The sequence below is a fragment of the Cellulomonas xylanilytica genome, from assembly GCF_007989805.1.
GTDB classification, from domain to species: domain Bacteria; phylum Actinomycetota; class Actinomycetes; order Actinomycetales; family Cellulomonadaceae; genus Cellulomonas; species Cellulomonas xylanilytica.
Genome location: NZ_BJUB01000001.1, coordinates 286,208 through 401,550 on the forward strand (window position 1 = coordinate 286,208; position 115,343 = coordinate 401,550).

Genomic DNA, 115,343 nt, shown 5'->3' on the forward strand with positions numbered 1-115,343 from the left:
GCAGGCGATGGCCCCGCACGGTTCCGCGTGCGTCGTGCGGTCGGTCGAGGACCCGCTGTTCGGCCCGATCATCAGCTTCGGGCTCGCCGGCGACGCCTCCGACCTCCTGGGCGACATCGCGTACGGGGTGCCACCGCTCACGGACGTCGACGTCTCCGAGCTGGTCCGGACCGCCCGCGCGGCGCCCCGGCTGTTCGGCTACCGGGGGCTGCCGGCGCTCGACGTCGCGGCGCTGGAGGACCTCATCGCCCGGGTGTCGGTGCTCGCCGACGACCTGCCGGAGCTGCGCTCGCTGGAGCTCAACCCCGTGGTGGTCTCCGAGCACGGCCTGGCGGTGCTCGGCGCCCGCGCCTCGGTGTCCCGCGCGGACCGTGCCGACGCGACCCGACGCCTGCCGAGGGTGTGACCCCGTGCGCGCTCGCAGGGGACGTCCCGTGAGGTGGGAGGATGGTCGGGTGCCTGCTGCTGCTCCCGCCCTGCACCACGACCTCCACCGTGCCGGCTACTACCCCGAGCTCGTCGTCGACGTGCTCGACGTGGCTCTCGCCGACGAAGAGGTCGTGGCTCACCTGGTCCACCCCGAGACGACGTTCGACGCCGCGGAGGTGCGCCGCCACGTGACCGTGCTGGTGCTGACGCCCACGCGACTCGTCGTCGCGCACGTCGACGACCACCCCGCCGACTCCGAGCACCCCTCGGCGTCCGCGTCGGCCACGACCGAGGCCGTACCGCTCGCGGAGCTCACGTCGGTGGCGCTGACCCACGTCGTGCCGCTGCCGGAGAAGCACGAGCGCGGCCGGCCGGCGCAGGAGCTGACCCTCGTGGTCGGCTGGGGCGCGGTCTCCCGGGTGGACCTGGAGCCGGCCACGTGCGGCGACCCGAGCTGCGACGCGGACCACGGCCTGACCGGGACGCTGGCTCCCGACGACGTCGTCGTCCGCGTGAGCGCCGCCGCGGAGGGGCTCGACTCGGTGCGGGCCGCCACGGCGTTCGCCCGGGAGCTGTCCGCGGCGAGCGCCCGGGCACGATGACCGACGTCGAGTCGCCGGAGACGACTGCCCTGTCGACGGTGCCCTCGCGCGTGCGCGCCGACCTCGAGGCCGCCGGCCTCGTCGCGCCGGGGTCCGAGCACCCGTGCCTCGGCCGGGTGCTGCCGGCCGTCGCCGGTGCGATCGGGGTGCACGACGTGCCCGGGGCGGTCGACTCGCAGCGCGTGCTCGGGCTTCCCGAAACCACGCGCGTCTGCGTGGTGCTGGTCGACGGGCTCGGGCACACCAACCTCGCGGAGCGCGCCGGTCACGCGCCGTTCCTGCGCCGCCGGCTCGGCGACTCCACGCCGCTGACCAGCACGTTCCCTTCCACCACCGCGACCGCGATGGGCACCTTCGGCGTCGCGCTGCCGCCCGGCCGCACGGGCATGCTCGGGTACACCGTCCGTGACCCGGCGACCGGCGAGCTGGGCAACCTGGTCAGCTGGACCGGGCTGCCGGCGGCGCGGCAGTGGCAGCGGGAGACGACCGTCTTCGAGCAGCTCGTCGCCGCCGGCACCGGCGTGACGAGCATCGGGCCGGCACGGTTCGCCGGCTCCGGCCTGACGGAGGCCGCCCTGCGCGGTCCCACGTACAAGGCCGCCGAGTCGCTCGCGGCGCGGGTCGACGCCACCGTGGACGCCCTGCGGCGCCCGGGCGTGGCGTACCTGTACTGGGGCGACGTCGACAAGGCCGGTCACCACCACGGGTGGGGGTCGTGGCAGTGGGGGGACGCGCTCGCGGAGCTCGACGCGGAGCTGGGCCGGCTCGCGCGCCTGCTGCCGCGGGACACCGTCCTGGTGATGACGGCCGACCACGGGATGGTCGACGTGGACCGCGCGCAGCGGTGGGACGTGGGGACCGATCCGGTGCTCGGAGCGGGCGTGGCGCTCGTTGCGGGGGAGCCGCGCGCCCTGCACCTGCACCTCGAGCCCGGCGTGGACGCGACGGTCATGGCGGACCGGTGGCGGCAGACGCTCGGCACGTCCGCCGTCGTCGTGACGCGCGCGGAGGCGATGGCCGACAGGTGGTTCGGTGACGTCGCGGAGCACGTCGGGCCGGTGATCGGTGACGTGGTCGTGGCGATGACCGGCCGCGCGACCGTCGTCGACTCGCGCACCCAGACGCCCGCGTCGATGGACCTGGTCGGGGTGCACGGGTCGCTGACCCGCCACGAGATGCTCGTCCCCTGCCTGGTGGTGGCCTGATGGCCGAGCTGGTGTTCTTCTCCGGCACCATGGACAGCGGCAAGTCGACGCTCGCGCTGCAGATGCATCACAACCACGCGGCACGAGGGCGCGACGGGGTCCTGTTCACGCGGCACGACCGCGCCGGCGCCGCCACCATCTCCTCGCGGCTCGGGCTCACCCAGCAGGCGCACGAGGTGGACGACACGACGGACTTCTGGTCGGACGTCATCTCCCGGCGGACGCAGGGTCGGCCCGTCGACTACCTCATCGGTGACGAGGCCCAGTTCTACACGGCGGACCAGGTCGAGCAGCTGGCCCGGGTGGTCGACGAGCTCGGGGTGGACGTCTACGTGTTCGGCATCTCGACCGACTTCCGCGCCCGGCTCTTCCCCGGCGCCGCCCGGCTGGTCGAGCTGGCCGACCGCGTGGAGATCCTGCAGGTCCGCGCCCTGTGCTGGTGCGGCTCCCGCGCGACGCACAACGCCCGCACCATCGGCGGCACCATGGTCGTCGAGGGCGCGCAGGTGGTCGTCGGTGACGTCGAGGCGGGCGCCGACGAGGTCGGGTACGAGGTGCTGTGCCGTCGCCACCACATGCGCCGCATGACGGCCGCGACCGCCCGGGCGTCCTCGCCGAGCCCTCAGACGCTGAGCTCGGCGGAGCAGCTCACGCTCTGAGCCGCTGTCCGGGCTCCGCGGTCGCTACTCGGGCTTGGCGCCGAAGACGATCTCGTCCCAGCTGGGCACCTTGGCGCGGCCACGACGGGACCGCGGTCGCTCGGCGTCCTCGTGCTCGGCCGCCGGGGTGGTGACCGGCTCCGGCACCGCCACGGGCGCCGGGTAGACCTGCGCCTCGGCGGCGGGGTCGGCGTCGACGGGGTGGGCGCCGGGCACGGAGGCGTCGGGCCGTCCGAAGTCGAACGCGTGCTGCGGCCCGAAGCCCTCGAACTCCTCGGCGTCGTCGTCGTCGAGCTCCACCGTCTGCCGGACGCCGCGGCGGCTGCGCAGGTCGTCCAGCAGCGACGCCGTCTCCTCGTGCGGGTCGGGCACGGGCGCCGCCACGGGCTCGGGCTCCTCGGCGGTGACCTCGCCCGAGGGGTGCAGGGCGTCGCCCTGGAAGTCGAAGACCACGTCCCGCACGGCGGCGAGGTGGCGACGCGAGACGGGTTCGTCGGGCAGCTCGGTCTCCGAGAGCCAGCGCGCCTCGTCCTCGTCGGCGACGACCGTGCGCCTGGCCAGGTCGAACGTCCACCGGGCCTCGTGCTCGGTGTCACCCACCGCGAACCGCGCGAGGACCACCCAGGGTCCCGACGCCTCGCGCGCGGCGTCCCAGGCGAGGGATCCCGGGTCGACGCCGCGGGCGGCGAGCCGGTCCGTCACCAGGTCGCCGAGCGTCGGCGCACCGGCGTCCCGCCCGACCCGCGTGCCGCGCGCCTGCTCCGCCACGTGCTCACGCTCGGCGAGCACGGGACCCTCGTACCGCCGGACGCGCTCGACCGGCAGGCCCGCGGAGTCCGCGACCTCCTGCGTCGTCGCCCCGGCGCGGATGCGTGCCTGGATCTCCCGCGGGCTCAACGTGCCCGCGCTCTCCGCGCGCAGCTGCTCGAGCTGCGGGCGGTCACGGCGCACGGCAGCACGCAGCGGTTCGTCGATGCGCACACGAAAGCGCGCCCCGTCCGGGGCCACCAGGACGAGGTGCTCCCCGTCCTCGTGCAGACCCACCAGCTCCAGCTCACCCATGCGACCTCCCGGGAACTCGGCACGAGCCTGCCACCGATCCGCCCCGTCGGCGTGCACCCGGGGCGGTGCGGCGCAGGATCGGCCGGCCGCCAGCCTGTCGCCACGCGCCTTCGCCACCTGCCGACGTCCCGCTGCGATGATCGGCGCCGTGGACACAGACATCCCCCTCGAGCCCGTCCTCGAGCTGGTCGGGGTCTTCGTGGGCGCGATGTCCGGCGCCCTCGCGGCGGTGCGCAAGCAGTTCGACGTGTTCGGGATCATCGTGCTCGCGTGGGCGGCGGGGCTCGGCGGCGGCATCCTGCGCGACGTGCTGATCGGCGCGGTGCCCCCCGTCGGGATCTCGAACTGGCGGTTCATCGCGACCGCCGTCGCCGGCGCGACCCTCATCTACTTCTTCCACCCCCGGCTCGAGCGGGCACGCCGCGTCATCGTCGTGCTGGACGCCGGGGCGCTGGCCCTGTTCAGCGTCGTCGGCACCATCAAGGGCCTGGAGTACGGCACGACGCTGACCGCGGCGGTCGTCGTCGGCGTCATGACGGGCGTCGGCGGGGGAGTGCTGCGCGACCTGCTCTCGGGCGAGGTGCCGGTCGTGCTGCACCACCGGCAGCTGTACGCGATCCCGGCCCTGCTCGGGTCGACCGCGACCGCGGTCCTGTGGTGGCAGGACGCGATCACCACCGTGACGAGCGTGGTCGTCGTCGTCGCGGTGTTCGTCCTGCGGGTCATGGCGCTGCGCTTCCAGCTGAAGGCACCGGGGCCGTGGCGGGGCACCGTGCGCTGAGCGGGGTTGAGAGGATGGGCGCGTGAACCCCGACTCGCCCGACCAGGTCCGCACGCTCCTCGAGGTCGCCGAGGCTCTGGCGAGGGAGGCCGGCGCGCTCGTCCGGGACGGGCGACGCAGGCTCGTCACGGTGGCGGCCACCAAGTCGAGCGACCAGGACGTGGTGACGGCTATGGACCTCGCGTCCGAGTCGCTGCTGCGACGCCGGCTGGCCGAGCTGCGGCCCGACGACGCGATCCTGGGCGAGGAGGAGGCGTTCCGCCCCGGCACGTCGGGGATCACGTGGGTGGTGGACCCGATCGACGGGACCGTCAACTACCTCTACGGCTCGTCGGCCTACGCCGTCTCCGTGGCTGCCGTGGTCGGCCCCGACCCGGCCGCCGCCCCGGACCCGGCCACCTGGACCGCCCTCGCCGGCTGCGTGTTCGCCCCCGAGGACGGCCGCACGTTCGCGGCGGGGCGCGGGCTGGGCGCGACGCTCGACGGGACCGTCCTGACGGTGGGTGCCGCGCGCCCGTTGATCGACTCGCTCGTCGGGACCGGCTTCGGATACGTCGCGACGAGGCGGCAGGTGCAGGGACGAATCGTCGCGGAACTGTTGCCGCAGGTACGTGATATTCGCCGCGTGGGGTGCGCTTCGCTGGATCTGTGCGCGATCGCCGCCGGGACGCTCGACCTGTACTACGAGCGGGGGCTCCAGCCGTGGGACCTCGCGGCGGGTGCGTTGATCGCCCAGGAGGCAGGCGCGCAGGTCACGGGCCTCCGCGGGCAGGCGGCGCAGGAGTCGATGACGGTCGCCGGGCCGCTCGGACGGGTGGAGGAGCTGAGGGCCTTCCTCGAGGGCATGGACGCCGACTCGGACGGATGAAAACGCTCCCACGACGGGTGTGACGAAATCGGTCGCGCGTCCGGTTCGCACGGCGATCGATTGTGGTGCAGAATCCCACCGCGCGCGGGAACAAAAAGCGCGTCGCGTGCATTGATCCCGCGTATGACTTTCCATCAAGACCACGGAGTGTGACGCCACACATGGCTACCGACTACGACGCCCCGCGCAAGACCGAGGAGGACCTGAGCGAGGACTCGCTCCAGGAGCTTCAGGCTCGGCGCTCCGACAAGAACTCGGGCGTGGTGGACGAGGACGAGACCGAGGCGGCCGAAGGGTTCGAGCTCCCGGGCGCGGACCTGTCCGGCGAAGAGCTCTCCGTGCGCGTGCTGCCCCGGCAGGCGGACGAGTTCACCTGCTCGAGCTGTTTCCTGGTCCACCACCGCAGCCAGCTCGCCTACGAGCGCGACGGTCGTCCCGTCTGCTCGGAGTGCGCTGCCTGACCGTCCGCACCGAGAACGCGCACGACTCACCTGAGGGTCGGTCGCCCGGCACGTCCGGGTGACCGGCCTTCAGGCGTGCAGGGCGGCGGCGAGCGCGGCCGGCCGACGGGTGGAGACCACCCAGTACGGGGTGGGGTCCTGCGGGTCCCGGACCTCGACGCGGACGGCCGAGTGGATCCACCCGCGCAGGCAGACATGGGCGCGCGCATCCAGCCGCGGCCCCAGCTCGGCCCGGGTCTCGTCCGCGTCGAGCGGCACCGCTGCGCCGAGCAGGTCCACCGGGATGTGCGCGCCACCGGCACGGAAGACACCGTCACGCACCTCGACCCGAGGAGCCAGCGCCGCCAGGACGACCACGCCGACCACCACGACACCGACCCCGACCAGGACCGCGACGCGAGGGTCCAACGGCACGAACGCGACGGCCATCATCGCCGCGAACACGACGAGCAGCATCCAGCCGAGGGGGCCGAGCCACAGCCGCTCGGCATAGGTCGGTACGGCCGTCCGGGACGAGGGCAGCGGGGTCCCGCGAGGAGCTTCTGGCATGCACCCAGCATCCCATCCGGCGGGTAGGGTCTGGCTCCGTGACTGCCGACCCCGGTACCGAGGTGCTCCTCCTCCGCCTGGACCCCGACCTCCCTGCACCCTCGTACGCGCACCCGGGTGACGCCGGTGCGGACCTGGTGTCCCGGATCGACGTCGTGATCCCGCCGCAGGGCCGGGTGACTGTCCCGACGGGTATGGCCATCGCCCTGCCCGACGGGTTCGCCGCGTTCGTGCACCCGCGCTCCGGGCTGGCCATGCGGCACGGGCTGACCATCGTGAACGCCCCCGGGACGGTCGACGCCGGCTACCGCGGTGAGATCGCCGTGACGCTGCTGAACACGGACGTCGAGCACGCGCTCGAGCTGCACCGAGGAGACCGGATCGCCCAGCTGGTGATCCAGCGCGTGGAGCGCGTGCGCTTCGTCGAGGCCGAGCAGCTGCCCGGGTCGCACCGCGGCGCGGGCGGCTTCGGGTCGAGCGGTGGTTGGAAGGCCGCGCCGACGCACTAGGTCGGGACTACTGTCGATCTGTTGGCAACTGATGCGCGCGAGCGCGTCGAAGAGGAGTGAGCACGTGGCGCTGTTCCGGCGTGGTGGGAAGGATCCCGCCCCCCAAGACGCGATCGAGACCGAGAACGACGACCCGACGGTCGTCGACGACGCCTCCCCGCCACCCTCCGCCGTGACCGAGCGGACCGGCGGCCCGTGGGACGCGTCGCAGGTCGACGACGACGTGCCGCGCGTGGACCTGGGCGCCATCCTCCTGCCCGGTGTGCAGGGCATGGAGCTGCGGATGGAGATCGACAAGACGACGAACGCCGTGTCGGCCGCGTCGATCCTCCTGGACGGTTCCTCGCTGCAGGTGCAGGCGTTCGCCGCGCCCCGCACCGAGGGGATCTGGGACGAGATCCGCGCCGAGATCGCCGAGTCCGTCACCCAGCAGGGTGGCTCCGCTGACGACCTGCCCGGCCCGTTCGGCCGCGAGCTGCTCGCTCGGCTCCCGGTCCGGACGCCCGAGGGGCGCACCGGGCACCGCCCGGCCCGCTTCATCGGCGCCGACGGTCCGCGGTGGTTCGTGCGCGGTGTGATCACCGGGCGCGCGGCGGTCGACCCGTCGGCGGCGACGGCGATCGAGCAGCTGTTCGCCGGGATCGTGGTGGTCCGCGGCACGGACGCCCGTCCGCCCCGGGACCTGCTGACCCTCCGCCTGCCCGGACCGGGCACACCCAACCTGAAGTCCTCCGGCACGCCCGAGCAGCAGTCCGACGAGGGCGGCGCGACTCCCGCGGCGCCGGACTTCGACCCGCTGACCCGCGGCCCGGAGATCACGGAGATCCGATGAGCCTCAAGGAGCGCCTGAAGAAGGCGGTCGCGTCCCAGGCCGAGATCGAGGCCGACGAGGAACGCGCCGACGCGCACCGCTCGGTCGGCTGCACACCGGTCGACCAGCTGGCCGACCGTTCGCGCGCCAGCGTCTCCGGTGTCATCCGGTCGGTCACGCTGCGTCCGCGCGAGGGCGTGCCTGCCCTGGAGGCGGAGCTGTACGACGGCAGCGGCTCGCTTGACCTGGTCTGGCTGGGTCGACGCGAGATCGGTGGCGTCACGCCCGGGCGCCGCCTGAAGATCGAGGGTCTGGTGTGCCTGATCGACGGTCGGCGGACGGTGTTCAACCCGCGGTACGAGCTCAGGCCGCGTCCCGGTGAGTGAGGCCGAGCGCAGGGACCCGGTCGACGGCGAGCGCATCCTCGAAGCGGTCGACGACGTCGTCGACCCCCAGGACGGCCCGGCCCGGGGCATGCGTGCGCTGTCGTCGGACACGTTCTCCGCGTCCGACGCCGTGGGTGGCGTGCGCGGGATCATCGAGTCCGTCGCGCCCGGCATGCTGTTCGTCGTCGTCTACATCGCGGTCGGGCAGCAGCTGGCGCCCGCGCTGATCGTCGCCCTGTCCGCCGCGGTGATCACGGTCGTCGTGCGGCTCGTGCAGCGGCAGGCGCCGACGCAGGCGTTCGGCGGGTTCCTCGGCGTCGCGATCGGTGTGCTGTGGGCGTGGCGGACGGGCGACGCGAAGGACTTCTTCGCCTACGGGCTGTGGGTCAACGTCTCGTGGTTCCTCGGGACGCTGCTGACGATCGTGATCGGCTGGCCGCTGGTCGGGCTCGTCGTCGGCATGTTCTCGAAGGCGGGCCCGCTCAACGAGGGGGGCTCGTGGGCGGGAGCCGTCGCGTGGCGGAAGGACCGTCCGCTGCGACGCCGCTACGCCCTCGCGACCGTGCCGTTCGTCGCGCTCTTCGGGCTGCGCCTCGCCGTCCAGCTGCCGCTCTACTTCAGCTCCGAGGTCACCTGGCTCGGCACCGCGAAGCTCGTCATGGGCGTGCCCGGAACGGCCCTCGCGCTGTGGGTCAGCTGGTTGCTGGTCCGTGGGTCAAGAGCTGCTCCAGAGCAGCCTCGTCCGCTTCCCGAGCGGTGACGAAGAGCAGCTCGTCGCGGCCCTCCAGGGTGTCGTCCGGGCTCGGTGCGATGGGCCGGGCGTCGCGCACGATGCACGCCAGGACCGTGTCGGCGGGCCACTCGATCTGACCGACGCGCACCCCGGCGAGCGGCGAGTCGTCCGGGAGCGTGAGCTCGAGGATGTCGGCGCGGGACTGGTGGAACGTGAAGATGCGCACGAGGTCGCCGACCGTGACGGCCTCCTCCACCATCGCGGTCATGATCCGCGGCGTCGAGACGGCGACGTCCACGCCCCACGCCTCGTCGAACATCCACTCGTTCTTGGGGTTGTTCACGCGGGCGACCGTGCGGGGGACGCCGAACTCGGTCTTGGCCAGCAGCGAGATCACGAGGTTGGCCTTGTCGTCCCCGGTCGCGGCGACGACGACGTCGCACTCCTCGGTCTTGACCTGGCGCAGCGTCGGCAGCTCGCACGCGTCCGCCAGCAGCCACTCGGCCTCCGCCACCTGCGACACGCGCATGGCGGACGGCTGACGGTCGATCAAGGTGACCTCGTGGCCGTGGCCGAGCAGCTCGCGGGCGATCGAGCGGCCGACCGAGCCGGCGCCCGCGATGACGACCCTCACGCGGTCACCGCCGGTGCGCTGGTGAGGATGCGTTCGACCAGGGCGGAGGCGTCCGCCCGCATGAGCACGTGCACGGTGTCGTTCTCCTGCAGGACGGTGGTCGACGTCGGCAGGAGGCCGTCGCCGTAGCGGGTGAGGTAGGCGATCCGGGCACCCGTGGCCTCCTCGAGGACGCGCAGGGGCCGACCGACCCAGCCCTCGTGCACGTCGACCTGGGAGAGCTGGATCTGTCCGGAGGAGTCACGGAACTCGTCGGTGGCACCCATCGGGAGCAGGCGTCGCAGGACCTGGTGGGCGGTCCACCGGACCGTCGCGACCGTCGGGATGCCGAGACGCTGGTAGATCTCGGCCCGGTGCGGGTCGTAGATGCGGGCGACGACGTTCTCGATGCCGAACGTCTCGCGCACCACCCGGGCCGCGAGGATGTTCGAGTTGTCGCCGTCGGAGACCGCGGCGAACGCGAACGCGTCCTCGATCCCCGCCTGCCGCAGCGTGTCGCGGTCGAACCCGAGGCCGGTGACCTTGTTCCCGCCGAACTCGGGGTCCAGGCGCCGGAACGCCTCGGGGTTCTGGTCGATGACGGACACCGAGTGCCCGTTGTCCTCGAGGCTCTTCGCCAGCGTCGCACCGACCCGGCCGCATCCCATGATCACGAAGTGCACAGTGCGGCACGCTATACCGTGCGCCGCGCCTGAGGTGTGCCTGTGGTGTTGCGGGCGGGTGAGCAGGCCTAGCATTGCGCATCGTGTCGGACCTCTCGGATGCCGCCAAACGCCTGTTGCTCGGACGCCCCGTCCGCAGCGACCGGCTCGGTCACACGCTCCTGCCGAAGCGCATCGCGCTGCCGGTGTTCGCGTCGGACGCGCTCTCGTCGGTGGCCTACGCGCCCGACGAGATCCTGCTGACGCTCTCGCTCGCGGGGATGGCGGCGCTGGTCTTCTCGCCGTGGGTCGGGCTCGCCGTGGTCGCGGTGATGGTCGTCGTCGTCGCGTCGTACCGGCAAAACGTGCACGCCTACCCGTCGGGCGGCGGTGACTACGAGGTCGCGACGACCAACCTGGGCAAGAACGCCGGCGTCACGGTGGCGAGCGCGCTGCTGGTGGACTACGTGCTGACGGTCGCGGTCTCGATCTCGTCGGGTGCCCAGTACGCAGCGTCCGCGTTCCCGGCGCTGCGGGGGCACGAGGTCCCGTTCGCCATCGGGCTCGTGGTGCTCCTGACGATCGCCAACCTGCGGGGGGTCAAGGAGTCGGGCAGCCTGTTCGCCCTCCCGGTCTACCTGTTCATGCTCGCCATCGGTCTGATCGCCGTCGTGGGCTCGATCCAGCTGCTGACCGGCAACCTCACCATGGCAGAGAGCTCGGGCTTCGAGCTGGCGCCGGACGCCGCGTTCGACCAGGGCCTGACCGGCCTGGCGGGGTTCTTCCTGATCCTGCGCGCCTTCGCGTCGGGGTGTGCCGCACTGACGGGTGTCGAGGCGATCAGCAACGGCGTCCCCGCGTTCAAGAAGCCGAAGTCCAAGAACGCGGCGACGACCCTCGCTCTGCTCGGCAGCCTGTCGATCGTCATGATCATGTCGATCCTGCTGCTGTCCCGGGCGACGGGCGTGGTGTTCGCCGACGACCCGCAGACGCAGCTGCTGGACAACGGCGTGCCGGTGGGCGAGAGCTACGTGCAGCACCCGGTCATCAGCCAGCTGTCGTCCGCGGTCTTCTCGGGCGTGCCCGTCGTCGCGGTGCTGATCGCGGTGGTCACGGGGCTCATCCTCGTGCTCGCCGCCAACACCGCGTTCAACGGGTTCCCCGTGCTCGGCTCGATCCTGGCGCGCGACGGCTACCTGCCGCGCCAGCTCCACACCCGCGGCGACCGGCTGGCCTTCTCCAACGGCATCGTCACCCTGGCGCTCGTCGCGATCGCTCTCATCTGGGCGTTCGACGCGCAGGTCACGCGCCTCATCCAGCTGTACATCGTCGGCGTGTTCGTGTCCTTCACCGTGAGCCAGCTGGGCATGGTCCGGCACTGGACGCGGCACCTGCGGACCGAGCCGGACCCGACCCGTCGCACCCGCATGAAGCGGTCGCGGATCATCAACTCGGTCGGTCTGGCCATGACGTCGACGGTGCTCGTCGTCGTGCTCATCACCAAGTTCACGCACGGCGCGTGGATCGCGATCCTGGCGATGGCGATCATCTTCGTCCTCATGCAGTCGATCCACCGCCACTACGCGCTGGTGCGTGCCGAGCTGGCGCTGGGCACCGACGCCGAGGCCGCCCGGGCGCTGCCCAGCCGCGTGCACGCGATCGTGCTGGTGTCCCACCTGCACCGCCCGACGATGCGCGCGCTGGCGTACGCGCGCGCGTCGCGTCCGCAGCTGCTCGAGGCCCTGACGGTCGGGGTGGACCCCGAGGACGTCGAGGTCCTGCGCCAGCAGTGGGAGGACCTGAACATCCCCGTGCCGCTGCGCGTGCTGGACTCGCCCTTCCGGGAGATCACCCGACCGGTGCTGACGTACGTCCGCTCGATCCGCCGTGAGAGCCCGCGCGACCTCGTCGTGGTCTACATCCCCGAGTACGTGGTCGGGCACTGGTGGGAGCAGCTGCTGCACAACCAGTCCGCGCTGCGGCTCAAGGGCCGGCTGCTGTTCACGCCAGGCGTCGTCGTGGCGTCCGTGCCGTGGCAGCTGGCGTCGTCCGAGGGGCAGACGGGGCTGGAGGAGCCGGTCCGGGGTACCGTTCCGCGTGGCTACTGAGACGTCCCCCGACCCCTCGCACGACCTGATCGAGCTCGAGATCGGCCCCGTGGCCCACGGCGGTCACTGCGTGGCCCGCCACGAGGGACGCGTCGTCTTCGTCCGGCACACGCTGCCCGGCGAGCGCGTCCGGGCCCGGCTGACCGACGCGGGGGAGACGGCGAAGTTCTGGCGCGCGGACGCCGTCGAGGTGCTGGACGCGTCCCCGGACCGGGTGGAGTCGGCCTGGCCGGCAGCAGGACCCGGGGGTGTCGGTGGTGGAGAGCTCGCGCATGTGTCCCTGCCGGGCCAGCGAGCATGGAAGACCGCGGTGCTCGCCGAGCAGCTGCGCCGGCTGGCGAAGCTCGACCTCGAGGTGCCCGTGCAGGCCGCACCCGGCGACGACGAGCGCGGCGGCCTCGGCTGGCGCACGCGCATCGACCTGGTCACCGACGCCGAGGGACGCGCCGGGATGCACGGCTTCCGCTCGCACGACGTGCACGTGCTCGACTCGATGCCGCTGGCGAACGAGGCGATCGCGGCGCTCGACCTCTTCGGTCGGCGCTGGTCGGGCGGGGCGCGCGTCGAGGCCGTCGCCCCGTCCAGCGGCGACGCCCCTCTGGTCCTGGTCGACGGTGCCCCGTTCGACGTGGGCCGCGGCCGCATGGACGGGCGGCCCAACGCCCGCACCGCCGTCAAGGAGCACGTCCAGCACGGCGAGGTGGCGTACGAGTACCGCGTCGCGGGCACCGGGTTCTGGCAGGTCCACCGGGAGGCGCCCGACCTGCTGGTGGCCGCGGTCCTGGCCGGTCTCGGTGACGTCGACGGTGCTGCGGTCCTCGACCTCTACGCCGGTGCCGGCCTGTTCACCGCACCGCTGTCCGACGCGGTGGGGGAGACCGGCGAGGTCGTCTCGGTCGAGGGCGACGCGCGCGCCGTCAAGGACGCCCGGCGGAACCTGCACGACCGTCGCAACGTCGAGCTGCACGCGGGTGACGTGGCCCAGGTGCTGACGGGCCGCGTGGACGCCGACTCCGACGTGGTGCACGCGGACGCGGTCGTGCTCGACCCGCCGCGGACGGGCGCCGGGCGCAAGGTCGTCGCCGGGATCACCGAGCTGCGTCCCGAGCGGGTGGTCTACGTGGCGTGCGACCCGGCGGCGCTGGCCCGGGACATCGCGCTCTTCGCGGACGCGGGGTACGCGGTGGCGGACCTGCAGGCCTACGACCTCTTCCCGATGACGCACCACCTGGAGGCGGTCGCCGTCCTCACGCGCTGACTGGGTGCGGGAGCCGGGGTGCCGGACTAGCGTGGATCGCGTTCGCCGGTCCGGCCACGGCCCGGCAGGGAGGAGCGACACGGTGAGCGAGAAGGACGCGGTCAGCCGGCTGGCGGAGGCCAAGCGGCTGGTCACCCAGGAGCTGCACAAGCAGGGCACGCCGGACTACGACCCGCGGTCGCACCAGCGTGCGATCGAGGCCGAGCGCAAGGCGCAGGACGCCGTGGACGCGGAGCAGACCGCGAACCACTGATCGACCCTCTCGCGGGCCCTCGCGCACTCCGCCACGCCGTCGTGGACACGCGTGCGCGGGGGCCCGTGAGCATGTATCTTGATGTCGAGATAAATCGCGACCCCGGCCACCTAGGCTGAGAGGTCGCCCCGCCCAGCGTCCGGGTGACCACCCATCCCCGGGCAGCACCACCGGCAGACTCGCCAGCGAAGGAGCCCCCCGTGAGCAGCGTCGACAGCTTCGGTTCGAAGGGAACACTCGAGGTCGGTGACGCCTCGTACGAGGTGTACCGGCTCTCGGCCGTCCCGGGGGTGGAGCGCCTGCCGTTCAGCCTCAAGGTGCTCGCCGAGAACCTGCTGCGCACCGAGGACGGCGCCAACATCACGGCCGACCACGTGCGCGCGCTCGCCGGGTGGGACCCGGACGCCCAGCCCGACACCGAGATCCAGTTCACGCCCGCCCGCGTGATCATGCAGGACTTCACCGGCGTGCCCTGCGTCGTCGACCTCGCCACGATGCGTGAGGCCGTCGTCGACCTCGGCGGCGACGCCAGCCGCATCAACCCGCTCGCCCCGGCCGAGCTGGTCATCGACCACTCCGTGCAGATCGACGTCGCCGGCCGCGCCGACGCGTTCGAGCGCAACGTCGAGCTCGAGTACGAGCGGAACCGCGAGCGCTACCAGTTCCTGCGCTGGGGCCAGACGGCGTTCGACGACTTCAAGGTGGTCCCCCCGGGCACCGGCATCGTGCACCAGGTCAACATCGAGTACCTGGCCCGTGGCGTCATGGTCCGCGACGGCAAGGCCTACCCCGACACGTGCGTCGGCACCGACTCGCACACCACGATGGTCAACGGCCTCGGCGTGCTGGGCTGGGGCGTCGGCGGCATCGAGGCCGAGGCCGCCATGCTCGGGCAGCCGGTGTCGATGCTCATCCCGCGCGTCGTCGGCTTCAAGCTCACCGGCACGATCCCGCTGGGCGTCACGGCGACCGACATCGTCCTCACGATCACGCAGAAGCTGCGCCAGCACGGCGTCGTCGGCAAGTTCGTGGAGTTCTACGGCGAGGGCGTCGCGGCCGTGCCGCTGGCGAACCGCGCGACCATCGGCAACATGAGCCCGGAGTTCGGCTCGACCGCCGCGATCTTCCCGATCGACTCCGTGACGATCGACTACCTGCGCCTCACCGGGCGCTCCGAGGAGCAGCTCGCGCTCGTCGAGGCGTACGCCAAGGAGCAGGGCATGTGGCTGGACCCGACGCTGGAGGGCTACGTCCAGCCGGTGTTCTCCGAGTACCTCGAGCTCGACCTGTCCACCGTCGTGCCGTCGATCGCCGGCCCGAAGCGCCCGCAGGACCGCATCGAGCTGTCGCGGGCCAAGGAGCAGTTCCAGCGCGACCTGCCGACCTACGCGCCCGAGCTGGCCAACAGCGTCGACGAGGCGGAGCGCGAGTCGTTCCCCGCGTCGGACAGCCCGGCGATCACGTCGTCGGCCACCCGTACCTTCCCGACGGTCGACACCGAGGGCCGGTCGTTCGACCTGTTCCACGGCGCCGTCGCGATCGCGTCCATCACGAGCTGCACCAACACGTCGAACCCGTCGGTGATGATCGCCGCGGCCCTCGTCGCCAAGAAGGCCGTCGAGAAGGGCCTCACCGCCAAGCCGTGGGTCAAGACGTCGATGGCGCCGGGCTCGCAGGTGGTCACCAACTACTACGAGAAGGCCGGACTCTGGCCGTACCTCGAGAAGCTGGGCTTCCACCTCGTCGGCTACGGCTGCGCCACGTGCATCGGCAACTCGGGCCCGCTGGACGAGAAGATCTCGGAGACCGTGCAGGAGCACGACCTCGCCGTCGCCGCGGTGCTCTCCGGCAACCGCAACTTCGAGGGGCGCATCAACCCCGACATCAAGATGAACTACCTGGCCTCCCCGCCGCTGGTCATTGCGTACGCGCTGGCCGGGACCATGGACTTCGACTTCGAGTCGGACCCGCTGGGGCGCGACGAGGCCGGGCAGCCGATCTTCCTGCGGGACATCTGGCCCACGCCGGACGAGGTCCAGTCCACGATCGACGCCTCCATCGACCGGGCGATGTTCACCAAGGACTACGCCGACGTGTTCAGCGGGGACGAGCGGTGGCGTGCGCTGCCGACCCCCGAGGGCGACACGTTCGAGTGGGACCCCGAGTCGACGTACGTTCGCAAGCCCCCGTACTTCGAGGGCATGCAGGCCGAGCCGGCACCGGTCGTGGACTTCCACGGTGCGCGCGTGCTGGCCAAGCTGGGGGACTCGGTCACCACCGACCACATCAGCCCGGCCGGCTCGATCAAGGCCGACAGCCCCGCGGGCCTCTACCTGGCCGAGCACGGCGTGGGTCGTCGCGACTTCAACTCCTACGGCTCGCGCCGCGGGAACCACGAGGTCATGATCCGCGGCACGTTCGCCAACATCCGGCTGCGCAACCAGCTGGTCCCCGGCGTCGAGGGCGGGTTCACGAAGAACTTCCTCACCGGTGAGCAGTCCTCGATCTACGACGCGTCGCAGGCCTACCAGGAGGCGGGCATCCCGCTCGTCGTCCTCGGCGGCAAGGAGTACGGCTCCGGCTCGTCGCGCGACTGGGCCGCCAAGGGCACCAGCCTGCTGGGCGTCAAGGCGGTCATCACCGAGAGCTTCGAGCGGATCCACCGCTCCAACCTCATCGGGATGGGCGTCCTCCCGCTGCAGTTCCCGGAGGGCGAGTCGGCCGACTCGCTCGGCCTGGACGGCACGGAGACGTTCGACATCACCGGCGTCACCGCGCTGAACGAGGGCACGACGCCGCGCACGCTGGCGGTCACGGCCACGAAGCCCGACGGCACGGTCGTCGCGTTCGACGCGGTGCTGCGCATCGACACCCCGGGCGAGGCGGACTACTACCGCAACGGCGGCATCCTGCAGTACGTGCTGCGCTCGCTCGTCACGGCCTGACGCACCACGGCACACCGCGAGCCCGGTCCCCGTCCGACGGGGGCCGGGCTCGCGGCGTCAGCGGCGTGGGCGGTCGCGGTCAGGCATCCGTCCCGACCTTTACACTCGGGCGCGTGTCCGGACCCGCCGCCCCGCCCGACCTGCGCGCACGTGCGCGGGCCAGCGGCAGCCTCGTGGCTCGCCGCGCCCTCGACCAGCCGCTGCGGCGCATCGGGATCGGCGGCGCCGTCGTCCTCCTCGCCGTCACAGCAGCGTTCGGCGGCCTGCGGGAGCAGGAGAAGGACGGACCCGAGGTGCTCGCGGTCGACGTCCCGGTCGAGGTGGCGCCGTTCGAGCTGACCGTGCACCGGGTCGTGTGGACCACGGACCTGCCGGGGCAGTACCTGACCGACGACGGCAACCGCTGGATCGGCGTCGTCGCCACGGTGCGCAACACGAGCGACGCGGGAGTCCTGGGCGTGACGCTCACGGACACGCTCACGCTCGACGACGTCGACGGGCTCGTGCAGGAGCCGAGCGTGCTCGTCCCCGGCGTCGAGGCGTCGGCGATCGCCCTGCTGGAGGACGGCTCGTCGCTCAGCCCCGTCCAGCCGGGCCTCACGTACGAGGCGGCGTTCCTGTTCGAGCAGGACGGGTCCGCCGCACCGCCCACCAGCGCGACCGTGCTGCTGCAGCGGCAGACCTGGGGCGTCGGCATCCTCGACGAGACGGTCAGCTGGCGGGACCCCGTGACGACGCTGCGGGGCGAGCTCGACGTCCGCGAGGCCCGGTCGAGCGAGGAGTCGGAGTCGTGAGCACCCCTGAGCCCGTCGGGACCACGGCCCGCGTGCGTCGCCCCCGAGTGCAGACCCTCGGTGCCGGCGCAGCCGTGCTCGCCGCCCTCGCCGTCGGGCACGTCGTCGTCACCGCGTTCCCCGTCGACGACCGCGTGTCGGCGCCGTTCGTCCGGCCGACCGTCGTCGGTGAGACGGTCGAGCTCCGGTACGCGAGCCTGACGGCCGGCGAGCCGACGGGCTCCACCGTCCTCAGCCCCGACACCTCCACGCAGCTGTCCACCCCCGGCGTGTTCCTCACGGTCCCGCTGACCATCGTGGCGACCGGGCAACCGCGCATGATCTCGTTCGCCGAGCTCCGCGGTGGGGACGGTCGCACCTACACGGTCTTCACCAGCGGGCGCTCCTCGTTCCTGCCCGGTACGGCGCAGCCCGGGGTCCCCCGCTACGCGACCGTGAGCGTCGAGCTCCCGCCCGAGGCCGTGCCCGGCGCCCACCTGCGCATCGGGCTCAACCAGGAGGACCAGCGCGGCGACGACCTCGCCGACATCGACCTGGGACTCACGCAGGCCGACGCCGACGACTGGGCGGCGGTCGACACGCCGCTGGACATCTCGTCGCGCTCGGACGAGCCGCTGGAGCAGCCGTGAGCGCCCCGATCGTGACGCCGGTGCCGGACGCGCCGGCTGCCGGGTGGTGGCACCGCAACCGGTGGGCGCTGGTCGCGCTGCCCGTCGCGCTCGTGCTCACCCTCGTGGCGGCCGGCGACCGCGTCCGCACCCTCTGGTGGGAGCAGGACCTGCGCCGCCCGACCACGGTCGCCGCAGGCGAGACCGCCGACTTCCACCAGCGCGTCTACGACGGCCTCGGCGGCACCCTGCCCGTCGACGTGCAGGTGCGCCTCGACGGCGTGCGCGACGTGTCGACGCTGCCCCGGGACATGGAGGTGCCGGAGGGTTCCCGGGCGGTGCAGGTCGACCTCACCCTGAGCGCCGACCCCGACCGCGTGCTCACCGGGTGCCTGCTCGCCGTGCGCGACGCCGCCGGGAACCGGTACGACTACGTGTCGAACGCGTGGGGTGCGAACCAGGCCGTGGTGCCGTGCGTCCCCGAGGACGCGCCGGGGCCGCGGCCGTCGCTGGGCGACCTGGACGAGGTGCTGAGCGAGCAGGACACGCCACCCCGACCGGCCACGTGGTCCGTCTCGCGGGTGCTCGTCGTCCCGGAGGGGATCGACGTCACCGAGGTGGTCCTCTGGTGGCAGAAGCCGCAGCACCTGCTGCTCGAGGTGCCGAGCTAGTCCTCGGTCGGCACGGGCTCCCGCACGGCAGCCCGGGCTTGGCCGGCGAGGATGCGGTCCACGCCTGCCGCGAGCAGGGCCATCGTCACCGTCAGGCCGACGGCTGTCGCGACCGACGCCACCATCGGGACGAAGGCGAGCCACGTGTAGAGGTCCTGTGGTCCGACGAGTGCCCGGCCGAGCATCAGGATCCCTTCCTCGATACGCGTCGCGGCGAGGAACGCGAGCGCGAACACCAGCATCGGCCCGAGGCCGGCGACCGCGAGCCTGCGCAGCCCGTCGGTGAGGGCCGTGAAGCGGCCCCGCACGTCACCGACGACGGGTGCGGCGGCCTCGGTGGTCCAGCGTCGCACCGGGGCAGGCACCCGCTGCCACGCAGCCAGGCGCACGCGCGGCTCGAGCGGCGGTGGCGCCGCGAGCTTGTGCCCGTAGACGACCGCACCCACGGTGAGCCACGCGAGCGGGATGACGACGAGGTCGTCGAGGTTGCCGAGCACGCCCGCGACGGCGTCGACCACGGCGTCGACCGGTGCGGCGACCGGTCCCAGCGCGTCGAGCACCGTCAGCCACCAGTCGAGCACGACGGACACGGCCCGCCGGGTCTCCACCCACTCCCACGCGCGATCCAGCAGCTGGGTGGCGAACGCCGCCACGGCAAGCAGCCAGAACGCCTCGACGTAGGCACCGGCGAAGGCGAGCGCGCGACGGTTGCTCCGGCCCTCCCACCGGCCGAGCAGCCAGCGGAGCACGACCGCCACCACGACCAGGACGACCAGGCCCCAGCCGGTGGCCAGCTCCGTGAACCCGCCGTCAGGGCCGTCCCCGGTCAGGGAGAACCCGTTCTCGCGGAACTCCCGGAACGCCGCGGTGTTGAGGAACCTCGACCGGTCCTCGTCGAGCAGCCCGTACGACGCGTACAGCGCGAGGAACGGGACGAACACCGACGCGAGGACGTCGACCAGGCCGCGCTCGTGCCCCGACGTGGTGTCGTCGGGACCGCGGGTCCGGCCGATCGCGGCGAGGGCGGGAAGGTCGCGGCGCAGGACGTGCAGCATGGCGACGATGCCGGCGACCATGCTGAGCGGCGCCAGCACGAGGACCGCCCAGCCGAGCGTGTTGTTCACCGTCGACGCGTTGACGGCCGCCCACCCGGCGGCGTGGCGCCCGGCCACGGCGAGCAGCGCGATGACGAGGAGCAACGGCCACGAGCGGGCCCACAGGCGCGCGCCCTGCGCGACGACGGAGCCGAGGTCGCGCAGCCAGGGGCGCAAGCCGGAGGCCGGTGCGGGTGCGATGGTCGGTGCGTCGGTCACGGCGGACATCATCCCCTGCGTCGGGCCCTCGCGGGTGGCGGTCCATCGGCGGCGTCAGCCACCGGTCGTCAGAGCGGACCCCAGCAGGTCGACCAGGGTGCGCATCGACGACCCCTGCTGGTCGTCACGGTCGGGGTTGGCCTCGGTCACGACGAGGCCGGACCAGCCGGGGTCGGACACGAGCTGGGTCAGCAGGGCACCCAGCACCGGCGGCGTCAGACCGCGGCCGTACTGGGGGACGTCCGCCAGCGGCAGCGTGAACATGTCGAGGACGTCGACGTCGAGGTGCACCAGGAAGCCGTCGGCAGCCGTGGCGACGGCGGCGACGGCCTGCCGGGCGGCTCCGTGCGGGTCGGCGAGCACCGCCGTCGCGGGGACGCGCACGGACGGGACGAGCCCGTGCACGTCCTCCTCGTCGTCGGCGTAGCCCACGAAGCAGAGCCGGTCCGGTGCCAGGAGCGGGCGGCGCGGGCCCAGGCCGGCCAGCGTGTCGTGCGCACCCGGCAGGTCGAGCAGGTGCGCCACGCCCATCGAGTCGGCGATCGGCTCGTCGGGGTGGTCCCCGGGCAGCTGGAGGTCCTGCCCGCCGTCGACGTAGACGAGCCCGAGGTCGAGCCCGGCGTCCGCGGCAGCCGCGAGGACGGCGAGAGTCACCGTGCACTCGCCGCCGAGCACCACGGGCACGTGACCCGCCGCCAGGACCGCAGCCGTCGCGGCTCGTGCCTCCTGCAGGACCGCAGCCACCCGGGCGACGTCGTGCGGGTTGGTGCGCTCGGGAGGGTCGGCCCGCCACCGGGCGACCGACGTGTCGCCGTGGTCCACCACGCGACGGCCGGACCGCGCGAGGGCGGTCACCAGGCCGGCGGCCCGCAGTGCGGCGGGGGAGCGTTCGAGGCCCGGGGCGTGGGCGGCAGCGCTGGACGGCACCCCGAGGATGCCCAGAGGTCGTTCCGACATCCGGCCAGGGTAGAGGCGGGGTCCGACGCTCAGCCCGCGTCGGGGCCGGACAGCCGGGTGCCGAACGTCCCCGCGGTCACGGTCGCGTACGAGCGGCGGACCATCTCCTCCAGGACGCCGAGGTCGACGGCGTCGAGGTCCTTCAGGTAGAGGCAGCTCTTGCCGATCGTGTGCGGACCGAGGTCGGCGAGCAGGTCGGCGTGCGTCTCGGCGCCGTCCGGGAAGTAGACGGTCGTGGCCGCCTTGCGGGGCGAGAAGCCGGCCGCGCCCGCCGAGCCCTCGCGGCCCGACGGGTAGCGGTAGTGGTAGGTGCCGAAGCCGACGATGGTGGGGCCCCACATCCGCGGCTGCTCGCCGGTGACGCGGGCCATCAGGTCGATGAGGCGCTCGGCGTCCCGGCGGCGGACCGGGTGCTCCACGGCCGCGACGAACGCGGCGACGTCGGCGTCGGTGGGGACGGTCTTGTTCGGCTCGTGTGCCACCGGGCCAGTATCCCGCGCCGTCAGTCGGAGAGCGCCTGTGCGACGCCGTGGCGGCCGATCTCCGCGAGCGTCGGGTGGTCGACAGGATGCATCTGCAGGACGACGGCCATGTGCAGCGCCCACGCCTGCGCCCGCCGCCAGGTCGCCTCGTCATGGCGCAGGCGGTCGCGGAACGCCGCGCGTCCGTCGGCGTCGAACGTCAGCCAGGCGGTCGACAGGTCGGACGCCGGGTCGCCCGACGTCACGTCCCCGAAGTCGATCACCGCCCGCAGCCCGGCGTCGTGGACCAGGAGGTTGGCGGGGTGGGGGTCACCGTGCAGCCACAGGGCCGGACCGTCCCACCCGGGGGCGGCGGCGAGCTCCCGCCAACGCTCGAGGATGCGGTCGGCGTCGGGCAGCTCGCGCCGTTCCAGCCGCTCGCGCAGCGGCTGCTCGCGCGGCGCGATCGGCACGCCGCGGTACGGGTTCACGGGTGCGTCGTCCGGGGCCGGCCGGTGCAGCGCGACGAACACCTCGGCCAGCCGGGTGGCCCACGCCGTGCGGCTCGCCACCGGGGTGTGGTGCGCGGCGACCGCGTCGAACCACGGCACGACGCTCCAGGCCCACGGGTACGTGGACGAGGGCACGCCGACCCGCACGGGCGTCGGCACGTCGACCGGCAGCCGCGGCGCCAGGACGGGCAGCCAGCGCTGCTCGTGGACCACCAGCGCAGCCCCGACCTCGCGGACGGGGAACCGGGCGGCCAGCCCGTCACCGACGCGCCACAGCGCGTTGTCCCACCCCGTGCCGGCCCACGTCAGCGGCAGGTCAGCGAGGTCCGGGTGCTGCTCGCGCAGGAGGGTGCGGGCGAGGTCCTCGGTGACCTCGATCTCCGGGAGGGGATGCACCACGTCAGCGCGCCTGCACGGTGCGGTGCACGTCGTAGGGGACCGCCCAGCCGAGGGCGTCGAACATCCTGGCCAGCACGATCCCTGTGAACCCCCAGACCAGCACGCCGTCGACGGTGAACGCCGGGGTCCGCACGGTCCGGCCGAAGCGCGCGTGCTCGACGCTCGCCCGGTTGGCCGGCTCCAGCAGGTCCGCCACCGGGACGCGGAACACGTCGACCGTCTCGGCGTGGTCGACCGCCGCCACCTGCGACGGTCGCGTCCACCACGCCGGGACGGGTGTGACCAGGTGGTTGCTCACGGGCACGGGCATCGCCGGCAGCGTGCCGAGCACCTCGACGCCCGACGCGTCGAGCCCGACCTCCTCGACCGCCTCCCGGAGCGCCGCCTCGCGCGGTCCGGCGTCGGACGGCTCGAGCCGACCGCCGGGGAACGCGATCTGCCCGGCGTGGTGGCCGAGGGTCCGGGACCGCCGCTGGAGCAGCACGTCGAGGTCGCGAGCCACCAAGGGCTCCTCGGTGCGCGACGGCGTCGCGTCGAGCGCGCCGAACAGCACGAGGACCGCGGCAGGGCGGGCGGACGAGGGCTCCTCCAGCACGCGGGCCGGATCCACGCGCCAGTCGACGCCGCGCGCGCACAGGTCGAGCAGCTCGGCGCGCGCCCCGCGCACCGACGGCACGGGAGCCGTCATCCGCGCGCCCGCACGAGCTCGCCGAACGCCGCGAACATCTTCGTCGCGGCGGGGACCAGCCCGGGCAGGTGCTCGGCACCGGCCGCACGGATCTCGTCGATCTCCTCGGGGGAGAGGTCACCGACCATGTCCGGCGTCTCCAGCCACAGGTCGAGCATCCCCGCGTCGAGCTCGGGGTGGAACTGCACGCCGAGCGCGCTGCCCGCTCGGAACGCCTGCACCGGCGTGGCCGCCGTGGACGCCAGCAGCGTGGCCCCCGCCGGCAGGTCGACCGTGTCGGAGTGCCAGTGCAGCACCGTGGGGCGCTCGCCGAGCGTACCCAGCATGAGGTCCTCCGCGACGACGTCGACCGGGGCGAACCCGATCTCGGTGGCGGCACGCAGGTGCAGCCGGGAACCGAGCGCCAGCGCGAGGATCTGCATCCCGAGGCAGACGCCCAGCACCGGCACGTCGGCGTCGACCGCCGACGCCAGCAGAGCGCGCTCCGCCGCCAGACCGGGATGCCCCGGCACGTCGTCGGCGTCCATGGGGCCGCCCATGACGACCACGCCGGACACCTCGTCGAGACCAGGGAGCCGGGCGTCCTCCAGGTCGAGGACGGTCCGCACCCGGACGGGGGCGTCGAGACCGCGCGCGATCAGCCCGGGACCCTCGTGCGGGGCGTGCATCACCACCAGGACGGGACGCATCCCGGTCACCACCCGTCGGGCAGCGGGCGCCCTTCCTCGTAGCCCGCGGCCGACTGGATGCCCACGACGGCACGCTCGTGCAGCTCGTCGAGGGACGTCGCGCCGACGTAGGTCGCGGCGGAGCGCACCCCGGCGGTGATGTGGTCGACGAGGTCCTCGACGCCGGGACGGCGGGGGTCGAGGAACATCCGGGAGGACGAGATGCCCTCCTCGTACAGCGCCTTGCGTGCGCGGTCGAACGCGGAGCCGCCGCGCGTGCGGGCCGCGACCGCGCGCGCCGACGCCATGCCGAAGCTCTCCTTGTAGAGGCGACCGTTGCCGTCCTCGTGCAGGTCGCCCGGCGACTCGTGCGTGCCGGCGAACCAGGACCCGACCATGACCTGGGACGCACCGGCGGCGAGGGCCAGCGCGACGTCGCGCGGGTGGCGGACGCCCCCGTCGGCCCACACGTGCTTGCCCAGCCGGCGCGCCTCGGCGGCGCACTCCAGCACCGCGGAGAACTGCGGGCGACCGACCGCCGTCATCATGCGGGTGGTGCACATCGCACCGGGGCCGACGCCGACCTTGACGATGTCCGCGCCCGCCGCGACCAGGTCGCGGGTGCCCTCGGCGGTGACGACGTTGCCCGCCACGACCGGCACCTGCGGGTCGAGCGAGCGGACCGCGCCGAGCGCGTCCAGCATCTTGCGCTGGTGCCCGTGCGCGGTGTCGACGACGAGCACGTCGACGCCGGCCTCGAGCAGCTCGAGGGCCTTCTGCTTGACGTCGCCGTTGATCCCGACGGCCGCGGCGACGCGCAGGCGCCCCTGGGCGTCGAGGGCCGGCTGGTAGATCGACGAGCGCAGGGCACCGACCTGCGTGAGGACGCCGACGAGCTCGCCGTCGCGGACCACGGGGGAGAACTTGCGCCGCGACGCGTGCAGCTTCTCGAACGCCGCCTCGAGCCCGCGCCGGCCGCCCTGCTCGACGATCGCGAGGTCGACGGTGGTCGGGTGGGCGCTCATGACCTCCTCGACCTGCGTGAAGCGGTCGACGCCCTGGCAGTCCGCCTCGGTCACGACGCCGACGGGCTTGCCGCCGTCGACGACGACCGCGGCGCCGTGCGCGCGCTTGCCGATGAGGGTCAGGGCCGTGTGCACGGTGTCGTGCGGGCTGACCACCACCGCGGACTCGACGACGGTGTGCCGCGCCTTGACGGACGAGACGACCTCGGCCACGACGTCCGTCGGCACGTCCTGCGGGAGGACGGTGATGCCGCCGCGGCGAGCGACCGTCTCGGCCATCCGGCGGCCGGCGACGGCGGTCATGTTGGCGACGACGATGGGGACGGTGGTGCCGGTGCCGTCGACGGCCGAGAGGTCGACGTCGAAGCGGGAGGTGACCTCCGAACGCGACGGGACGAGGAAGACGTCTCCGTAGGTGAGGTCCGAGGTGGCCGTGTGGCCGGGCAGGAAGCGCATGGGTTTCCCCCTTTCCGGTCCATGGTAGTCGCTCGGGCCGGTCTCTTCACGGGCCCTCCACACCGGGCTGACCTGCACCAGCGCGTAGGTGGTGCCCGCTCGGCCTACAGTGTGGACAAGCTTTCGGCGTCCGCACGGTGCGGCATCGTCGCCGCACACCGGAGGAGGAGGCACCACCATGGGTCAGCTGGACCGCATCAGCACCCCCGACGACGTGCGCCGGCTCACCTCGCGCCAGGCTGACGACCTCGCCGCCGAGATCCGCACGTTCCTCGTGGACCAGGTTTCCCGCACCGGTGGGCACCTCGGGCCCAACCTCGGGGTCGTCGAGCTGACCATCGCGATGCACCGCGTCTTCGAGTCGCCGCTGGACACCCTGGTGTTCGACACGGGCCACCAGGCGTACGTGCACAAGCTGCTGACCGGCCGGCGGGACTTCTCGCAGCTACGCAGCAAGGGCGGGCTGTCCGGGTACCCCAGCCGAGCGGAGTCCGAGCACGACGTCGTCGAGAACTCGCACGCCTCCACCGCGCTGAGCTGGGCCGACGGCATCGCCAAGGCGAACGAGCTGCAGGGTCGCGGCGACCGGCACGTCGTCGCCGTGATCGGTGACGGCGCCCTGACGGGCGGGATGGCCTGGGAGGCGCTCAACAACATCGCCGCCGGGCAGGACCGCCGGCTCGTGATCGTGGTCAACGACAACGGCCGGTCGTACGCCCCGACCATCGGCGGCCTCGCGCACCACCTCGACACCCTGCGCACCACCCAGGGCTACGAGAACGTCCTGTCCTGGGGCAAGCGCACGCTGCGCCGGTCCGGTGCTCCCGGACGCGCCACCTACGAGGCGCTGCACGGCATGAAGAAGGGCATCAAGGACGTCCTCGCCCCGCAGGGCATGTTCGAGGACCTCGGCATCAAGTACGTCGGTCCCGTGGACGGGCACGACGTGCGGGCGGTCGAGAAGGCGCTGCGCAACGCCAAGGCGTTCGGCGGCCCCGTGATCGTGCACGTCATCACCGAGAAGGGCCGCGGCTACGTCCCGGCCGAGCAGGACGTCGCCGACCGGTTCCACGCCGTCGGCAAGATCCACCCGGAGACCGGGCTGCCCGTCGCGCCGTCGCGGTTCGAGTGGACGAGCGTCTTCGCCGACGAGCTCGTGCGCATCGGCCGCCGGCGCCCGGACGTCGTGGCCGTCACCGCGGCCATGCTCCAGCCGGTCGGTCTCGCGCCGTTCGCCGCCGAGTTCCCCGCCCGGGTGTTCGACGTCGGGATCGCCGAGCAGCACGCGGCGACGTCGGCTGCCGGCATGGCCTTCGGAGGGCTGCACCCCGTCGTCGCGGTGTACGCCACGTTCCTCAACCGCGCCTTCGACCAGGTGCTCATGGACGTCGCCCTGCACAAGGCCGGCGTCACGTTCGTGCTCGACCGGGCGGGCCTGACGGGGTCCGACGGCGCGAGCCACAACGGCATGTGGGACATGGCGATGCTCGCTGTCGTCCCCGGCCTGCGGCTGGCGGCCCCGCGCGACGAGGAGACGCTGCGCGACGCGCTCCGCACCGCGGTGGACGTCGACGACGCCCCGACGGTCGTCCGCTACCCTAAGGGCGCGCTCGTCGACCCGGTCCCCGCCATCGACCACCTCGACGGTGTCGACGTGCTCGCCCGGCACGACGGACCGGCCGACGCGCAGCACGTGCTCGTCGTCGGGTACGGCGCGATGGCGCCGACCGCGCTCGAGACGGCCGACATCCTCGCCGCCCACGGCCTGCGCGTGACCGTCGTCGATCCCCGGTGGGTCATGCCCGTCTCGGCGGCGCTCACCAAGCTGGTGGGTGACCACGACCACGTGGTCACCATCGAGGACGGCGTCGTCGACGGCGGTCTGGGATCGCTGGTCGCCCAGCGGGCGCGCGAGGCCGGCATCGGGACGCCGGTGCACGCCGTCGGCATCCCGCGCGCGTTCCTCGACCACGCCACCCGCGAGCAGCTGGTGACCGAGCTCCGCCTGTCGGCCGGCGACATCGCTCGGGACACGCTGGCCGCCCTGGGCCGCCCGTCCTGAGACATAGGGCCTTTCGGCCCGGGACAGGGCATCGGGCTCCTTCGTAGCGTCGAGTACATCGACCACCGTCGGAGGAGCACGCAGATGTCCACCAGCACCCTGTCCCGGAACGTCCCCACCGAGCCCGCCCTGCAGCCGGCATGGCGCGGCTTCGCCCGCGGGTCCTGGACGGACGAGATCGACGTGCGGGACTTCATCCAGCGCAACTACACGCCCTTCACCGGTGACGCCTCGTTCCTGGCCGGCCCGACGCCGCGGACGACGGCGATGTGGGCACGCATGACCGCCATGTTCCCGGCCGAGCGGGCGCGCGGCGTCCACGACGTCGACCCGCACACCCCGTCGACGATCACCTCGCACGCGCCCGGGTACATCGACCGGCACAACGAGCTCGTCGTCGGGCTGCAGACGGATGCGCCCCTCAAGCGCGCCATCATGCCCAACGGCGGCTACCGGATGGTCGAGAAGGCGCTGGAGACCTACGGGTTCGTGCCGGACCCGAGGGTGGGGGAGATCTTCACCAAGTACCGCAAGACCCACAACGACGGGGTCTTCGACGTCTACCCGCCGGCCGTCCGCGCCGCACGCTCCGCGCACCTCATCACGGGTCTGCCGGACGCGTACGGGCGCGGCCGGATCATCGGTGACTACCGCCGGGTGGCGCTGTACGGGGTCGACGCCCTGGTCGCGGCCAAGCGTCAGGACCGCGCGGTGCTCGACGAGGAGCGCTCGTCGGAGTCCGTGATCCGCGACCGCGAGGAGAACGCGGAGCAGATCCGCGCGCTCGGCGAGCTCAAGGTCATGGCCGCCTCCTACGGGTACGACATCTCCGGGCCCGCGACCACGGCGAAGGAGGCCGTGCAGTGGCTGTACTTCGCCTACCTCGGCGCCGTGAAGGAGCAGAACGGCGCGGCGATGTCCCTGGGCCGCACCTCGACGTTCCTCGACGTCTACCTGCAGCGCGACCTCGCCGCGGGTCGGATCACGGAGCAGGACGCCCAGGAGCTCGTCGACGACCTGGTGATCAAGCTGCGCATCGTGCGGTTCCTGCGCACGCCGGAGTACGACGAGCTGTTCTCCGGCGACCCCACGTGGGTCACGGAGTCGATCGGCGGGATGGGGGAGGACGGTCGCACGCTGGTGACGAAGACCTCGTTCCGGTACCTGCAGACCCTCTACAACCTGGGGCCGGCTCCCGAGCCGAACCTCACGGTGTTCTGGACCGACCGGCTCCCCGACGGGTTCAAGCGGTTCTGCACGCAGGTGTCCATCGACACGTCCGCGCTGCAGTACGAGTCGGACGACCTCATCCGTGAGTCGTGGGGAGACGACGCCGCCATCGCCTGCTGCGTGTCGCCCATGCGCGTCGGCAAGCAGATGCAGTTCTTCGGCGCACGGGTCAACCTGGCCAAGGCGCTGCTCTACGCGATCAACGGCGGTCGCGACGAGCTGACGGGCAAGCAGGTGGCTCCGGCCGCGGCGCCGGTCGTCGGTGACCTGCTCGACTACGACGACGTCGTCGCCAAGCTCGACGTGATGCTCGACTGGCTCGCGCAGACGTACGTGGACGCGCTCAACTGCGTGCACGTCATGCACGACAAGTACGCGTACGAGCGCCTCGAGATGGCGCTGCACGACCGCGAGGTGCTGCGGACCATGGCGTGCGGGATCGCGGGCCTGTCGGTGGTCGCCGACTCGCTCTCGGCGATCAAGCACGCCGGGGTGCGCCCGGTGCGGAACGCCGACGGGCTGGTCACCGAGTACCGGGTCGACGGCGACTTCCCCACCTACGGCAACGACGACGACCGGGCCGACGACATCGCGGTGTGGCTGGTCGAGACGTTCATGGCGAAGATCCGTCACACCCCCACGTACCGCGACTCGATCCACACGCAGTCGGTGCTCACCATCACGTCGAACGTGGTCTACGGGAAGTCGACGGGCTCCACGCCCGACGGTCGCCGCGCCGGCCAGCCGTTCGCACCCGGGGCCAACCCGATGAACGGCCGCGACGCGCACGGGATGCTCGCGTCCGCGCTGTCGGTGGCCAAGATCCCGTACGCCGAGGCGATGGACGGGATCTCGCTGACGTCCTCGGTGATCCCCACGGGACTGGGCCGCACCCGCGACGAGCAGGTGACCAACCTGGTCGGGCTGCTGGACGCGTACATGATGTCGTCGGGCTACCACCTGAACATCAACGTGCTGAACCGGGAGACCCTCGAGGACGCCATGGAGCACCCCGAGGAGTACCCGCAGCTGACCATCCGGGTGTCGGGCTACGCCGTGAACTTCGTGCGGCTCACGCGCGAGCAGCAGCTCGACGTGCTGTCCCGGACGTTCCACGGCTCTGTCTGACCCTCAAGTGAGCGGACCGACGATGACACAGTCCACCCAGGTGCACGAGCCGACTCCGTGGCCGGCCGTGCACCTGGGTCTGCCCCGGTCGAGGTCCGGCACCGCCGGGCTGTCCTCGGTCGAGCTCGACCACGCGGCGCGGATGACGGCGGTCCGGTCCGGCTCGCTGGGGTCGGTGCACTCCTGGGAGCTCGTGACGGCGGTCGACGGGCCGGGCACCCGGTTGACCGTCTTCCTGGCCGGCTGCCCGCTGCAGTGCCTCTACTGCCACAACCCGGACACCATGCAGATGCGGCGCGGCACGGACGTGACGGCCGACGAGATCCTCGCGCGGGTCGCCCGGTACCGGACCGTGTTCGCGGCGACCGGCGGTGGCCTGACGATCTCGGGCGGCGAGCCCCTGATGCAGCCGGCGTTCCTGGCACGGCTGCTGCGGGGCGCGAAGGCGATGGGCGTGCACACGACGGTGGACACGTCCGGGTTCCTCGGCAGCCAGTGCACGGACGCGATGCTCGCGGACGTCGACCTGGTGCTCCTCGACATCAAGTCCGGCCTGCCGGACACGTACCGCGCGGTCACCGGCCGGGCCCTGCAGCCCACGCTGGACTTCGGTGCGCGGCTGCGCGACGCCGGCAAGCGCACCTGGGTGCGGTTCGTCCTGGTCCCCGGCCTGACCGACGCGCCGGAGAACGTCGAGGCCGTGGCGGGCCACGTCGCTGCCCTCGGTGACGTGGTCGAGCGCGTCGAGGTCCTGCCGTTCCACCAGATGGGCCGCGACAAGTGGGACGAGCTGGGGATGCGGTACCAGCTGGACGCGACGCAGCCCCCGACCCCGGAGAGCGTCGCGCGCGTGCGCGCGACGTTCCGGGCCCGGGGGCTGAGCGTCTACTAGGCCGTCGGGACGTTCGCGACGCCGTCGGGAAGGATCCGCCGGCCGAGCACGCGCTCGGAGTAGCCGGTCCGGTCCAGGTAGGGGGTGAGCCCACCGAGGTGGAAGCCCCAGCCGGCGCCCAGGATCATGCAGAGGTCGATCTGCTGCGGGGTGGCGACGACGCCCTCCTCGAGCATGTGACCCACCTCGACGGTGAGGGCCGTGAGCACGCTGTCGAGCACACCGGCCTCGTCGAGCGGGGCGTCGCCGGTGCCGGTGGCGTCGAACACCGCCTGGATGGCCGGGTCCACCGGCTTGGGCAGGCCCTTGGCCTCGGCCGGCAGCACGACGGTGGTGCCCTCGGCGACGAGCTTCTCCAAGCCGGGGGAGCGCGGGAACCGGTCGCCGAGCTCCTCGCGCAGCGACGTCAGGACGTGCAGACCGACCGCGGGACCGACGAGGTCGAACAGCTCGAACGGGGGCATCGGCAGCCCGAGCGGTCGTAGCGCGCGGTCCGCGACCTCGACCGGCGTGCCCTTCTCGACCGCGTCGACGATCACGCCGAGCAGCAGGACCAGCAGGCGGTTGACCACGAAGCCCGGACGGTCCGCCACGAGGACGGCCGTCTTGCGCAGCTTGGCGGCGACGGCGAACCCGGTGGCGAGCGCCTCGAGCGACGTGCGCTCGGCCTGCACGACCTCGACCAGCGGCATCGCGGCCACGGGGTTGAAGAAGTGCAGCCCGACGACCCGCTCGGGGTGCTGCAGGTCGGCCGCCATGGCGGTCACCGACAGCGCGGAGGTGTTCGTCGCGAGGATCGTCGTCGGGGAGATGACGGTCTCCAGCTCCGCGAAGACCTTCTTCTTGAGGTCGAGGATCTCGGTGACCGCCTCGATGACGAGGTCGCAGGTCGCGAACTCGGCGAGGTCGGTGGTGCCGTGGATCGAGCCGAGCAGCCGTGAGGCGGCCGACTCGCTCATGCGGCCCGTCGACGTGAGGCGGTCCACGGAGGACCTCACGGCGGCCAGACCCTTGTCGACACGCTCCTGGTCGAGGTCACGCATCACGACCGGCACGCCGAGGCGCTGCGCGAACAGCATGGCGATCTGCGCCGCCATGAGACCGGCACCGACGATCCCGACCCGGGTGACGGGCTGCGCGAGCGACCGGTCGGGGGCGCCGACCGGCTTCTTGCCGCCGGACACGAGCCCGAACGCGTACACAGACGCGCGCATCTCGTCGCTCATGATCAGGTCGGCGAGCGCCTCGTCCTCGGCCGCGAAGGCCTCCTCGCGGGACGCGGTCCGGGCGGCGGCCACCAGGTCCAGCGCGCGGTAGGGCGCCGGCCGGGACCGGTTGATCACCGCGTCCAGGCGCTGGCGGGCCGCGGCGACGACACCGTCCCAGACCTCGGCGCTGTCGAGCTCGCGGCGGGGGACGACGACGTCGCCGGTCACCACGCGGGCGGCCCAGCGGAGGGACTCCTCGAGGAAGTCGGCCGGGTCGAGCACCACGTCCATGAGGCCGATCGTGGTGGCCTCGACCGCCGCGAACGGCTTGTTGGCGGCCGGCCGCGTGAGGATGACGTCGAGCGCCTTCTCGATGCCGACGAGCCGCGGCACGATGTACGCCCCGCCCCACCCGGGTACCAGGCCGAGCCCGGTCTCGGGCAGCGCGAGTGCGCGGACGTCGGAGGCGACCGTGCGGTAGTCGCAGTTCAGCGCCAGCTCGAGGCCGCCGCCGAGGGCGACGCCGTTGACGAACGCGAACGTCGGGACGCCCATCGAGTGGAGCAGCTCGTACGCGCGGTGGCCGTTGCGGCCGAGCTCGAGAGCGCCCTCGCGGCCCGGGACGGCACCGAGCTGCGTGAGGTCGGCGCCGGCAGCGAGGTAGTACGGCTTGCCGGTGACGGCGACGGCGACGATCTCGCCGGCCGCGGCGCGCGCCTGCTGGGCGGTGAGCGTGGCCGTCAGCTCCGCCATGCCGAGCGGCCCGAGGGTCGTCGGCTTGGTGTGGTCGAGCCCGTTGTCGATGGTGACGAGCGCCAGCGTGCCGGCGCCGCCGGGCAGGGTGACGTCACGGGCGATGGCGTGGCTCACGCGCTCCGCGCGAGTCGGGGTGCTCAGGTCGCTCACTTGGTCGTCCCCTCGAGAGGCTCGTAGTCGGCGTGGTGCGGGTTCTCCCAGATGACCGTGCCGCCCTGGCCCAGCCCCACGCACATCGTGGTCAGGCCGAACCGGACGTCCGGGTTCTCCTCGAACTGACGGGCCAGCTGCGTCATCAGGCGGACGCCCGACGACGCCAGCGGGTGACCGACGGCGATCGCGCCGCCGTACTGGTTCACGCGGGGGTCGTCGTCGGCGATGCCGAACGCGTCGAGGAACGACAGCACCTGGACCGCGAACGCCTCGTTGATCTCGAACAGGCCGATGTCCTCGATCGACAGGCCCGCGCGGTCGAGCGCCTTGACCGTGGCGGGGACCGGGCCGATGCCCATGATCTCGGGCTCGACACCGGCGTACGCGAAGGACACCATGCGCATGCGCGCGGGCAGACCCAGCTCGGCGGCGGTCTCCTCGGCGGCGAGCAGGCACGACGCGGCGCCGTCCGTCAGGGGAGCGGCGGTGCCGGCGGTCACCCGGCCGCCTGCCCGGAACGGCGTGGACAGCTTCTGGATGGCCTCGACGGTGGTGCCGGGGCGCGGCGGCTCGTCGGCCGTGGCCAGCCCCCAGCCGTTCTCCGGGTCGCGCAGCGCGACGGGGACCAGGTCGGGGTCGATCTTGCCGGCGGCCAGCGCGGCGGCGTACTTGTCCTGGCTGGCCACGCCGTACGCGTCGGCCCGCTCGCGCGTCAGGGCCGGGAACTTGTCGTGCAGGTTCTCGGCCGTGACGCCCATGTTGAGCGCGTCGTTGGCGACGAGCCGCTCGGACAGGAACCGGGGGTTCGGGTCCGCGTCGAAGCCCATCGGGTGGTGCCCCATGTGCTCGACACCGCCGGCGAGGGCCACGTCCTGCGCACCGACGCCGATCGCCGCCGCCGTGCTGGTCACGGCGGTCATCGCGCCCGCGCACATGCGGTCGATGGCGTAGCCGGGCACGGACCGGGGGAGCCCGGCCAGCACGCCGACCGTGCGGCCGAGGGTCAGGCCCTGGTCGCCCTGCTGCGTGGTCGCGGCGATGGCGACCTCGTCGATACGCTCCGGCGGCAGCTCGGGGTGGCGGCGGAGCAGCTCGCGGACCGTCTTGACCGCGAGGTCGTCGGCGCGCGTGTGGGCGTACAGCCCGTCCTTGCGCGCGCGGCCGAACGGGGTGCGGACCCCGTCGACGAACACGACGCGGCGGACTAGTGCTGCGGGGCGGGGAGATGCGGTGGGCATCGAGCCTCCAGGGCGGGACGGCGGTGTCCGACGAGCACGCGAGAGCGGGCCCGCGACGGCCGACGCTACCCGGTCACGGGTGAGGCCAGCCGTAAGTTACTCCAGAGTAACACCGGCGTCAGGCGCGCGGGAGGGCCCCGAACGCGTCCGCGAGCGGCTGTGCGACCAGCCCGATCTGCCACGGCCGGGCGCCACCCGCCCGGAGGAACTCCGAGATCCCCTCGACGTCGAGCGTCCGAGGGGGCGTCCAGCACAGCCGACGCAGCAGGTCCGGCTGCAGCAGGTTCTCCGCCGGCACCTCGTGGGCCGCCGACAGCCCGGTCACGACCTCGCGCGCGGCGACGAGCCGGGCGGCAGCGGCCGGGTCCTTCTCCGCCCACGCGCGCGGCGGGGGCGGTGCGTCGCTCTTGGGTCCGCGCACCGACGGCAGGTCGGCGTCCGGCGTGGCCAGACCGCGGTCGACCGCCTGCTGCCAGAGGGCCGCGCGGCGGCGGGTGCCCTTGCCGGCGAAGGCGGGGAGCGCGGTCAGCTCGGGGACCGAGCGCGGCAGGGCCTGCGCGGCGGCGACGATCGCGTGGTCCGGCAGCACGCGTCCCGGGGAGATGTCGCGGGTGCGGGCGTTCTGGTCGCGGGTCAGCCACAGCTCGCGGACCACCGCGAGCCGACGCGCGTCCCGGATGGCGTGCAGGCCGGAGACGCGCCGCCACGGCTCGACCCGTGGGGGCGGCAGCGGTGCGGTGCGGACGGCCTCGAACTCCTGCGCGGCCCACTCGGCCTTGCCGGCGACGGCCAGGCGCTCGGCCAGCACCTCGCGCAGCTCGATCAGCACCTCGACGTCGAGCGCCGCGTACCGCAGCCACTCGGACGGCAGCGGGCGGGTGGACCAGTCGACCGCGGAGTGCTCCTTGGCGAGCCCGAGCCCCAGGGCGTCGGCGACGACCGCGGCGAGCCCCACGCGGTCCAGGCCGAGCAGCCGGGCGCCGAGCTCGGTGTCGAACACCCGGCTCGGCCGCAGACCCTGCTCGGCGAGGCCGGGCAGGTCCTGGGAGGCGGCGTGCAGGACCCACTCGACACCGACCAGCGCGTCGGACAGCGCCGACAGGTCGGGCACCGCGATGGGGTCGATGAGCGCCGTCCCGGCGCCCTCGCGCCGCAGCTGCACCAGGTAGGTGCGCTGGCCGTACCGGTAGCCCGAGGCGCGCTCGGCATCCACGGCGACGGGTCCGGTGCCGGCGCCGAACGCGGCGACGACGGCGGCCAGCGCCTCCGGCGTCTCCACGACCGGCGGGATGCCCTCGGCCGGCTCGGTCAGCATGGTGATCTGGGGGAGGTCGGCGTCGACCTCGACCTCGACCTGGGCGTCGGGATCAGGGGTCGGAGGCGGCACGGGCCCCTCGGCAGGGGCGCCGGCGGTCACCTCGGGTCGCATGAGGTCCACGGTAAGCGACGACGCCGACCCATCGGTGCAGGCCGCGCGGGCGGCGGGGTACTTCCACCCCGGCGCCGTCTGTACGCCCCGGTCAGGCGAGCACGCCGCCACGGATCGAGATGGCGACGAGCTCCGCGCGGTCACCGGTTCCCAGCTTGCGGGAGATCCGGGCCAGGTGGCTCTTCACGGTGAGGGCCGACAGGCCGAGGTCCTCGCCGATGAGGCGGTTGGTCCGCCCGTCGGCGACGAGCTTGAGGACGCTGATCTCGCGTGCCGTCAGGTCGGGCAGCGGCGGCGGGGGAGCCGCCGCGACGGCGGCGCGCTGCAGGCTCGGCGCGGTGGAGCCGGCGACGACGCCGCGCAGCCCACCCTGGAGCAGGATGCCGAGCTCGGGACGGCTCGCGCGGCGGGTGAGGACCACGACGCGCGGGGCACCTCGGCGGCGCAGGTTGCGCACCAGGGGAGCGCCGTCCCCGTCGGCGACCTCGGTGACGACGACGCACATCTGCTGGGCGGAGGGCGGCGGCGTGCGCGAGCCGGCCAGGGCAGGCCTGAGCTCCGGCCGTCGGGCCGGGGCCAGGTCGCGTCGCAGAGGCTCGATGGTCACGTGCCAGTCATCGGCATCGTGACCCGTTGACTTGAGCCGGATCCTGTGAGCGGGCCCCCCCGAGCCTCCGATCAGCGCCGTGGCCCGAAGGCGATGACGCCGTCGGGCAGTGGTTCGAGCCCTGCTGCGGTGCACAGCAGGGTGCCCCAGGCCTGGAGGTGCCGGCCCAGGTCCTCGTCGGCGGCGGTCCACGACGCGCGGATCTCCAGCTCGGTCTGCTCGGAGCGGCGCTCCAGGGCGCCGAAGCTCTGCGACAGCACCCGGGTCACGGTCCCTCCGGCGGCGTGCGTGTCCACGCCGGAGCCCTCCAGGGCGTCCGTGAACCAGGTCCACGCCACCTCGGCGAGCATCGGGTCCGCGCCCACCTCGGCCTCGAGGGTCGCGCGCACGAGCGTGACCAGCCGGAACCGCCCGTCCCAGGCTTCCTGCCCCGCGGGGTCGTACAGGACGACGAACCGTCCGGACGCCAGCTCGGCCGCGGAGACCGACCGCCGCGCCGTGCGCACCTCCGCGGTGAGCGCCGCCGAGAACGGGGCGATGCGGGCCGGGCCGGGGACCTCGTCGAGAACCACCTCGGGGCGGACGGTCACCCGGCGCAACGAGCGCAGCGCGTTGACGAACTCGGCGGGGACGTCCTCCGGACCAGCGGGTGTCACGCTGTGGAGCGTACGGGTGGCGGGGTCTGTACGCGTGTCCGGCACGCCGCCCGCGCACCTCGTTCCCGCGCCGGCACGCGTCTCCCGCGACCGGGTCAGCAACAGCGCGCCCCGGGGTGGGCGTCCTGCTCGGCATGACGTGCGCGCCAGTACTCCTTCTCCGACCCGGGATCGGCGCCGGGGTGCATCCGCTCGACGTGCGCCACGTAGCGGGCGTAGTCGTGGTCGCCCAGGAGGGAGGTGGTGTACCAGCGCACGGCACGGCCGGCCCGTGCCAGGGCGTGCACGGAGCCGGCGAGCGCGGTGCGGCCGCTCATGACCGCGCCCCGGTGCCGGCCCGCGCACGCTCCAGCTCGTCCCACTGCGCCTGGATCTCGCGCTCCGCCGGGGTCGCGACCATCCCGCGGGGGGCGAAGATGCGCGAGGGCTGGTCCGGTTCCTCGGTCGTGGGCAGGCCGCCGGCGCGCACGGACCGCACCATCACCACGACGCCCACCGCGACGACGATCAGCACCAGGACGGCGAAGATGATCGACAACGTCCCCTGGATCGCGGTGTTGCGGATCACCGCGTCCATCGCCTCGGGTGTGGTCGCGACCCCGAAGGACTCCTCGCCGGCCGCCTTGGCGTCCTGGAACGCCCGGTGCTGCGCCCAGTACCCGATGCGCGGCTCGCTGGAGAAGATCTTCTGGTACGACGCGGTCATGGTCACCGCCAGGTCCCACACGAGGGGGACGGCGGGGATCCACACCCAGCGGTAGAGCTGCTTCTTGACCACGACGACGGTCACGACCGTCAGCGCGATGGCCGCGAGGAGCTGGTTCGCGATCCCGAAGAGCGGGAACAGGGTGTTGATCCCGCCGAGCGGGTCCGTGACACCCATCAGGAGGATCGCGCCCCAGAGGACGACGACCACGACCGAGCAGAACCACGCGCCGACGCGCCACGACGGGTCACGGAACCGGCGCAGCGGTCCGCCGATGTTGCCGAGGCTGTCGGAGAGCATGAAGCGCGCGACGCGGGTACCGGCGTCCACCGTCGTCAGGATGAACAGCGCCTCGAACATGATGGCGAAGTGGTACCAGAACGCGGCCAGCCCGGAACCGCCGATGACCGAGCTGAGCACCTGGGACATGCCGAACGCGAGCGTCGGTGCACCGCCGGTCCGGGACACGACCGACTCCTCGCCCACGTTCTGCGCGGCGTTCTCGATCTCCCCGGCGGTGATGGGTGGACCGCTCAGACCGAGACCGTTGACGTAGTCGGCCGCGGTCTCGGGCGTGCCGCCCGTCGCACCCGCGGGCGCGTTCATCGCGAAGTAGAGGTGCTGGTCGATGATCACGGCGGTGATGAGGGCCATCACGGCGACGAAGGACTCGGTGAGCATGGCGCCGTACCCGATCGGCCGCGCCTGGCTCTCCTTCTCCAGGAGCTTCGGCGTGGTGCCGGACGCGATGAGCGAGTGGAACCCGGACAGCGCCCCGCACGCGATCGTGATGAACAGGAACGGGAACAGCGCGCCGGCGAACACGGGGCCGTCCCCGCGCAGCGCGAACGACGAGACGGCGGGCGCCTCCACGGTCGGCCGCGCGAGCACGATGCCGACGGCGAGCAGGATGATCGTGCCGACCTTCATGAAGGTCGACAGGTAGTCGCGCGGCGCGAGGAGCAGCCACACGGGCAGGACGGACGCGGCGAAGCCGTACGCGGCCAGCCACCACGCCAGGGCGACCGGGCTCAGCGTGAACCACTCCTGCCCCCACGTGGTCTCGGCAACCCAGCCGCCGGCGACGATCGCGAGCAGCAGCAGCGCCACGCCGATGACCGTGACCTCCGAGACCCGGCCGGGACGCAGGAACCGCAGGTAGACGCCCATGAAGAGCGCGATCGGGATCGTCATCGCGATGGAGAACACGCCCCACGGGCTCTCCGCCAGCGCGTTCACGACCACGAGGGCCAGGACCGCGATCAGGATGATCATGATGACGAACACGGCGATCAGTGCCGCGACGCCGCCGAACCGCCCGAGCTCGTCACGCGCCATCTGCCCCAGGCTGCGTCCGCGGCGGCGGGCCGAGAGCGACAGCACCAGGTAGTCCTGGACCGCGCCGCCGAGGACGCAGCCGACGACGATCCAGATCGTGCCCGGCAGGTAGCCCATCTGCGCCGCGAGCACCGGACCGACGAGCGGCCCCGCACCGGCGATGGCTGCGAAGTGGTGCCCGAACAGGACCCGCCGGTCGGTCGGCATGAAGTCCTTGGCGTTGTCGTACGTCTCGGCCGGGGTCGCCCGGTCGTTGCGTGGCTGCACGAGCCTCGCCTCGATGAACCGCGAGTAGAACCGGTAGGCGATGACGTACGTGCACACGGCGGCGAAGACGAACCAGACGGCGTTGACCTGCTCGCCGCGGACCAGCGCGACGATCGACCAGGCGACGGCGCCGACGACCGCGATGACGGTGAAGAGCACCCGCCGCGAGGCGGGCATCGGCCCTCGTTCGACGACGGCGACCGGTGGGAGGTCCGGGTCGGTCCGGATGGGCTCGGTGTGCGTGCGCGCTGCCATGGCTGTCCCTTCGACGTCGTCGTCGAGCAGGACCGACGCTACGCGGGGCGCCCCGCCACGCAACCGCACCGTCGGATCCGCCGCCCGCGCGGCAGCCGTCTCGCCGTCCGGCACGTCCGCCCGGGCGTGGGCGCGCCGGACTAGGCTGACCGCGCACCCAGAACCCCCGGACGTCGCCTGCCCGACCTGCGCCTGTACGTGCCCCCACGTGCTCGACGCCGTCGCGGACGCGGACGAGCCGGGCCGTCGATCGAAGGAGCTCTCCCGCATGGTCGCCTCAGGAACCGCCACCGGAACCGCGCAGATCGGTGTCACCGGGTTGGCGGTGATGGGCCGCAACCTCGCCCGCAACTTTGCCCGCAACGGCTTCACGGTGGCGATCCACAACCGCTCCTACGCCAAGACGGAGTCGCTCGTGGCGGACCACGGCGACGAGGGCACCTTCGTCCCGTCCGAGTCGGTCGAGGACTTCGTCGCGTCGCTGGCGCGGCCCCGCAAGATCGTCGTCATGGTGAAGGCCGGCGGTCCGACGGACGCGGTCATCGACGAGCTGGTCCCCTTCCTCGAGGAGGGCGACATCGTCGTGGACGCGGGCAACGCGCACTTCCCCGACACGATCCGGCGCGAGGCCGCCCTGCGCGAGAAGGGCCTGCACTTCGTGGGCTCGGGTGTCTCCGGCGGCGAGGAGGGTGCGCTGCTCGGCCCGTCGATCATGCCCGGCGGCACCAAGGAGTCCTACGAGTCCCTGGGCCCGATCCTCGAGAAGATCTCCGCCAAGGTCGACGGCGTGCCGTGCTGCACCTACGTCGGCCCGGACGGGGCCGGTCACTTCGTGAAGATGGTGCACAACGGCATCGAGTACGCCGACATGCAGCTCATCGCGGAGGCGTACGACCTGCTGCGCCAGGGGCTGGGTGCCTCGGCGGCCGAGATCGGGCAGATCTTCGCCGACTGGAACACCGGCGACCTCGAGTCGTTCCTCATCGAGATCACCGCGGACGTCCTGCAGCACGTCGACGCCGAGACGGGGTCGGCCTTCGTCGACATCGTGCTCGACCAGGCGGAGCAGAAGGGCACCGGGCGCTGGACCGTGCAGAACGGTCTGGACCTGGGCGTGCCGATCACCGGGATCGCGGAGGCCACGTTCGCCCGCGCGCTGTCCGGCTCCGTGCCGCAGCGCTCGGCCGCCGTCGGCGTCCTCCCGGCGCACACCACCCCGTGGGACGTCACCGACCGCGACGCGTTCATCGAGGACGTCCGCCTCGCGCTGTACGCGTCCAAGGTCGTCGCGTACTCGCAGGGCTTCGACCAGATCGCGGCCGCGAGCGCCGAGTTCGGCTGGGACATCGACCGGGGGGCCATGGCGCGCATCTGGCGCGGCGGCTGCATCATCCGCGCGCGGTTCCTCAACCGGATCACCGAGGCGTACGAGCGCGACGCCAACCTGCCCCTGCTGCTCGCCGACGAGTACTTCACCGGCGCGGTGGGCAACGGCGTCGAGGCGTGGCGCCGGATCGTCGCGGGTGCGGCGCTGCACGGCGTCCCGACCCCGGCCTTCTCGTCGTCGCTGGCGTACTACGACGGCGTCCGTGCCGAGCACCTGCCCGCCGCGCTGATCCAGGCGCAGCGCGACTTCTTCGGAGCGCACACCTACCGGCGCACCGACAAGGACGGCACGTTCCACACCACCTGGTCGGGCGACCGCTCCGAGCAGACCGCGTGAGCGACGGGTCCTCGGCTGCGGCGGTCTCGGGGCCGCTGCAGCCGGTCATCCTGGGCGCCGACATCGGTGTGTACGCCCTGGCCCGGTCGTTCCACGAGGCCTACGGCGTCACGTCCGTGGTCGTCGCCGGTGCCGCTCTGGGCCCCGTCGCCCACTCGCGCATCGTCCGGCACGAGATCGTGGACGACGGTCACGACCCCCGCCAGCTGGTGGACCGGCTGGTGGCGGTCGCGCAGTCGATGCCGGACCGCCGGCTGCTGCTCATGGCCAACTCGGACTGGCTGGTCCGGGTCGTCGTCCAGCACCGCGCGCTGCTGGAGCAGTACTACGTCGTCCCGTTCCTGTCCGAGCACCTGCTCGACCAGATCTCGGACAAGGCCACCTTCGCGCAGATCTGCGACGACCTCGGCATCTCGGTGCCCCGGACGCTCGTGCAGGAGTTCGGCGCGGCCGGTCCGTGGGAGGCGGTCGAGGTCGACCTGGAGTACCCGCTGATCGCGAAGGCGGCGAGCAGCGCCGACTACCAGGACGTCGAGTTCGAGGGCAAGAAGAAGGTCTTCGAGATCGCGACGCCCGAGGAGCTGGCGTGGCTCTGGGACGCCCTGCGCACGGCGGGGTACCGCGGCCGGTTCGTCGTGCAGGAGCTGGTCCCCGGCGACGACACGCAGATGCGGTCGATCACCGCCTACGTCGACTCCCACGGCGAGATCACGCTGCTCTGCTCGGCGCACGTGCTGCTCGAGGAGCACACGCCGTCCGGGCTGGGCAACCCCGCGGCGATGTTCACGTACCGCGACGACCCGATGCTCGCGCAGGCGCGGACCTTCCTCGCGTCGACGGGGTACCGGGGCTTCGCCAACTTCGACGTGAAGGTGGACCCGCGCACCGGGGCGTTCCGGTTCTTCGAGGTCAACCCGCGGATCGGCCGGAACAACTACTACGTGACCGCCGCGGGGGCCAACCCGATGCGGTTCGTCGTGGAGGACGCCGTCGAGGGCCGGTCGGTCCCGCCGGTGGTCGTCGACGAGGAGATCCTCTACTCGGTCGTCCCGCACCGGTTGCTGCTCCGCTACGTGCGCGACCCGCAGCTCGCCGCGCGGGTGCGCCGGCTGATGAAGGCCAAGGCGGTGGCGCACCCCCTGGCGTACCGGGGCGACCTGTCGCCGCGTCGTCGCCTGTACGTCGCGATGGCGCTGGTCAACCAGGTGCGCAAGTTCCGCCGGTACTACCCCGAGGTGACCTCGACGGGGTTCTGACGTCGTGACCGGCGAGCGCAGACGCGGGCGTCGGTCACGGTCCCGGCAGGGTGAGCTCCGCGACGAGCCCGCCGTCCGGGCGGGGCGTCAGGACGAGCCGGCCGCCGTGGTGCTCGGCCACGGCCTGCACCACGGTCAGCCCGAGCCCGACGCCGCCGACCGCCGCGGTGCGGTCGGCGGCGGCCCTCCGGAACGGCAGGACGAGGTCCGCGGCAGCGTCGGGCGCAACGATCGGTCCGGTGTTCTCGACCGCCACGCGGGCGGTGCCCGGCTCGACCGCGACCGTGACCAGGACGCGGCCGTCGGGCACGTTGTGGTGCGCCGCGTTGTCCACCAGGTTCGCGACGGCGCGCGCGAGCAGGTCCGGCTCGCCGGGAACCGTCGCGGGCACGAGGTGGACGTCCCACGTGAGCACGTCGTCGTCGGCCGACCGGGCCTGGTCGACGGCGTCCGCGACCGCCGCCCGCAGGTCCACCGGGACGGGCGGGCCGGTCGCCTCGCCCGACTGCGCCCGGGCGAGCACGAGCAGGGCGTCGATGGTGCGGGCCGCCCGGCGGCTCTGGTCGAGCGCGGTGGTCGCCGCGGCGCGCAGCTCGTCCGCGTCGGCAGCGGGGTCGGCGAGCGCGACGTCGAGCGCCGCCTGCTGGTTGGCCAGGGGGGTGCGCAGCTCGTGGGACATCGTCGCGACCAGGCGCCGCTCCGACGTGACGGTGCTCTGCACGCGGCCGAGCAGCGCGTCGAACGTGTCGGCGAGGGCCCGGAGCTCGTCGCGCGGACCGCCCAGGGCGATCCGCTCGTCCAGGGAGTCTGCGGAGATGCGCCGCGCGCGGGCCGTGATGGTGTGCACGGGTGCCAGCAGGCGCCCCGCGACGACCCAGCCGATGCCGACGGACGCCGCCGTCACGAGAGCCAGGGCGAGCCACGAGCTCTGCGCGAGCTGCGCCCCGTCCGACCGGTCGTCGTCGCGGGCGCCCGGACCGACGGGTTCGGGCGGTGGGACGTCGGTGTCCGTTCCCGGCGTGCGCTGGGTCGTCTGGCTGCCGGACTGCACCTCACCGCCGGTGACCAGGCCGTAGACGAGCGTGAGCAGCACGGCGCCGGAGACCGCGATGATGACGGTGTAGGCGATGGTGAGCCGCCAGCGGACGCTCAGCGACCGTCTCATGCGATCACACCATCACGCGATATCCCGCGCCGCGCAGCGTCTCCACGAGCGGCGGGTCGCCGAGCTTGCGCCGCAGCCCGACCATCGTGACCCGGACGGCGTTGGTGAACGGGTCGGCGTTCTCGTCCCAGACGCGGGCCAGGAGGTCCTCGGCGGACACCACGGCCCCGGCGGCACGCACCAGCTCGACGAGGACCCCGTACTCCTTGAGCGTCAGGTCGACGGGTCGGCGGTCACGCGTCACGGTCCGCCGCGCGACGTCGATCCGGAGGCCGCCCGCGTCGAGGACCGGCGGCTGCGCCGGGGCGGTCCTGCGGGCCAGGGCCTGCACGCGGGCGAGGAGCTCCGCGAACGCGAACGGCTTGGCCAGGTAGTCGTCGGCGCCGAGACCGAACCCGTCGACCTTCTCCTGCAGCCCGCCGGCCGCCGTCAGCATGAGGATCCGGGCGGTCGAGCCGGACGCGAGCAGCGCCCGGCACACGTCGTCGCCGTGCACCACCGGCAGGTCGCGGTCGAGCAGCACCACGTCGTACGGGTTGAGCGCCGCGAGCTCGAGCGCCATGCCGCCGTCGACGGCGACGTCGGCGGCGTAGCCCGCCCGGCGCAGGCCACGGCCCAGGGCGTCGGCCATCACCTCTTCGTCCTCGACCACGAGCACCCGCACCGCACACCTCCGTCCGCGCAGCATCGGTCCCGTCGTGTTCAGCCAGCGTAAGGGCGTGGGCCTGCGTGGCGTCGGGACCCAACGCTGCCCGAACCGGCGGGGCGGTGGGCTGGTCCCGTCATCCCGACGACGTCCAGGAGGAACCACCATGAGCCCTCGTCCATCCCCGCGCCGACGCGTCCTGGCGGCTCTCGCCGCCGTGTCGCTGGCGGCAGCGGTCGCGGCCTGCACGCCGGCTCGGGGGCCTGTGCTGCCCGGGGCCGGTGGAGCGACCTCCGGAGCGCCGTCGGCCTCCTCGTCCGTCCTCGCCCCCGAGGACGCGATGCTCGCGTGGGCGCAGTGCATGCGCGACCACGGCGTCGACGTCCCCGACCCGCAGGACGGTCACTACCGCCTCGGCGACGCCGAGGGTGTCACGCCCGGGCAGGCGGAGGCCGCGGACGACGCCTGCGAGCCGTGGCAGCGGATGGCCGAGTCCGGGGCGGGCTCGACGCCCCTCACCGCGGAGCAGAAGCAGTCGTTCCTCGACCACGCCCAGTGCATGCGCGACCGCGGCTGGGACATGCCCGACCCGACGTTCGACGGGGGACGGGTGGAGTCCGAGTTCCGGCGGGGCGACCAGGGCGCCCCCGCCCCCGACGACCCGCAGTTCGAGCAGGACATGCAGGAGTGCCTCGTCGAGGCGGGCGTCGAGACGCCGGACGGCTCGACCGAGGGGGAGGGGAAGTGACGACGCCGCGCCGCGCTGCCGGCCTCGTCCTCGCGCTCGTCGTCCCGCTCGCCGCGTGCGGCTCCCCGGGGGGCGCCGCCGATCCCACGGCCTCGCCTGGCCCGTGGACCACCCGGGCCGTCGCGCGGGGCGACCTGGTGTCGACCACGACGGCGAGCGGGGAGGTCGGGCACGGCACGGCGACGACCGTCGCGGCCCGCGTGCCCGGCACCGTGACCTGGCTCGCCCCCGTCGGGTCGACGGTGGCCACCGGTCAGCCCGTGTACGCGATCGACGCCCGACCGGTCGTCCGCCTGCCGGGGGCCGTCCCGGCGTGGCGCGACCTCGGGCCCTCCTCCGCCGACGGGCTCGACGTCCACCAGCTCGAGCAGGCGCTGACGGACCTCGGGCACACCGCCGGCCTGGACCTGACGGTCGACGTGGACTGGACGGGGGTCACGACCGCCGCCGTCCGGCGGTGGCAGAGGTCGCTCGGGGTCACGCCGACGGGCACGGTCCGCCTCGGCGACGTGCTGTTCACTCCGCGGGACGTGCGCGTCGACGAGCACCTGGAGGACCTCGGTGCGCTGGTCGAGCCGGGCGCGCCCGTGCTCTCGCTCGGGGAGACGCAGCGGGTGGTCACCGTCGTGCTGCGGACCAGCCAGGCCGCCCTGGCGCCGGTCGGCGCCGTCGCGTCCCTGACGCTGTCCGACGGCTCGGTGACGGCGGGCACGGTCACGGCGACGACGGTCGTCACCGTCGACGAGCAGCCGCAGCTCCTGGTCACGATCGCGCCGGGGGAGGCGGGTCTCGACGCCCTGGCGGAGGGCACGCCCGTCGAGGTCGGCCTGGACCAGACCGTCGTCACCGACGTGCTCGTCGTGCCGGTGACCGCGCTGGTGGCGCTCGCCGATGGCGGCTACGGCGTGCAGAGGGTGGAGCCGGACGGCACGTCGCAGTACGTGCCGGTGACGACGGGCGCGTTCGCCGGGACGTCCGTCGAGGTCTCCGGCGGAGAGGTCGACGAGGGCGACGACGTGGTGGTGACCCCGTGAGCGTCCTCGACCTGGCCGGCGTGACCAAGACCTACGGCAGCGGCTCGGCCGCGCTGACCGTGCTGCACGGCGTCGACCTGGCCGTCGAGGAGGGCGACTACCTGGCGGTGGTCGGGCCGTCGGGCTCGGGCAAGTCGACGCTCCTGCACGTCATGGGTGCGCTCGACCGACCGACCACCGGCCGGGTCCGGCTGGGCGGCGACGAGGTCACGGCGCTGTCCGACGCGGCGCTGTCCCGCGTCCGGGCCGTGCGGCTCGGCTTCGTGTTCCAGCAGTTCTTCCTGCTCGACGGCCGGTCCGCGCTCGAGAACGTGGCCGACGGGCTGCTCTACCAGGGCGTCCGGCGGCCCGAGCGGTTGCGGCGCGCGCACGCCGCCCTGGCGCGGGTCGGGCTCGCCGACCGGGTGCGGCACACACCGACGGAGCTGTCGGGCGGGGAGTGCCAGCGCGTCGCCGTCGCCCGGGCGCTGGTGCACGAGCCGCAGATCCTGCTGGCCGACGAGCCGACGGGCAACCTCGACCAGGCGTCGGGTGCCGCGGTGCTCGAGCTGTTCGACTCCCTTCACGCCGGCGGCGCGACGATCGTCGTCATCACGCACGACGAGCGGATCGCGGGCCGTCTGCCGCGGGTGGTCTCCTTGCGCGACGGCCGGGTCGAGCACGACACCTGCCCGGGGGTGGCGGCATGACGAGGACAGTCGAGGTGCGTCGCATGTCCGCCGCCGACCTGCTCCGGCTGAGCGCTCGCGGGCTCACGGTCCGCCCCGGTCGTACCGCGCTGTCCGCCCTGGGCATCGCGATCGGGATCACGGCCCTCGTCGGGGTGCTCGGGCTCGCGGAGTCGTCGCGTGCCGACCTGCGCGCGCAGCTCGACGCGCTCGGCACCAACCTGCTGACGGTCGCCCCCGGGCAGGGGCTGCTGGGCGACGAGGGCACGCTGCCGGACGAGTCGGTCGCGATGATCGCCCGGGTCCCCACCGTGGTCGACGCCTCGGCCGTGCGGGCGGTCGACGCGACCGTGCGCCGGTCCGACAAGGTCCCGGAGAGCCGGACGAGCGGCATCTCCGTGCTCGCGACGGACCTCGACCTGCTCGACGCGGTGGCCGCGACGGTGCGCGAGGGGCGCTGGCTCGACGCCGCGACGCAGCGGTACCCCGCCGTCGTGCTGGGGCAGACCGCCGCACGACGGCTCGGCGTCGGACCGCTGGACGACGGGGTCGACGTGTCGCTCGGCGGCCGGCCGTTCTCCGTCATCGGCGTCCTGGACCCGGTGCTCCTCGCGTCCGAGCTGGACGAGGCGGCGCTGGTGGGGACGGCCGTCGCGCACACCCTCGTCGACGACGACCTGCCGCCGTCCGCCGTGTACGTGCGGGTCGACCCGGACGAGGTCGTCGCCACGAGGACCGTGCTGGGGCGGACGGCCGATCCGGCGTCGCCGGACGAGGTACGGGTCTCCCGTCCCTCCGACGCGCTGGCCGCGGGGGCCGCGGCCGACCGGTCGTTCACGCTGCTCGCGGTCGGGCTCGGCGCCGTCGCGCTGCTCGTCGGCGGCGTCGGCATCGCCAACGTCATGGTCGTCTCGGTGCTGGAGCGGCGCCGCGAGATCGGCGTGCGGCGGGCGCTCGGTGCGCCCCGCAGCTCGATCGGCGGTCAGTTCCTCATCGAGTCGGTGCTCGTGTCGCTCCTGGGCGGCATCGCCGGCGTCCTCCTCGGCGTTGCGGTGACCTGGGTGTTCGCCGCCCGCCAGGGCTGGGCGGTGGCGGTGCCGTGGCTGCCCGTGCTCGCGGGCCTCGCGTGCTCGCTCGCCGTCGGGTCGCTGGTCGGCCTCTACCCGGCGCTGCGCGCAGCACGCGTGCCGCCGACGGAGGCCCTCCGGTCGGTCTGAGGGGACCGGCGCGACGACGGGCGGCACACCCGGTGGGGTGCCGCCCGTCGTGGGTCAGCCGAGCTCGCTGGTGCCCGCGTACAGGTGGAGCACGGGGACCTGGAGCTCGTCGCGCGCACGCGACGCCCAGTCGCGGTGGAACGTGTCCTCGACGGCGTGCGGGTACGTGACCACCTCGACCTCGACCACGTCACCGTCCGCGACGGCCGCGCGCAGCGCGGGCAGCGGGTCGTCGTCGACGACCGATCCGGTGGCCACCCGGCCGGCGGCGGCGAACGCGGCGATGCTGCCGGCCAGCTGCTCGTCGGCGGTCGCCTTCGCCTCGTGCGAGGACGGCTCCTTGCCGATCGCGCGGTGCCAGGCCTCCTTGAGCTCGCCGAGGCTGAGGTTGTCGATGATCGTGGAGACGAGGGGCCGGTCCGTGTCCGCCGGGACGAGGACGCGGTACGCGTACGTCTCGCCCTCGTGCAGGGCGAGCAGCTTCTCGACGTCGGCGCTGGCGAGGGTGTCCTCCGTGAGGACGATGATCGTGTCGGTCACGCGCCGAGCCTAGCCACCTGCCAGCGACCCAGCAGCACGCCGTCCGCGTGGAGCAGGTGTGCCAGCGTCACGGGCCGGGCGGGCGCGAACCAGGTGGGTAGACGGGTCACCCGACCTGCGGGTCCGCCGACCAGCTGCGGGCTCCACGTCAGGCAGAGCTCGTCGACGAGGTCGGCGTCCACCAGCTGCGCCAGCAGCGTCGGGCCGCCCTCGGCCAGGACGTGCTGCAGCCCGCGTTCGCCGAGCGCCGTGATGACCGCGCGGGGGTCGACGGCCCCGGGGTCGTCCCCGTCGGCGACGACGACGCGGTCGGTCCCGAGGCGCGCGCGCAACGTGTCCAGCGCCGGGGCGGAGCCGGTGGTGAGCACCAGCGGTGGGCGGTCGGTCTCCAGCAAGGAGGTCGGCAGCTCACCGCTGGCCGTGACGACCGCGAGCTCGAGCTCGGCGGGGAGTCCCAGCGCGGCACGCGCGGCGCGCAGCTCGGCAGGGACCTCCAGCGGCGTGTAGCGCTCCGCGCGGACGGTCCCCGCGCCGACCAGCACCACGTCCGCGAGGGCGCGCAGCACGCGGAACACGCGGAAGTCGGCGGGGCCGTTGATCGAGCCGCTGAGCCGGTTGGCGCCGGTGGCGGCGCCGTCGACCGTGCTCACCATGTTGGCGCGCACGTGGAGGCCGGACCGCTCCCGGCCGGTGAAGAGGGCGATCAGCTCGGACTCGTCGGCACGGGGCGCGAGCAGGCGGACCGGCGACTCGACCGGGAGCAGGACGTCGAGCGCGGGGAGGTCGGGCACGTCGCCAACCTAGGCCAGGACGTCCGCCAGGGCGGCGACGTCGCCGATCACCACGACGGCCGGGTTGCCGACGCCGCGCTCCCGGGCGAGGTCCGCGATGGTCGCGAGGGTCCCGACGGTCGTCCGCTGCCCGGGCAGGGTGCCGTTCTCGACGATCGCGACCGGTGTGCCCGGGTCCTTCCCGTGCGTCAGGAGCGCCCGGGCGTGCGACGGCAGCTGCGCGACGCCCATGAGCAGCACCAGGGTGCCGTCGAGGCGCGCGAGCAGCTCCCAGTCGGGTGCCGCGTCGTGCGCGGAGAGGATCGTGAGCTGGCGGGCGAGGCCGCGGTGCGTGACGGGGATCCCGGCGGCCGCGGGCACGGCCAGCGCGCTCGTCACCCCGGGGACCACCTCGACGGGGACACCCGCGGACACGCACGCGAGCACCTCCTCACCGCCGCGGCCCAGCACGAACGGGTCGCCGCCCTTGAGCCGCACCACGCGGTGACCGGCCTGGGCGCGCTCGACCAGCACCGCGTTGATCTCGGTCTGCGTCAGGGTGTGGGCGTGCGGGGACTTGCCGGCCTCGATGACCTCGACCGCCGGGTCCAGCTCCGCCAGCAGCGCGCGCGGCGCCAGCCGGTCGACCACGACCACGTCGGCCTCGGCCAGCGCCCGGCGGCCCCGGGTTGTGATGAGACCGGGGTCGCCGGGTCCACCACCGACGAGGGTCACGCGACCGGTGCCCGGTCGGTGGTGGCGCAGGGGGAGGGCGCCGGTGTCCAGCAGCAGGGCGACGGCGTTGCGCAGCGCGACGGCGCGACGCGGGTCACCGCCGGTGCCGACCGCCACCGTGACGTCGCCGGACCTCGTGACGGCCGGCGTCCAGGCGCTCGACGCGCTCGCGTCGTCGGCCCGCACGCACCACAGCCGCAACGCCTCCGCGTCGGCCGCGACCGCGTCGTCGACGGACCGCTCACCGGTCGCGGTGTGGACGAGCCAGGCGCCGTCGAGGTCGGTGGTCAGGTAGTCGCGCGCCCGCCAGGTCACGCGGCCGGCCGCGGCGTGGTCGGCCAGGTCCTCGCACAGCGCGGGCGCCACGACGAGGACGTCGGCGCCGTCCTCGACCAGCCGGGTGGCGCGGCGGGCCGCGACCGGGCCGCCGCCCACGACGACGACCCGGCGGCCGGAGACGTCGAGGAAGAGCGCGTGCTGCGGCGTGGTCATATGCCGGCCCCGGCGAACCAGTCGTCGTCGTCGGTCGATGTCGGCGCGAGCCGGTCGAGCAGGGTGGCGCCGATCATCCCGGCGGCCAGCGTGGTGCCGTCGGTGGGATCGACCAGCAGGAAGCCGCCGGTGCGCCGGTGCGTCGCGTACTCGTCGAGGACGATCGGCTCGGCCAGCCGGATCTTGACCCGGCCGATCGCGTTGAGCGTCAGGGCACGCGGCGGGATGTCCGAGGAGGTGTCGGTGGCGTCGACCGCGTGCAGGGTGTCGACCCCGTCCCAGGCCTCGACCGTGAGCGTGTCGACGTCGAGCCGGGCGTTGACCTCGCGCAGCAGCGCCCGGACCGTACGGGTGCCGACCCGGACCAGGAGCCGCGCGCCGAGCACGCTCCGCTTCTCGGCAAGCCAGCAGACGGTGCCCTCCAGGTCGGAGCCCACCTCGACGGTCGCCGCCGCCGGGACCAGGACGTCGCCACGGGCCACGTCGACGTCGTCGGCGAGCCGCAGGGTGACCGACTGCGGCGCGTGCGCCTCGGTCAGGGGGCCGTCGAACGTGTCGATGCCGACGACGGTGCTCCGCTTGCCCGACGGCAGGACGGTGACCTCGTCGCCGACGGACACCACGCCCGACGCCACGCGTCCCGCGTAGCCGCGGTAGTCGGGGTGCTCGGCGGTACGGGGACGGATCACGACCTGCACGGGGAACCGGAACGGCTCCGAGAGCGCGTCGCGGCCCACCGGCACCGACTCGAGGTGCTCCAGCAGCGTCGGGCCGTCGTACCAGGGCGTCCTCATGGACCGGTCGACGACGTTGTCCCCGGCGAGCGCCGAGAGCGGGACGGCCGTGACGTCCGTGATGCCGAGGCTGAGCGCGTACGCGGTGAACTCGTCGGCGATCGCGGTGAACGTGACCTCGTCGAAGTCGACCAGGTCCATCTTGTTCACGGCGAGCACCACGTGCGGGACGCGCAGCAGCGCGGTGATCGTGGCGTGGCGGCGCGTCTGCTCGAGGACCCCCTTGCGGGCGTCGACGAGCACGATGGCCAGCTCGGCCGTGGACGCCCCGGTCACCATGTTGCGCGTGTACTGCACGTGCCCCGGCGTGTCGGCGAGCACGAACGCGCGCGTGGCGGTCGAGAAGTAGCGGTACGCCACGTCGATCGTGATGCCCTGCTCGCGCTCGGCCCGCAGACCGTCGGTGAGCAGCGCGAGGTCCACGTCGCCGCCGCCGCGCGCCAGCGTCGCCGCCTCGACGGCGCTGAGCTGGTCGGCCAGCACCGACTTGGTGTCGTAGAGCAGCCGGCCGATCAGCGTGCTCTTGCCGTCGTCGACGGACCCGGCGGTGGCCAGGCGCAGGAGGTCCCGCGTCGCGTGCTCGGTCACCGTGATGGTCTCCTCGATCGTCCCTGCGGCTGTCGTCAGAACCGTGCTCATCAGAAGTAGCCCTCGCGCTTGCGGTCCTCCATGGCGGCCTCCGACGCGCGGTCGTCGGCGCGGGTGGCGCCCCGCTCGGTGAGCCGGCTGGCGCCGACCTCGGCGATGACCTCGGGGACCGTGGCCGCCGTCGACTCGACCGCACCCGTGCAGCTCATGTCGCCGACCGTGCGGTAGCGGACCGTGCGCACCTCGAGCGCCTCGCCGGCCCTCGGGCCGCCCCAGCCGCCGGGCGCCAGCCACATGCCGTCGCGCAGGAAGACCTCGCGCTGGTGCGAGTAGTAGATCGCCGGGAGCTCGATCTCCTCCCGCTCGATGTAGCGCCACACGTCTAGCTCGGTCCAGTTGGACAGCGGGAAGACGCGCACGTGCTCGCCGGGCTTGTGGCGGCCGTTGTAGAGGTCCCACAGCTCGGGCCGCTGCCGGCGCGGGTCCCACTGGCCGAACTCGTCGCGCAGCGAGAACACCCGCTCCTTGGCGCGGGCCTTCTCCTCGTCGCGACGGCCGCCGCCGAACACCGCGTCGAACCTGTTCGCCGTGATGCCGTCGAGCAGCGGGACGGTCTGCAGGGGGTTGCGGGAGCCGTCCGGACGCTCGGTCACGCGGCCGTCGTCGATGGCGTCCTGCACGCTGGCCACCACGAGCCGCAGCCCGTGCTCGGCCACGACGCGGTCGCGGTACTCGATGACCTCGGGGAAGTTGTGCCCGGTGTCGACGTGCATGAGCGCGAACGGCACGGGGGCAGGCCAGAACGCCTTGCGCGCGAGGTGCAGCATGACGATCGAGTCCTTGCCGCCGCTGAACAGCAGCACCGGGCGCTCGAACTCGCCGGCCACCTCGCGCATGACGTGGATGCCCTCGGACTCCAGGGCGTCCAGCTGAGTGAGCGGCGGCGCCGCGGGCAGAGTGGTCATGTGTGCAACCCGCATTCGATCTTGGAGGTACCCGACCAGCGACCCGCGCGCGGGTCCTCGCCGGGGGCGACGGCCCGCGTGCAGGGCGCGCAGCCGATGGACGCGTAGCCCGCCTGGCGCAGCGGGTTCAGCACCACGTGGTGCTCGGCGACGTAGGCGTCCACGTCGTCCTGCGTCCACGCCGCCAGCGGGTTGAGCTTGACCTTGTCGCGCTTGGCGTCCCAGCCGACGACGGTGATGTCGGTGCGCGTCGGGGCGTCCTCGCGGCGCATCCCCGTGACCCACGCGGCGTACGGCGCGAGGCCGCGCTCGAGCGGCTCGACCTTGCGCAGCGCGCAGCACAGGTTGGGGTCGCGGTCGTGCAGCCTCGCGCCGTGCTCGGCGTCCTGCTCCGCGACGGTGCGCAGCGGCAGGATCGTGCGCAGCGAGATGTTCGTGAAGTCGGCGTAGTAGTCGCGGGTGCCCAGCGTCTCGGCGAAGTGGTAGCCGGTGTCGAGGAAGATGACGTCGATGCCTGGCGCGGCCTCGGCGGCGATGTGCACCAGCACCTCGTCGCCCATGGAGGACGCCAGCACCAGGTCGGAGCCGAACGTCCCGACGGCCCACCGCAGGATCTCGGCCGGGTGAGCACCCTCGAGGTCGCGGCCCGCCTGCTCCGCGAGCTCGCGCAGGTCGGCTGTGGTGAGGGCGCCGGTCATGAGCGCGCCGCCAGACCGATGAACCGCAGGCCGAACGCCCGCGTGCACGAGCGGCACTCCCACTCGCCGTGCTTCTCCCCGGCGGGCCAGAGGTCCTCGCTGGCGCAGAACGGGCAGTAGTAGGGGACTGCCCGCTCGCCCGACGTCCCGCTCATCGCAGGTCCTCCTCGTCCGCCCGCTGGGTCCACTGCGCGAACAGCTCGCCCTCGAGGCGCTGCTCGTCGAACTTGCGCGTCACGCGCTCGATGTAGTCGGGGAGCTCCTCGGCCGGGACGCGCAGGCCGCGCAGCGTCTTGCCGAGCCCGCTGGTCAGGCCGAGGCCGCCGCCGAGGTGCACCTGGTAGCCGTCCTCGCCGCCCGCCAGCGCTCCCTTGAGGCCGATGTCGGCTGTCTGGATGCGCGCGCACGAGTTGGGGCAGCCGTTGAGGTTGATGGTGATCGGCTGGTCGAACGTGGGCAGCCGGTCCTCCAGCTCGCCGATCAGGTGCGTGGCCCGGGCCTTGGTCTCGACGATCGCGAGCTTGCAGAACTCGATCCCGGTGCACGCCATGGTGCCGCGGCGGAACGTGCTCGCGGCCCGGACCGGCAGGCCCAGCGCCTCGAGGCCCTCGACCAGCGGGTCCACCTTGTCCGGAGCGACGTCGAGCACGACGATCTTCTGCTCGACCGTCAGCCGGACCTTGTCGGAACCCGCGGCCTCCACGAGGTCGGCCAGCTGCTGGAGGAGCTCACCCGAGATGCGGCCGACCGTGGGCGCCATGCCGACGTAGAAGCTCCCGTCGTTCTGCGGGTGCACCCCAACGTGGTCGCGACGGCCGCCGGGCGGCGGGGGAGGCTCGGGGCCGTCCACCAGCGCGTAGCCGAGGTACTCGCCCTCCAGCACCTGCCGGAACACCTCGGGTCCCCAGTCGGCGACCAAGAACTTCAGGCGCGCGCGGGTGCGCAGCCGGCGGTAGCCGTAGTCGCGGAAGATGCTCACGACGCCGACCCACACGTCCGGGACCTGCTCGAGGGTGACGAACGCGCCCAGGCGGACGCCGAGCTTCGGGTTGGTGGACAGGCCGCCACCCACCCACACGTCGAAGCCCGGGCCGAGCTCGGGGTGCACCACGCCGACGAACGCGACGTCGTTGATCTCGTGCGCGACGTCGTGGTGCGGGGAGCCGCTGATGGCGGTCTTGAACTTGCGGGGGAGGTTCGAGAAGCGGGGGTCGCCGATGTAGTTGTCGACGATCGCGCGCACGGCGGGGGTGCCGTCGATGATCTCGTCGGCCGCGACGCCCGCGACGGGGGAACCGAGGACGACGCGCGGGCAGTCGCCGCACGCCTCCTGGGTGCTCAGCCCGACGGCCTCGAGCCGGCGCCAGATCTCCGGGACGTCCTCGACGCGGATCCAGTGCAGCTGGATGTTCTGCCGGTCGGTGACGTCCGCGGTGCCGCGGCCGAACTCGACGGAGATGTCCGCGACGGTGCGCAGCTGCTGCAGGCTCAGCGCCCCGCCGTCGCACCGGACCCGCAGCATGAAGAACTCGTCGTCCAGCTCGTGCGGCTCGAGGGTCGCGGTCTTGCCGCCGTCGATGCCGGGCTTGCGCTGCGTGTAGAGCCCCCACCAGCGCATCCGCCCGCGCAGGTCCTCCGGCGCGATGCTGGCGAAGCCCTCACGGGAGTAGACGTCCTCGATCCGCTGCCGGACGTTGAGGGCGTCGTCCTGCTGCTTGAACAGCTCGTTGCCGTTCAGCGGCTCCAGCTGGCCGAAGGCCCACTGGCCTTCGGCGCGAGCTGCGGGCGGGGCGATCCTGGTCTGCGCCATAGGGGCGATATCTCCGGGAGAACATGGACGTGCGCCTGCACCCACCGCTGGGGGAGCGGTTCATCGGACGCAGACCGCGCGCCCGGGGGGGACGAGGGGCGGGGTCAGTTGCTCCGCGGACAGCAGCACACGCACAGGTCCGCAGCGACGGTGCTCGTGCAGACGCACGTACACGGCCACGAGAGGCGGAACCCGGGGGCGATCACTCGACGAGGTTGTCACGGTGGGCCGTGACATGGGAGAGGGCGTCCGGATCATGAGATGTCCCGGCCGACATGTGGGACAAGCGTCCATGAGGCGGCGAACAGCCGGGTTCGAGGCCTCCGTGATCGCGACGTAGGCTGCTCGATCGTGACCTCTCCGGACCCCTCGGGCGGCGCCCCCAGCCTCACGCGACGCCGGCCCGTCGTGCCGCCCGAGCGGCTCCTCGCCGAGCTGGTCCCGCCCCGGCACTTCGCCGACGAGTCCTTCGCCACCTACCGGCCCGACCCCGCGCACCCGTCGCAGGCCGCGGTCGTGACCCGGCTGTCGGCCGCCGCCGAGCAGATCCGGCGCGGGGGACAGCGCTCCTTCTGGAGGCGCGGCAAGGCCGACCCGGTCGCGGTGTACCTCGACGGCGGCTTCGGCGTCGGCAAGACCCACCTGCTGACCTCGCTCGCCCGCGCGGTCGGTGTCGAGGACGCCGCCTACGGCACCTTCGTCGAGTACACCAACCTGGTCGGCGCCCTCGGCTTCCTGCCGACCGTCGAGGCCCTGGCCACCCGCCGGCTGGTCTGCATCGACGAGTTCGAGCTGGACGACCCCGGTGACACCGTCCTCATGTCCCGCCTGCTGCGCGAGCTCGCCGACCGCGGCGTCGCGCTCGCCGCGACGTCGAACACGCTGCCCGGGTCGCTGGGCGAGGGTCGCTTCGCCGCCGAGGACTTCCTGCGCGAGATCCAGGCGCTCGCCGCGCGGTTCGAGGTCCTGCGCGTGGACGGCGACGACTACCGGCACCGGTCGGTGGTCACCGACGGCGACGGGCTCGACGACGCCGAGGTCCGCGCCGCCGCCGGCCGACGGGCCGACGCCACCCTCGACGACTTCGGCGACCTGCTCGCGCACCTCGCGACCGTCCACCCGAGCCGCTACGGCGCCCTCCTCGACGGCGTCGGGCTCGTCGCGCTGACCGGTGTGCACGCCGTCCCGACGCAGGACGTCGCGCTGCGGCTGGTCGTCCTCGTCGACCGCCTCTACGACCGGGACGTGCCGGTGCTGCTGGGCGGTGCGGGGGAGAAGGGCCTGTTCCCGCCGGACATGCTGGCCGGCGGCTACCGCAAGAAGTACTACCGGGCGCTGTCCCGGCTGGGCTCGCTCGCCGCGGACGGGGCCGCGCTCGTCGGCTGACCCGTCAGGCCAGGACGACCACGGAGCGCGGCGGCGTCACGACGACCGCGCCGTCGGCGGTCGGCTCGATCGTCGCGGGGTCCCACGCGGCCACCACGTCGACCGGGCCGTCGGTGCGCACCGGCACGGAGGCCTGTTCGCCGGAGAGGTTGACGACGACCCGGGCGGACCCGCGGTGCAGCACCAGCCAGCCGTCCCACGGGGCGTCGTCCTCGGACGCACCGCCCCACACGACGTCGGTGGCCGCCAGGTCACCCGCCGCGAGGTCGGGCACGGAGCGCCGGACGGCGATCAGGGACCGGTACCAGTCCCGCAGCCGGGCGTGCGCCGGGTCGTCCATCTCGTGACGGGTGAGGACGCTCCGGCGGAACGTCTCCGGGTCCTGCGGGTCCGGCACCTCGACGTGGCCGCCGTACAGGACGTCCCAGGCGTGGCCCCCGAACTCGCGGCGCCGGCCGTCGCGCACCGCGGCGGCGAGGTCGGGGTCCGGGTGGTCGGTGAAGTACATCCAGGGCGTCCGTGTGCCCCACTCCTCGCCCATGAAGAGCATCGGCGAGAACGGGGACAGGAGCACCAGCGCAGCGGTCGCGGCGAGGCCCCCGGCGTCGAGCCGGGCCGACGGGCGGTCGCCCAGCGCGCGGTTGCCCACCTGGTCGTGGGTGGAGCCGGCTGCGACGAACCGGTGGCCGTCGGTCCCGGGGGGCACCGGCCGCCCCCAGTCCTTGCCGCGGAACGTCGAGTGCTCGCCGTCGTGGACGAACGCGCCGGTCAGCGCCTTGCGCAGCACCTGCGGTGAGCCGAAGTCCACGTAGTAGCCGTGGCGTTCCCCCGTGACGAGCGCGTGGACGGCGTGGTGCACGTCGTCGTCCCACTGGGCGGTCATGCCCCAGCCGCCCTCGGCCGTCGGGGTGACCGAGACGACGTCGTTGAGGTCGGACTCGGCCACGAGCGACAGCGGGCGTCCCAGCTCCGCGGACAGGGCGGCCACCTCGTCGGACAGCTGCGACAGCAGGTGCCCCTCCGAGAAGTCGATCAGCGCGTGCACGGCGTCCAGGCGCAGGGCGTCGACGTGGAAGTCGCGGAACCAGCGCAGCGCGCTGTCGCACACCCAGCGGCGGACCTCCTCGGACCCGGGCCCGTCCAGGTTGATCGCGGAGCCCCACGGCGTCTGGTGCGCGTCGGTGAAGTACGGGCCGAACTCGCCCAGGTAGTTGCCGGACGGCCCCATGTGGTTGTGCACCACGTCGAGACACACGCCCAGCCCGCGGGCGTGGGCGGCGTCGACGAAGGCCTGCAGCGCGGCCGGACCGCCGTACGGCTCGTGCACCGCGAACGTCCCGACGCCGTCGTAGCCCCAGCCGTGCACGCCGCTGAAGGGCGCCACCGGCATGAGCTCGACGAGGTCGATCCCGAGGGAGACGAGCTCGTCGAGGTGCTCGATCGCGGAGGTCAGCGTGCCCTCGTCGCTGAACGTGCCGACGTGCAGCTCGTACGTCACGTGCCCGCGCACGTCGACACCCGACCAGCCGTCGTCGGACCACGCGAACGTGCCCGGGTCGTAGACGCGGCTGGGTCCGTGCACGTCCTGCGGCTGCCACGCGCTGCGCGGGTCCGGCCGCGGCGGGCCGCCGTCGACCGCGAAGGCGTAGTCGGTCCCGTGCGGGAGGTCGGCGTCGCCGACCCACCACTCGCCGTCGGCCGTCAGGGGCACGTGCTCGTCCCCGAGGACCAGGTCGACGCGGGCGGCGGTCGGCGCCCAGACGCGAGGGAGCATGTCAGCCCTCCGATCGGACGAGCAGGGCGACGGGGAGCCGGTCGAGCAACGGGCCGACGTCGACGACCCCTCCCGTCACCGGACGGTCGGTGAGGACGTCGTGCCAGTCGCCCTCGGGCAGAGCGACGGTGTGGTCGGCCCAGCCGCCGAGCCGGTCGACGGCCGCCGCCAGCCGCGTGGCGACGACCGCCACGCGCGGCTCGCCGGCCACCGTGCGGGCGTAGGTCAGCGAGTGCCCCGAGGAGTGGGCCAGCGGCAAGAACCCGGTGTCGGGACCGACGAACGCCTCCGGAAGGGACCGGCGCAGGCGCAGCGTGCGCGACGTGACCAGGAGCTTCTCGTCGGCCAGGTCGCGCGGGCCGGCACCGTCGTCCAGGCGCGCCAGGCGGGCGACCAACGGTTCCAGCGGGACCGGCCGGCGGTTGTCCGGGTCGACGAGGACCGGGTTCGGCACCTCGGTGCCCTGGTACACGTCCGGGATGCCGGGCAGCGTCAGCTGCACCAGCTTGGTGCCGAGCGTCGCCGCACGGACGGCTGCCCGTGTCCGCGTCTCCCAGCCGCCGAGCAGCGCGGCGACCGTCGGGTCGACCAGGGCCTGACGGGCGGCGTCGAGCACCGCGCGCTCGTACGGCTCGTCGGGGGCCGTCCACGTGGTCCTGCTCTTGGCCTCGCGGATCGCCTTCGTCAGGTACTCGACGAGCCGGTCCTCGGCGATCGGCCCCTCGTCGGTCCAGGTGCCCGCCAGCGTCTGCCAGAGCAGGTACTCCGTGCGACCGTCGAGGAGCGCGCTGCGGTACGGCGCGGAGGCCGCACGCAGGTCGTCGACGAGGTCCGACCACTCGCGCGGGAGCTCGCTGAGCACCCCGAGCCGCGCCCGGGTGTCCTCGCCGCGCTTGGTGTCGTGCGTCGACAGGGTCGTCATGCCCAGGGGGGCCGAGACCTGCATCTGTGCCGCCCACGCCGACAGGTCGGTCGGGGTGAGCGCGAACTGCTCGGGGGAGCCGCCCACCTCGCAGAGGCTCGTCAGGTGGGTCCAGCGGTAGAACGTCGTGTCCTCGACGCCCTTGGCCATCACCGCGCCGCACGTCTGCTGGAACCGCACGACGAGCTCGTCGCGGCGCGCGCCCCGGGTGCGCCCGGCGCTGCCCACCTCGCGGCCGAGCAGCAGGTCCACGACGACGTCCATGGTCTCGCTGCGCTCGGGGGACAGCCGGGTACGCGCGTGGGACGCGGCGGTGGTCATGACCTCGAGCGACTCCGGGTGCACGGGCTCGCCGGGCACGACGTACGCGCGGTAGCGGTCGAACGCGACGAGCAGCTCGATCAGGCAGTCCTCGAGCGCGCGCCAGGTGTGGTCGCGCAGCCGCAGGTCCTCACGGCAGATGTCGGCCGCCAGGGCGGTCAGCCGGTGCACCTCCGCGTACAACGGACCGTCGACGATCTCCCTCTTGGCCCGCTCCGCCATCGCCGGGAACGCGTCGGACGTGTCGCCCGTGAGCCGGTGCATGACCGCGCCGAGGACCGCGGCGCCGCCGGGGTCGACGAACGTCTCCTGGATGCGCCACAGCGCCTCGTAGCCCGTGCTGCCCGCGGTCTCCCAGTCGGGCGGGAGCGTCTCGTCGCCCTCGAGGATCTTCTCGACGACCACCCACGCGCCGCCGCTCGCCTCGCGCAGCCGCGCCAGGTAGCCCGCCGGGTCGGCCAGGCCGTCGGGGTGGTCGATGCGCAGTCCGTCGATCGTGCCGTCCGCCAGCAGCGACAGCACGAGCGCGTGCGTGGCGTCGAACACGGCCGGGTCCTCGACGCGGATGGCGAGCAGCGTCCCCACGTCGAAGAACCGCCGGTAGTTGAGCTCCTCGTCGGCCACCCGCCAGTACGCGAGCCGGTAGTGCTGCCGCTCGACGAGCTCCGCGAGGGGCAGCGCCTCTGTCCCCGGCCGGACGGGGAACACGTGGTCGTAGTAGCGCAGGACCGTGCGCACGCCCTCGCCGGGGATCTCGACCTCGTCCAGCGCCAGCTCGTCCCGGCCCAGCACCGCGCCGATCCGGTCGCCGAGCACGGGCATGAGCACCGCGCCGTCGCCGGCGGACCAGTCGACGTCGAACCAGTCGGCGTACGGCGAGTCGGGACCCTCGGCGAGCACCGACCACAGCGCCCGGTTGTGCCACACCGGCGTCGGCACGGCCATGTGGTTGGGCACGATGTCGAGCACCAGACCGAGGCCCGCGTCGTGCGCCGTCGTCGCCAGGCGCCGCAGCGCCGGCAGCCCGCCGAGCTCGGGGGAGACCTCGTCGTGGTCGACGACGTCGTACCCGTGCGTCGAGCCGGGTGCGGCACGCAGGATCGGCGACAGGTACAGGTGCGTGACGCCCAGCGACGCCAGGTACGGCACGCGCTCCGCCGCGTCGTCGAGCGTCAGGTCCGCACCCAGCTGCAGCCGGTAGGTCGAGCCCGGCACCGGCTTGCCCGGGGTGGGCAGCCGGCGGGTGGGCGTGGGACGGAGCTCGCTCATGCGCTCGGGCGGGGCCGGGTCGTGCGTCGCTTCGGCTTCAGGTCGGCTGCCCCCGGCGACTCCGCGAGCCGCTTGGCCTGCTTGGCCGCCTCGCGGGACGCCTCGGCGACCGCTCCGATCCCGGACGACGTGGCCGACGGGCTCAGCGGCGGCCGCGTGAAGACGATGATCGACTTCTCGCGAAGCTCCAGCTGCGTCCCGGCGTCGACGGCGGTCCCCGACTCGATCTGCGAGTCCGTATCCACGACCGCGGTCCAGACGGTGCCGTACTCGGCGGCCGGGAGCGTGAACGTGGCGGGGTCGGGCTGCCCGTTGAACAGCACCAGGAAGCTGTCGTCGACGATCTCCTGGCCGCGCAGGTCCGGCTCCGCGATGGCGTCGCCGTTCAGGAACACCTGCACCGCACGCGCCTGGTCGGCGCCCCAGGCGTCGTCGCGCATGTGGTGGCCGTCGGGCGAGAGCCACGCGATGTCGAGCAGGTCGGACTCGCCGCCGTGCTCGGGGGAGCCGGCGAAGAACCGACGGCGACGGAACACCGGGTGGTCCTGCCGCAGCCGGACGATGCGACGCGTGAACTCGAGCAGGTCGGTCTTGTCCTGGTCGAGGTCCCAGTCGATCCAGGAGATCGGGCCGTCCTGGCAGTAGACGTTGTTGTTGCCCTGCTGCGTGCGTCCCAGCTCGTCGCCGTGGGCGATCATCGGAACGCCCTGGGACAGCAGCAGGGTGGCCAGGAAGTTGCGCCGCTGCCGCGCACGGAGCGCGTTGATGCCCGGGTCGTCCGTCGGGCCCTCCGCGCCGCAGTTCCACGACCGGTTGTGGCTCTCGCCGTCGTTGTTGTCCTCGCCGTTGGCCTCGTTGTGCTTCTCGTTGTACGACACGAGGTCGTTGAGCGTGAAGCCGTCGTGCGCGGTGAAGAAGTTCACGCTCGCGATCGGCCGCCGGCCGGTGTGCTCGTAGAGGTCGGAGGAACCCGACAGGCGGCTCGCGAACTCCCCGAGGGTCGACGGCTCGCCGCGCCAGAAGTCGCGGACCGTGTCGCGGTACTTGCCGTTCCACTCCGACCACAGGGGCGGGAACCCGCCGACCTGGTAGCCGCCGTCGCCGACGTCCCACGGCTCGGCGATGAGCTTGACCTGCGAGACGACCGGGTCCTGGTGCACCAGGTCGAAGAACGCGGACAGCCGGTCGACCTCGTGGAACTGGCGGGCCAGCGTCGCCGCCAGGTCGAACCGGAAGCCGTCCACGTGCATCTCGGTGACCCAGTACCGCAGCGAGTCCATGATCAGCTGCAGCACGTGCGGCGAGCGCATGAGCAGCGAGTTGCCCGTGCCCGTCGTGTCGAAGTAGTGCGCCTGGTCCTCGTCGACGAGCCGGTAGTAGTTGGCGTTGTCGATGCCGCGGAAGCTCAGCGTCGGGCCCAGGTGGTTGCCCTCGGCGGTGTGGTTGTAGACCACGTCGAGGATGACCTCGATGTCCGCCTGGTGCAGCGCCTTGACCATGGCCTTGAACTCCTGCACCTGCTGACCCGACGACGCGAACGCCGAGAAGCCGTTGTGCGGCGCGAAGAACCCGATCGTGTTGTAGCCCCAGTAGTTGGACAGGCCCTTCTCGACGAGCGACGGGTCGTTGACGAACTGGTGCACGGGCATGAGCTCGACCGCCGTCACGCCCAGCGACGTCAGGTGCTCGATGACCGCCGGGTGCGCCAGGCCGGAGTACGTCCCGCGCAGCTCGTCGGGGACGGCGGGGTGCTGCATCGTCAGGCCGCGCACGTGCGCCTCGTAGATGACCGACTCGTGGTATTCGTGCTGCGGCGGGCGGTCGTGGCCCCAGTCGAAGTACGGGTTGATGACGACGGCCGTCATGGTGTGCGCCGCCGAGTCGTCGTCGTTGCGCTCGTCGGGGGCGTCGAACTTGTACGAGTACAGCGACGGGTCGCCGTCGATCTGCCCGTCGATGGCCTTCGCGTACGGGTCGAGGAGCAGCTTGTTCGGGTTGCAGCGCAGCCCCTGCGCCGGGTCGTACGGACCGTGCACGCGGTAGCCGTAGCGCTGTCCCGGGGAGATCGCCGGCAGGTAGCCGTGCCAGACGAAGGCGTCCACCTCGGGGAGGTCGACCCTCGTCTCGGTGCCGTCGTCGGCGATCAGGCAGAGCTCGACTCGTTCGGCCACCTCGGAGAACAGGGCGAAGTTCGTCCCGGTCCCGTCGTAGGTGGCGCCCAGGGGGTAGGGGCGTCCCGGCCACATCAGCATGCGCCCAGGGTGCCAGGCGAGCGTCCATCCGGCGCGGGGGAGGGAGGAGTCCGGACGTGTACTTCGCCACACTCCGCCCCCGCACGGCCATTGCGCCCGGGCCCGCGACCTGCTGCGCTGGCCTCTCGGCGGGTCGGCGGACGACGGCAGGGGAGTGACGTGAGCGGTCAGGTCGTGGTCGTGGGTGCCGGGCTGGCGGGAGCGAAGACGGTCGAGGGGCTGCGGGAGCGGGGGTACGACGGTCGGGTCGTGCTGCTCGGGACCGAGACGGAACGCCCCTACGAACGTCCTCCGCTGTCCAAGGGCTACCTGCAGGGCAGCGACGAGCGCGACGCGGCGTTCGTGCACCCGGCGTCCTGGTACGCCGAGCACGACGTGGACCTGCGGCTCGGGACGACGGTGCGGTCGATCGACCTCGCTGCGCGCGACGTCGTCGACGCCTCCGGGACCCGCACGCGCTGGGACCACCTCGTGCTCGCGACCGGCTCGGAGCCGCGCCGGCTCGACGTGCCCGGCGCGGGTCTCGACGGCGTCGTGCACCTGCGCACCCTGGACGACAGCGACCGCCTGCGCGCCGCGCTGACGACGGGCCGGCGCGTGGTCGTGGTGGGAGGCGGCTGGATCGGGCTGGAGGTCGCCGCGGCGGCTCGCGCGGCCGGGTGCGAGGTCAGCGTGCTGGTCCGCGACCCGCTGCCGCTGCTCGCCGTGCTCGGCCCGGAGCTCGCGGCCATGTTCGCCGACCTGCACCGGGAGAACGGGGTCGACCTGCGGACGCGGACGGAGATCTCGGAGATCGTCGCCGCGGGCGACGGGACGCACGTCGGGGCGGTCGAGCTGGCCGACGGCACGCTGGTCGACGCCGACCTGGTCGTCGTGGGCATCGGGGCCGCGCCCCGGGTGGACCTGGCGAAGGCGGCCGGGCTGCACGTGGAGAACGGCGTCGTCGTCGACGCGCACCTGCGGTCGTCGAACCCGCACGTGCTGGCCGTCGGCGACATCGCCCGGGCGGCGCACCCGCTGCTGGGCACCCACCTGCGCGTCGAGCACTGGGCCAACGCGCTGAACCAGCCCACGACGGCCGCGGCGACCGTCGTGGGCGCGGACGAGCCGTACGACCGGCTGCCGTACTTCTTCACCGACCAGTTCGACCTCGGCATGGAGTACGTCGGGCACGTCGGGACGCACGGGTACGACGAGGTGGTCGTGCGCGGCGACCTGCAGGCGCGCGAGCTCGTCGCGTTCTGGCGTCGCGAGGGCCGGGTGCTGGCCGCGATGAACGTCAACGTCTGGGACGTGGTCGACGACGTCCAGGCGCTGATCCGGTCCGGCGCGGCGGTCGACCACGACCGGCTGGCCGACCCGGACGTGCCCCTGGGTGACCTGCTCTAGGGCGCCACCGTCCGGTCCACCGCGCGGCGGACCACCTCGTCGTCGTCGGCGCCCTCGGCCCGCCAGCCCAGCTGCTGGATCGCGCCGTTGCCGCGCCGCAGCACGGTGGCGACCTGGCGCTCGACCCACTCGAGGTCACCGGCCTCGGCCAGCGCGGGCCGCACGTGGTCGACCAGCTGCGCGACGACCTCGGCCGCGGGCAAGGGCTTGCCCGTCAGCGGGCTGACCAGGTCGCCGGAGATCCCGGACCGGGCGGCGCGCCACGTCGCCGCCCGCAGCAGCTCGGTGCGCGGCTGGGCCATCGGCTCGCCCATGGCCGCCTCGGCGAGCCCGCGCACGAGTGCCGCCTGCAGGGCCGCGTCGTCGGGGTCGAGGCACACGTCCGCCACGCGCACCTCGACCGTCGGGTAGCGCGACGAGAGGCGGGCGTCGAAGTACACCATCCCCTCGTCGAGGATCGCCCCGGTGCTCAGCAGCCCGTCGATGACCGCCCGGTACCCGGCCGCGTCGCCGAACGGCGCGGTCGGTCCGGCCGTCGGCCAGCGCCCCCAGACCTGGGACCGGTACGACGCGTAGCCGGTCGAGGTGCCCTGCCAGGACGGGCTGTTGCCGGACAGGGCCAGCAGGACCGCGTTCCACGGCCGGAGGTGGTCCAGGATGCGTACGCCCTCCTCCTCGTCGGCGATGGAGACGTGGACGTGGCACCCGCAGGTGAGCTGGTCGCGGGCCGTCGCCCCGAACTCCGCCCGGATGGCGTAGGCACGGCGGTCCGGCAGGACGGTCGACTCGACGACCTGCGGTGCGGCGGCGAGCGCCGCGATCCGCGCACCCGCCTTGCGCGCGACCGTGTCGGTCCGGGCCCGGCCGGCGCGGATCTCGGCCGCCAGCTCCGCGAGGTCGGTGCGCGGGGGCGTGGACGTCTCGATCTGCTCCTGCTTGAACTCTTTCTCCAGGTCGCCCCCCGGCTCGTCGGTCGGGGGGTGGAGCACCGCCGACGCGTGCCGGAGCACGGTCGCCGCGACAGGCTCCGGCCGCCCTTCCGGCGTGACCAGCAGGAACTCCTCCTCGACACCCAGGGTTCGCATCGGAACAGTGTGGAGGCGCGGACGGCAGCGCGCTCGGCGGCGGGCGACCGTCACGTGCCCCGCCCGGGACCCGCTACTGTCCAGCCCGTGACCGTGCTCGTGACCGGGGGAGCCGGCTACATCGGTGCCCACGTGGTCCGTCTGCTGCAGTCCGCGGGTCGCGAGGTGCTCGTCGCCGACGACCTCAGCACCGGCTCCGCCGACCGGGTCCCCGGTGCCACGCTGGTCCGGCTGGACCTGGCGGACCCGTCCAGCGTCGTCCCGCTCACCGACGCGTGCCGCGCGCACGGCGTCACCGCGGTGATCCACCTGGCGGCGCGCAAGCGGGTCGACGAGTCGGTGGCCCGACCGCTGTGGTACCTGACGCAGAACGTGGGCGGGCTGGCCAACGTCCTGCGCGGGGTCCGCGCCGCCGACGTGAGCACGATGATCTTCTCGTCGTCGGCCGCCGTGTACGGGTCCTGCGGCGGAGCGCCGGTGAGCGAGGACGACGCCACGCGGCCCGTGAACCCGTACGGGCGCAGCAAGCTGGCCGGGGAGATGCTGGTCCGGGACGTCGTCCGGTCGAGCGACCTGCGCGCGGTGTCGTTGCGCTACTTCAACGTCGCCGGCGCCGGCTGGCCGGAGCTCGGGGACACCGGCGTGACGAACCTCGTCACCCAGACGCTCGACCGCCTGACCCGTGGCGAACGACCCGAGGTGTACGGCACCGACTACGCGACGCCGGACGGCAGCGGGGTGCGCGACTACCTGCACGTCGTGGACCTGGCCCAGGCGCATCTCGCCGTGCTGGACCGGCTCGAGGCCGGCCACCTGCCGCGGGACGTCTACAACGTCGGGACGGGGCACGGCGCGTCCGTGCTCGAGGTGCTGGCGCTGCTGGGCCGGGTCAGCGGCCTGGACGCCGCACCCGAGATCGGACCGCGCCGCGCGGGTGACCCGGCGTCGGTCGTCGCGGCCGTGGACCGTATCCGCGCCGAGGTCGGCTGGCGGGCCCGGCACGGCGTGCCCGAGGTGCTGTCCAGCGCCTGGGCGGCCTGGAGCGCTGCACACCCCTAGGCGTGCGCGGCCCTCGGGTCCGACGAGCCGAGCTCGGCCTGGGCCGACGGCGGTGACCCGAACCGTGCCACGACGAGCGCGCCCGCCAGGACGAGCGCGAAGGCGGCGACGGACGCTGCTCCCGCTCCGGCGGCCGGGCGGTCGCCGGCCAGCAGGATGCCCAGGCCGGCGCCGACGACGGTCTCCGTGCCGACCATGAGGGCGGTCACCGCCACCACCCCGGCGCGGCGCAGCGCCAGCGCGGAGACGGCCAGCCCGAGCCCGCCGCACAGGCCGGCGCACCAGGCCACGGGATCGGTGAGCACGCGCACGGGGTCGGAGACGTCGACCGTGTGCGCGCCGAGCGCGAGCACCCCGAACGCGGCGCCCGCCAGGGTGGCCAGGAGGAGGCCGCGCCAGGGCGTGGGCGGGCCGAGCGCGAGGGTGGCGGCCAGCGCCGCGATCGTCACCGTCGCGCCCACCACGACCCACGGCGTGCCCGCCGCCGGCGTGATCGTGGTCTGCGGTGCCACGGCGAGCGCGAGCACGACGAGCCCGACGGCGATGCTGCCGAGCCCCAGCCAGTCCGTCCAGCGCAGCCGGGCGCCGAGCACGACCACGGACAGGACCGCGGCGACGGCGAGGCTGGACGCGCGACCCGCCTGCACGGCGAACACGGGCAGCGTCCGGAGCGCGACGAACGACAGCGCGAAGCCGAGCGCGACCAGGCCGAGCGCGAGCAGGTAGAGAGGGCTGCGGGCGAGGCCGCCGACCAGGGCGGCGTCGAGCCGCACGTCCGCGGGGAGCCGTCGTGCGGCGACGGCCTGGAGCACGATCGCGGTGCCCGAGCAGAGCGCTGCCACCCCGACGCACACGAGCGCGAGCCCCACCGCCGACCCCCTGTCGTCCCGTCACGCGTGCCGGTCGCACGCGACGTGCCCGAGGCACCCTATGCTCCACGCTGACGTCGTGGGGCAGGATCCATCGCAAGGAGCACAGGTGCGCGGCGCGCAGGGCGAGGTCACGGACGGCGCGGTCCGCTCGGTGCCGACCAACGGGCCCCTGCGGTGGCCGGTCGTCGCCGTGGCGTTCGTCGCCGTGTCGGCTGCACTCTCGACGTTGCTGGCACTGACGAACGTCTACCGGGACGGGCCCCTGCCCGCGCCCTTCCTGCAGGGTCCGGGCTGGCTGGACGGGTGGTTCCAGGGCGACTCCGCCTGGTACTGGTCCATCGCCAGCACCGGGTACTCCTACGTGCCCGGGTCGCAGTCGTCGATCGCCTTCTTCCCGGTGTACCCGCTGGGCGTGCGCGGTCTGGGCGGCGTCCTGGACGACGTCCAGCTGGCGGGCTCGCTGCTCGGCGTGCTGGCGGGGCTCGCGGCGGTGCTCCTCTTCGCCCGCTGGGTGTGGACGCGGCTGCCGCGTCGGTCGGCCGTGCTCGCCATCGCGGTCCTGCTGGTCTACCCGTACTCGTTCTTCCTCTACGGCGCCATGTATGCCGACTCGCTGTTCCTGCTCTGCGCGATCAGCGCGTTCGTCCTGCTCGAGCGGCGCTGGTACCTCGCCGCGGGCCTGGTCGGGGCCCTGGCGACCGCCGGGCGGCCGGTCGGGATCGCCGTCGCCGTCGGGCTCGTCGTGCGCACGCTCGAGATGCTCGCGGAGTCCCGCCGCGCGTCGGCCGCCGCCCGCACCGAGGCCACCGAGGCCAGCGAGGGCACCGAGGGTGCTGGACCAGCCGACGCCGCGGTCGCGACCGTCGGGTGGCGTGACCTGGTCTCCGCGGTCCGGGACGTGCGTCTGCGTCACCTCGGTGTGCTCACCGCGGTGCTCGGCATCGTCGCGTGGTGCGTCTACCTCGGGCTGGCGTTCGGGCACCCGCTCGCGTGGATCGAGGTCGAGGCGGCGCCCGGCTGGAACCAGGGTGTGGGCCCGAAGACGTGGTTCAAGCTCGTGTACGCCGGCACCCTCATCAAGGGCCCGTACGACGTCGCCGCCATCCTCACGCTGCAGGCGCTGGCGTGCCTGTGCGCGGTGCTCCTGCTGCGCCGCGTCTGGCGGCTCTTCGGGTGGGGCTACCTCGCGTTCGCGGCGGTCGTGCTCCTCATCCCGCTGGTCGGCACCAAGGACTTCATGGGCACCGGGCGCTACGTGCTCGTCGCCTTCCCGGTGGTCGCCGCGGCCGGTGACTTCCTCGCCGGGGTCCGGCACCGCTGGGTCCGCGTCGCCGTGCTGTGCGTGTGCGCGGCGCTGCTGTTCTTCCTCACCTACCTCTACGGCAGATCGGTACCGGTCTCGTGACGGTCGTCCCCCACGCACCCGAGCCCTTCGAGAAGCTCTCGATCTTCTTCCCGATGTGGAACGAGGAGCAGTACATCCACCGCGCCGTCGGCGCCGCCCGCACCGTGTGCGACGACCTCGTGGCGGAGGGTCGGATCCTCGACTACGAGCTCATCGTGGTCGACGACGCCTCGACCGACGCGACCCCTGAGCTCGCCGACGCGATGGCGGCCGCGGACCCGCACGTCCGCGTCGTGCACCACGACGTCAACCGCAAGCTCGGCGGCTCCCTGAAGACGGGGTTCGCGGCGGCGACCGGTGACGTGGTCCTCTACACCGACGCCGACCTGCCGTTCGAGATGACGGAGGTGGCCCGCGCGCTGCGCGTGCTGCAGATGTACGAGGTCGACCTGGTCAGCGCCTACCGCCTCGACCGCACGGGCGAGGGGCCGCGGCGCGCGATCTACTCGTTCTTCTACAACGGGATGGTCCAGCTCGCGTTCGGCACCCGGATCCGGGACATCAACTTCGCCTTCAAGCTGTGCCGGCGCCGCGTCCTGGACCACGTCACGCTCAAGAGCGAGGGCTCGTTCATCGACGCCGAGCTCGTGATCCGGGCGCAGCGGTCGGGGTTCCAGATCCTGCAGATCGGCGTCGACTACTTCCCCCGCACCCGAGGCGTCTCGACGCTGTCCTCGTTCGGTGTCATCCGGACGATGGTGGGGGAGATGCTCCGGCTGCGCAGCGAGCTCAAGCACGTCGTCCCGGTGGCCGGGTCGTCGGTCCCGTCGTGACGCGGCTGCTCATCGTCACGGCCGACGACCTCGGGCTGACCCGTGGCGTCAACGCGGCGGTGCGGCGGGCCCACGAGGCCGGCATCGTGACGGCGACGTCGCTGCTCGCCGTCGGCCGCGAGTTCGACGACGCGGCGGCGATGCTGCGCGACCTGCCGACCCTCGAGCTGGGCGCGCACCTCGCCCTCGTCGGGGAGGACCCGCCGCTGCTGTCGGCGCGGGAGATCCCGACGCTCGTCGACGCCCGGGGTGCGCTCCCGCTGAGCTACCGCACGGTCGTCCGGCGCGGCCTCGCAGGTCGCCTCGACCCCGACGACGTGCGCCGCGAGCTCCATGCCCAGCTGGAGCGCGTCCTCGGCGTCGGGGTGCCGGTCACGCACGTCGACACCCACCAGCACACCCACCTGTGGCCGACGGTCGCGAGGGTCGTCGCCGAGCTGGCGCGGGAGGCCGGGGTGCCCGCCGTCCGGCTGCCCGGCAGCCACTCCCACGCGCCCGTCGGGCTGGGCGTCCGGCTCCTGTCCCGCCGCACGCGGTCGGCGCTGCGGACGGCCGGGCGCGCCACGACGCAGGACTACGCGGGTCTCGACGAGGCCGGCCACCTGGACGCCGAGCGGTTCCGCACGACGCTGCAGGCCGCGGCACGCCGTGGGGCGCGGACCCTCGAGATCAACACCCACCCGGCGCAGGCCGGGGACGCCGACCTGCGCCGGTTCACGTGGGACTACCAGTGGGCCGACGAGCTGGCCATGCTGCTCGACCCGACGGTGCGCGACGAGATCGCCGCCGCCGGCTACACCCTGAGCGGGTTCGCCGCTCTGACCACCACGGACGGTGCCGCATGACGACGACCACGCGCCGCCGCCCCGACGCCGCGGGCCGCGCAGCCCTCGACCTGTACCGGTCTGCGCCCTGGGGCGTGCGGGCGCACGTGGCGGTCCGCTGGTTCAGCGCCCCGTTCCCCGCGATCGCCGCCGCCCTGCCCGCGGGTGGCCGGGTGCTGGAGATCGGCTGCGGCCACGGGCTGTTCAGCGCCTACGCCGCGCTGCTCGACCCGACGCGCCAGGTCCTCGGCGTGGACATCGACGCCGACAAGATCGCCGCCGCGCAGGTCGCCGCTCGCGCGGTCGAGCACCTTGAGCTCCGCGAGGCACCGGACGGCGCCGTGCCCGACGGGCCCTGGGACGTCGTCGTGTTCGTCGACATCCTCTACCTGCTGCCCGCCGACGAGCAGCGTCGCCTGCTCACCGAGGCCGTCCGGGCGCTGGCTCCGGGCGGACGCGTGGTGGTCAAGGAGATGGGCACCCGGCCGCGGTGGAAGGTGCGCTGGAACACGCTGCAGGAGACGTTGTCGGTCAAGATCCTGCGCATCACCGAGGGCTCCTCGTTCGACTTCGTCGACCCGGGCACCATGGGCGGCTGGCTGACGGAGCTCGGGCTCGAGGTCGAGCTGCGCCGGCTGGACGCCCGCCGGGTGCACCCGCACCACCTGCTCGTCGCCCGGCGCGCGGACGCGACCGCCTGACGACTACGGCGCGGGGACGTCGAGCCCCGGTGCACCGCGCTGCTGGAGCAGGACCTCGTTGAACGCGACGTGCCGCACCTCGGGCGGGTCCGGGGTCTCGTGGACGCTCACGACGACGACGCGGACCTGCGCGACGTCGGTGGCGTCGAGGTCGAACGCCTGCAGGTCCGGCGAGTCTGTCAGGTCGAACGTCTGGCACTGGTCCGCGCCGTCGCCCCAGCTGACGTCCACCCGGTGCGGCAGCTCCTGCGTCGCGCGGTCCGGGCTCGACTCGGGCATGCCGGCGCTGAACGCGATCCGGTCCACGGTCGTCGGCCCCGGCAGGGTCAGGACCAGCGCGTCCGTGCCGCCCGGTCGCCGGCACGTCGGTCCGGCGTCCGTCGGTGGGGTCCAGACGCCGGCCCAGGCACGGCCCGTCGTCCCGTCGACCGCGAACGACGGGTCGAACCCGGGTTCGGGTGGGGTCGCCGGGTCGGTCGTGGCCGTCACGCCGTCGATCGTGCTGTACCCGCGCGGATCGAGGGCGGTCACCTGCTCGACCACCTGCTTCTCGATCTGCGCGGTGCTGGGCAGGACGAACACCGCGGTGATGCCGAGGGCGGCCAGCAGGGCGGTGACCTCGGCGAGGTGCACCTGTGCGGACCGGGCCTGGTCGTAGCGGACGCGGACCCCGTTGTTCGCGGCCCGCATCCGGCGCCAGAACCCCCGACCACGGCGGAAGCCGCCGAGCCACCGCCGGTACCAGGGCTCGCGCGGCGGCTCCGGGTCGACGTCGGGGGTCGCCGTGCGCACCAGGGTGGCGCCGCACCGGCAGAAGCGGCGCGACACCGCGATCGCGCGTCCGCACGCCGGGCACCGGGTCGCGTCCTCGAAGCTCTGCCAGGCATCGGCCGGTGCGGGCTGGTCGGGTGGCGCCGTCCGGTCGTCCGCCGTGCCCGCGTACGCGCCGACGTCCGACGGGAGCACCGCGTCGAACGCGTTCGGCGGGGCGGGGGTGCCGGTGGGGTGGTCCGGGTCGGTCGGAGCCCGCGGTGCGATCCGCGCCTCGCCTGCGGCGACGCGCACCCCGATCGTGCGCTCCGGTGCCTCCCGGGCGGGCGTCCGCTCGGGAGGTCGCGTCGACGTCTCGGAGGGGGTCAGGACGACGGGGACCGGTCGCACGGTGGTCGGCGGGCGGCGGACCGGCGGCGCCGGGTCGGGCGCCGCGGCGGCGTCCGGTGCGGTCGTGGCGGCATGGGTGGTCGCCGCCGCCGGTGCGGAGGGCGGCACGCCGGGCGCCGGGCGACCGGGCGTCGACGCCGCCGGCCCCGGCGGTGGGACGACGGGGGCGGCACGACCGGGCGGCGGCGCGGTGCTCGTCGGCGGCGGGGCGACGGGGACGGCTCGACCGGCCGGCGGGGCAGCGGGCACCGGCGGTGGGACGGCGGGTGCGGGACGACCCGACGGCGCGGCCGGGACGGCGACCGGCGTGATCGGCGCGCGCGATCCCGGTCCGCCCGCCGCGCGCACCGTGATCGGCGCGGGCGCCCGAGGAGCGCCAGGAGCCACAGCGGGTGCACCCGGCACCGACGGCGGGGTGGGCAGCAGTGGCTGCCGTGCGCTCGGGGGCGGGGGAGGGGACGGGGCCGCGGACGCGGGTGGTGCCGGTGGTTCCGGGGACTCGTCGGTCGGCGGGTCGGCGTCGGGGGCGAGCGCCGGTGCGGGCGCCGCGGCGGGAGCGGTCGCCGACCAGCCGAGGTAGGTCCGGCACGTCTCGCACAGCAGAGTGCCGTCGGGGTTCTCGTGGTGGCACCGGGCGCAGACGATCATGACGCCTCCTCGACGGTCCGCAGCGACGCAGCGAGCTCCAGGTCGAGGTGGTACGGGTCGACCCCCGCAGCGGGGTCGCTGCCCAGCAGGTCCAGCTCCCCGGGGTCGGGCAGGCCGATCAGCAGCTCGACCGCGTCCACCTGGGTGCCCGCCGGGTCGATCGCCAGGACGAGCAGGGGGTCGCCGGGCGGGTCACCGGGTGACCCCGCGACGATCCCCAGCACGGCCCCCGCCACGACGGGCTCCTCGTCGTCGACCACCCACGCGACCGTGGACCCGCCCAGGAGCACGAGCGCACTGCCGTCGGGCGCACGCAGCTCGATCGCCCCCGCCGCGACCTGCGCCGGGGCCCGCCGGACCGTGCCTGCGGTCACCGCGAACACCGGGGCTGCGGGCGTCGCGAGGAGCGCAGCCATGAGCGGGTCGCTCGGGTGCGGTCGGGGAAGTGCGCCGCCCGGGACCGGCTGGAAGCGTCGGCCGACCACGACCGGGTCGACGGCCGCCGCGGTCGACCCGGTCCGGTGCGAGCCGGCGAGCAGGTCGGCCTCCGACGACCGGTCCGGCCCCGGACGGGCGCGTGAGACCGGGCGCACCTGAGCGGGCGGAGGTCCGAGGTCGCTCCGAGGCGTGGGCGACGGCCCGTCAGGGGCCGGACGGGGTGGCGGGGACGGGCGCGGCTCCGGAGCGGGGCGGGGCGGCGGGCTCGGCGCCGGACGGTCGGATCGGTGCTCCGGGTCAGCCAGGGGCGGCCGGCTCGTCGTCGCCCTCTCGCGCGGGGGGACCGGCTCGCGGATCGGCGTCGTCGGACCGGCCTGGAACTGCACGTCTGCAGGCGCCAGGAGGTCCGCGAGCTCGTCGTCGAGCGCAGGGTCGGGCGCGTCGGCGGACCCGCCCCCAGGTTCCGTGACCGTACGACCCCACCCCCCGTGACATCGGACGTCGGATTTACACCCTTTCGGATGAATCGCCCGACGGCTAGGGTCAGCGTACGCGACGGTCTTGCGGGGGCAGAGTGACGACGTCGAGCCAGGTGTGCTGTGTCGGGGGCTGAGAGGCACCCGACCGTCCTGCGCTCGCGCACCCGGCGCCCGGCGCCCCGCGGGCTGCCTCGGGACCGGCTGCTGGACCCCGTGGTGGGTCCGTCCGCGAAGCCGCTGGTCAGCGTCGTGGCCGCCGCCGGGTGCGGCAAGACGACGTTCCTCTCGCACGTCGCGGCGCGGGCGACGGCCCCGGTCGGGTGGCTCACGCTCGACGGCGCGCTGGGGAGCACCACGGCCGTGCTCGCGCACCTGCAGCTGGCGTGCGCGGACCTCGTCCCGTCGCTGGCCGAGCGCGCGCCGTGGGAGTCGACCGAGGACGCGCTCGCCACCCTGGAGCAGGTGCTCGACGGCCCCGCGCTGCTGGTCCTCGACGAGCTGCAGTCGATCGACGGGACGCCGGCCGCCCGCGTCGTCGAGGGGCTGCTCCAGCACCAGCCGGTGCACCTGCGCGTCGCCCTGGGATCGCGCACCGTGACGTCGACCGCCCTGACGCGTCACCTCGCGGGGACGGCGACCGTGCTGGGCGCCGAGGACCTGCGGTTCCGGACGTGGGAGGTGGAGGAGCTGTTCCGCACGTGTCACGGGACCCGGCTGCGCGCGGACGAGGTCGCGGACCTGGCACACCGCACCGGCGGCTGGGCGGCCGGGCTCGAGCTCTTCCACCTGGCGACGCACGGACGACCACCGTCGAGCCGCGCCCGCCTGCTGGGTGCCGGCGGCGGTCAGCTGTCGAGCGACTACCTCGCGCGGCACGTCCTCGACCAGGTGCCGGCACCGCTGCGGGATTTCCTCGTGCGGACCGCCGTGCTGGCGACGCTCACCGCGGCACGGTGCGACGACCTGCTGGGCAGCACGGACGCCGCCGCCCTGCTCGAGCAGGCGCACCGCCTCGGCCTGCTGAACGCCGTGGCCGACGCGGAGTCCACCGTCTACTGCTGCCACGAGGTGATGCGGGCCCACCTGCTCGACGTGCTCGTCGGCCGGGACGGCGGCGCCCGCGCCCGCGAGCTGCACCAGCGGGGTGCGCAGCTCGCGCTGCGGGAGGGTGACTTCGACGCGGCGCTGCGCTCGTCGTGCCGCGCGCACGACTGGGACGCCGCGCAACGGGTGCTCGCCATCGGCGGGGGCGAGCTGGCGGAGCGGCCGGGCTCGTGGATCGACGAGCTGCCCGCCTCGATCCGGGACACCGACCCGTGGGTCGCGCTCGCGCTCGCACGCCGGCTCGTCGTGGACGGCGCGCTCGAGGAGGCGCTCGAGGCGTACCGGCTGGCGGGCGCCCGCGTGGAGACGGCGACGGGGAGGGCGCTGGCCGCGCACGAGCTGCGCATGGTGCAGAGCTGGCTGAACCCGCCGCTGGGCGTCGTCTCCGACTGGGTGGCGCTGACCCGGGACGCGTTCGTCGCCCCGCGTCGCCAGCTCGCCGAGCCGCGCCCCGCGGACGCCCCTCGGCGTCTCGCCCGCGCGGTGGCACAGCTGACCGCGGGGGACCTGGCGGTCGCGGCGCGGGAGTTCTCCGCCGTCTCCGAGCAGCCGACCCTGCCCTCGGCCCTCGAGGCGGTCGCGCTGCTGGGCGAGGCCGTGAGCCTGTCGTTGTCGTTCCGCCCGGAGGCCGCCGAGAGCCGGGAGCGCGCTGCCGTCGCGGCGAAGATGCTCGGCGCCCCCGCCCTGGAACGGATCGCCGACGGGCTCGACCTCGCGTGCCGGCCCGAGACCGCACGGGAGGCCCTGAGCCACCTGCGGGACCGGTGCGCCGCGATCGGCGACCGGTGGGGTGCGGCGCTGCTCGGCCTGTTCGGGGCCGTGGCCGGGCTGCCCACCGGGATGCTCACCGCCGACGAGCACCGCGCCCTCGCGTCCGAGCTGACCGCGCTCGGGGCGCCCGCGCTGGCCACGTGGTGCTCCACGATGGCCGCGGTCGAGGACGCGCGCACGGGGATCAGGGACCGAGGGACGGCAGCCGCCGTGGAGAAGGCCGCCGCCGGCGTCGGCCCGCTCCCGCACGCGCTGGCGCTGCTGGCCGCGGGGACTGCCCAGGGGCGGGTACGCGCAGCGCGGCTGGCCCGCAGCAGCGGGGCGACCACCTGGACGGCCCTCGTCCTGCGCGGGCTGCGCGCGACGCCCGGGACCGCGACGGCCGAGGCGCCGCCCGCGCTCGAGGTCCGCTGCATCGGCGGCTTCAGCGTGCTGCGGGACGGCATGCCGGTCACGCTCGACGCGCTGCGCCCCCAGCACCAGGCGCTGCTGCGGGCGCTCGCCCTGCACGCGCCGCTGCCCGTGCACCGCGAGCGGCTCCTGGAGTGGTTCTGGGAGGGACGTGACCCGGAACGGGCGCAGCACAGCCTCCAGGTCGCGATCAGCGCGCTGCGCGGTCTGCTCGACCGACCGACCGCGACCCCGGCGACGTCGGTGGTGCGCCGCACCGGTGGCGGCTACGCCCTGCACCTGGGTGCGGCGGACCGGCACGACGTGCGCCGCGTCGAACGGCTCCTCGCCGCGGGACGGTCCGCGCTCGAGCGCGGGGACGTCGACGGCGGTCGGCGCAGCCTCGCCGCGGGGGTGCGGGAGCTCACGGCGGACGTCCTGCCCGACGACGGTCCCGCCGAGTGGGTCACCGGCGAGCGGGACGAGGTGCGCGGGTCCGTCGTGCGGGCGTGCCAGTCGCTCGCCGACCTGTGCTCCGCGGCGGGCGACGCCCCGGCGGCCATCCAGGTCACCCGCCACGCGCTCGCGCTCGACCGCTACCAGGACGGCCTCTGGGTGCGGCTGGTCGACGCGCTCACGGCGGACGGGCAGCCGGCCGCGGCTGCCGCGGCGCGCCGGGAGTACGCGCAGGTCCTCGCGGAGCTGGACGTCCCGGTGCCGGTCCTGACGCACGTCCAGCTGCCCGTCAGGGTGCTCGCCGGACCGCTGCCGGCACGTGCGCGGGTCTGACGTCGTCCACGACGAACCGCACGAGGTCGAGCACGGCGTCGGGGTCCGGCTCGTCGTCGGCGATCCGCACGTCGACCTCGAGCAGCGGGGACGACCGGCCCGGGAACGCCCCCTGCGGTCGCTTGCTCCAGGCCACCCCGCCCGAGTCGCGCACGTCCGGGTCCAGGCCGGTGCACGCGCGGACCGCAGCGGTCACCCCGTCGAGCGTGCCCCGGCCCAGCACGGCCCGGCGCAGGTCACCGAGGTGGGAGCGCAGGTGCTCCGCGTCCCGGCGCGCCGCGATCGCCGGCGAGAGCCACGACGCGACCCACCGGACGAAGTCGTCGGGGGCGTACCGCGGGTCGAGGTAGGCGTCGAGGTCGTCCAGGGTGGCCCCCACGGACCCGATGACGTCGTCGAACGCGGCGATCAGCCCCGACGTGAAGTCGCTGCCGAGGAACGCCTCCGGCAGCCCCTCCACCAGCGACGTCGCCGGCGGCACCAGGCCCCCCGACGCGCCCCTCACCCGGCACCGCCCTGGACCACGATGCTGTGCTCGACGCTCAGCACCACGTGCGTGTCGCCCAGGTCGACCCGGTCCTGCGGGGCCGAGATCGACCGGTCGAGCGGGTTCGCCCGGAACAGGACGACGTCCTCGACGTAGTCCAGCCCGGCGACCCGGCCCAGCACACCGTGCACCTCACCCGGCTGCACGGGCCGGCCCAGGGGCCACCCGGTCCCGTCGGGGCCCCCGGCGAGCGGGTGGAAGTACCGGTAGAGCGCCGCGAGCGCGTCCCGCTCCACCTGCGAGGGGTCCGCCTCCGGACGGGCGCGGACCCGGGCGTCGACCCGGATCCCCACGTAGCTGGGGGGCTCGACGCTCAGCCGGACGCCGACGACGCGCGTCACGTCCAGCGCGCCGAGGACCCGCTCGCGGGCGCCGTCCGGCAGCTGCAGGTCCCGCAGGGAGATGCGGCCGTCCTGGCCGGGGGCACCCGGGATCGCCAGGATGCGCACCGACCCGGCGTCGGGGCCGTCCGTGACCGGCACGCAGTGCACGCGCGCCAGCTCGGGGGCGGCCTCGTGCACGACGGCGACGTAGTCCTCGACGGTCACCGCCCGCCCGCGGCCGCGCAGCTCCAGCGGTCCGCGCGTCCGCGCGTTGTCGACGTCCTCCCCGTCCACCCCACCGGCTGCGGCGCGGCGGTTGTAGACGGCGGCGACGTAGGGGATCGACGAGCGCAGCACCGAGACGGTGCGGGCGGCGACGTTCCCGCGGGCACCCCCACCCGTGCGGTAGCCACGCACCCGCAGCGCGGCCCCGCGTGCGGGGATCGCCCCGAACCGCCGCTCCGAGCCGTCCTCGAGCCGCACGGACGGCCCGAACCGGATCTCGCCGGTGGTCGGGTCGACCACGACGTGCCGGTCCGTCGGTGCGCTCGCCCCGAAGTCCTCGACCGCGGTCCACTCCTCCCAGGTCGGGGGTCCGATGCCGTCCTCCGGCGGGACGCCGACCTCGAGCACCAGAGGGTCCTCGCGGTCCACGACGACCGGCGCGTAGGCGAGGTGCAGGACCTGTCCCGCGGTGCCGTCGGAGATGCCCAGGGCCTCGTCGTGGACCTGCTCGGCGTTGGTCGCCTCGACGTCGCCACCGATCGTGGCGGCCGTCACGGAGACCAGCAGCGGCGACGAGCGGTACTGCCGGGGGGCCTTCACCACGCGGCACCGGATCCACGCGGCCTCGACACCGGCGACCACCGACTCGTCGTGCCCGTCGGGGACGTGCAGCTCGATCGCCCCCGAGACGTTCAGGCCGAGCGTGTCGTCGCGCTCGACCTCGCACGGCTCCCACCCCGACGGCGTCCACGCCTCCCAGACGAGCGGCGGCCGGCGCGGGTCGATGCCGTAGCCGCCGAGCGAGCAGACCGCCTGGACCAGCAGCAGCGACGACCGCGCCGGCTGGTCCAGCCCCAGGTACAGCGCGTCGTCGACCACGGGCGTCGGGCTGAACGCGGGGAACCCGTCGCCGAGCCCGAGCACACCGGTGCGGTCCGCGCTGTCCCCGTCGGCACTGATCGTCAGGACGGTCCGCGACGCCGCCGGGGGGATGTCCAGCCCGTGCAGCGTGCTGAACCCGAGCGACTCCTGCGAGACGGACCGGCGCGTGGACACCACCGTCCCCGCGGGGATGTGCACGACGTCGTCGTGGTGCGAGGACAGCCGGAACGAGATCTCCGTGCGGGCCGCGTGCGGCGGGAACAGGCGCACGCCGACGAGCTCGAGGAACTTCACGTACAGGCGGTCGGGGACCCGGTTCACCCGGTACAGCAGGATGTCCGTCATCCACGCGAAGGTCTCGATGAGCGTGATGCCCGGGTCGGAGACGTTGTGGTTGGTCCACTCCGGGCACCGCAGCTGCAGGTTCCTCTTCGCCTCGTCGACGAGCTCCTGGAACGTGCGGTCGTCCAGGCGGGGCGTGGGCAGCGTCATGCGCGCACCTCGGACCGGTCGGCGGGGATCACGTAGAACGGGAAGACGAGGTTGCGGCGGTCGTTGGTGGACCGCACGGTGTAGCCGATGTCGATCCAGAGCGTCGACGGGTCCTCGGCGTCCGTCGTGATGTCGACCTGCTCGACGGTCACGCGCGGCTCCCACCGGGCCAGCGCGCTCTGCACCTCGGCGGCGATCAGGCCCGCGGTCGTGGCGTCGCCCGACGCGAACACGAACTGACGCAGCCGCGCGCCGAACTCCGGCCGCATGGGGCGTTCGCCGGGGTTCGTGGCGAGCACCAGGTACATCGCCTGCTCGAGCTCGGTGGTGCCGCGCACGAGAGCCACCGCACCGGTCTGGTCGGTGGTCAGCGGCCAGTGCCAGCCGGCACCGACGAAGCTGTTCGCGTCGCTCATCGCTCGTCCTCCCTCATGACCCGACCAGGACGGTCGCCCCGGTGCCGACGACCGCCGCCGTGGGAGCGATGCAGGCCGTGACGGTGCACCCCGTGTACGCGGCGGCCTTCCCGTCGAACTGCACGGTGCTGCTGCCGACCACGACCTTGGCCTCCTGCGTGGTGGGCACGAGCTTCGGGTCGCTCGGGTGCAGGCCGACGTGCGGCGGCACGTTGTAGCCGCTGCTGTCCTTGACCGCGGCCGGCTTGCCCCCGATGAGGACGGTCGTGGACAGGCCCATGGTCAGCGGCGCGGAGACCGGCAACGGTGCGGGCGCGGGCATCGGGGCGCCCACGGGGGACGGGACCAGGTGCCCGACGCACATCCCCATCACCTTGTCGCCCATGACGACTGCTGGTGCACCCACGACTGCCCCTCCTTCGGCCTAGTTGAGCTTGATCGTCGAACCCTTGATGGTGACCGTGCTGCTGCTCTCGAGCGTCAGGCCCGACGAGCCCTTGATCGTCGCGGAGCCCTGCGCCTCGACCTTGAGGTCGCCCTGCGTGGTGACCTCGGCGTTGCCCTTCGCGTCGACCTTCACGTCGCCCTCGGTGGTGATGACGATCGAGCCGTCCGAGGTGGCCAGGACGACGCTCGCCTTGTCGTCCCCCGTGCGCAGCTCCAGGGTCTCGGCACCCGCCTTGTCGGACATGAGCAGCTCGTGGCCGCTGCGGCTGCGCCACACCCGGGTGGCGACCGACCCGTCGGACCCCACGGCGTCGTCCTTGGGCGGGGCGTCGACCCCGTTGTAGAGACCACCGAGCACATAGGGACGCCGGCTGTCGCCGTGCTCGAAGCCGACGAGCACCTCGTCGTCGACCTCGGGCAGCAGCTGCAGCCCGCGGTCCGCGCCCGCGCCGAGCTGCAACACCCGGACCCAGTCCGTCTCGTAGTCCTCGTCCAGCCACGGGAACCGCACCTTGACGCGGCACCGGCTCTCCGGGTCGGCCGCGTTGGTCACCAGGGCGACGACCAGCCCGCCCGGGCCGGCGCGGTGCCGGCCCGCACCGCGCACGAGCCCGAGCACCGAGCGGTCGTGCGAGCCGCTCGCCGTGAAGTGGGTGCGGTAGCTGCGGTCGTCCCAGACGTGCTTGGCCCGGGTCAGCGTGACCTTGCCGTCGAACCTGCCCCCCGTCTGGCCGAGGCTCACCGCGGCGCCCGCGACCAGGTGCGGGTCACCGTCGGCGACCCCCTCGGCGAAGACCTGCGTGCTGCCCAGGTGCTCGGCACGCGCGGCGGCCACCGCGTCGCACTCCGCCTGCTGGCCGAGGGGCAGGTCCACGGTGACCCCCCGCGGGCTGCCGAACAGCCCCGCGACCGACGCGGGGGTGTCCCGCAGGCTCGCGGTCCCGGTGCGCGCGTCCGTGGTGGCGACGAGCGCCTGCTTGGTCGACGTGTCCCAGCCGCGGACCTCCACCTGGGAGACCTGCTGGGCGGCCGTGACGCGGACGGTCAGGCGCTGCAGGTTCTTGCCGGGCACCAGCTGCAGCCGGTCGGCGGAGTCGTAGGCGCCGGGAGCGGGGGCCTCCGAGGCCGGCGTAGGCGGCCGGAAGTGCAGCGTCGAGCCGGACACCACGACGACGCAGCCGACCTCCCGGCCGCGGCGCTCGAGGAACTCGATGTGGGTCTCGTTCACCTGCGAGACGTGCTCGTGCAGCACGGAGGTCGTCGCGACCTCGCCCGCGGTCAGCCCGACGTCGCGGGCGATCTGCTGGGCGATGTCGCCGTCGGTCATGTTCTGGAAGCTGGTGGTGTGCAGCCCGTTGTACAGGCCGTAGGACCGGTCGTAGGCCGTCACCGTCGTGTAGCCGCCGCGGTCGTCGTAGTCGAACCCGATGGCGTAGACGACGCCGTCGAAGAGCGTGTCGCCCGAGTTCTCGCCCACGCGGCCGGCCGTGATCGTCAGCGTGGCGGCCAGGTCCAGGGCGCTGTCCGCCAGCAGCTGCCGCGCGGGGTCGTCGATCACGAGCCGGCACGAGTCGGGGCCGTCCGCGTCGGTGTCGACCACCGTCGAGCGCAGCGCGGCCGCGATCCGCTCGGACAGCTCGGCGCCGCCCACCTTGACCACCGGCCGCGCGCCGACGCTCGTGGCGGCCGGGCTCATCGTGCACCCGCCGCGAGCTCGGAGACGTCCGGCAGCAGCAGCTCGCGGCCGGGCCGCAACCGGGTCGGGTCGTCGATGCCGTTGAGCTCCGCGATCGCCCGCCACGCCCCCGCGTCGCCGAACGTGCTGTGCGCGACCGAGTGCAGGCTCTCCTCGCGGCGCAGGACGTGCCGGCGGCGCGACGACTCGGACCCCGACGTCGGGTTGGTGCCCTTGGGCTCCTCGGCCGCCGACTTCAGCGTCAGGTCGATGGTGGCGCGCAGCGGCAGGCCGTTGCGGTCGAACATCTCGCAGGTGACCTTGAGGTTCTCCAGGTAGCCGACGAGGGTCGTCTCCTTGTTGATCGACAGGACCCCCCACGTGAAGATCAGCTTGGGCGGCCCGCTGCCCGGCTGGGACACGTCGGCGACCGTCGTCCACGAGACCAGCTGGTCGATCTCCGGCTGGATCCCGGTGGTGCCGCCCTTGCCCACCTTGTCGAGGAACACCTGCAGCGTCATCGACGTCGGACCTGCGCCGGTGAACTGCACGGGAGGGTCGTTCGCCTGCGTCGGGCTGCGGTTGTACTGGACGGCCCGCGTGAAGCTGATCGTCGTCGGGTTGAAGTGGAAGACGAGCTTCTTGCTGGTGTCGTCCTTCTCGGCGAGCACCGCCAGGGCCCGCTCGGCGCCGGTCACGACTCCTTCCATCCGTCGTGGGCGAACTCGAACACCTCGGTCGCCACCTTGCCGCCCTCGGCCGCGAAGCTCGGACCCTTGTAGCTGACCGGCCAGACGCCCTCGAACTCCCACGTGATGACCGTCGCGCGGTTGTCGTTCATCGCCATGATCGCCGCGGTGTGCGCCTTGGTCGCCTGGCCCTTGGCGACCTCCCGGAACCACTCGCCGAGCGCGCGCGTCCGCATCTCCACGGGGCGGGTCAGCTTGATCGTGCCGTACGACAGGCGGCCGGGCAGACGGTGCACGAACCCGTTCTCGCCGCCCTCGGCGTACGTCTTGACCTCGTACTGGGCGCTCAGACCGTCGATCGCCGTGAACGAGCCGATGTCGTGCCCGTCGATCGTCACGTCGAACCGCATGGTGTTGACGGGGTTGGTGTCGTTGGCCATCGCAGTCACCTCCTCAGGCGTCCGGCCACGTGCCGCGACGCTCACGCTCGAGCATCAGGTCGGTCCGCAGGCGCAGCTCCAGGCGTTCCCAGAGCTCGTCCGCGAGAGCGCCCAGGTCCTGCGCCGGTGCCGCGGCCGGCCCCGCCGCCACGACCTCGGCGGGTTGCTGCTCGCGCTGCTGCTCGGGTGCCCGCTCGGCCAGGGCGGTCGCGGCCCGGGCGACCGCCGACGCCGGTCCCGGTCCCGGCGCCTGCCCCGGCGCCGCGAACCGGACCTCCGTCGGGTCGACCCGGCGCGCGATCCCCTCCGCGACGGCGACGGCGCCGGCGTCGAACGGGTCGGGCGCGGTGTCGTGCGGGGCCTCGCCCGGGATCTCGTCCGCGACGAGCCGTCCCACGATGCCGGCCGCGGTCGAGCGTGCGGGAGCGCCCGGCTCCGACGACGCGGGAGGCCAGCCGAGACCACGGGGCACCGCAGACCGGCCCGGGGTGTCCGGCGTGGTGCGTCGTGCCGTGACCGGTGCACCGTGCGCCACCGCGAGCGTCCGTGCGGTGGGTGCGCCGGGCTCGGACCGCGCCTCGGTCGTCGGGAGCCGTCGGACGTCCGGCGTCGCCGGCGTGCTCGCGGTCGCGGGGCGAGGCGCCTCCGGCACTCCCGGGCCGGTTCCGTCGGCAGCGGGTCGCGACGAGGGCGCGACGATCGCGGCGGTCGACGCGTGGGTCGCGCGGTGGTTGTCGGGCGCCGCAGCGCGCGACAGCACGGCGCCAGGTGTCACTGGTCCAGTGGACGCGGTGGGCACGGACCGGGGGAGGATGCCGTCGGGACCGGGACGAGGCCTCGCGGGGACGACGGAACGCGTCACCGGCGTCGTCGGGTGCGGCGCCCCGGGGGTGGGGGCTGTCGACCGGGCGACCGACGTCGGTGGGAGTGCCGCCGCGGACCCGGGCCGCACGGCCTCGACGGTGCGTCGGACGGGGACGGACGAGGGCGTGATCGGGCCTGCGACGAGGCGGCGGACCGGGGTGACCGGGCGGGATCGGGGCAGGTCTGCGTCACCCGGGGACACCGCCCGGGCCACCAGCGGGTCGTCCGGGGACGCCGGTGCGGCGCCGGAGGTGGGGGTCGCGGAGCGTGCGACCGCGGACGGTGACGCGGCGGGTGGCACGACAGACGCCGGGTCGTCCGCCGGTGCCTCGACTGCGGGGGTGGCCGACCGAGCCGCCGGTGAGCCGAGCGGGACCCGGTTCGGCACGGCACGTGCGGCCGGTCGAAGGCGCTCGGTCGGCGCGATGTGTGGCGTCGCCGGGTCAGGTGCGGGGCCGGGTGCGGCGTCCAGGACGCGGTGGACCGGTGGCTGCAAACCGGCTCGGACCGGGCGGCCGGGAGAGGTGTGCGCGGTGGGAGTGCGCGGAACTGTCCGGGCAGGCACCGCGGCTCCCGGCGCGGACGTCGGCTCGCTCGCGCGGGCGAGCAGCTCGCCGGACGTGGTCGACGGCGCGCCCGGTCCGGGTGACGCCCCCCGGCTCTGCGAGCGGGCCGCGGGGGGAGTACCGCGCTCCGGGTCGAGAGTGCGCGCCGCGCGGGTCGGCGGACCCGGCACGGAGCGCGGGAGCGGTGCGGTGGAGCCGGCACGGTCGGGCGTCACGGTCGGCGGATCCAGCGCCCGCGCGACGGACGCCGGCTCCGCGGGGTGCGCCGGCACGGTCGCCGACCCCGGCGACGGCGTGTGCCCGCTCGGCGACGACAGGTCTGACGACCGCGCGACCGTCGACGGCGGACCGATGCGCCCGACGGTCGGCGGCGCTGCTGCCGACCGCGGGACGGCCGACGCGGGGCGCGACGCCGGCGGGACCGTGGGCGACGCCGTCGATCGCGCAGCCGTCGTCGGCGACGGTGCCGACTCCGGGGCCGTCGTCGGAGACGCTGCCGACCGCGCAGCCGTCGTCGGCGACGGTGCGCCCCCCGCAACGGTGGACGGCGACGCCGTCGACCGCGAGGTCGTCGACCGAGCGACCGTCGGGGGTGGCGTCGACTGCCGCGCACCCGGTCGCGGCGGGGGAGCGTCCACCGACGGCGGTACCGAGGACCGTGCGACGGTCGATGGTCGTGCGGGGCGTGCCTGCGCCGCCGTGGTCGGTGACCGCGTCACGACGGCACGCGCCGCCGATGCCTGCGGTGCGGGTGGCCGTGGGGCGGGTGAGCTCGGTGCCGTGCCGCCGGACGGGCCGGACGGCCTCGCGGGCCTGTCGGCAGCTGCCGTCCGCGCCACCACCGGCAGGACCGGAGGCGCTGCGACGGCGGCCGGCGCCGAGGTGTCGGCGTCGTCCACGGAGCGCCCGACCACTCCGTCGTCGGGAGCGGCGGACCGCCGCCGTCGTCCGACCAGCCCTCGACGAGGGACGGCGACAGGCTGCGGAGCCGGCACGGCGGGTACGGCGGCGTGCGAGACGAGGCCGTCCACGTGCCCACCGGGGTGCCGGGCCAGGGCGTGCTCCGGCGCCCGCAGCACCACCGGGGAGGCCTGGCGGGTGCCCAGGCCACGGCTGAAGTCGGCGCTGCGCGCGACCGGCTGCAGCGACAGGGAGCGCGGGACCATCGCCGGCACGGTGTCCCAGGACCGGCCCCGGGGAGCGGCCGGCGAGGGCGCAGCGGGGGGATCTGCGGTGGCCCGCGCGGCGAACGGCCATCGCCTCACGGCTCCTCCTCCTCGGCCTCGTCGACGATCCGGTGCGCGTACGCCAGGAAGTGGGCCCGGTCGGGGTGCTCCAGGTCGAGGAGCGTGTCGAGGGGCCAGTGCAGGACGGCTGCCAGGTACGCGACCTCGTCCAGCAGGTCAGCGGTCGCGTACGTCAGGATTCCCCCGGCGGACCACCCGCCAGGTCGACGGCGAACTCCTCGTGGCAGGAGGGGCACGTCACCGACGCGGTGGTGTGGCCCTCGGAGTTGATCCGTCGGTAGAGGTCCTGCAGGAACGCGAGGTCGGGCGTGAAGAGGTTCTCGACGACCGCGGGCGTGATGGACGTGACGTCGCCGAGGTGCGTGATCGTGCGCGCGAGGAGCAGCACCGTCAGGTACGCCTCGTTGTCCCGCACGCGGGGGTCGCGCAGCGGGACGATCTCGTCGCGGGCGCGGGCCAGGCGCATCGCCCCCGAGCGGTGCACCCGGCCCTCGTCGTCCTCGTACCCGATGGGCAGCTCGAAGCTGAACTCCGTCTGGAGGGCTATGGGCGTGCCGACCGACATGGTCGCGCTCACGCCACCGCGAGGCCTTCGTGGACGAGCGTGACCTCTTCCACGGTGACCTCGGACCCACCGGCCTGCAGCGAGCCGATGCTGATCTTCGACGGCCAGGCGTTGGTGATGTTGAACCGCATCTTCTCGCCGCGCTCGTAGTCGTAGAGCACGATCGCGGCACCGCGGCGGGCCTTGTCGATCTTGCCCTCCTGGACCTCCTTGACCCAGGCCCACCACCCCTTGTCGGTGGTCATGCCGCGCTTGAGCGTGATGTCGCTGAACTTCTGGGCCGCGGGCAGCTTCTTCATCACCGGGATGCCCTTGGGCTTGTTCTCCTGGTGCTCGATCACGGAGACCTCGATGCTCAGGCCCGAGACCTCCTTGAACTGGGCGAGCGTGATCCCGTCGACCTCGATCTGCCAGGCGTAGTTCGCGAGTGCGTCCTCACCGATGGGCATGGTGTCGTCCTTTCGCTGTCAGGTGGACCTGCACGACTCACTCTTGGACCGCGCCGCCGGTCGGCAGCTGGCTCACCCGGAACACGACGAACTCGGCCGGCTTCACGGGTGCGATGCCGATCTCGATGACCACGTACCCGGCGTCGACGACGTCGGGTGGGTTCGTCTCCTCGTCGCACTTGACGTAGAACGCCTGGTCGGGGGTCGCGCCGAAGAGGGCGCCGTCCCGCCAGAGCCCGAGCAGGAACCCGTTGACGGTGCGCTTGATCCGCTGCCACAGGTCGAGGTCGTTCGGCTCGAACACCGCCCACTGCGTCCCGCGCAGCACGGACGACTCGATGTAGTTGAAGAGCCGCCGGACGTTGATGTACCGCCAGGTCGTGTCGTCGGACAGCGTCCGTGCTCCCCACACCGTGATGCCGCGGCCCGGGAACGCCCGGATCACGTTGATGCCCGCGGGGTTGAGGTCGTCGTGCTCGACGCGCGTGATGTTGAGCTCGACGTCCAGGGCCCCGGCGACGACCTCGTTGGCGGGCGCCTTGTGGACGCCGCGCGTGTCGTCGTTGCGGCCCCAGATGCCCGCGAGCGCGCCGCTCGGCGGGAACAGCCGTGCGCGGCCGGCCAGCGGGTCCCAGAAGGACAGCCACGGCCAGTACGTCGTGGCGTAGGCCGACGAGAACCGGGTCTTCTCCTTGACCCACTCGAGCACCTGCTGGGCGTTGAGCCCGCGCGGGGTGTCGAGGATGGCCACGCGGTCCTTCTGCGTCTCGCAGTGCGTGATGAGCGCGCTCTGCACCGCCTTGAAGCCGTCGGCGTCGATCTGCCCCGCCTCGTACGCGGCCACCAGGTCCGGCACCGCGACGATCGTGACGTCGTCGAGAGCCTCGAGCCCGGCGATGCCGGACCGGGCGGTGACGTCGCCGAGGTAGTCGTCCGGGGTGAGCCGGGCCGGCAGGGACGCCCCTCCGGAGAGCACGAGCGCACCCGTCGTGGGCACGCGCTCGACGATCGAGGAGCCACCCAGCTCGCTGATCTGCACGAGCGCGGACTCCGCGAGCGCGGTCACCACGTTGTTGCCGCCCTTGCGCGGGGTCACCCCCTCGTACCGCTCGACGGTGTCGCCCCGCTGCACGACGAGCGTGAACACCTCGTCGGCCGGCGGTGCCTGCTCGCCCTCGGGCGGCGGCTCCTGCTCGTGCTTGGGCTCGACGGTCACGGTGATCGTGTCACCGGCGCCGCCGGGCTCCTTCGCCTCGATGCGGTAGACGCCCTGCCCGGCCTTGAGCGCGCTGGTCAGCTCGGCGCTCGCCCGGGCCCCCTCGTCGGAGCTGACGGAGCCGATCCGCGTGATGTACGCCGAGCCGCCGCCGTTGTTGAAGTACTGGTAGACGGCGTTCGGCAGGTAGGCGCCCTCCACCCAGGTGCCGAAGGTCGCGGTGTACTGACCCCAGTTGGCGACCTTGATCGCCTGGTCGTACGGCCCGTCGGCGGTGATGCCGACGAAGGCCGCGATGGCCGTCCCGACACCCTCGATCGGGCGCGAGCCGGCCGGCAGCTCCTGGATGTAGACACCGGGCGACCGGATGCTGCTCAGCGTGGCCATGGCGTTCCCCTCCGTCGACGTGTGGGACCCAGCCTCATCCCGCGCGGTCGCCGCGGACAGGGGCCGGGCGTCGCGCCATCGCGCCGCCCTCGCTGCCCCATCGCGCACTCGTGGGGGAGGCGCGCGCCGTTGGCGGGCCCGCTGCGCTACGACAGGGAGGTGACGCCCTGGGAGCGCTTCGCGGACCTGGTGCTGCAGCGGGAGGCAGCGCTGTGCCGCGTCGTGTCCGGCGTGCCCCCGCGGGACTTCGCGGGGATGTACGTGGACGACGACGACCTCGACACGATCCTGCGGTCGTTGCCCGGCCTCGACGGGCCCGGCCCGGAGGCCGCTGCTCCCGTGCGGGACCTGTTCGCTCCCCTCGTCGACCAGGCCCGCGCCGCCCTCGCGCTCTGGTGCGCCCAGAGCGCCGACGCCCTGGCCCGCGCCTGCCGCAACGCCGGCCTGGCTCCGCCCGACGTCGAGACGATCGCCCTGCTCACCGCGGTGGAGCTGGACCCGCAGCGTCAGCGGGTCGTCGCCTACGTGCAGGACTCGGTCCAGCTGCCGCGCCCCTGTCTCGCGCTGCTCGCGCGCGCGCTCGGGCCGGCGGGGCCGCCGACCGTGGCGCCCGGTTCACCCCTGCGCGTGGCCGAGCTGGTCACCGTGGAGGACTCCGGCCCGTGGGCGGTGCGGATGTGCGGCGTCGCGCCGCGGCTCGTCTGGGCGGTCCTCGGGGTGGGCGCACCGGACCCGGACCTGCCCCCGCGGACGCGGCGCGTGCCGGCGCAGAGCTCCGCCCGAGGGCGACGGCCGCCTCCACCGGCCCTCCTGCTGGTGCACGGGGCCGATGCCGAGAGCCGCCGTCGGGCGGTGGGTGCCGAGCTCGCCGGCCGACCCCTGCTCGCCACGTCCGTCCCGGAGTCGGCCGCGGAGTGGGCGGCCGTCGTGCGGGAGGCGACGGTGGACGGGTGCGCGGTGCTGCTCGAGGTCACCGGGCCGCCGGAACCGACGGCGGCGGCACGGATCGAGACCGCGCCGCACCTCACGTTTGCGCTGTCGTCGCCCCGCGAGCTCCCGCTCGAGGCGCTGCCCGAGCGGCGGTGGCGGGAGGTGCACGTCCTCGACGGCGAGGCCGGCCCGGAGGACTGGCTGGCCCGCACGGGGTCCACCGAGTCCGGCGGTGCCCGCCTCACCCGCGAGCAGCTCCGGCTCGTCGCCGGTGGCGACGGCGGGGACCCGGCCGCGGTGCAGGCGAACCTGCGCCGGCTGGCCGGCGGACACCTCGACGGGCTCGCCGTGCGCGTGCGCGCACGGCGCGGGTGGGACGACCTCGTGCTCCCCGACGCGCAGAAGTCCCAGCTGCGCGAGCTCGTCGCGCGGTACCGGCGGCGGCGGACCGTCTTCGGCGAGTGGGGCTTCCCCGCCATCCCGTCCACCGGCGTCGTCGCGCTGTTCGCCGGACCGTCCGGGACCGGCAAGACGCTCGCCGCCGAGGTGGTCGCACGCGAGCTGGCCCTCGACCTGTACAAGGTCGACCTGTCGTCGGTGGTCAGCAAGTACATCGGGGAGACGGAGAAGAACCTCGAACGCATCTTCGCCGCGGCCGGCGCGGGCGACGTCGTGCTCTTCTTCGACGAGGCCGACGCGCTGTTCGGCAAGCGCTCCGAGGTGTCGTCGGCGCACGACCGCTACGCCAACATCGAGGTCGCCTACCTGCTGCAACGGCTGGAGACCTTCGACGGGCTGGTGGTGCTGGCCACCAACCTGCAGCGCAACATCGACGACGCGTTCCTGCGCCGCATCGGCGTCGCCGTCAACGTGCTCGCGCCGGACGAGGAGCAGCGCCGCCGGATCTGGCAGCTCGTCTTCCCGGCCGGGGCACCCGTGGAGGACCTCGACCTCGACTTCCTCGCGCGCCAGTTCAAGGTCACCGGGGGAGTGATCCGCAACGCGGCGCTCGGGGCCGCGTTCTCCGCCGCCGACGACGGTGGCCCCATCACCATGGAACGCCTCGTGCTCGCGATGCAGCGCGAGTTCGTCAAGCTCGGACACCTGTCCACCGAGACGGAGTTCGCGCGGTACTTCGACGTCGTGCGGTCAGGACGCTGACACGGTGCCCGCGACCCAGACCCGGGACGCGCTGGACCGGGAGCCCGGTGCACAGGCCCGGGGACGGACCGGGCCCCCGACCGCCGCCCGCGCAGGGGCGCCGACGTCGAACGCCGGGATGGCCCGGCTCGCCCGGGACGGAGGAGCCGCCCGGGCGACCCTGCTCAGCGGCGGGGGCAACCGGCTCGCCCGCTCGACGCTCGCCGTCACGCACCCCGGCGATCCCGTCGAGCGGGAGGCCGAGGCGGTCGCGTCGCGCGTCGCGCACGGTGCCGCACCCCCGGCGGCGATCGCGCGGGCCGCCGAGCCGGCCCTGGCGCGGTCCGCCGTCGCGCGCGAGGACACGTCCGCCGACGTCGCCGCGGGTGGGGACGTCGAGGTGTCCACCACCGTCACGTCGCTCGTCGCCAGCCCGGGGGCCGGCGTCCCGATGGACCCCGCGGTCCAGGCGAAGGTCGAGCCGCACCTCGGCGCCGACCTGGGTGCCGTGCGCGTCCACCAGGGACCCGAGGTGGGCGCCGCCGCGGCCGAGCTGCACGCCCGCGCCTTCACCGTCGGGGCGGACATCTTCCTGGGCGACGGGGAGTCGTCCGCGGACCTGGAGCTCATGGCGCACGAGGCGACCCACGTCGTCCAGCAGCAGGCCGTCGCCGTCTACCGGGACCTCGAGGTCACCGACCTCATCCCCGACTGGATCATCGACGGTGTCACGTCCGCCGCCCAGGAGATCCCCGGCTACACCCTGCTGACCGTCATCACCGGCAAGGACCCCCTCACCGACGAGCCCGCGACGGTCAGCCGCACGGAGTTCGTCGAGAAGCTCCTCACCTTCGGCCCGTTCGGTGCCGCCGTCGGGCCGCTGCTGCAGACCATCGACGTCCTCGGCGACATCATGTCGCTGCTCATGGACGCGCTCGCGGCCCACGACCTCACGCTGTCCCGGATCGGCCACGACATCTCCGCCGCGTGGGACGAGATGGGGGTCACCGAGGGGATCGACGGGAACGTCGCGATCGTCGAGCGCTACGTCGACGCGATCGTCGCCGACATCCGGGCGTTCGTCTCGGACGTCATCGACGCGGTCATCGAGAAGGTCCGCGAGGTGGTCGCGGACGTCGCCGAGCCGCTCCTGCAGCGCCCCGAGATCGCGCCGTACTGGGACCTCGCCAAGAAGGTGTTCCACCACGACCCGCTGCGCGACGAGGACGTCAGTGCGCCGACCGTGGAGATCCTCGGGGACTTCCTCAGGCTCGTGCACCGCGACGAGGTGCTCGCGCAGATGACAGAGCGCGACACGCTGCAGAAGACGGCCGACTGGCTCGACAAGCAGTGGTCCGTGTTCACCGACCTGCTCAGCCGCACCGGTGCGCTGTTCGCCGACGCGTGGGCCGCGATCAGCCCGGAGAACCTGCCGAACCTGATCGAGAACATCACGTCGCTGGCCGACCGCGCCTTCATGCTGCTGCGCGACGTCGGTGCCTTCGCCGAGACGATCCTGGTCGAGGTCCTGGACCTGGTGAAGAAGTCGCTCCTGGGCTGGGCGAGCGAGCACGCGCACAAGGTCCCCGGGTTCCACCTGCTCACCGTGATCCTGGAACGCAACCCGTTCACCGACGAGGCCGTCCCCCGCACCGCCGAGAACCTGATCAAGGGGTTCATCACGCTGCTGCCCGGCGGCGAGGCCATGTACGACGAGCTCGCGGAGTCGGGCGTCATCGGCGACGCGGCCACCACGATCGAGTCGGCGATGACGCGGCTGAACATCTCCTGGGACCTGATCACCGGCACGTTCCTGGGCATCTGGAACTCGGTGACCCTGCAGAGTCTGCTGTCGCCGGTCGAGACGTTCGACCGGATCGTCGCCGCGTTCGGCGACCCGCTGAACCGGATCGCCGAGTTCGTCAGCGTCGTCATCCAGGTGGTCGTCCGGCTGATCCTCGAGCTGATGAACTTCCCGTCCGAGCTGCTCGGCAACATCATCGCCAACGCGACCGCCGCCATCGAGGACATCAAGAACGACCCCGTCGGCTTCCTGAAGAACGTCGTCGCCGCCATGAAGGCCGGGTTCGAGGGCTTCTTCGGCAACATCGCGACCTACCTGCTCGAGGGTCTGAGCGGCTGGCTGTTCCGCGGGCTGCGCGGCCTGGGCATCGAGCCGCCGACGTCGTTGTCGGTCGAGAACATCATCACGCTCGTCATCCAGGTGCTGGGCGTCACCACGGAGACCCTCTGGACCAAGCTGGGGGAGCGCATCGGCCTCGAGCGCGTCGCGCAGATCCGGGGCGCGCTCGACCAGCTCAGCGGGGCGTGGACCTTCATCAAGGACGTCCAGGAGCGGGGCATCACCGCCGTCTGGGAGTTCATCCAGGGCCAGCTCAGCACCCTGTGGGACACGATCCTGACCACCGCCAAGGACTGGATCATGCGGGAGATCGTCGACCGCGTGGTCACGCGGCTGCTCTCGATGCTCGACCCCACCGGGATCATGGCCGTCATCAACGGCACCATCGCGTTCTTCAACGCCGTCCAGTCCGCGATCGACTACCTGCGCGAGCTGCTCGAGATCGTCGACCAGTACGTCTCCACGATCGCGTCCGTGGCCCGCGGCGACGTGGCCCCCGGCGCCGCGATGCTCGAGCGAGGGCTGGCCAGCGCGGTGCCCGTCGCGATCGGGTTCCTCGCCAACCAGGTCGGCCTGGGCAACGTGCCCGAGAAGGTGCAGGAGATCATCGTCGGCCTGCGCGAGCTGGTGGACCAGGCCCTCGACTGGCTCTTCGACCAGGCGATGGCCCTGGGCCGCGCGGCGCTGGACGCGCTGACCGGCGGAGCCCCCGCCGACCCTGCGGCACCGGAGCCCGAGCCCCAGCCCGTGGCCGCGGACGGCGCCATCCCCACCGGGCTGCCACCGGAGGAGATCAAGCGCCGCGTCCTTGACCTGGTCGAGGCCCGCATGACGGCAGGAGACATCAACGACGTCACCAGCCTGCACGCCTACCTCGCGGCGACCTTGAACACCAACCGGCCGAGCGGTCTGAAGGGTCTCCAGGTGCACGTGGCCGACGCGACCACGATGGACGTCGCGATCGAGGCCTCCGCGAGCCCGCCCGAGCTGCGCCGGATCAGGTGGGACCAGATCTTCTCGGCGGAGTCGCTCGACACCGACGCGGAGCTCGACGAGCTCAAGGCGGCGCTGTCCCGCGCCAGCATGGCGTCCTACGCCGCCGTCGCCGTCAACGGGGCGCGGATCGGCGAGCTCAGCTCGAGCGGTGGAGGGGTGCACGCCGAGGAGGGCCTGGTCCGCGGCTCGACGTGGACCGACGCGATCGCCGCCGCGAGGAACCGCGGACCGGACGGTACGTCGACGGTGACCCTGATGATCAACCGCACGCCGTGCATCTCCTGCGTCACCTGGCTCGTGGAGGCGATCAACGACGCCAGGCGCCAGCTCGGACCGGACGCCGCCGGCACGACGTTCGTGCTCGCGGCCACCGGGACGTACCGGCGGCAGGCACGGATCCCGGACGAGGACCTGGAGTACCTGAAGAACGCGTGCACCGCGATGGCGCAAAGGGCAGGCCAGACCAAGGCGTTCAAGCAGATCTTCGAGGAGCAGCTCGAGATCTGGAAGCAGGACCTGCGCTCGTTCAGCACCGAGTGGACCGACGAGGAGATCACCGAGAGCGGACTCGGCCAGCTCGCTGCGGCGCGCTGGCAGATCGCCGGCCTCGACGCGGGCGGTTCCCTCACACCGCGCCGGCTGGAGATCGCCGCCATCGCCGCCCGGCTGGGTGAGAAGCTCGGCTGGTCCTCGTAACGGCACGAGCACCCGTCTCCCGCTGGGTCGAAGGGGGTTCGTCCGGCTGGGCTGTGGTCAGCGCTCCACGACCCGCAGGTCCCGCTCCCGCACGGGCGGCCCGGCGACGAACTCCTTCGCCGGCTGCAGCGGCGCGATGAGCACGACGTCCAGCGACGGCTTCATCTCCCCACCCAGTGCGCTCCACAGGTCGGTCAGCGACCGGTCCTCACCGGGCGGGAGGGCCACCTGCAGGACGACCTGCTCGTCGGCGAGCCGCCCGGTCAGGTGCGCTGCGGGGATGCGGTCGAACCGCACGAGGTTCTCCAGCATCTGCCCGAGCAGGTGGTGCTCGTCCTCGGGCCGGCTGGTCCAGGCGGTCAGGAGGTACGAGAGCCGGAAGTACCGCGGGCCCGGGCGGTGGCCGGTGATCCGGCCGCGCTGGTCGCGCACCGGCTGGGCGGCGGCGTCGCGCCGCTCGACGTCCTCGCGGATGTCGTACATGAACACGTCGACCACGGGCCCGTTTCGACGGGAGGCCCACTCGGTCGTGGGGGCGTCGAACGCGATGTCGGCGCTCTGCCCACGCAGCACCTCCTCACGCAGCAGCGCGCTGAGGGCAGCGTCGACGTCGGAGATCATCGCCCCATCGTCCGCCGGGCGCCGCCCGGGGCGACACGCTGTGCGGGCGGCGGTGCCCGAAGGGGCAGCCAAGACCACCCGCGACGCCCGTTCACTCCTCCGGGGCACCGGCCTAGCCTGGACGGGTGAGCGTTCTGGAGGCGCGGGAGATCTACAGGTTCGCCCGCCTCGCCGGGTTCGAGCCGGACGAGGCCGCGACCATGACCGCGATCGCCCTGGCGGAGTCCGGCGGCGAGACCGGCGCGCACAACGCGGTCGGGGAGGACTCGCGCGGCCTGTGGCAGATCAACGTCGCGGCCCACCCGGACCTCCAGGGCGTCGACCTGTCGGACCCGCTGGCCAACGCCAAGGCCGCGTTCGACGTGTCGGGCGGAGGTGCGGACATCTCGCCCTGGACGGTCACGCACGGCGGCGCGGGTGCGCGGTACCTGAGCTACCGCACGGAGGCCGAGGTGGCCGCCCAGCTGAACGGCGACCCCGTCGGCGGCTCCTGGGCGGGCACCGACGGCTACGGGGACGCGACCCCTGCGGGCGGGTCCGGCGGCGGCGCGGCCGACGCAGCCGCGGGGGACTGGCAGCCCAGCGGTTCGCTGCAGGCGTTCCTGGACGCCGCGACCGCCCAGGCGGGGGACACCTACGTCTTCGGGGCGAACGTCGACGTCGACGACGCCGATCCCGAGACCTTCGACTGCTCCGGCCTCGTCAGCTGGGCCGCGGGACGGGTCGGCGTCGACCTGCCGCACGCCTCGTGGCGCCAGTACCTCGAGCTCAAGGAGCTCGGCCTCGTCGTCCCCGTCGAGGAGGCCATCGACACCCCCGGCGCGCTGCTGTTCAACTTCCCGTGGGAGCCGCAGCCCGGCGAGAGCAGCCGGCCCGGGAACGCGCACGTCGCGATCAGCATGGGCGACGGTCGCACGATCGAGGCGATGAACCCGAGCAAGGGCGTGCTGTTCGGTGAGGCCAGCGAGCGGCGGTTCCAGTTCGCGGCGGTCATCCCCGGCATCTCCGACGGCACCGGGACCGCGGCCCCGGTCGATCCCGGGCTCGACACCGACGGCGACGGCATCACCGACGTCCTGGAGGCCAAGCTCGGCCTCGACCTCTTCCTGGTCGACAGCGACGGGGACGGCATCTCCGACGGCTACGAGATGCTCGTGACCGGCACGGGCGCCGCGACGGGCGACTCGGACGGCGACTCCATCGGCGACTCCGTCGAGCTCGGTCTGGGCACCAACCCGCTCGCCGCGGACTCGGACGGCGACGGGACCCTCGACGGCGGCGCGGCCGGCGGGCTCGACAGCGACGGCGACACCCTCGACGACGGGCTCGAGACGGTCCTGGGATCCGACCCGTTCGGCACCGACTCCGACACCGACGGGTTCACCGACAAGGCGGAGTACGGCGCCGGCTACGACCTGGCCGACCCGCTGAGCAACCCGCTCAGCCCCGCCGCGGACGACATCGTCAGCAGCTGATCAGATCAGCCCCTGGCGCACCGCGTACGCGACCGCGTGCGACCGGTTGCGCAGGCCGAACCGCCGGGTGATGTCCTGGATGATCGTCTTGACGGTGCGCTCCGAGTAGCTCATCGCGCGGGCGATCTCCCGGGTGTCCGACCCGTCGCCCAGCATCCGCAGGACGTCGCGCTCGCGGTCCGTGAGCGTCGCCATCGCCAGCAGCCGCGGGGCGGTCGCGGTGGGGCCGGCGGCACCCTGCCGGGGCATGAGCGCCGCCAGGAGGTCCGGGGGGATGACCGCCTCGCCGGCCGCGACCGACCGCAGCAGGTGCCCGAGGCTGTCCGCGGTGACCTCGCGCCGGCGCAGCAGCCCGACGGCGCCGGCCTGGACGGCGAGCGCGACCGCCTCGGTGCTCACCTCGCCGAGCAGGACGACGACCCGCACCCCGGGGACGGCGCTCAGCTGGTGCAGCGCGGCGATGCCCTGGGGGGTGACGGCGTCGAGGACCACGAGGCCGATGTCCACGTGCCCGTCGGCGCCGGCGGCCTCCAGGTCGTGCAGCTCCCCGAGCATGGACCGCAGGCCGGCGCGCGTCAGGCAGTCGCCGCCCTGCACGCCGATGCGCAGCCGCACCCGGGGCTCGGGCTCGGTGAAAGCGGGGATCTCGGTCGTCGCCGGCCGTCGCAGTGTCGTCGTCGTCACCCGGACAGCGTGCCCAGCCGGACTCAACAGCCGCTCCACAAGAACTCAACGCGAGCGGTCGCCTTCCCGGGGGGTGGTGCGGCAGGGACAATGCGGACATGGGGGCGGACGTGGACCACGTGCTTGCGGCGATCGCCCGCGCCGCTGCGCGGCACGACCGCCCGGACCTGCTCGAGAGGGTCGAGCTCGCACGGGCCCGTCTGGCGGACCCCGCCTGCCGGGTCGTCGTCTGCGGGGAGTTCAAGAAGGGCAAGAGCTCGCTCGTCAACGCGCTGCTCGGCGCCCGGGTGTGCGCGACCGACGCGGACGTCGCCACCGCGATCCCCACGTACGTCCGGCACGGCGAGCGGCTCGAGGCGCACGTGCTGCAGGAGGAGAGCCCGGGATCTGCCCGCGGCTCGGCCGTGCCCGCCCCGGAGGTGGACACCGTCGCCACCGGGCACGGCGGACCGGCGGCGCGCGCGCTCGAGATCCGGCTGCCCCGCGAGCTCCTCGCGGGCGGGCTCGTGCTCGTCGACACCCCGGGGATCAGCGGGGGACTGGCCTCGTCGCACGCCGGCGTCGCGCTGCGCGCCCTCGCGGTCGCGGACGTGCTCGTGTTCGTGACCGACGCGAGCGCCGAGCTGGGAGCTGCGGAGATCGAGTTCCTCGCCCAGGCGGCCGCCCTCTGCCCGGTCGTGGTCGGCGCCGTCACCCGCATCGACCTGTACCCGCAGTGGCGCCGCATCCTCGCGGCCGACACGGAGCACCTGACCGCCGCCGGTCTGGACGTCGACCTGCTGCCGCTGTCCGCGCCGCTGCGCCACCACGGCCTGCGCGACCGCGACCGGGAGCTGCTGCTCGAGTCGGGGTACCCGCAGCTGACCGCCCGGCTCGTCGCCGAGCACGAGCGCGTCTCGGGGTCCGGAGGTGCAGCGGCCGCGGCCGTCGGGGCCGGTGTCGTCGGCCAGCTGGTCGCCGAGGTGACGGCACAGCGCCGCGCCCTGGATGCCGACGCGGCGTCGCAGGAGCAGCGGCAGGCGTGGGCGCGAGCGCGGGAGCAGGCCGCAGACCTGCGCAGCGCCGGCTCGCGCTGGCAGCAGGTGCTGTTCGACCGGATGGCCGACGTGGGTGCGGAGGTCGAGCTGGACCTGACGGTGCGCATCCGGTCGCTGCGACGCGAGGCCGCCGAGCGGGTGGCCCAGATGCCCCCGGCGCGACTGGCCGCGGACCTCGGCCCCTGGCTGCAGCAGCGGACCACGGAGCTGCTGCTCGACCACCAGAGCGTCGTCCGCGCCCAGGCCGACCAGGTGGCGGACGCCGTGGCGGAGCAGTTCGGGTCCGCGGCCCGTGACCTGCGTCGAGGGCTGGACCTCGGGACGGACGAGTCCGGTCCGGTCCGGGACGTCGCGTTCGCCCCCGCGGGCGCCCAGTCCGTCTCGCGCCTGGACATGGGTCTCGTCGCACTGCGCGGCGGCTCGGCCGGCGCGATGATCACGCACGCGGCGGGCCTCGTGCTGGGCCTCGCCTTCCCGGTGGTCCTGCCCGCCGCCCTCGTCCTGTCCACCGTCCTGGCCGGCAAGTCCTGGCAGAGCGCCCAGAAGGCGCAGCTGCGCGCGCTGCGGGCGGACACCGACCGGGCCGTCGCGGCCTACCTCGAGGAGGTCGACATCGCGGCCCGCAAGGACACCCGCGACGCGGTCCGGCGTCTTCAGCGCCGCCTGCGCGAGACCTTCAGCGCCCGCGCGGCCGAGTTGTTCACCACCGCCAACCGGTCCGTCGAGTCCCTGTCGACGTCCCTGACCGGGGACGACGAGGCGCGTGCCGTCCGCCGCGCCGAGCTGGACGCCGAGCTGGACGCGCTGCGCAGCCTGCAGCGGGAGGTGGGTGCCGTGCTCGCAGCCCGGCTCCCGGTCGCGGCATGAGCAGCGCCACGTCGCGGGCCGTCCGCGCGCTGCTCACGGACGCGGTCGAGGCCTACCGCGGCCTGCCGGAGGAAGCGGGTCTCCAGGACGTGCTCGACCGCTGGGACGACCCGCTGCGCGTCGCGTTCGCCGGGCGGGTCAAGGCCGGGAAGTCGACCCTGCTCAACGCGCTCGTCGGCGAGCGGTTGGCCGCCACCGACGCGACCGAGTGCACCCGGATCGTCACCAGCTACGTCAACGGGCCGGCCACGCGCGCATGGGCCTACCCGTTCGGCGGCGAGCCCGTGCAGGTGCCGTTCCTCCGGGCCGGAGGGCAGACGCGGATCGAGCTGGGCGCGATGGAGGCGGACGGGATCGCGCAGCTCGTCGTCGAGACGCCGAACCGGCGGCTGGAGCGGCTGACGCTGATCGACACGCCGGGCATCGGGTCGGCCCGGCGAGAGGTCTCGGCGCGGACCGACGCGTTCCTGCTGGACGACGGCTCGGGCGCGGACGCGGTGCTGTACCTCATGCGCCACCTGCACACCGCCGACGTGGGCTTCCTGCAGTCGATGAGCGACGAGCACGACGCAGGGGTGTCGCCGGTCAACGCCGTCGGTGTCCTGTCGCGTGCGGACGAGATCGCCGGCGGGCGCGAGGACTCCCTCGAGGTGGCCGCCCGGATCGCGCAGACCTACTCGGCCGACCCGCGGGTGCGCTCGCTGGTGCAAACCGTCGTGTCCGTCTCGGGGCTCCTCGCGCTGGCGTCGACGGGGCTGCAGGAGCGCCAGCACGCCGCCGTCGTCGCCCTGGCGGACGCCCCGACGTCGCTGCTCCTGTCCGCCGACAGGCTCCTCGACGCCCTGCCGGACCGAGGGCCGTCCCGCGAGGTGCGCGCCGAGCTGCTCGAGGTGCTCGGCCTGTTCGGCGTGCGCCTGTGCGTCAGCCTGGTCCGGCTCGGGTCCGCCGGCGACGCGGCCACGCTCGCGGCGGCCCTGCGCCGGCTCAGCGGGCTGGACGACGTCCGCGCGCTCCTGCTCGAACGGTTCGTCGCGCGGGCCGGCGTGCTGAAGATGCGCCGCGCGGTCCGGACGGTCGAGGCTGCCCTGGCGGCGCGGCCCGTCCCGACGGCGGGTGCGCTGCGCCGACGCGTCGAGGAGGTGCTCGCCGCCGCCCACGAGCTGGTCGAGCTGCGCCTCCTGGACGACCTGCGTACCGGCGAGCTCGAGCTCGGTGACGACGCGGCCGCGCTCGACGCGGAGCGGCTGCTGGGGGTGGACGGCGACGCGCCGCACGAACGGCTGGGCCTGGACGAGGCCGTGCCCGACGAGGACGTCCGGGCGGCCGCCATCGAGGCGTTGCGGCGCTGGCACCGCCGGGCGGCGAGCCCGCTGGCGACGCCCGACCTGCGCCGCACGGCCGAGCTGGTCGCGCGCAGCTGCGAGGGGATCGTCGCGGGGCTGCCCGCGACCACCCTTCCCTGAACGCCTGGCGGGGTGTGCACTGGGGGAGGGGTCGCGCGGGCGGGGGTCCGGCGTGCCTCCGGGGGGAGGCGATCGGGGTGCGCGGACTGTCCCGCGGTCGCCGGCCCAGCGCGGCCGCGGTCGTCAGCGCGGTGGCCGTGGCGGTACCCGTGGTGCTCGTCGGGACGGCCGGTCAGGGCAACCCCGTCGCGGAGCTGCTCCAGGAGACGGGCACCGTGTGGATCGCCTCGCCGGACCAGGGTCTGCTCAGCCTCATCGACGGCTCCTCGCAGGAGCTCGCCGCATCGGTGCGGGTGACGATCCCCGCCGGTCCGCTCGACGTCACGCAGGCGGGGCCGTCCGCGTACGTCACCGACGTCGCCGCCGGGACCGTCACGCGCCTCGACGGTGCGACGTACGCGCCGTCCTCCCCGTTCCTGCTGGGCACCCCCGGCGGCGGCACATCGGTCCTGACCGGGGGTGACGCCCTCTTCGTCGTCGACGCGGCGGAGCGCACGGCGACGCAGCTGGACCCGACGACGCTGCGGACCGGCGAGACGGTGTCGCTCGCGGCGGAGCCAGGAGCGGGACAGACGGTGGTCGACGACGACGGGCGGCTGTGGGCGGTCGACGCGGGCGGGGGCGGGCTCACCTGGGTCGACGGCACCCGCCAGGGGGTGATCCGGGACGTCGACCCACAGAGCGTCGTCGTCCTCGTGCAGGGCCGGCCGGCCGTGGTCGACGTTGCGAACCGCCGGGTCGCCCGGGTCGACCGCGGTGGTGTCCAGGCATGGGGCTGCCTCGACGTGCGGCCGGAGGACCAGGTCCGCGTGCTCGGCTCGCACACCCGCCCTGAGGTCTACGCGGCCGTCCCGAGCACCGGGACCGTGGTCGTGGCGGCCGTGGACCGTGACGACTGCTCCGGGGTGGTCCCCGTCGCAGAGCCGGGCACGAACGACTTCGGCGCGCTCGCGCAGAGCGGTGCCTACCTGTTCGTGCCGAACCGCACGGACGGCACGACCACCGTCGTCGACACCCGGACGGGCACGAGGGTGGTCGCCTTCCCGCTGACGCCGCCGGGCAACGACGTCCAGCTGGTGGCCAAGGACGGGCTGGTGTTCTACAACGACCTGGACTCGCACGTCAGCGGCGTGCTGACGTTCGCCGACGGGTCCTGGGTCCAGGGCCCGTCGATCGACAAGTACGACCCCACCACCGGGCAGCCGGTGACGGTGGAGACGCCGACCGGCCCGAGCGATGGTTCAGTCGCGGGCACGCCCCCGGCGTCCGGCCTACCTGCGGCGCCGGACGCCGTGACCCAGACGCCCGACGGGTCGGCCCCGCCGACGCCCGCCCCGGAGCCGACGGACCCCACCCCCGACACCACGCAGCCCCCGATCGGTCCGCCACCCACACCGAGCGGAGCACCTTCCGCGCCGACGGCGGCCGTGCCCTCCAGGCCGGGCTCCGGTGCCGCCACGGGACCGCCACCGGCCCCGGACGTGCTGGCCGTGGGCACCCTCACGGCGACGCCGGCGACCATCGGTGCCGACGGGACGACGACGCTGACCGCACCCGTCGCGAACACCGAGGGTGCGCACTGGGCGGTGACCGTGCGCGCGCAGGACTGCGACTTCGCGCAGACGACGCCCATGGCGGCGGTGCCACAGGGGGAGGTCTTCACCACCTCCCTGGGGCCGCTGTCCAGCGAGTGTCTCGGCGTCCACGCCGTGGAGATGGTGCTGGTAGGGCCGACCGGGACAGCGGCGGCCAGCACGACCCTGGAGCTCGTCGCCGACCCGGCCAGCACGCCGGCCGTCTCTGGACTTGCCTGCGCGCCTGTCACCCCGGCACCCGAGGAGGCGATCACCTGCACGGCCGACGAGACGGTGGTCGGCCGTCGCGCCACCTGGACCTGGTCGGTCGCGGACTCGGTCAGTGGCGAGACCGTGCTGAGCCCGAGCGTCCGCTCCGCCGGCGAACCGTTCGTCGTCACCGTCCCGCACCCCTCGCGCTACACGGTGACGCTGAGTGTCCGGTACAAGGGGTCGGTCGACGAGGCCACCGCCGAGATCAGCACGACGACGACGGTGCCCGACGTGACGGGCATGTCGGTCGACCAGGCGACGGAAACCCTGGCGAGCGCCGGTCTCGGGGCGAGCGCGTCGACCGAGGCGAGCAACGCCGTCGCCGCTGGGACCGTCCTGCGCAGCGAGCCCGGTGGCGGGTCGGTCGTCGTCTTCGGCGACGCCGTGGGGGTCGTCGTCTCGGGCGGGTCGAACCCGCCCGTGAACCTGTACGACCGCGCGTGGGGTGCCACCTGGGCGAGCGGTGCCGGTGCGCTGGCGTTCCCCGGGACCGACGGTGACCCGCGTGGCGGCGCGATCCTGTACGGATGGGCTGTCCTCGAGGACGGGAGCGCGCCCCCCGTGCTGTCGATGCACCCCGAGTGGGTGACCGGCGGGTGGATCGAGGGCACGTACACGCTCGACGCACCGGTCCTCGCCGGCGACCGGTTCCGGGCGACGGTGGGCTTCGTCGCTGTGACCGGAGCCACCTCGGCGGGCGTCGTGACCTTCCGCGTGATCGCCGTCATGCCGAATGACGACAGGGTCGAGGTCCACGCGGTCGCAGACACGGGCGCCGACGGCGTGCTCCGGGCGATCGACGTGGACCTCTCGCGCGTCGCGGGGGCGCGCAGGATCGTGCTCCGGGTCGAGGCAGGAGAGACCGCCGCGCAGGACTGGGCCGCGTGGATCTCGCCGACGATCTCCCCGTGACCCGTCCGGGGTCACGGACCACGGGTCACGACGAGCACGCCGCCAGGGAGACAGCCCGGGACTCGGCGACGGCGCCGAACCGGTCGGTCGGCTGGATCGAGGCAGCCGACACGTCGGCGAGGTCCACGCCGGCCGGCACCACGAGCGAGTAGACGCCGCGGCTCGACCCGCTCGGGAGCATCCGGTAGCCGCCGGCCGGGCCGTCGGGCACGCCGTCGAACGTGAGGCGGACGTCGAGCGAGCCCGCGTCGGCGTCGGCGAGGGTCGCCGTCACCACCGCACGGTCCGTGCTCCCGTCACGCGCACAGGTGGGGTCGGCGGTCCACACGGGCGGGATGTTCACCCGGACGTCGACCGGCACCCGCTGGTCGCCGAGCACGAGCGTGACCGCCCCGGTGACGACCCCGTCCGACGGGGGAGCGCCCGTGACGCGCACCCCGACGGGGACGGGTGCCGCCTCGGTCGTGTGCTCGATGCCGTCGACCGTCTCGATCGGGCCTGCGACGACATCGATGCTCGCCGTGTCCGTGGCGAGCCACGGGGGGACCTCGACGGTGACCGTCGAGTCGACGAAGCAGTCGTCCGCCGTGACGGCGAAGGTCCCGGTGCCGTCGCGTCGCAGGTCGATGAACCTGCGGCCGGTCAGCGCCGGGACGCAGCGGTCCGCCACCGTGACCGGCACGGTGGCCACGTCCTCGAGCGTCCCGCTCGTCACGGCGAGGGCGATCTCATACTCGCCGGGTTCCGGGAACCGCACCGGCAGCGGTGCGCCCGCGGGGAGCTCCTGGGCGAACAGCAGACCCTTCTCCGGCAGGGTGACGCTCCACTGCCACGTGGCGCCGCCCTCCGGCAGCCCGGACTCGACCGCGGCGATGTGGACGATCTCGCTCGTGCCCGGGGTCGTGTCGTCCACGAGGAACTTCTCGATGTGCGGGGTCGGGACCAGCACGGTGTCCAGCGCCCGCTTGCTTGTCGCGCGGTGACCGGCGGAGTCGACGATCTCGAGCGACAGCGTGTACGACGCCGGTGCCGTTGCCTCGAGCGTCACGTCGACGGGGCCGGGCTGGTCGGAGGTCCACACCACGGTGCCGTCGGCTGCCGTGATCGTCCACGTCCAGGTGGTCCCCACGGCGCCGCGGACGTCCGGGAGGAGGCGCACCGGCTGACCGAGCACGGCCGGGTCCGGCCGCACGCTGACCCCGTCGATCAGCGGCCCGCCCTCGACGGCGCTCGACGGTGCCGACGGCGCGGTGCGCCCGTCGCGTTCCGGGGCGACGGCGGCCCAGTCGGTCGCCCCGGTCCCGTCGGTCTGCGTCGCGTCGTCGCCCGCGGGTGAGTCGCCGAGCACGGCGACCCCCTCGTCCGTGCTCGGGTCGAACTTCTGCACCTCGGTCGGCGTCCAGGTGTCGCCCTCGAGCGAGATCACGCCGGACACCTCGGAGTCGAGGTCGTTGTAGAAGACGATCCCGTCCTTCGACGTCAGCTCGACGCGGTTGCCGGGCCCGGCCAGCTCGAGGTCGGCCACCCGCCGGCCCAGGGACGTGTCGACGACCGCCGTCCGCCCGGTGGTGCGGTCGGGCACGAAGACGTACCGACCGTCCTGCGCCAGGGGCCCGAACTCGGCGGTGCCCGGCTCCGCCAGCTCGATGGCGGTCGCGCAGTCGTCCCGGCCGACCGACGCGACCACGAACGTGCCGTCGGCCGGCACGGCCGAGTAGACCTGGTCCGACGTCGTCGACCCGAGGATCCTGGCCGGTGAACCGTCCCACTCGCCGGCGCAGGACCACCGGCCCGTCGGCCCGTCCGGCCCCAGCCGCACGACCCGACCCCCCGCGACGTCGACGAGGACGGCACGCCCCTGGACGAGGACGAGCTGCGCGTCGGGCAGCCCCAGCGGCTCGACCTGCTTGGTGCCGTCGAACCACGTGAGGTCACCGGTGACCGCGTCGACGACCCAGAGCCGCCCGGCGTCGTCCACGACCGCCTGCCCGTCGCCGGGCTCCGCGGCGAGCGAGAGCTCGACAAGCACCTCGAGCGTCTCCGGGGCGGCGCGGGCCGCGGTCCGGCGTTCGGGGTCGAGCACGTAGACGGCACCGCCGCCCTCGAGCACGAGGGGCCGGCCGCCGGGGGCCGCGAGGCCGGCGGCGGCGCCGGCCGCGAAGGTCGCCCCGTCAATGCGCGCGGCCGTGCCCAGGGTGCGGTCCACGACGTACGCCGACGAGCCGCTCTGGGTCACCACCAGGTCGTCCCCGGCGAGGCTGCCGGGGGCGGGCAGCGAGACGACGATCTCCCGCGACGCGCCGTCGAGCAGCGAGACCGTGCCCTGCTCGGGCGACGCGACCCAGGCACGCCCGGCCACCTGGCGAGGCGCCTCGAGCGGGGCGTCCTCGCCGTACCGCAGCGCGAGCGCGAGCGGAGCGGCCACCACGGCGCACGCGACGAGAGCCGTGAGCGCGACCCGGGTCCGGGGGCGTCGTCGCGGTCGTGTGTCGCGCAGCACGGGTCAGCCCTCGTGCGATCGGCCGGCGGTCACGGGCTCGCCGACAGGTGCCTCGGTCTGCGCGGGGCGTGCGGGCGGTGCGGGGGACCGGCGTGCCCAGCGACCCTGGGGGTCGACCAGCGACCGCGGGTCCAGCGCCGCGCGCCAGCGCACCGGCAGCGGCAGGCTGTGGGCGATCGCCGTGCGCACGCTCTGCTCGAGCTCCCAGGCCTGTGCGGCGACGACCGCGCTCGGCTCCGTGGGGGCGTAGACCACGGCGGTGTGCAGCTGGGCGAGGGTCAGCAGCTCCGGACCCACCGTCGGCTCGTCCCGCCGGCTGGCCCAGGTGGCCTGCTCGATCGCCGTCCACGTCGGTGGGGTGGGCGCACCCGTCTCGCGCAGCCGGTCACTGGTCTCGCGCCACGCCGCGGCGACCTGCTGGGCCGCGGTGCCGCGGTGCCTCCGCCGGTTCCGTCGCACCGCCTTGGCGACGAGGATCCCCGCCAGCGCGAGGAGCACCACGACGACGATCCCTGCGACCAGGTAGGCCGACCCGCGCACGACCGCGGCGAGGGTGCCGCCCGGGACCTCGGTCGCCTCGTCGAGCTGCGAGGTGTCCGGCTGCGCGGGCTGCGCGGCGCCGGCGTCCTGCGGGAGGACCGGCTCGTCGGGGTCCTGCGGTGCCTGGGCGTCGGCGAGGTTCGTGGTGTCCGTCGGGTCGAACGCGACCCAGCCGTACCCGTCGAGGAGGACCTCGGGCCAGGCGTGGACGTCCGTCGAGTGCACGGTGTACGTGTCACCGACGCGTTCGTCCTCCCGGAGCAGGTAGCCCACGGCGACGCGGCTGGGGTACTGCATCGCCCGCGCGAGGATCGCGAACGCGGAGGCGTACTGCTCCGCGTTGCCGGGCAGGGCGTCCGGGCCGACGAGCACGCGCTCGACGGCACCGTAGGAGTGCCCGGGCAGGGCGTCCGGGTTGGTGCTCCGCTTGCGCAGGGTCTCCTCGAGGCTCGTGAGCTGAGTCCACGGTGTCACCCAGTCGGCCTGCGCGGTCCGTGCCTCGCTCGACACCCAGGTGGGCTCGTCGGGCAGGGCGAGCAGCGCGGGTGCGGCTTTCGGCGGCGCGGCCGTGTCGATGCCCGCCCGACCGGCCACCTCGGCCGTCAGGGTGTACGAGACGGCGCCGGAGAGGTTGTCGTCGGCGTCCGCGCGGACCAGGGACCCGCTGGACTCGTCGATGGCGGCGGACGTCCCGGTGAGCGTCAGGGGCCGGCCGACGACGGGCAGGTACGGGCTGCGAGCCGTGAGCACGGAGATCTCCAGCGTGACCTCCTCCGAGGCGGTCGAGGGCACCTCGGGCTGCGGGAGCTGGGTGCCCGCCAGCACGAACGTGCCCGACTGGCTCCACAGGGCACCGTCGAACGCGTCGAGGGCCGCGAGACGGATGCGGTCCACGGGGGTGCGCGGTGTCCCGTGGACGGTCACCTGGTAGAGCGGCGTGGGGTCCCCGACCAGCTGGGGCTTGAGCTCGACGAGCGGGGAGAGGCCGACGGTGACGCTGACGTCCGGCTCGTGCGCGTCGCGCGGGTCGGCACGGTCGGAGCCGTCGGCCAGCGGCAGGACGAGCGCGCCGACCGCGGCGACGACGATGACGAGGGCCACCCCGGGCACCCCGAGCAGCACGCGACCGACGGCCGACGTGCGTCGCGCGGAGACGGCGTCCCCGCCGACCGCACGGTCGAGCTCGAGCTCGCGCTGGTGCTCCGCGGCGACGTCGCGGCTCACCACCGCGGCGGGGTCCGGCCGGTTGGCGCGCACGAGCACGAGGAGCGCCAGGCAGGCCAGCAGCGCGACGGTGAGCACGAGCTGGGTCTCCTGCCGTGAGGCCGTGACCGCGAGGGCCAGGACGAAGACGGCGAGCGGCGGCAGGCACAGGGTGACGACCACGGACGTCCGCAGGACCAGCACGCCCACCAGGTAGGACGCGACGAGACCGGCGGTCACCGGCAGGGCGAGCACCGGTGGTGCCGGGTCGGCGGGCAGGGCCACGGTGAGCATGCGGTCCCACCCGGACAGCAGGTCCTGCCCGGCCGCCGCCGGGTCGGGTGGCCATGGCTGGAGCGCGAGCAGCGCGTAGACGTACAGGCCCACGAGGCCGACGGGCGCGATCGTCCAGGCGGGCCAGCGCCACAGCACGCCGGCACCCGCCAGCGCCGTGCCGACGAGCACGGCGCCCAGCGTCACGGGCAGCCAGCCGGTCCCGGCGAAGTACGGGCCGAACGCCAGGCACGCGACCGCCACCGCGAGCGTGCCGAGCACCAGCTCGGCCACGATCCCGGCGGTCGCGCCCCACCGCCCCCCGTCCGTCACATCAGCCCCTGATCTGCGAGTTCCACGCCTCGGCGAAGTCCTCGCTCGTGGCGACGTTCACGACGAGCGCCCCCTCGAGGGGTGCCGCCCGCCGACCGAACCGCTCGCCCAGCTGCGCGACCGACACCATCTGGAACCGTCCGCGTGCCCGGGACACGGCGGCGCGCTGCTCGGGCGACGGCTGCCCGGTGACGACGCCGAGCGAGACGCCCTCCTCCCGCGGCGTGAGCCGCAGCAGGGCGGCGAGGCCCGGGTCGTCGGTGGAGGGCTCGACGCGGGCGAGCAGGTCGAGCACCTCGCTGCGGTCGCGGGTGCGGTCGACCACGACCCCGGCACCGCCCGTGGTGTGCAGCGCGAGCGGGAAGCGCCCGTCGACCGCGGCGACCGCGAGCGACGCGGCGACGCGCACCGCCTCCTCGAAGCTCTGGGCGTCGTACGGCTCCGCCGACGTGTCGAGCACGATCATCAGGCGCGGCTCCTGGGGCACGACGTTGTGGCGGACCATGAGCACGCCGGTCCGCGCGCTGGCCTTGGCGTGGATGAGCCGGTGGTCGTCGCCCGGCTCGTACTCGCGCAGGCTGTGGAACGCGATCCCTCCGCGCGGCGCGCTCGACGACGTGGGCCCCTCGGAGTCCTGCGACCGGCCGCTGGGCAACACCGCGACCGCGTGCAGCAACGGGTAGACCGTCAGCGCCCCGGTCGAGGCGTAGTCGCGGGAGATGCGCATGAGGCGCAGCGGGTCGGTGTGCCCGATCGACAGGGGGCCCACCGGGAACACCCCGCGCCGGTCGGTGGGCAGCGGGTAGGTCGAGGCGTGCGACGCGCCGGGCGCGAGGCTCGGCAGGGGCAGCGTGATCGTCCGCGACCCGAACCGCTCGAGCGCGAGGACGGGCGGGCTGCGCCGCCCGGCGGTGTTGGTCAGCGTGACGACGCCGCGGGCGAGCTCACCCTCCTGGACACGCAGCGGCTGGATCTCGCGGACGGCGTCCAGCGACGGCCGGTAGACCATCCACAGCGCGGAGATCGCGAGAGCCAGCACGCACGCGAGGCCGATCGCGACCAGCTCCGGGTAGTCCAGCCACCAGCCCGCAACCAGGAGCAGCACGCCCGCGACCGCGACCGCCTTGCCCGAGGTGGTGATCACGGCTCACACCCCGGCTCGCACCTGGGGCACGGGGACGGAGGCCACGAGCGTCTCCAGCAGCTCGCGCGCCGTGCGGCCCTGGAGCTCGGCCTCGGGCCGCAGGATCATCCGGTGCGGCAGCACGTACGGCAGGACGGCCTTGGCGTCGTCGGCGGTGACGAACGAGCGGCCCTGTGCGGCGGCGAACGCCTGGGCCGCCTTGGCCACGGCGATCGTCCCGCGCGGGCTGATCCCGAGCCGCAGCTCGGGCAGCGTCCGGGTGGAGGCCGTGATCGTCACGATGTAGGCCAGCACCGCGGGCGCGAGGTGCACCGAGGCGGCGATCTGGTTCATCTGCTGCAGGTCCGCGGTGCTCATGACCGCCTGGAGCTCGTCGGTGGACCGTCCCGCGGTGATGTTGGTGACCACCTGGACCTCCGAGTCGTGGTCCGGGTAGCCCAGCGTTGCGCGCATCATGAACCGGTCCAGCTCGGCCTCGGGCAGGTCGTACGTGCCGCCCTGCTCGACGGGGTTCTGCGTCGCGATGACGATGAACGGCCGCGGCACCAGGTACGGGATCGAGTCGATGGTCACCTGGCGCTCGGCCATCACCTCGAGCAGCGCCGACTGGGTCTTGGGCGAGGCGCGGTTGATCTCGTCGCCCAGCACGATGTTCGCGAACACGGCTCCCGGGTGGAAGACGAACTCCCGCTTGCCCGAGTCGTAGACCTGCACGCCGGTCACGTCGGAGGGCAGCAGGTCGGGCGTGAACTGGATGCGGCGCATCGACCCGTCGATCGACTGCGACATCGCCTTGGCCAGGGACGTCTTGCCGGTGCCGGGGACGTCCTCGAGGAGCAGGTGCCCCTCGGCGAGCATGCAGATCAGTGCCATGCGGACGACGTCGGTCTTGCCCTTGATGAACGACTCGACGTTGGCTGCCAGCGCGTCGAACCTGTCGGCGAACCAGGCAGCCCTGCCCGCCGACGTCCCGTCCTCGACCTCACGATCCACGACATCCCCCGATACGGCCGTGTTCACATCTGGGACAATCCGTACGTCGATAGTAGAGACGCGACCTGCCGCAGAGATACGCCCTGGACTGCCCGATCGGGAGGCGGCATCCCCGGTACGGTCGTGTCACGAGTGGGGTGACCCGGACGTCGTCGCGTCGCCCCGAGCGCTGCCAGACCGGGAGGGGGCCCGCCATGGATCCGGTGCTCGTCCTGGCCCAGGACACGCTGGCCACGGATCCCGGGGGCCAGGTGCGCACCCGCGTGACGGTCCGCAACGTCGGCGACATCGTGGCGCAGTACCGCGTCGAGGTCCTCGGCGACGCCGCCCGGTGGTCGACGGTGGTCCCGCAGCACGTCTCGGTGCTGCCGGGGGAGTCCGAGGAGCAGACGGTCGAGATCGTGTTCCGGCCGCCGCCCGCGCCCGCGGCGCCCGTCGGGACGATCCCGTTCGGCGTCCGGTGCGTCTCGCTGGAGAACCGCGACGTCGCCGCGGTGGTCGAGGGGGACGTCGTCGTGAGCCCCGTCCAGGGCCTGGACGTGCGGTTGCGTGGCGACGGCCCGAAGGGTGCCCGCGCGGGCCGGTTCCGCGTCGAGCTGCGCAACACCGGCACCACCGACCTCACGGTGACGCTGGAGGTGGCGGACGCGGCCGAGCTGCTGCGCTTCGTGCTGGCGCCGCAGGTCGTCGAGGTGCCGGCCGGCCGGACGGTTCCCGCGTACCTCGCGGTCCAGGCGCGCAACCCCCGGCTGTTCGGCAAGCCGGTGCCGCACGCGTTCACCGTCACCTACCGGGTGAGCAGGTCCGACCGTGCGGGAGAGCTGGCCGGGACGTTCGAGCAGCGCGCCGTGGTCCGCAAGCTGTGGGTCGTGCTCGCGCTGCTGCTCGTCGTCGCCGGGGTGCTCGGCTACCTGTGGCTGCGCGGGCAGGGTGGCGCCGTCGCGCTCCGCGCGGGCACGCCACCCCCTGTGGAGGTCGAGTCGCTGGAGGCGGTGCCCGGCGGTGTCCGGGTGGTGTGGCTGCGGAGCCCGTATGCCACGGGCTACGGCATCCAGGAGTGGGCGCAGGGCGTCACGGGCACCTCGAGCGAGGGCGTCGACGACCCGGACCAGACGTCGTTCCTGTGGGAGGGCCTGACGGAGGCCGAGCACTGCTTCCAGGTGCGCGCGGTCGCCGACGACGTGCAGGGCGCGTTCGGCGAGGAGCAGTGCGTGGCGGTCCCGCCGGCGGAGGCGACCCCGACGGCCACGCCGGAGCCGACGCCGACGAGCACCGCCGCCGGGCCCGCGGGGACACCGTTCGAGCCGCAGGGCTGGTACGTGCGGTGGGGCAACTTCCCGCAGGACGACACCGCGAACGCCGGTGCGGCCGACGCCCTCGTGGCGGCGCTCCAGGGGGCGGGCGCCCTCGGGGTGCAGCTCAAGAGCAGCGCCGACTCCGCGGCGTTCCTCGAGGGGCCCAACGGGGTGCCCAACACGGTCGTCTTCACCGACGGCCTGCCGGACGAGCCCACCGCGAAGGCGCAGTGCGAGACGTTCCGCTCGGTCGCGGCGCAGTGCATCTGGCAGCAGGGCGCCTCATGAGCTCGTACACGCTCGGCATCGACGTCGGCACCGCGTACACGGCGGCCGCCGTCTGGCGCGACGGTCGGGCCGCCACCGTGGCGCTCGGGGACCGCACGGACACCATTCCCTCGGCCGTCCTGCTCCGTCCGGACGGTGCGCTGCTGGTGGGCGACGCGGCCGTGCGTCGCGGCGTGCTGGAGCCCGAGCGGCTCGGGCGCGGGTTCAAGCGCCGCATGGGGGACCCGACCGGGCTGCTGCTCGGTGACGAGAGCTTCGCCCCGGAGGTGCTGACCGGCACGCTGCTGCGCTGGGTGGTCGAGACGGTGACCGCGCGCGAGGGCGGCCCGGCGGCGCACGTGACGCTCACCTGCCCGGCCGCGTGGGGTGACCTGCGGAGGGACCTCCTCGTCGCAGCGGCGGGCGAGGCGACGATGACGGACGTCGGCCTGCTCGCGGAGCCGGTGGCGGCCGCGGTGCACTACGCGGCGCTGCGCCGGGTGCCGACGGGCGCCGTCGTGGCGGTGTACGACTTCGGGGGTGGCACGTTCGACGCCGCGGTCGTCGAGAAGACGGCGGACGGGTACGAGCTGCGGGGAGAGCCCGGGGGAGACGAGCACATCGGGGGCCAGGACGTCGACCAGGTGGTGATGAACCACGTGGCGGCCACCCTGGGTCGCGCGTGGACGTCGCTGGACCCGGACGAGCCGGCCGTCCGGCACGGGCTGGCGGCGGTGCGCGAGGCGGCGGTCCTGGCCAAGGAGACGCTGTCGCAGGACGTCGAGGCGACGATCCCGGTGATCCTGCCGGGGATCACCCGCGAGGTGCGGATGACCCGGGGCGAGCTGGAGGGTGCCATCCGGATCGACGTGCTGCGGACGATCGACACGCTGGCGCGGACCATCGAGTCGGCGGGGCTGGCGCCGCAGGAACTCGACGCGATCCTCCTCACAGGCGGCTCGAGCCGGATCCCGCTGGTGTCCGAGCTCATCGCGGCGGAGCTCGGCGTCCCGGTGGTGGTCGACGCGCACCCGAAGTACGCGGTGTGCCTGGGCGCGGCGCTGACGGCGGCGAGCCGGCTGTCGTTGCCGGTCGACGCCCCGATCGTCCCGCCCGCGCCGGGTCCGGAGACGGCCCCGCCGGTGGAGGACCTCAGCCACCTGCTGGCGGCGAGCGACGACGGCGCCGCCGCGGCGGTGCAGGCCGACCCGCGTGCGCTGGGGATCACCGCGCCGGTGGACGACGTCGTCGCGCCGGCGCCCGGGACGCGGCTCGCGCTGCGCTACCTCACCTCGAAGGACACCCTCGAGGCCCGGTGGACGGGGGACAGCAGGCGGGGTCTGCGGGTGGCTCTCGTGGTCGTCGGGGTGGCGGTGGCGTTGGTCGCCGGACTGAGTGCGCTGACGCTCTTGCGCCCCTGAGACCGTTGACCGGAGGACGCGCGAAACGTACCGTGCAGTAACGTTGCCGTCCGAATGGTGAGATCACGCATGAGGCTGTTCCCGACCGTCCACGCGACAGGTGACCTGCCGCCCGCCCACCGGGCCCACCTGGAGCTCCACGGCCTCGTCCTCGTCGGCGCCGACGACGACCCCGACCTCGTCCTCGTGCTGCCGGGCACGGCACCGGCCGCCCCCGTCGTCGGGACGGGCACGGTCGTCCTGGCGACGGGGTCCGAGGCTCCTGAGGTCGCGAGCCTCCTGGCGTCCCACGGGATCACCGCGCACGCCGCCGACGCGACGCCGAGCGCCCTGGTCCCCGCCGACCTCACCGCGGACGACCTGCTCGCCTGGACGACCGACGTGGCCCTGCCCGTCCGGGCCACCCTCCACGTCGACGGCCTCGCGGTTCCGCTGCTGCGCACCGACACGGGCAGCCAGGCGCTCGGCAGCACCGTTGCCGCCGGCCTGCGCGCCGGGCGCGGTCGGCTGCTCGTCCTCGGGGTCGACGCGCTCGCCGAGCCGGAGGTGCTGCTCAACGCGGTGATCTGGGCTGCGCGCCCGGCCGCGGCCGCCACCGCCGACGAGCGTCATGCGGACCTCGTGGGCCACCCCGCGTGGACCCGCCTCAAGCGGGACGTCACGGAGCTCCAGGGTGTGCAGGTCAAGGACGGCTCCGTCCCGGACGACCAGCACCACGAGCGCGCTCGCGAGCTGGTGCACGCGATCGCCCGGTCGCTCGACGAGCTCGCACCCGCGCTGCCGCACGACGAGGACTACCTCACGGCGGTCGGCAAGGACCTGACGCGCTGGTCCGAGACCGGCTTCGGGGTCCCGGACTTCCTCGACTCCCTCGTGGCGTTCCACCCGCAGCGGCAGCGTGTCGACGGGCTGCCCCACCTGGTGCTGTTCCCGATGTACACGCAGAACGGCAGCACCGACCGGCGCGTCGAGGCCGTCCTGCTGCAGGTGCGCTGGCCCGACGTGGTGGCGCACCTGGAGGCCGAGCAGTTCAGCAACGCGCTCTTCGTGCCCGTGACGTTCCTCGACTTCACGCCCGGCTACGACACGAACTCCGCGGTCCTCTTCCCGGAGACGGTCGCCGTCCGCGAGGTGCCGACGTTCACCTGGGGGGCGATCTTCGCGGACCGCGAGGCCGCCCGGTTCCGCCGCGTCGTGCGCGCCGCGGCGGACACCACCCGGCTGGCGCTGCCCCCCGACGCCGCGCGGCTGCTGGACGACCAGCGGCTCGCCGAGGAGACCTTCGTGCTGTGGGACCTGGTCCACGACCGGACCCACATGCGGGGCGACCTGCCGTTCGACCCGTTCATGATCAAGCAGCGGATGCCGTTCTTCCTCTACTCGCTGGAGGAGCTGCGCTGCGACCTCACCGCGTTCCGGGCGGCGGTGCGCCTGGAGGGCGAGGGTGTCCCGCACGCGCGGTACGTGCAGTACGCGATCCTGTTCGACCGCCTGTTCCGGTTCCCGGTGACCGGCACGCGCGTGCGCAACTACGACGGTCTCGGTGGTCAGCTGCTGTTCGCCTGGCTGCACCAGCACCACGTCCTGCACTGGACGGACTCCCGGCTGACGATCGACTGGCCGCAGGTGCCCGACGCGGTGATCGGGCTCGCGGAGCAGATCGAGCAGCTCTACTGGCGGTCGATCGACCGCCCGAAGACCGCGCACTGGCTGGCGGCGTACGCCCTGGTGTCCGGCACCGTGACGCCGCACCCCGCGTCGGTGTGGGCCCGGGGGGACCTGCCGCTGGACGGGCCGCCCAAAGGCTTCACGGACGCGGTGCTGGACGACGAGTTCCCGCTGTCGATGTTCTACGAGGCGCTGTCCCGCAAGATCGGCGACGTCGTGGCGTCGACGAGCGGGATCACCGCCTGAGCGCGGTAGCTCCCCGACAGGGTGGGGTCGGGCGGCACGGTGTCCCGTCCGCCGCCGCCGACGTCCGAGCCCGGTCGGGGGCCTCCCGTGGCCAGCGTCAGGCTGCACATCTCGTCGACCTCGCGCCAGAACGCCTCGTCGTACCAGTAGCCCGTGTGGCTCATGACGCGCGGCAGCGGCTGGTCGA

98 protein-coding genes (2 of these 98 running past the window's edge) are annotated in these 115,343 nt (G+C 73.9%); 44 read left to right on the forward strand and 54 right to left on the reverse strand.

Annotated features, from left to right (window positions below; translation table 11 throughout):
* The 4 genes in view from CXY01_RS01265 to CXY01_RS01280 are tightly spaced (at most 49 nt apart) and all read left to right on the forward strand, a layout consistent with a single transcriptional unit that may run on beyond the window.
* On the forward strand, window positions 1-406 hold the 3' end of the coding sequence (locus tag CXY01_RS01265) for a GNAT family N-acetyltransferase (RefSeq protein WP_146925244.1). The gene continues 2,339 nt to the left of window position 1, outside the view; the window shows 406 of its 2,745 coding nt (coding positions 2,340-2,745); its start codon lies beyond the left edge, outside the window; it ends in the stop codon at window positions 404-406.
* A 49-nt stretch (window positions 407-455) separates the two neighbouring features.
* Window positions 456-1,031, forward strand: a complete 576-nt coding sequence (locus CXY01_RS01270) for a DUF5998 family protein (RefSeq protein ID WP_146925245.1) — start codon at window positions 456-458, stop codon at window positions 1,029-1,031.
* On the forward strand, window positions 1,028-2,236 hold the full coding sequence (locus CXY01_RS01275) for an alkaline phosphatase family protein (RefSeq protein WP_146925246.1): 1,209 nt from the start codon (window positions 1,028-1,030) through the stop codon (window positions 2,234-2,236). The genes CXY01_RS01270 and CXY01_RS01275 overlap by 4 nt, the downstream gene beginning before the upstream one ends.
* On the forward strand, window positions 2,236-2,895 hold the full coding sequence (locus CXY01_RS01280; RefSeq protein ID WP_146925247.1) for a thymidine kinase: 660 nt from the start codon (window positions 2,236-2,238) through the stop codon (window positions 2,893-2,895). Before CXY01_RS01275 ends, CXY01_RS01280 begins: the two co-directional genes overlap by 1 nt.
* A gap of 24 nt (window positions 2,896-2,919) precedes the next feature.
* Here the strand turns inward: CXY01_RS01280 and sepH are convergent, their stop codons facing one another.
* Window positions 2,920-3,957: a septation protein SepH gene (sepH, locus tag CXY01_RS01285; protein WP_146925248.1), complete on the reverse strand. Its 1,038-nt coding sequence runs from the start codon at window positions 3,955-3,957 to the stop codon at window positions 2,920-2,922.
* Window positions 3,958-4,105: 148 nt separating this feature from the next.
* Here sepH and CXY01_RS01290 point away from each other — a divergent pair, with 148 nt between their 5' ends.
* From CXY01_RS01290 to CXY01_RS01300, 3 genes are all read left to right on the forward strand, one after another.
* On the forward strand, window positions 4,106-4,738 hold the full coding sequence (locus CXY01_RS01290; protein WP_246124914.1) for a trimeric intracellular cation channel family protein: 633 nt from the start codon (window positions 4,106-4,108) through the stop codon (window positions 4,736-4,738).
* Window positions 4,739-4,760: 22 nt separating this feature from the next.
* Entirely contained in the window at window positions 4,761-5,606 is an 846-nt protein-coding gene (locus CXY01_RS01295) for an inositol monophosphatase family protein (protein WP_146925250.1), read from the forward strand.
* A 161-nt stretch (window positions 5,607-5,767) separates the two neighbouring features.
* Window positions 5,768-6,067: a DUF4193 domain-containing protein gene (locus tag CXY01_RS01300; protein ID WP_056090713.1), complete on the forward strand. Its 300-nt coding sequence runs from the start codon at window positions 5,768-5,770 to the stop codon at window positions 6,065-6,067.
* Between the two features lie 69 nt (window positions 6,068-6,136).
* Here the strand turns inward: CXY01_RS01300 and CXY01_RS01305 are convergent, their stop codons facing one another.
* Complete coding sequence (locus tag CXY01_RS01305) at window positions 6,137-6,616, reverse strand: DUF3093 domain-containing protein (RefSeq protein WP_146925251.1); 480 nt, start codon at window positions 6,614-6,616, stop codon at window positions 6,137-6,139.
* 38 nt (window positions 6,617-6,654) lie between these two features.
* Between CXY01_RS01305 and dut the strand changes: the two genes are divergently transcribed.
* From dut to CXY01_RS01325, 4 genes are all read left to right on the forward strand, one after another.
* On the forward strand, window positions 6,655-7,125 hold the full coding sequence (gene dut, locus CXY01_RS01310) for a dUTP diphosphatase (RefSeq protein ID WP_146925252.1): 471 nt from the start codon (window positions 6,655-6,657) through the stop codon (window positions 7,123-7,125).
* 64 nt (window positions 7,126-7,189) lie between these two features.
* Window positions 7,190-7,957 (forward strand): DUF3710 domain-containing protein, encoded by a 768-nt coding sequence (locus CXY01_RS01315; RefSeq protein ID WP_246124915.1) that lies wholly within the window; start codon window positions 7,190-7,192, stop codon window positions 7,955-7,957.
* Window positions 7,954-8,322 (forward strand): OB-fold nucleic acid binding domain-containing protein, encoded by a 369-nt coding sequence (locus CXY01_RS01320; RefSeq protein WP_146925254.1) that lies wholly within the window; start codon window positions 7,954-7,956, stop codon window positions 8,320-8,322. Before CXY01_RS01315 ends, CXY01_RS01320 begins: the two co-directional genes overlap by 4 nt.
* Window positions 8,315-9,082, forward strand: a complete 768-nt coding sequence (locus CXY01_RS01325; protein ID WP_246124916.1) for a DUF3159 domain-containing protein — start codon at window positions 8,315-8,317, stop codon at window positions 9,080-9,082. The genes CXY01_RS01320 and CXY01_RS01325 overlap by 8 nt, the downstream gene beginning before the upstream one ends.
* On the opposite strand, the gene CXY01_RS01330 is transcribed toward CXY01_RS01325, so the two are convergent.
* Complete coding sequence (locus tag CXY01_RS01330) at window positions 9,015-9,689, reverse strand: potassium channel family protein (protein WP_146925255.1); 675 nt, start codon at window positions 9,687-9,689, stop codon at window positions 9,015-9,017. The genes CXY01_RS01325 and CXY01_RS01330 overlap by 68 nt on opposite strands.
* The gene (locus tag CXY01_RS01335) at window positions 9,686-10,336 is read right to left on the reverse strand and encodes a potassium channel family protein (RefSeq protein WP_146925538.1); all 651 of its coding nucleotides are present in this window, start codon (window positions 10,334-10,336) and stop codon (window positions 9,686-9,688) included. The genes CXY01_RS01330 and CXY01_RS01335 overlap by 4 nt, the downstream gene beginning before the upstream one ends.
* 98 nt (window positions 10,337-10,434) lie before the next feature.
* Here CXY01_RS01335 and CXY01_RS01340 point away from each other — a divergent pair, with 98 nt between their 5' ends.
* The 7 genes from CXY01_RS01340 to CXY01_RS01370 all read left to right on the forward strand — a co-directional run bounded on the left by CXY01_RS01340 (window position 10,435) and on the right by CXY01_RS01370 (window position 18,967).
* On the forward strand, window positions 10,435-12,438 hold the full coding sequence (locus CXY01_RS01340; protein WP_146925256.1) for an APC family permease: 2,004 nt from the start codon (window positions 10,435-10,437) through the stop codon (window positions 12,436-12,438).
* Window positions 12,428-13,696: a class I SAM-dependent RNA methyltransferase gene (locus CXY01_RS01345; RefSeq protein WP_146925257.1), complete on the forward strand. Its 1,269-nt coding sequence runs from the start codon at window positions 12,428-12,430 to the stop codon at window positions 13,694-13,696. Before CXY01_RS01340 ends, CXY01_RS01345 begins: the two co-directional genes overlap by 11 nt.
* 82 nt (window positions 13,697-13,778) lie before the next feature.
* The gene (locus CXY01_RS01350) at window positions 13,779-13,949 is read left to right on the forward strand and encodes a translation initiation factor 2 (RefSeq protein WP_146925258.1); all 171 of its coding nucleotides are present in this window, start codon (window positions 13,779-13,781) and stop codon (window positions 13,947-13,949) included.
* Between the two features lie 200 nt (window positions 13,950-14,149).
* Window positions 14,150-16,894 carry an aconitate hydratase AcnA gene (acnA, locus tag CXY01_RS01355; RefSeq protein ID WP_146925259.1) on the forward strand — a complete coding sequence of 915 codons (2,745 nt, stop codon included), beginning with the start codon at window positions 14,150-14,152 and terminating at the stop codon, window positions 16,892-16,894.
* A 113-nt stretch (window positions 16,895-17,007) separates the two neighbouring features.
* The gene (locus tag CXY01_RS01360; RefSeq protein WP_146925260.1) at window positions 17,008-17,688 is read left to right on the forward strand and encodes a hypothetical protein; all 681 of its coding nucleotides are present in this window, start codon (window positions 17,008-17,010) and stop codon (window positions 17,686-17,688) included.
* The gene (locus CXY01_RS01365) at window positions 17,685-18,317 is read left to right on the forward strand and encodes a DUF4352 domain-containing protein (RefSeq protein ID WP_146925261.1); all 633 of its coding nucleotides are present in this window, start codon (window positions 17,685-17,687) and stop codon (window positions 18,315-18,317) included. Before CXY01_RS01360 ends, CXY01_RS01365 begins: the two co-directional genes overlap by 4 nt.
* Window positions 18,314-18,967 carry a hypothetical protein gene (locus tag CXY01_RS01370; protein WP_146925262.1) on the forward strand — a complete coding sequence of 218 codons (654 nt, stop codon included), beginning with the start codon at window positions 18,314-18,316 and terminating at the stop codon, window positions 18,965-18,967. Before CXY01_RS01365 ends, CXY01_RS01370 begins: the two co-directional genes overlap by 4 nt.
* Here the strand turns inward: CXY01_RS01370 and CXY01_RS01375 are convergent.
* The 7 genes from CXY01_RS01375 to CXY01_RS01405 are packed head-to-tail and all read right to left on the reverse strand — an operon-like array spanning window position 18,964 to window position 25,446.
* Window positions 18,964-20,280 carry a hypothetical protein gene (locus CXY01_RS01375; protein ID WP_146925263.1) on the reverse strand — a complete coding sequence of 439 codons (1,317 nt, stop codon included), beginning with the start codon at window positions 20,278-20,280 and terminating at the stop codon, window positions 18,964-18,966. The genes CXY01_RS01370 and CXY01_RS01375 overlap by 4 nt on opposite strands.
* A 54-nt stretch (window positions 20,281-20,334) precedes the next feature.
* Window positions 20,335-21,237: an arginase family protein gene (locus CXY01_RS01380; protein ID WP_146925264.1), complete on the reverse strand. Its 903-nt coding sequence runs from the start codon at window positions 21,235-21,237 to the stop codon at window positions 20,335-20,337.
* 29 nt (window positions 21,238-21,266) lie between these two features.
* A complete protein-coding gene (locus tag CXY01_RS01385; protein ID WP_146925265.1) occupies window positions 21,267-21,719 on the reverse strand; it encodes a DUF1801 domain-containing protein in 453 nt (150 codons plus the stop codon).
* A gap of 20 nt (window positions 21,720-21,739) precedes the next feature.
* Entirely contained in the window at window positions 21,740-22,609 is an 870-nt protein-coding gene (locus tag CXY01_RS01390) for an aminoglycoside phosphotransferase family protein (RefSeq protein WP_146925266.1), read from the reverse strand.
* 1 nt (window position 22,610) lies between these two features.
* On the reverse strand, window positions 22,611-23,297 hold the full coding sequence (locus CXY01_RS01395; RefSeq protein ID WP_146925267.1) for an NUDIX hydrolase: 687 nt from the start codon (window positions 23,295-23,297) through the stop codon (window positions 22,611-22,613).
* A complete protein-coding gene (locus tag CXY01_RS01400) occupies window positions 23,294-23,986 on the reverse strand; it encodes a type 1 glutamine amidotransferase (protein WP_146925268.1) in 693 nt (230 codons plus the stop codon). The genes CXY01_RS01395 and CXY01_RS01400 overlap by 4 nt, the downstream gene beginning before the upstream one ends.
* Before the next feature lie 5 nt (window positions 23,987-23,991).
* On the reverse strand, window positions 23,992-25,446 hold the full coding sequence (locus CXY01_RS01405) for a GuaB1 family IMP dehydrogenase-related protein (protein ID WP_146925269.1): 1,455 nt from the start codon (window positions 25,444-25,446) through the stop codon (window positions 23,992-23,994).
* Between the two features lie 178 nt (window positions 25,447-25,624).
* Here CXY01_RS01405 and dxs point away from each other — a divergent pair, with 178 nt between their 5' ends.
* From dxs to pflA, 3 genes are all read left to right on the forward strand, one after another.
* Complete coding sequence (dxs, locus tag CXY01_RS01410; RefSeq protein WP_146925270.1) at window positions 25,625-27,508, forward strand: 1-deoxy-D-xylulose-5-phosphate synthase; 1,884 nt, start codon at window positions 25,625-25,627, stop codon at window positions 27,506-27,508.
* An 84-nt stretch (window positions 27,509-27,592) separates the two neighbouring features.
* A complete protein-coding gene (gene pflB, locus CXY01_RS01415) occupies window positions 27,593-29,866 on the forward strand; it encodes a formate C-acetyltransferase (protein WP_146925271.1) in 2,274 nt (757 codons plus the stop codon).
* Between the two features lie 22 nt (window positions 29,867-29,888).
* Window positions 29,889-30,758 (forward strand): pyruvate formate-lyase-activating protein, encoded by an 870-nt coding sequence (gene pflA / locus CXY01_RS01420; protein WP_146925272.1) that lies wholly within the window; start codon window positions 29,889-29,891, stop codon window positions 30,756-30,758.
* Here the strand turns inward: pflA and CXY01_RS01425 are convergent.
* The 7 genes from CXY01_RS01425 to CXY01_RS01455 all read right to left on the reverse strand — a co-directional run bounded on the left by CXY01_RS01425 (window position 30,755) and on the right by CXY01_RS01455 (window position 39,371).
* Window positions 30,755-32,863 carry a 3-hydroxyacyl-CoA dehydrogenase NAD-binding domain-containing protein gene (locus CXY01_RS01425; RefSeq protein ID WP_146925539.1) on the reverse strand — a complete coding sequence of 703 codons (2,109 nt, stop codon included), beginning with the start codon at window positions 32,861-32,863 and terminating at the stop codon, window positions 30,755-30,757. The two genes, pflA and CXY01_RS01425, sit on opposite strands and share 4 nt — an antisense overlap.
* 5 nt (window positions 32,864-32,868) lie before the next feature.
* Entirely contained in the window at window positions 32,869-34,113 is a 1,245-nt protein-coding gene (locus tag CXY01_RS01430; RefSeq protein WP_146925273.1) for a thiolase family protein, read from the reverse strand.
* Window positions 34,114-34,231: 118 nt separating this feature from the next.
* Window positions 34,232-35,542: an HRDC domain-containing protein gene (locus CXY01_RS01435; RefSeq protein ID WP_222594459.1), complete on the reverse strand. Its 1,311-nt coding sequence runs from the start codon at window positions 35,540-35,542 to the stop codon at window positions 34,232-34,234.
* Window positions 35,543-35,633: 91 nt separating this feature from the next.
* Window positions 35,634-36,149, reverse strand: coding sequence for a response regulator transcription factor (locus tag CXY01_RS01440; RefSeq protein WP_246124920.1), 516 nt, complete (start codon window positions 36,147-36,149; stop codon window positions 35,634-35,636).
* A gap of 71 nt (window positions 36,150-36,220) precedes the next feature.
* The gene (locus CXY01_RS01445) at window positions 36,221-36,805 is read right to left on the reverse strand and encodes a DUF3000 domain-containing protein (RefSeq protein WP_146925274.1); all 585 of its coding nucleotides are present in this window, start codon (window positions 36,803-36,805) and stop codon (window positions 36,221-36,223) included.
* A gap of 95 nt (window positions 36,806-36,900) precedes the next feature.
* On the reverse strand, window positions 36,901-37,122 hold the full coding sequence (locus tag CXY01_RS01450; RefSeq protein ID WP_146925275.1) for a YbdD/YjiX family protein: 222 nt from the start codon (window positions 37,120-37,122) through the stop codon (window positions 36,901-36,903).
* The gene (locus CXY01_RS01455; protein WP_146925276.1) at window positions 37,119-39,371 is read right to left on the reverse strand and encodes a carbon starvation CstA family protein; all 2,253 of its coding nucleotides are present in this window, start codon (window positions 39,369-39,371) and stop codon (window positions 37,119-37,121) included. The genes CXY01_RS01450 and CXY01_RS01455 overlap by 4 nt, the downstream gene beginning before the upstream one ends.
* Window positions 39,372-39,639: 268 nt before the next feature.
* On the opposite strand from CXY01_RS01455, the gene gnd reads away from it, so the two are divergent.
* Together gnd and CXY01_RS01465 are read left to right on the forward strand one after the other, a co-directional pair.
* Window positions 39,640-41,094 carry an NADP-dependent phosphogluconate dehydrogenase gene (gnd, locus tag CXY01_RS01460; protein WP_146925277.1) on the forward strand — a complete coding sequence of 485 codons (1,455 nt, stop codon included), beginning with the start codon at window positions 39,640-39,642 and terminating at the stop codon, window positions 41,092-41,094.
* Window positions 41,091-42,350 carry a carboxylate--amine ligase gene (locus tag CXY01_RS01465; RefSeq protein WP_146925278.1) on the forward strand — a complete coding sequence of 420 codons (1,260 nt, stop codon included), beginning with the start codon at window positions 41,091-41,093 and terminating at the stop codon, window positions 42,348-42,350. The genes gnd and CXY01_RS01465 overlap by 4 nt, the downstream gene beginning before the upstream one ends.
* Before the next feature lie 34 nt (window positions 42,351-42,384).
* On the opposite strand, the gene CXY01_RS01470 is transcribed toward CXY01_RS01465, so the two are convergent.
* Window positions 42,385-43,515, reverse strand: coding sequence for a sensor histidine kinase (locus CXY01_RS01470; protein WP_146925279.1), 1,131 nt, complete (start codon window positions 43,513-43,515; stop codon window positions 42,385-42,387).
* 4 nt (window positions 43,516-43,519) lie between these two features.
* Complete coding sequence (locus CXY01_RS01475) at window positions 43,520-44,179, reverse strand: response regulator transcription factor (protein ID WP_146925280.1); 660 nt, start codon at window positions 44,177-44,179, stop codon at window positions 43,520-43,522.
* A 148-nt stretch (window positions 44,180-44,327) separates the two neighbouring features.
* Here CXY01_RS01475 and CXY01_RS20745 point away from each other — a divergent pair, with 148 nt between their 5' ends.
* The 4 genes from CXY01_RS20745 to CXY01_RS01490 are packed head-to-tail and all read left to right on the forward strand — an operon-like array spanning window position 44,328 to window position 47,828.
* Window positions 44,328-44,909 carry a hypothetical protein gene (locus tag CXY01_RS20745; protein WP_186813251.1) on the forward strand — a complete coding sequence of 194 codons (582 nt, stop codon included), beginning with the start codon at window positions 44,328-44,330 and terminating at the stop codon, window positions 44,907-44,909.
* Window positions 44,906-45,943, forward strand: coding sequence for a peptidoglycan-binding protein (locus CXY01_RS20750; RefSeq protein WP_186813252.1), 1,038 nt, complete (start codon window positions 44,906-44,908; stop codon window positions 45,941-45,943). Before CXY01_RS20745 ends, CXY01_RS20750 begins: the two co-directional genes overlap by 4 nt.
* Complete coding sequence (locus CXY01_RS01485) at window positions 45,940-46,632, forward strand: ABC transporter ATP-binding protein (RefSeq protein ID WP_146925282.1); 693 nt, start codon at window positions 45,940-45,942, stop codon at window positions 46,630-46,632. The genes CXY01_RS20750 and CXY01_RS01485 overlap by 4 nt, the downstream gene beginning before the upstream one ends.
* Window positions 46,629-47,828 carry an ABC transporter permease gene (locus CXY01_RS01490; RefSeq protein WP_146925283.1) on the forward strand — a complete coding sequence of 400 codons (1,200 nt, stop codon included), beginning with the start codon at window positions 46,629-46,631 and terminating at the stop codon, window positions 47,826-47,828. Before CXY01_RS01485 ends, CXY01_RS01490 begins: the two co-directional genes overlap by 4 nt.
* A 54-nt stretch (window positions 47,829-47,882) precedes the next feature.
* Here CXY01_RS01490 and CXY01_RS01495 read toward each other — a convergent pair whose 3' ends face one another.
* The 8 genes from CXY01_RS01495 to CXY01_RS01525 are packed head-to-tail and all read right to left on the reverse strand — an operon-like array spanning window position 47,883 to window position 55,220.
* The gene (locus CXY01_RS01495) at window positions 47,883-48,368 is read right to left on the reverse strand and encodes a hypothetical protein (RefSeq protein ID WP_146925284.1); all 486 of its coding nucleotides are present in this window, start codon (window positions 48,366-48,368) and stop codon (window positions 47,883-47,885) included.
* Complete coding sequence (locus tag CXY01_RS01500; RefSeq protein WP_146925285.1) at window positions 48,365-49,159, reverse strand: dihydrofolate reductase family protein; 795 nt, start codon at window positions 49,157-49,159, stop codon at window positions 48,365-48,367. The genes CXY01_RS01495 and CXY01_RS01500 overlap by 4 nt, the downstream gene beginning before the upstream one ends.
* A 9-nt stretch (window positions 49,160-49,168) precedes the next feature.
* A complete protein-coding gene (cobA, locus tag CXY01_RS01505; protein ID WP_146925286.1) occupies window positions 49,169-50,365 on the reverse strand; it encodes a uroporphyrinogen-III C-methyltransferase in 1,197 nt (398 codons plus the stop codon).
* On the reverse strand, window positions 50,362-51,798 hold the full coding sequence (locus tag CXY01_RS01510; RefSeq protein WP_146925287.1) for a sulfate adenylyltransferase subunit 1: 1,437 nt from the start codon (window positions 51,796-51,798) through the stop codon (window positions 50,362-50,364). The genes cobA and CXY01_RS01510 overlap by 4 nt, the downstream gene beginning before the upstream one ends.
* Window positions 51,798-52,712 carry a sulfate adenylyltransferase subunit CysD gene (gene cysD, locus CXY01_RS01515; RefSeq protein ID WP_246124921.1) on the reverse strand — a complete coding sequence of 305 codons (915 nt, stop codon included), beginning with the start codon at window positions 52,710-52,712 and terminating at the stop codon, window positions 51,798-51,800. The genes CXY01_RS01510 and cysD overlap by 1 nt, the downstream gene beginning before the upstream one ends.
* A complete protein-coding gene (locus CXY01_RS01520; RefSeq protein ID WP_146925289.1) occupies window positions 52,709-53,410 on the reverse strand; it encodes a phosphoadenylyl-sulfate reductase in 702 nt (233 codons plus the stop codon). The genes cysD and CXY01_RS01520 overlap by 4 nt, the downstream gene beginning before the upstream one ends.
* Window positions 53,407-53,565 (reverse strand): hypothetical protein, encoded by a 159-nt coding sequence (locus CXY01_RS20755; protein WP_186813253.1) that lies wholly within the window; start codon window positions 53,563-53,565, stop codon window positions 53,407-53,409. Before CXY01_RS20755 ends, CXY01_RS01520 begins: the two co-directional genes overlap by 4 nt.
* Window positions 53,562-55,220 (reverse strand): nitrite/sulfite reductase, encoded by a 1,659-nt coding sequence (locus tag CXY01_RS01525; RefSeq protein WP_146925290.1) that lies wholly within the window; start codon window positions 55,218-55,220, stop codon window positions 53,562-53,564. The genes CXY01_RS20755 and CXY01_RS01525 overlap by 4 nt, the downstream gene beginning before the upstream one ends.
* A 351-nt stretch (window positions 55,221-55,571) precedes the next feature.
* Between CXY01_RS01525 and zapE the strand changes: the two genes are divergently transcribed.
* Window positions 55,572-56,606: a cell division protein ZapE gene (zapE, locus tag CXY01_RS01530; RefSeq protein ID WP_246124923.1), complete on the forward strand. Its 1,035-nt coding sequence runs from the start codon at window positions 55,572-55,574 to the stop codon at window positions 56,604-56,606.
* Window positions 56,607-56,610: 4 nt separating this feature from the next.
* On the opposite strand, the gene treZ is transcribed toward zapE, so the two are convergent.
* The 3 genes from treZ to glgX are packed head-to-tail and all read right to left on the reverse strand — an operon-like array spanning window position 56,611 to window position 63,144.
* Window positions 56,611-58,380, reverse strand: a complete 1,770-nt coding sequence (gene treZ, locus CXY01_RS01535; protein ID WP_146925292.1) for a malto-oligosyltrehalose trehalohydrolase — start codon at window positions 58,378-58,380, stop codon at window positions 56,611-56,613.
* A 1-nt stretch (window position 58,381) separates the two neighbouring features.
* Entirely contained in the window at window positions 58,382-60,892 is a 2,511-nt protein-coding gene (gene treY / locus CXY01_RS01540) for a malto-oligosyltrehalose synthase (protein ID WP_146925293.1), read from the reverse strand.
* A complete protein-coding gene (gene glgX, locus CXY01_RS01545; protein WP_146925294.1) occupies window positions 60,889-63,144 on the reverse strand; it encodes a glycogen debranching protein GlgX in 2,256 nt (751 codons plus the stop codon). Before glgX ends, treY begins: the two co-directional genes overlap by 4 nt.
* 159 nt (window positions 63,145-63,303) lie before the next feature.
* On the opposite strand from glgX, the gene CXY01_RS01550 reads away from it, so the two are divergent.
* Entirely contained in the window at window positions 63,304-64,533 is a 1,230-nt protein-coding gene (locus CXY01_RS01550) for an NAD(P)/FAD-dependent oxidoreductase (protein ID WP_146925295.1), read from the forward strand.
* On the opposite strand, the gene CXY01_RS01555 is transcribed toward CXY01_RS01550, so the two are convergent.
* The gene (locus CXY01_RS01555) at window positions 64,530-65,618 is read right to left on the reverse strand and encodes a carboxylate-amine ligase (RefSeq protein WP_246124925.1); all 1,089 of its coding nucleotides are present in this window, start codon (window positions 65,616-65,618) and stop codon (window positions 64,530-64,532) included. The genes CXY01_RS01550 and CXY01_RS01555 overlap by 4 nt on opposite strands.
* A gap of 87 nt (window positions 65,619-65,705) precedes the next feature.
* Between CXY01_RS01555 and galE the strand changes: the two genes are divergently transcribed.
* A complete protein-coding gene (gene galE, locus CXY01_RS01560; protein ID WP_146925296.1) occupies window positions 65,706-66,677 on the forward strand; it encodes a UDP-glucose 4-epimerase GalE in 972 nt (323 codons plus the stop codon).
* On the opposite strand, the gene CXY01_RS01565 is transcribed toward galE, so the two are convergent.
* The gene (locus CXY01_RS01565; protein WP_146925297.1) at window positions 66,674-67,546 is read right to left on the reverse strand and encodes a hypothetical protein; all 873 of its coding nucleotides are present in this window, start codon (window positions 67,544-67,546) and stop codon (window positions 66,674-66,676) included. The genes galE and CXY01_RS01565 overlap by 4 nt on opposite strands.
* A 109-nt stretch (window positions 67,547-67,655) precedes the next feature.
* Between CXY01_RS01565 and CXY01_RS01570 the strand changes: the two genes are divergently transcribed.
* Genes CXY01_RS01570 through CXY01_RS01585 form a run of 4 tightly spaced genes read left to right on the forward strand, consistent with a single transcriptional unit; the run spans window position 67,656 to window position 71,252 of the window.
* Window positions 67,656-68,954, forward strand: coding sequence for a putative hexosyltransferase (locus CXY01_RS01570; protein WP_146925298.1), 1,299 nt, complete (start codon window positions 67,656-67,658; stop codon window positions 68,952-68,954).
* Entirely contained in the window at window positions 68,951-69,727 is a 777-nt protein-coding gene (locus CXY01_RS01575; RefSeq protein ID WP_246124927.1) for a glycosyltransferase family 2 protein, read from the forward strand. Before CXY01_RS01570 ends, CXY01_RS01575 begins: the two co-directional genes overlap by 4 nt.
* Window positions 69,724-70,572, forward strand: coding sequence for a ChbG/HpnK family deacetylase (locus CXY01_RS01580; RefSeq protein ID WP_146925299.1), 849 nt, complete (start codon window positions 69,724-69,726; stop codon window positions 70,570-70,572). The genes CXY01_RS01575 and CXY01_RS01580 overlap by 4 nt, the downstream gene beginning before the upstream one ends.
* A complete protein-coding gene (locus tag CXY01_RS01585; protein ID WP_146925300.1) occupies window positions 70,569-71,252 on the forward strand; it encodes a class I SAM-dependent methyltransferase in 684 nt (227 codons plus the stop codon). The genes CXY01_RS01580 and CXY01_RS01585 overlap by 4 nt, the downstream gene beginning before the upstream one ends.
* A 3-nt stretch (window positions 71,253-71,255) precedes the next feature.
* Here CXY01_RS01585 and CXY01_RS21285 read toward each other — a convergent pair whose 3' ends face one another.
* Complete coding sequence (locus tag CXY01_RS21285) at window positions 71,256-73,061, reverse strand: hypothetical protein (protein WP_146925301.1); 1,806 nt, start codon at window positions 73,059-73,061, stop codon at window positions 71,256-71,258.
* A complete protein-coding gene (locus CXY01_RS01595; protein ID WP_146925302.1) occupies window positions 73,058-73,654 on the reverse strand; it encodes a hypothetical protein in 597 nt (198 codons plus the stop codon). The genes CXY01_RS21285 and CXY01_RS01595 overlap by 4 nt, the downstream gene beginning before the upstream one ends.
* 444 nt (window positions 73,655-74,098) lie before the next feature.
* On the opposite strand from CXY01_RS01595, the gene CXY01_RS01600 reads away from it, so the two are divergent.
* Window positions 74,099-77,032: an AfsR/SARP family transcriptional regulator gene (locus tag CXY01_RS01600; RefSeq protein WP_146925303.1), complete on the forward strand. Its 2,934-nt coding sequence runs from the start codon at window positions 74,099-74,101 to the stop codon at window positions 77,030-77,032.
* On the opposite strand, the gene CXY01_RS01605 is transcribed toward CXY01_RS01600, so the two are convergent.
* The 12 genes from CXY01_RS01605 to CXY01_RS01660 all read right to left on the reverse strand — a co-directional run bounded on the left by CXY01_RS01605 (window position 76,989) and on the right by CXY01_RS01660 (window position 88,462).
* Window positions 76,989-77,537, reverse strand: a complete 549-nt coding sequence (locus CXY01_RS01605) for a phage tail protein (protein ID WP_146925304.1) — start codon at window positions 77,535-77,537, stop codon at window positions 76,989-76,991. The genes CXY01_RS01600 and CXY01_RS01605 overlap by 44 nt on opposite strands.
* Entirely contained in the window at window positions 77,534-79,501 is a 1,968-nt protein-coding gene (locus CXY01_RS01610; RefSeq protein ID WP_146925305.1) for a putative baseplate assembly protein, read from the reverse strand. Before CXY01_RS01610 ends, CXY01_RS01605 begins: the two co-directional genes overlap by 4 nt.
* Complete coding sequence (locus tag CXY01_RS01615) at window positions 79,498-79,917, reverse strand: GPW/gp25 family protein (RefSeq protein WP_146925306.1); 420 nt, start codon at window positions 79,915-79,917, stop codon at window positions 79,498-79,500. Before CXY01_RS01615 ends, CXY01_RS01610 begins: the two co-directional genes overlap by 4 nt.
* Before the next feature lie 13 nt (window positions 79,918-79,930).
* A complete protein-coding gene (locus CXY01_RS01620; RefSeq protein ID WP_146925307.1) occupies window positions 79,931-80,323 on the reverse strand; it encodes a PAAR domain-containing protein in 393 nt (130 codons plus the stop codon).
* An 18-nt stretch (window positions 80,324-80,341) separates the two neighbouring features.
* Window positions 80,342-82,060, reverse strand: coding sequence for a VgrG-related protein (locus CXY01_RS01625; RefSeq protein WP_146925308.1), 1,719 nt, complete (start codon window positions 82,058-82,060; stop codon window positions 80,342-80,344).
* The gene (locus tag CXY01_RS01630) at window positions 82,057-82,737 is read right to left on the reverse strand and encodes a CIS tube protein (protein ID WP_146925309.1); all 681 of its coding nucleotides are present in this window, start codon (window positions 82,735-82,737) and stop codon (window positions 82,057-82,059) included. The genes CXY01_RS01625 and CXY01_RS01630 overlap by 4 nt, the downstream gene beginning before the upstream one ends.
* Window positions 82,734-83,168: a phage tail protein gene (locus tag CXY01_RS01635; protein WP_146925310.1), complete on the reverse strand. Its 435-nt coding sequence runs from the start codon at window positions 83,166-83,168 to the stop codon at window positions 82,734-82,736. The genes CXY01_RS01630 and CXY01_RS01635 overlap by 4 nt, the downstream gene beginning before the upstream one ends.
* A 13-nt stretch (window positions 83,169-83,181) precedes the next feature.
* On the reverse strand, window positions 83,182-83,943 hold the full coding sequence (locus CXY01_RS01640) for a hypothetical protein (RefSeq protein ID WP_146925311.1): 762 nt from the start codon (window positions 83,941-83,943) through the stop codon (window positions 83,182-83,184).
* A gap of 1,916 nt (window positions 83,944-85,859) precedes the next feature.
* The gene (locus tag CXY01_RS01645) at window positions 85,860-86,081 is read right to left on the reverse strand and encodes a hypothetical protein (RefSeq protein ID WP_146925312.1); all 222 of its coding nucleotides are present in this window, start codon (window positions 86,079-86,081) and stop codon (window positions 85,860-85,862) included.
* The gene (locus tag CXY01_RS01650) at window positions 86,018-86,422 is read right to left on the reverse strand and encodes a hypothetical protein (protein WP_222594460.1); all 405 of its coding nucleotides are present in this window, start codon (window positions 86,420-86,422) and stop codon (window positions 86,018-86,020) included. The genes CXY01_RS01645 and CXY01_RS01650 overlap by 64 nt, the downstream gene beginning before the upstream one ends.
* Window positions 86,419-86,859 carry a phage tail protein gene (locus CXY01_RS01655; RefSeq protein WP_055914089.1) on the reverse strand — a complete coding sequence of 147 codons (441 nt, stop codon included), beginning with the start codon at window positions 86,857-86,859 and terminating at the stop codon, window positions 86,419-86,421. Before CXY01_RS01655 ends, CXY01_RS01650 begins: the two co-directional genes overlap by 4 nt.
* Before the next feature lie 37 nt (window positions 86,860-86,896).
* Window positions 86,897-88,462, reverse strand: a complete 1,566-nt coding sequence (locus CXY01_RS01660) for a phage tail sheath family protein (RefSeq protein ID WP_246124929.1) — start codon at window positions 88,460-88,462, stop codon at window positions 86,897-86,899.
* A 159-nt stretch (window positions 88,463-88,621) separates the two neighbouring features.
* Here CXY01_RS01660 and CXY01_RS01665 point away from each other — a divergent pair, with 159 nt between their 5' ends.
* Together CXY01_RS01665 and CXY01_RS01670 are read left to right on the forward strand one after the other, a co-directional pair.
* The gene (locus CXY01_RS01665) at window positions 88,622-90,553 is read left to right on the forward strand and encodes an AAA family ATPase (protein ID WP_222594461.1); all 1,932 of its coding nucleotides are present in this window, start codon (window positions 88,622-88,624) and stop codon (window positions 90,551-90,553) included.
* A 4-nt stretch (window positions 90,554-90,557) separates the two neighbouring features.
* Window positions 90,558-94,367 (forward strand): eCIS core domain-containing protein, encoded by a 3,810-nt coding sequence (locus CXY01_RS01670; protein WP_146925313.1) that lies wholly within the window; start codon window positions 90,558-90,560, stop codon window positions 94,365-94,367.
* A gap of 57 nt (window positions 94,368-94,424) precedes the next feature.
* On the opposite strand, the gene CXY01_RS01675 is transcribed toward CXY01_RS01670, so the two are convergent.
* Window positions 94,425-94,988 carry a Pvc16 family protein gene (locus CXY01_RS01675; RefSeq protein ID WP_146925314.1) on the reverse strand — a complete coding sequence of 188 codons (564 nt, stop codon included), beginning with the start codon at window positions 94,986-94,988 and terminating at the stop codon, window positions 94,425-94,427.
* A gap of 125 nt (window positions 94,989-95,113) precedes the next feature.
* Between CXY01_RS01675 and CXY01_RS20760 the strand changes: the two genes are divergently transcribed.
* Window positions 95,114-96,463 (forward strand): NlpC/P60 family protein, encoded by a 1,350-nt coding sequence (locus CXY01_RS20760; protein WP_186813254.1) that lies wholly within the window; start codon window positions 95,114-95,116, stop codon window positions 96,461-96,463.
* Here the strand turns inward: CXY01_RS20760 and CXY01_RS01685 are convergent, their stop codons facing one another.
* The gene (locus CXY01_RS01685) at window positions 96,464-97,147 is read right to left on the reverse strand and encodes a response regulator transcription factor (protein WP_146925315.1); all 684 of its coding nucleotides are present in this window, start codon (window positions 97,145-97,147) and stop codon (window positions 96,464-96,466) included. It lies immediately after the preceding gene.
* Between the two features lie 98 nt (window positions 97,148-97,245).
* On the opposite strand from CXY01_RS01685, the gene CXY01_RS21290 reads away from it, so the two are divergent.
* From CXY01_RS21290 to CXY01_RS01700, 3 genes are all read left to right on the forward strand, one after another.
* Window positions 97,246-99,051, forward strand: coding sequence for a dynamin family protein (locus tag CXY01_RS21290; protein WP_146925316.1), 1,806 nt, complete (start codon window positions 97,246-97,248; stop codon window positions 99,049-99,051).
* A complete protein-coding gene (locus tag CXY01_RS01695) occupies window positions 99,048-100,514 on the forward strand; it encodes a dynamin family protein (RefSeq protein ID WP_146925317.1) in 1,467 nt (488 codons plus the stop codon). Before CXY01_RS21290 ends, CXY01_RS01695 begins: the two co-directional genes overlap by 4 nt.
* Window positions 100,515-100,591: 77 nt before the next feature.
* Window positions 100,592-103,273, forward strand: a complete 2,682-nt coding sequence (locus CXY01_RS01700) for a PASTA domain-containing protein (protein ID WP_146925318.1) — start codon at window positions 100,592-100,594, stop codon at window positions 103,271-103,273.
* 25 nt (window positions 103,274-103,298) lie between these two features.
* Here the strand turns inward: CXY01_RS01700 and CXY01_RS01705 are convergent, their stop codons facing one another.
* Genes CXY01_RS01705 through CXY01_RS01720 form a run of 4 tightly spaced genes read right to left on the reverse strand, consistent with a single transcriptional unit; the run spans window position 103,299 to window position 110,259 of the window.
* Window positions 103,299-105,773: an NHL repeat-containing protein gene (locus CXY01_RS01705; RefSeq protein WP_146925319.1), complete on the reverse strand. Its 2,475-nt coding sequence runs from the start codon at window positions 105,771-105,773 to the stop codon at window positions 103,299-103,301.
* 3 nt (window positions 105,774-105,776) lie between these two features.
* Window positions 105,777-108,122, reverse strand: a complete 2,346-nt coding sequence (locus CXY01_RS01710) for a transglutaminase TgpA family protein (RefSeq protein WP_146925320.1) — start codon at window positions 108,120-108,122, stop codon at window positions 105,777-105,779.
* 1 nt (window position 108,123) lies between these two features.
* Entirely contained in the window at window positions 108,124-109,266 is a 1,143-nt protein-coding gene (locus tag CXY01_RS01715) for a DUF58 domain-containing protein (protein ID WP_146925321.1), read from the reverse strand.
* A gap of 3 nt (window positions 109,267-109,269) precedes the next feature.
* Window positions 109,270-110,259: an AAA family ATPase gene (locus tag CXY01_RS01720; RefSeq protein WP_222594462.1), complete on the reverse strand. Its 990-nt coding sequence runs from the start codon at window positions 110,257-110,259 to the stop codon at window positions 109,270-109,272.
* A gap of 194 nt (window positions 110,260-110,453) precedes the next feature.
* Between CXY01_RS01720 and CXY01_RS01725 the strand changes: the two genes are divergently transcribed.
* The 3 genes from CXY01_RS01725 (at window position 110,454) to CXY01_RS01735 (ending at window position 115,156) form a co-directional block, all read left to right on the forward strand.
* The gene (locus CXY01_RS01725) at window positions 110,454-111,842 is read left to right on the forward strand and encodes a COG1470 family protein (RefSeq protein WP_146925322.1); all 1,389 of its coding nucleotides are present in this window, start codon (window positions 110,454-110,456) and stop codon (window positions 111,840-111,842) included.
* The gene (locus tag CXY01_RS01730) at window positions 111,839-113,242 is read left to right on the forward strand and encodes an Hsp70 family protein (protein ID WP_146925323.1); all 1,404 of its coding nucleotides are present in this window, start codon (window positions 111,839-111,841) and stop codon (window positions 113,240-113,242) included. Before CXY01_RS01725 ends, CXY01_RS01730 begins: the two co-directional genes overlap by 4 nt.
* A gap of 564 nt (window positions 113,243-113,806) precedes the next feature.
* A complete protein-coding gene (locus CXY01_RS01735; RefSeq protein ID WP_371862745.1) occupies window positions 113,807-115,156 on the forward strand; it encodes a DUF6421 family protein in 1,350 nt (449 codons plus the stop codon).
* On the opposite strand, the gene CXY01_RS01740 is transcribed toward CXY01_RS01735, so the two are convergent.
* Window positions 115,093-115,343 carry the 3' end of a hypothetical protein gene (locus tag CXY01_RS01740; RefSeq protein WP_146925324.1) on the reverse strand. The gene runs 2,383 nt beyond the window's last position, so only the last 251 of its 2,634 coding nucleotides appear in the window; its start codon lies off the right edge, out of view — the gene reads right to left on this strand; it ends in the stop codon at window positions 115,093-115,095. The genes CXY01_RS01735 and CXY01_RS01740 overlap by 64 nt on opposite strands.

Excerpts from the sequence above, each read along its gene's own strand:
- CXY01_RS01275 (WP_146925246.1), top strand. The coding sequence starts at position 1,028 with ATGACCGACGTCGAGTCGCCGGAGACGACTGCCCTGTCGACGGTGCCC.
- CXY01_RS01280 (WP_146925247.1), top strand. The coding sequence starts at position 2,236 with ATGGCCGAGCTGGTGTTCTTCTCCGGCACCATGGACAGCGGCAAGTCG.
- sepH (WP_146925248.1), bottom strand. The coding sequence starts at position 3,957 with ATGGGTGAGCTGGAGCTGGTGGGTCTGCACGAGGACGGGGAGCACCTC.
- CXY01_RS01300 (WP_056090713.1), top strand. The coding sequence starts at position 5,768 with ATGGCTACCGACTACGACGCCCCGCGCAAGACCGAGGAGGACCTGAGC.
- CXY01_RS01305 (WP_146925251.1), bottom strand. The coding sequence starts at position 6,616 with ATGCCAGAAGCTCCTCGCGGGACCCCGCTGCCCTCGTCCCGGACGGCC.
- CXY01_RS01320 (WP_146925254.1), top strand. The coding sequence starts at position 7,954 with ATGAGCCTCAAGGAGCGCCTGAAGAAGGCGGTCGCGTCCCAGGCCGAG.
- CXY01_RS01335 (WP_146925538.1), bottom strand. The coding sequence starts at position 10,336 with ATGGGATGCGGCCGGGTCGGTGCGACGCTGGCGAAGAGCCTCGAGGAC.
- CXY01_RS01380 (WP_146925264.1), bottom strand. The coding sequence starts at position 21,237 with ATGTCGGAACGACCTCTGGGCATCCTCGGGGTGCCGTCCAGCGCTGCC.
- CXY01_RS01395 (WP_146925267.1), bottom strand. The coding sequence starts at position 23,297 with ATGACGGCTCCCGTGCCGTCGGTGCGCGGGGCGCGCGCCGAGCTGCTC.
- CXY01_RS01400 (WP_146925268.1), bottom strand. The coding sequence starts at position 23,986 with ATGCGTCCCGTCCTGGTGGTGATGCACGCCCCGCACGAGGGTCCCGGG.
- CXY01_RS01405 (WP_146925269.1), bottom strand. The coding sequence starts at position 25,446 with ATGCGCTTCCTGCCCGGCCACACGGCCACCTCGGACCTCACCTACGGA.
- dxs (WP_146925270.1), top strand. The coding sequence starts at position 25,625 with ATGGGTCAGCTGGACCGCATCAGCACCCCCGACGACGTGCGCCGGCTC.
- pflB (WP_146925271.1), top strand. The coding sequence starts at position 27,593 with ATGTCCACCAGCACCCTGTCCCGGAACGTCCCCACCGAGCCCGCCCTG.
- pflA (WP_146925272.1), top strand. The coding sequence starts at position 29,889 with ATGACACAGTCCACCCAGGTGCACGAGCCGACTCCGTGGCCGGCCGTG.
- CXY01_RS01430 (WP_146925273.1), bottom strand. The coding sequence starts at position 34,113 with ATGCCCACCGCATCTCCCCGCCCCGCAGCACTAGTCCGCCGCGTCGTG.
- CXY01_RS01435 (WP_222594459.1), bottom strand. The coding sequence starts at position 35,542 with ATGCGACCCGAGGTGACCGCCGGCGCCCCTGCCGAGGGGCCCGTGCCG.
- CXY01_RS01450 (WP_146925275.1), bottom strand. The coding sequence starts at position 37,122 with ATGAGCGGCCGCACCGCGCTCGCCGGCTCCGTGCACGCCCTGGCACGG.
- CXY01_RS01455 (WP_146925276.1), bottom strand. The coding sequence starts at position 39,371 with ATGGCAGCGCGCACGCACACCGAGCCCATCCGGACCGACCCGGACCTC.
- gnd (WP_146925277.1), top strand. The coding sequence starts at position 39,640 with ATGGTCGCCTCAGGAACCGCCACCGGAACCGCGCAGATCGGTGTCACC.
- CXY01_RS01470 (WP_146925279.1), bottom strand. The coding sequence starts at position 43,515 with ATGAGACGGTCGCTGAGCGTCCGCTGGCGGCTCACCATCGCCTACACC.
- CXY01_RS20745 (WP_186813251.1), top strand. The coding sequence starts at position 44,328 with ATGAGCCCTCGTCCATCCCCGCGCCGACGCGTCCTGGCGGCTCTCGCC.
- CXY01_RS01490 (WP_146925283.1), top strand. The coding sequence starts at position 46,629 with ATGACGAGGACAGTCGAGGTGCGTCGCATGTCCGCCGCCGACCTGCTC.
- cobA (WP_146925286.1), bottom strand. The coding sequence starts at position 50,365 with ATGACCACGCCGCAGCACGCGCTCTTCCTCGACGTCTCCGGCCGCCGG.
- CXY01_RS01510 (WP_146925287.1), bottom strand. The coding sequence starts at position 51,798 with ATGAGCACGGTTCTGACGACAGCCGCAGGGACGATCGAGGAGACCATC.
- cysD (WP_246124921.1), bottom strand. The coding sequence starts at position 52,712 with ATGACCACTCTGCCCGCGGCGCCGCCGCTCACTCAGCTGGACGCCCTG.
- CXY01_RS01520 (WP_146925289.1), bottom strand. The coding sequence starts at position 53,410 with ATGACCGGCGCCCTCACCACAGCCGACCTGCGCGAGCTCGCGGAGCAG.
- CXY01_RS20755 (WP_186813253.1), bottom strand. The coding sequence starts at position 53,565 with ATGAGCGGGACGTCGGGCGAGCGGGCAGTCCCCTACTACTGCCCGTTC.
- CXY01_RS01525 (WP_146925290.1), bottom strand. The coding sequence starts at position 55,220 with ATGGCGCAGACCAGGATCGCCCCGCCCGCAGCTCGCGCCGAAGGCCAG.
- treZ (WP_146925292.1), bottom strand. The coding sequence starts at position 58,380 with ATGCTCCCTCGCGTCTGGGCGCCGACCGCCGCCCGCGTCGACCTGGTC.
- treY (WP_146925293.1), bottom strand. The coding sequence starts at position 60,892 with ATGAGCGAGCTCCGTCCCACGCCCACCCGCCGGCTGCCCACCCCGGGC.
- glgX (WP_146925294.1), bottom strand. The coding sequence starts at position 63,144 with ATGCTGATGTGGCCGGGACGCCCCTACCCCCTGGGCGCCACCTACGAC.
- CXY01_RS01555 (WP_246124925.1), bottom strand. The coding sequence starts at position 65,618 with ATGCGAACCCTGGGTGTCGAGGAGGAGTTCCTGCTGGTCACGCCGGAA.
- CXY01_RS01585 (WP_146925300.1), top strand. The coding sequence starts at position 70,569 with ATGACGACGACCACGCGCCGCCGCCCCGACGCCGCGGGCCGCGCAGCC.
- CXY01_RS21285 (WP_146925301.1), bottom strand. The coding sequence starts at position 73,061 with ATGATCGTCTGCGCCCGGTGCCACCACGAGAACCCCGACGGCACTCTG.
- CXY01_RS01610 (WP_146925305.1), bottom strand. The coding sequence starts at position 79,501 with ATGACGCTGCCCACGCCCCGCCTGGACGACCGCACGTTCCAGGAGCTC.
- CXY01_RS01615 (WP_146925306.1), bottom strand. The coding sequence starts at position 79,917 with ATGAGCGACGCGAACAGCTTCGTCGGTGCCGGCTGGCACTGGCCGCTG.
- CXY01_RS01625 (WP_146925308.1), bottom strand. The coding sequence starts at position 82,060 with ATGAGCCCGGCCGCCACGAGCGTCGGCGCGCGGCCGGTGGTCAAGGTG.
- CXY01_RS01635 (WP_146925310.1), bottom strand. The coding sequence starts at position 83,168 with ATGGCCAACGACACCAACCCCGTCAACACCATGCGGTTCGACGTGACG.
- CXY01_RS01655 (WP_055914089.1), bottom strand. The coding sequence starts at position 86,859 with ATGCCCATCGGTGAGGACGCACTCGCGAACTACGCCTGGCAGATCGAG.
- CXY01_RS01660 (WP_246124929.1), bottom strand. The coding sequence starts at position 88,462 with ATGGCCACGCTGAGCAGCATCCGGTCGCCCGGTGTCTACATCCAGGAG.
- CXY01_RS01675 (WP_146925314.1), bottom strand. The coding sequence starts at position 94,988 with ATGATCTCCGACGTCGACGCTGCCCTCAGCGCGCTGCTGCGTGAGGAG.
- CXY01_RS21290 (WP_146925316.1), top strand. The coding sequence starts at position 97,246 with ATGGGGGCGGACGTGGACCACGTGCTTGCGGCGATCGCCCGCGCCGCT.
- CXY01_RS01695 (WP_146925317.1), top strand. The coding sequence starts at position 99,048 with ATGAGCAGCGCCACGTCGCGGGCCGTCCGCGCGCTGCTCACGGACGCG.
- CXY01_RS01725 (WP_146925322.1), top strand. The coding sequence starts at position 110,454 with ATGGATCCGGTGCTCGTCCTGGCCCAGGACACGCTGGCCACGGATCCC.
- CXY01_RS01730 (WP_146925323.1), top strand. The coding sequence starts at position 111,839 with ATGAGCTCGTACACGCTCGGCATCGACGTCGGCACCGCGTACACGGCG.